This window comes from Bifidobacterium boum (assembly GCF_000741535.1).
GTDB classification, from domain to species: domain Bacteria; phylum Actinomycetota; class Actinomycetes; order Actinomycetales; family Bifidobacteriaceae; genus Bifidobacterium; species Bifidobacterium boum.
Window position 1 is genome coordinate 1 of sequence record NZ_JGYQ01000015.1, and the last position, 115,343, is coordinate 115,343.

Genomic DNA, 115,343 nt, shown 5'->3' on the forward strand with positions numbered 1-115,343 from the left:
GGACGCCAACGCTGGATGTGCCAGGGTTGCAGGACGACGGGCGCGGTACGTGACCTGTCCAGGCGCAGACGCGCCGAGCTGGCGGAGTTCCTCGGCTGGCTGCTCGCGCCATCGCCGCAGCCGTCCGGGTCGCGCGCGTTCCGCAAGAGGACCTCCTGGTGCTGGGGCCTGCGCCCCGTGTTGGAACCCGACGCCGCCGCCAGGCATGTGGTCATGGCGGATGGCATGTACCTGAAAGGCGGCGGATGCCTGCTGATTGTCATAGACGGCCTGTCCGGAGAGGTCATCGCATGGCAGTGGTGCGTGCGGGAGTCGACGGACGAGTACACCGCGCTGTTCTCCCGGATCCCCGCGCCGGACGTGCTGGTATGCGACGGCCTCCGTGGCATCGAGAAAGCCTGTCGGCGGGCATGGCCCGGCACCCGCATACAACGCTGCCTCGTGCATGTGCAACGGGATTCACGCCGCGACCTGACATCAAGGCCGCGCCTGCAGGCGGGACGCGAGCTCAAGCGGCTCGCCGACACGATCACCGGAATACACGACACGGAGCAGGCCGCGGCATGGGCGGTGCAACTGCACGAATGGCACAACCGGTGGCGCGACATGCTCGCGGAACGCACCTATGCCAAGGACGCGCCCGGGGACCCCCCGCGCCACCGGACAGGAATGGTGGTGGACGCACCAGCCCCTGCGACGTTGCTATCACAGGCTGGAATCGCTGCCCGGATCGGGATCCCTGTTCGCATTCCTCGATCCCGCACTCGCATCCGCCGGCCCCGTTCCGTGCACCACCAACCGCCTCGAGGGCGGAATCAACGCGCCGATCAAACGCATGCTCGTCAATCACCGCGGCCTTCCCGGACGACACCGCGTCCTCGCATGCGAATGGGCATGCTACATGAAGAGCGCCAAGCCGGACCCCTACCGCTTCGCCATACCGGATGACACGACACCACCCGCCCACGCCGAAACAGACGAACCCCTCGGCGGAGACGCCCCGGAACCCGGCACCTCAATCGAATGGACAGACCTGCACATGCCCGTCTTCAACACCTGAACGAGAAGTCTAAAGCAATAACTTTGGTTCCTATATGCCGAAATGGAGTGCATGCGACTCCCGCGCAGGCGAAAGCCTTGGCCTAACGGTATATCAGTCAGGCGTATAAGAATTGGGATGATGATAAGCAGTGGAACGCCCTAGTATGGATATGGGAACATGAGTCCGGTTGGAGGCGGGATGCGACCAATCCTTCCAGTGGCGCTTATGGTATCCCCAGGCTTTAGGCCCTGGCCATTCCGGGGCGAAGATGGCTTCCGCCGGTGATGATTGGCATGATAACGCGTTAACCCGGATCAAATGGGATTTGCAGTACATCAAAAGCCGCTACCATGATCCCGTAGGCGCACAGGCATTCTGGCAAACGCACCACTGGTACTAGCCCATCTTTAGGTACAAAGATGAGTTGACAACTTTATCGCTCACCATTATAATAGGTCTTACGCCGTGACTGCGCCACATTGCAGGTTTGAGAGTACACCTCTCGACACGGCGTCTATTTTTATCTGATTCTTATTGCTTTATGGGGTACAGATACGATCCCATATCCGTTTACATCTCCTTCGGGACTCTTTCTAAAGTTATCTTTAATCTTGTTATAGAAACGATCATCATTCTTGGATATCATCCGGTAGACGGCGCCTGCGACTAAATCAGCAAATTGGACTCCAACACTATGATGGGATGCTGCTATGAAAAGACCTTCAACAAGATTATTGTAATTTGAACGATATGCATCATGATTATTCAGTAGCTGATAATGGAACTCATCAAGTTGCTTATTCTGCCATTGATTTCTCTCATCAATCACAATCATGCCATAAATATTGGTCCCCGTTGTTGCCCTACCCATATCTTGTAAGTAATACTGGAACCTCTCACAAATGACCTCGAATGCGTCATGATATAAATCCTCAGCATCATTTGACGGATGCCGCTGGTAGTACGCTTTCGTATCTACAACGGCGGCAAGGAGACGAAAGCTCTTAGTCCGTGCGATGATCTGATACAAATCATCGCGTAGATTATCAAGCTGATTTTGGTCTAGATGCGATGTAGGTGTCGTTCTTTTTGCTAGTGGATGATAAATAAAATATCTCCACTTAATCTCGCCGTCAACGTTATATTCCTTTTTTGTTTGGCGAAGATTCTTTTGAAGCGACTTCCATTGTGCTTCGGGGACGATGATACCACCAAGCACAAAATAGGGGCTTTTGCTCACGTCATTTTTATTCGGAGCTGTTCCGCTCTCGTCAAGAAATAACATCTGCATAAGCTTTATCCTATCTCACAGGGAAGCCATAATACTTATGTCTTTAGAGGATACTGCCATGTATTTGCGTAGATGCAACGCAATCATTCCACAGTAAAACCTTATTCGTTGTAAGGTTCTGCGGTGGTGTCGATGTAGGGTTGGTCCTCGTCCTCCCGGGAGTTCTTGTACATCCAGACGCCTGTTTTGATGATGATCAGGGCGATGGTGATTGCGAAGAGCCGGGGCAGGAACGCCGTGAAGAGCTTCCAGCATATCCAGATGAGGATGACGATGCCTGCGATGGACCCTATGAGTTTTTCCATTGCTTCCATGATGTATGTTCCCTTCACTGTTGATTGTAGTTAGGCTTGGCAATGTTGCCGGTAGATGACCAGCTGGTCTACCGCTTGTTTCAGATCGTCTTGCGTGCTGTAAATGTAGGCTTGCATGGTGGCCAAGCTCTCGTGGCCGAGCATTCCTTGGACTTTGACTGCGTCTCCGGTCGCATGCCAGAGGTCGGTGGCGAAGCGGCGGCGGATGGCGTGCGGGGGTGGCTCCTGTGGCTCGTTTGACGTACCGGTAGATGGTATCAGGGTGGACGTGCCCGTGGAAGCGTCCTGGGAAGAGGTAACCGTCCGGCATGGTGGTGAGGATCTGCTGCAGGCGTTGGGATAGCGGTAGGATCCTGTCCTCATCGCCTTTGCCATGGATGATGATGGTCGTGTATTTGTCTTCCTGGATGAGGTCCTCTTTGCGGATCTGGGCGAGCTCACTTCTGCGGACTCCTAGGTCGGCGAGCATCATGACCATGAGACGGGTGGTGGGGTCCGGGTCGTGCAGGCCCTTCTCGACTTGTTGACGGCTGGCGGGCCTCATTTTGTGTTTGTCTCTTTTGACTTTCGGCAGTGCGGCTAGAGGGTTGTCTTCCCGGAGGCCAGCGGTGATCAGATAGTCGAAGAAGCTGTTGAAAGCGTTCCTGTTGTTTCTGATTCCATTGGCGCTTAATCCCCTGTCCATGTAGTCGATGATGTCCTCGTCACTGATTTGGTAGGCGGGCTTGTTCAGGATGAGAGCGAGACGGCTGACGTTGTACCACCAGTTTTCGATAGTGGCTGGTGTACAGCCACGAATCCTAAGGTATTTGACCCATTGGTCGAGCAGGGGAACCCATTCCTGGGGTGGTTGTCTGTGCGTTGGATGTTCCATAACCGTATTCTTCCTCTCACATGCATAGATTTCCCCTTACAATACCCGCGATACTAGCGTTTCTAGCGGCTAGTTCGTCTGGTTCAGGTAGTAGCGGAATGCTTCGTCAACGAGGTTTTGCAGTTTCATCTCGTGGTCGGCGGCGTATCGTTTCGCTCTTTTCCACGTATCCGGCCGGACTTTCAGCCCGGTGGCTTTCCATTCGTCGCTCGTGGCCTGTGTGGTGGTGTGGGTGAGTTCCTGGATGATGTGGTGTGTGGCTTGTGGGGTGAGGTTCATGTTTTTCATGGTTGTTCTTTCCCTGTGTTTTCGTGTGATTGTGTGATTTTACGCTTGTGTTATTGCTGGTAGTTTCTGATGAGATAGGCGTGTGATTTGCTGACTGTTCTGTGGTCGGTTTCCTGCCATTGCTTGTCTTCATCGCTCAGCTGGTTGAAGATCTCGATGGCTTCCCGACTGCTGTCGGCGCTGATGGTGGCGCTCTGGTATTGGCAGATGGTTCTTTTCTGTTGGACGAGGTAGGTTTTCATGATTGGCCTCCTGTGATGGTTTGTTCGATCTCCTGCCATGCCTGGGCGTATTCCCACAGCTTCAACGGTTTGTGTCCCATGCTTGTTTTGATGTCCTGGCGTTTGCGGATTTGGGCGTCGAAGATGGGGGTGGCCCACTGCTGGAAGGCGTCGGTGACGGCTTTGAGGGCTTTGGTTCCTTGCTCGACGCGCACGAGGAGGATGGCCGCTGGTGTTTTCGCTGCCTCCAGAGTCGCCCAGGCTTGCTGCGCGCCCAGGGGGGCTGTCTGAGCAGGGGATGATGGTGAAGTCGGCGGTTTCCATGGCTACGGCCAGGGCTGTGCCGGTGGGGGCTGCGTCCACGATCTCGATGCGGTCGGTCTTCCTGGGTCTTTTCAGGGTGGCCGGATTGGCGGGCAGAATGTCGAAATCGAGAGACCGGTCTTCCTGGGATGCCATGTCAGCCCATTGGCTGGCTGATCCTTGGGGATCGGCGTCCAGGACGATGACCTGATGGTTTTTCAGGGATGCTGCCTGGGCCAGGTAGATTGCGGAGGTGGTCTTGCCCACTCCCCCTTTCGCGTTGGCGATGGTGATTCTCATGATTGCTGATTCCTTTCCTGTGTTTTCGTGTGATTGTGTTATCTCACACTTGCGTTGACGTGTGATTGTGTGACAGAGTGAAATAGTTATAGTGTGAATGTGTTATGAATTTAGAAAATAAAAAGGCTTAGAAAACGCCTCTAATTATTGACACCACTGTCAAAGGCACACTAAAATGAAAATTCACGAAAGAAAAAGCAGAGCGAAGATAACATCGGATCGTAAAGTCGTGGGTTGTGGGTTCGAGTCCCACGGGGGGCACTTTTCTCAGAGTTCGCATGTGGTGTAGATCCGCCGCGCATACAGCAAATTCCCCCGCAAGGATTGTCCCCAATCTGCCACGTATCAGACTGCTTCCACAACTGCGTTGATACAATAAATGATACAAAACGCGGCAAGGATGGCCGCATATCTGTATCAAGAGTGATGAGAACTCCCCCTTCCCTTCCGCCTGATGGCTGTTGGGCGATTTGTTGCGATTTTGCCGGGTTCCTGACTGATGACAGCGAATCTGCACAACACAAATAAGCATGACAAGAAGCGAGGCGAGTCTTGCGACGCGGACTGCGGGGGACTATCGTGACAACCACGGTATGTTCACAGCGACAATCACCGATGATTATCGCAACAACCGAAGTACTGAGTGGGGGTCGAAGATGGACGACAAGCACAGCAACAACCGCAACAGAGCGATTCGTGCGGCTTTGGCGGCGGTAGTCGTCGCGGCAATGATTATCGCGGCGACGGTCGCATTGACGGGTCTGATCGGCGGGTACGACGAGCGCGGCGGGCAGAGCGCACTTGTCTCGAAAGAGCAGATTTCCTCGGAGGCAAGATCCTCAGCCTCGACAAGCCCATCTGCCTCAGCGAGCGGCGCGCCCGAAGGCGACACCGGCGGCAAACGCACATCAGCTCCGGAGCTTCCGGCATCATATACGCGACAGATCGAGGAGTCTCTCGACGCCGGCAAGCTGAGAATCGAAAACGGTGACGGCGGGTCCGCAGGCGCGGAGCTTGTCACGCAATTCGGCCCATCGCCCAGCTATTCCACCGGAACGTACGGATTGCGGCAACCCAATGTCGCGCACAACGTGGAGAACTTCCAGATTGAGGCGGGAACCTATCAGCTGACGGTGTACTGCATCGGCACGGGAAATCTGACGGTTGATTACGAAATCGGCAGCACCACGAAACGCGGCACCATACGGTGTGACGACAAGCAGGTACAGCGAACCACGTTGAGCATCGGCTCGGACGGCAATGACACCGCCCGCATCGTCACCATCACCCCGTCCTACGGTACCGCTTGCGTGTTCGCCTACCAGATTCTGCGCTTCCCTCGATGACCGGCCGTATGGGTGGTGGCGTGCGGTGAATTTCGGGTAATTCCACGAGAGTTCGGCTTATGCGTGGTGGATTTGTGCCACATGTAACGCTGATAGGACCGCCCGGACCGCCGCCCCGGCGTTTTGGGCGGCGAGGGTCATGTCCGATTGGTGACGGTTGAGGTCTTCGTAAGCCTCGCCGCAGCGGTTGCTCATCGCGCGCACGGCCAGGAAGGGCACGCGGTTCTTGGCACACACGTGGGCGGCCGCCGCGCCTTCCATCTCCTCGCAGTCGCCATGCCAGACGCGGCGGGTGTGCTCGAGTACGTCGGGATCGGTGTTGAACTGGTCACTGGTCGCGATTGTGCCGAGCGTGTACCGGCGGTTGGGATCGTTGTCAGTGGCGGCAACAGCAGCGGCGGTACCGTCCATTTCAGCCAATGACGGCACGCGACGATACCCCTGTTCGTCCAGAACCTGGCAGGCGAGCGCAGAAAGACGGGCATCGGACGCATACGTGTACAAAAAGGGGTCGCATTCGGCGATGATGTCGTTGTTGGTCTCCAGATACACCAGCGAACGGCCGACCACGATATCCCCAATTTCCAGCAGCGGATTGAGACTACCCGCAATACCGCTGAATATCAAGGCATCCGGATGATATTCGCAGATCAGCATTTGGGCGGCGGCACCTGCGGCGACCTTCCCCATACCGCCCACGCACACGACGACAGACACCTCGCCAAGCTGCCCGGTGGCCAAATCAGTGCCGTACCGGCTGCTGCGCTCGATTCCATGCAAGCCCTCGATGATGGGTTCAACTTCCTGCGGCAGCGCACACAGCACCGCAACGCGATGATGAGTCTCCATACTCCGATCGTCGGGCACGGTTGCGACATTCGACGGGCGGCAGACGGACGGGGGGACGGCGACGGGCGGATGGCGTACGATACCCGGCCGTTGTGCGACGCGGCAGTCGCATGCTGGGCAGATAGCCTGATGGCAGAACCGTGACCCGGTGATATCTCTCCGCCTTGCGACCCGTCAGTCGCACAGCGGAGAGATACCCCAACCGCAGAGACAAAATCTGCCGCCATCTGACAGCCGTGCAATCGGGCAGTCACAACAACAGAGCGATATCCCACCGCCGACCCACAACCGGCCTGTTTGGCGCGATACGCCAGTCGTGAAATCAGCACCGCAGCGCGGACGGCCCGAAACCAAACACCTCCCCCACACGTATGATGGCCATTATGAGTAACACACCAACCTGGACCAACCCGCTGCGCGACCCGCGCGACCTGCGTCTTCCGCGCATCGCCGGCCCGTGCAGTCTGGTGATTTTCGGCGTGACCGGTGATTTGGCTCAGAAGAAGCTCCTGCCAGCCGTCTATGATCTGGCGAATCGCGGTCTGCTGCCGCCTAGCTTCGGCCTGACCGGCTTCGCCCGCCGCGACTGGACCAACGAACATTTCATCGAATTCGTCAAGCAGGCAGTCAAGGCCCGTTGCCGCACCCCGTTCAAGGAATCAACGTGGGAGAACCTTGCCAAGGGCATCCGCTTCGTGCAGGGCACCTTCGACGATCCCGCGGCGTTCGAACGGCTGAGCAACACCGTGCAGGAGCTTGACCGAGACCGCGGCACGCAAGGCAATCACGCTTTCTACATGTCAGTCCCACCGCGCGCGTTCCCGCTGGTTTCCAAGCAACTCGCCGCATCCGGCCTGTCACGCTCCACCGAGGGCGCGTGGCGTCGCGTGATCATCGAGAAGCCGTTCGGCCATGACCTGGAAAGCGCCCGCGAGCTTGACCGCGTGGTGTCCGAGGTTTTCGACCCGAGCTCGGTGTTCCGCATCGACCATTATCTCGGCAAGGAAACCGTGCAGAACATTCTCGCACTGCGATTCGCGAACGAGATGTACGAGCCGATCTGGAATTCGAACTACGTGGACCACGTGCAGATCACGATGGCCGAGGATATCGGCATCGGCGGCCGCGCCGGCTACTATGACGGCATCGGCGCCGCACGCGACATCATCCAGAACCATCTGCTGCAGCTCATGGCGCTCACCGCGATGGAGGAGCCGGTCAGCTTCTCCGCGCAGGATCTGACAGCCGAGAAGACCAAGGTGCTGTCCGCCGTCCGCCTGCCGAAGGACTTGCGCGCCCACACCGCCCGCGGCCAGTACGCTCGCGGCTGGCAGGGCTCGCACGAGGTGGTCGGTTATCTGGACGAGAAAGGCATCGACAAGTCAAGCACCACGGAAACGTATGCTGCAATCCGCCTCGATGTGGACACCCGCCGTTGGGCCGGCGTCCCGTTCTACCTGCGCACCGGCAAGCGCCTGGGCAAGCGCGTCACCGAAATCGCCGTCGTATTCAAGCGCGCCCCGCATCTGCCGTTCGAACAGACCGCGGTCCGCGAGCTGGGCAGCAATGCGGTCGTGATCCGCGTGCAGCCGGATGAGGGCGTGACCATGCGATTCGGCGCGAAAGTCCCCGGCGGCTCCGCGATGGAAGTGCGTGACGTATCCATGGACTTCAGCTATGGCCGTTCCTTCACTGAAAGCTCCCCGGAAGCTTATGAACGTCTGATTCTTGACGTGCTGCTCGGCGATCCGCCGCTTTTCCCGACCACTGAGGAAGTGGATTTGAGCTGGAAGATCCTCGACCCGATCGAACAGTTCTGGTCGACGCTCGGCCAGCCGCAACCCTACCGTTCCGGCACGTGGGGCCCGGCGGAAGCCGACGAGATGCTGGCCCGTGACGGCCGCCATTGGAGGATGCCATGATTATCGACCTGCCTAATACACGAACCCGCGAAATCTCCGCGAAAATCGACGAACTGCATGAGGAGCGCGGCGAGTCGGCGACCGGGCGCGTGCTCACGCTGCTGATTCGTACCGACGACGCCGAGCTTGAGAACTCGCTGGAAGTCGCGAATGCGGCGAGCCGTGAGCATCCTTGCCGCGTGATTGCGATTGTGCCTAACACGCACGCCACCATCGCTTCTGGTGCGGTGTCAGCTGAAGGCGAGGATGGCACTGACGGCGAAGGCTCCAGCGCCAAGACTGCCAACGAATCTAATCTCGACGCGCAAGTGCGATTCGGCGCGGACGCAGGCGCCGGCGAAGTGATTGTGCTCCGCCCGCGCAACGGCCTGGTCGACCATCTCGACACGCTGGTCATCCCGCTGCTCGTGCCGGATGCGCCGGTCGTGGCCTGGTGGCCGACGAATCCGCCGTCCAACCCGTCGAAGGACCTGTTGGGCGCCATGGCGTCGAGCCGTATCACCGACGCGATGCGGTCCAGTAACCCGGAAGCCACCATCGAACGGCTCCGCCGCAACTGGTCCGCCCAAGATGTGGACCTGTCGTGGACGCGCCTGACCGTGTGGCGCGCCATGCTCGCCTCGATGGTCGACCAGCCGCCGCACATCCCGATCGTGCACGCCCGCGTCACCGCGCCGAACGACTTCCTGCCCGCGGACCTGCTGCGCGCGTGGTTGCGGCTCAAGCTCAACGTGCCGGTTGATTTCGAGGTTGATGAGAACGCGGCCGCGGTCACCGGCGTGTACCTGACCCGCCAGGACGGCGGCGTGCTGTCGTTGGAACGCCCGCACGAGGACCAGTCGATCATCAGTGTTCCCGGGCAGACCCCGCAGCCGATCAGCGTACCGGTGCGCACGCTCGAAGACTGCCTGACCGAGGAACTGCGCCGCATGGACCCCGATGAGGTCTACGCGGACGTCATCAACAAGGGCTGGGATCTGATTTCGCACTGAGCCAGGCGGATTGGCGGTTTGGGGCCGATGACCGGATACCAACTATTCGGTCATCGGGTTTTTCACGATAACGCGACGCCCGGCTGTGCGGCGCCGATTGGGAATTGCTTCCTGATCGGCGTTATGCAGCCGGGCGTTGTTGGTACTGGTATGTTGGGCCGGTGTTGGGGAACCAGCGTTGGGGTGCTGGGAGAGCGGCGACGCTCATACTGCTGAGACGCAATCGAAACGCCGCGCGGACGATGCCTGGGCACAATCATCATGTCATCGGGACGCTGTCGGGACGCAAGCATCATGCCGTCAGGACGCAATCAGGACATACATCATCATGACGCACCCGCGACGTCATCATCAGGACACACCCGCGACGCACCCACAGTGATTCAGCGGGCGAACGCCTCGCAGATTACAGATTCGGCGGGTTTGTTGTAGAACTCGTAGTAGCGGTCGGAGGCTGCAGCGTCGGCGCTGTACAGGACCGGCGGCCAGCTCCACAGCACGCAGCCGCGGACCCAGTCACGCGAGGCCATCGCGTCGAACAGGCTGCGATACCAGTCTGCCTGCGCTTGCAGATCGACCGGTCCTTCGAGCGTCCAGCTGTTGGGGATGCTGCGATCCGGCGGTCCCACGAAGACAGTCACGCAGACAGTCACCCGCCCGGTTACCGCGCTGCGACTATGCTGGCAAGAAGATCGAAAAACATGCCCGCCGAACGCAACCGTTGGTTTGAGGCACGCGGAATCAGGAGGAATTATGGCTCAACGCACACTCGTGGTATATCCGACCAAAGACGCGGTCGCCCAAGCCGGTGCGCAACGTCTGCTGCTCGCCATCGCCGACCTGCTCGGCGAACGACTCGCCGGCGGCAAGACCCGCACCCGCGTGGATGTAGCGCTCACCGGCGGTTCGGACACCATCAAAGCGTTGGAATACATGGCATCCAACCCGCTGACCGATACCATCGACTGGACGCGCGTGCACCTGTGGTGGGCGGACGAACGATTCGTCGCCGCCGACGACAATGATCGCAACGCGCTGCAGGCACGCCGCATGCTGCTCGACCGGCTTGTCGCCGATGGGCGGCTGCCCGAGTCCAACATCCACGAGATGGCTGCGGATACCCGAAATGCTGCGGATATCACGGCGGCAGATGACACGACGACCGATGCGCTGCTCGACGAAGCGGCACGCGCGTACGAGCGCGAACTGGTCCGCGAACTGGGCGCTGTACCGGTGATGGATATCGCCGTGATGGGCATGGGTCCGGACGGCCATTACGCATCGCTGTTCCCCGGGCATGCCGAGGTGTCCATCGCAGACCGACTGGTCGTCGGCGTGAATCACTCCCCCAAGATGCCGCCGCTGCGTCTGAGCATGACCGCGCCGCTGCTCGCCCAGACGCGCCGCATGTGGTTCCTGACCGCCGGCGCCGGAAAAGCCGACGCGCTGGCCCACGTGTTCGCCACACGCAATGATCCCGCTTGGCCGTCATCCTTCGCGGACGCCACCGACGAACTCGTCTGGTTCACCACGCCCGACACCGCCGCGCAGCTGTGAGGCGCCAGACGCGTGCGCAACGGGCTGACCGCCAGTCTGCTCCTGCGCGCGAACGCAGGCTGTGGAATATCCCGGGTTACGTGCCATGGTTCACGGCGGACAGTGCGACGGCAGTCGGCGTAGCCCTGCGATATCTGGCGGTCTCCCTGATCGGCTACAAGCTCACCGGATCGACCACGGCCGCAGGTTGGTTGGGATCGCTGGCCGCGATCGCACAGCAGGTGACCGCCGTGTTCGGCGGGACATTCGCCGACCGCCACGACCGCAAAACGCTCATTATCGTGAACGCAACTATGGGCGTCATCTGCTGGGGGTCAGTCGCCGTGCTGCTCATGGCCGGCAAGCTGGTCTTCCCCGTGTTGCTCGCTATCGCGGTGTTCGAGTCCGCGGTCAACGGGTTCCTTGGCCCCGCCTCGGATGCGATGCTCAAATCCATCGTCGATATTCGCTCATATCCGAAAGCGCGCAGTCTCAACGAAGGTCGTGACGCGACCATAAATATGGCCGGTAGCCCGGTCGGCGGCCTGCTGTACGGCATCGCCCCGTGGCTGCCGTTCCTGTCGGCTGCGGTCATGTATCTGCTGGCAGACGTGGCTGCGACACGTATCCGGGTTATCGGGAATCCGCGGAATGGTAGCGATAGCGGCAACGGCAATAGCGACGGTGGCGGCAACAGCGAAAATGCAAGCGGCGCGTCATTTATCCGTGATTTCGCCGAAGGGTGGTCATGGTCGCTGCACCGCAGGATGCTGGTGCTGACGATGGTGTCGTCCGCACTGGCGAATTTCGGGGTCAATGGCTTCCAATATGCGATTCAGCTGCATCTGATGCGCACCGGCGTGAACGCGACGCTCATCGGATTCGTGAATACGGGCGTATTCCTCGCGATGTTGGCTGGAGCGTTCATCGCCGGGCGGATCAGCGATACCGCACCGGTCGGGCCGGTGACATGCTGCGGATTCGTGTTCATCTGCATCGCTTCGCTGCCGATGCTGCTGACCGACAACTACCGGGTGTTGCTTATCGCCAACGCCGTGATGTGTCTGCCGTTCCCGATCATCAACGCGCTGCAACTCGGGTTCATCTTCGGCAAGACGCCCGACACAATGCAGGGGCGTATCACCGTGACGCTTACCGTGCCAGCTCAAGCACTGTCCGCGTTCTGCTCGGCGACGGCCGGAAGTCTGCTGCCCGCTTTCGGATTCAGCAAGACGATGCTGGTGTTCTGGGCGGTGATGCTCGTCAGTATGCTGCTAATCGTCAGTTCGCGCAGCCTGCGGACCATCCCGCGCGCCGACCAGTGGGATTGCACACCGCTGGAGTAGCCGCGGACGGCTACCAATCATGGGGACTATGCACCGCCGCGCGCTGCTCTCCGCACACGTCTTCCATTCCGCAAACTGGCTGCACTGACAGGACAATGAGCACTGTCAGTTTGCGGCAGCCACTTTGGGAAAATCTCAACATCTCGATTCAGAAGGCACAAATCACGAGTTTTTTCAGATTTCAGTCTGGAAAACTCGGCGGAAAAGACAGATTCCTGAAGAAATTGAGGAATCGGGATGTCCGCCTGCGCGACCGATTCTATAAAAACCGCGGAATTCCAACGATTTCGGGATATGCGTTTGCGACGGCATGGGCGCGGAATCTGCAATAGTCCGTCGGATGGCGTTCAGACGCGAGATGTTTAGACTTTTCTCTAAACATCTCGCGGCGAGGGGGCGGAATCGAAAGATATTGGGATTATTGAGATTGGCTGCTGGACATCGAGCGCCCTGTACTGGAACGGGATGCGGCTGGACAAATTGCCAAGACCGACGCGGGAGTTCTGTTATGAATCGTCTCGAGGGCAGCAAACTCACGGATGTGCATGGGAGTTTAGCGCGAAAGCATGAATCTGGCGGAGTTCTCCCCAAAACGGCTTTGAGGCCGATTTTTGAGAATCGCGGAATTCCAACGTTCTTGTTGGGAAATCATGCATGAGAATGCCGGATTCTCGTAAACTCCCGCGTCCGGCACGGGAGTTTAGTGAGGAATTACCGAAATCAGCATAAACTCCCGCAGAATCTGGGAGATTAGGGCACGACAAGGTCTATCAGCATAAACTCCCGGGCCAGCCAACGTTCAGCAGGCAAAACGACATCAAGACAACGCAGCCGCCGATATGCACGAGCCCCCAATTACACAAACTGGTTACGCTGAGAGACTCGTCAGCGTAACCAGTTTGGGGCATCTGATTTGCAAGGGCGCGGCCCGGCTGAAATCACGCAGTGATTTCGGGACGGCCGGGCTCGCCTCCGGCCCTGCAATTATTGACCGACCTACGGCCGGGCTCAATATTTACTGCGGCGCGCACTATCGCGCGCCGCAGCCGAACCCTAGGCACGGCCCACCGGGCCGTGCCTACCGTCCTGAAATCACGCAGTGATTTCGGGACGGCCGGGTTCGGCCCACAACGTGTGGAAGGCGCCTGGCTCGTCGATGCGGCCGTAAGTGTGCGCGCCGAAGTAGTCGCGCTGGCCCTGAATCAGGGCGGCAGGCAGACGGTCGGAACGCAGGCCGTCATAGTAAGACAGCGAGCTGGCGAACGCCGGGGTCGGCATGCCGTTCAGTGTAGCCTTGGCAACCACGCGACGCCATGAATCCTGCGCCTTGGCGATCGCATCCTTGAAATACGGAGCGAACAGCAGCGAAATATCAGCCTCGCCGGATTCGAACGCCTCAGCCACACGGTTGAGGAACTGCGCGCGGATGATGCAGCCGCCACGCCAGATACGCGCCACTGCGGCGAGATCAATATTCCAGCCGTACTCCTTGGCACCGGCCTGAATCTCGTCGAAGCCCTGCGCATAAGCGACGATCTTCGAAGCGTACAGCGCGTGGCGAATGTCCTCGATGAACGCGGCACGCTCAGCCGGCGCGACATCAAGCTTCTGCTCAGGACCGGCGAGATGCTGCTTCTGCGCTTCGGCACGCTGCTCGGTCATGCCGGACAGTCCGCGCGCGAATACCGCTTCGGCGATGCCCGTCACCGGAATCGCAAGCGACAGCGCGGTCTGCACAGTCCACGTGCCAGTGCCCTTCATGCCCGCACGGTCAACGATCACGTCCACCAGCGCCTTGCCGGTCTTCGCGTCAACCTGATGCAGCACCTCGGCGGTGATTTCAATCAGATACGAGTTCAGTTCGGTCTTGTTCCACTCCTCGAACACGTCGCCAATCTCAGCGGCGTCCATGCCGAGCCCGCGGTGCATGAGATCGTAGCTTTCCGCAATGAGCTGCATGTCCGCGTATTCGATGCCGTTGTGGACCATCTTGACGAAGTGGCCGGCACCGTTCTCGCCGATATGCGTAACGCACGGTTCACCTTCAGCGACAGCCGCGATGGACTTGAGGATCGGTCCGAGAGTCTTCCAGGATTCCTCAGTGCCGCCGGGCATGAGGGACGGGCCGTTGAGCGCGCCTTCCTCGCCGCCGGACACACCGCAGCCGACGAAGTGAAGACCGCGAGCGCGAATCTCCTTCTCGCGGCGGATGGTGTCCTCGAAGTAGGAGTTGCCGCCGTCGACGATGATGTCGCCCGGCTCCATGGCGTCGGCGAGCTCGTTGATCACCGCGTCGGTCGGGCCGCCCGCTTTGACCATGATGATCGCGGTGCGCGGACGCTTGAGCGAAGCGACGAACTCCTCAATGGTTTTCGCGGGCACGAACTTGCCTTCGTTGCCGTGCTCGTTGATGAGCTTTTCCGTGCGCTCGTAATGCCGGTTGTACACGGCGACGGTGTTCCCGTGATGCGCCAGGTTGCGGGCGAGGTTAGAGCCCATTGCCGCCAGTCCGACGACGCCGATGTTTGCTGTAGCTTCTACGGCCATTACGTTACCTTTCCCAAGTCCAATGACACGTTTGGTAATACAAGCGCGGCGAATCCGCCGCCTACGCTAGCTGCCAGTCTATCGCGAGCCTTGGGCGGAGCGTCGGGACCGTTTCACGAATACGCCCTGAGCGACATCGCGGTCGGTTCCAGTGTGTGCTGTGACCTGTCAAGTCCGGATGGCGTATTTGTCGGATACCTCACATTTCATCCACCGCTCAGATTGGAATCGACAACGTCCTCACGCACCCCGGAACCGTTCTGCCGACTATGTTGAACGACCCCCGCACATCACTAGATGTAGTGGCGACACGCTCAACACGCCACTAATTGTGGTGGTTTTTCGTTTCCGTTTGGTCGTGTAGCGTTACTGTTCCGGACAACGCAACCGCAGCAACAGCAGCAACCACAGCGAGGAGGATCCATGACCGTCACCGTGTTTACCAAACCGCAATGCCAGCAATGCGAGGCGACCAAACGCCGGCTGAACGAGCGCGGCATCACATTCGAAACCGTTGATTTGAGCGAAAACCCGGAAACGCTCGCCCAACTGGTACACGCCGGATACCGACAGGCGCCTGTCGTGATCACGCCGGACGCGTCATGGTCGGGTTACCGGCCGGATCTCATCGATGAGCTCGCTGAGGCGCTCACCCCCTCGCGCACATCACTCGCCGCCGTCGGGAATCAGGCATGACCGACGCATCCATAACACCGGCAGCACCAGCGCAGGCACCGACAACACCGGAGTCGGCCACACAGCCGGCTACACCCGAGGCCGCCACAGCAACCCCAGCCGCCCCAATCCCGGCACGCCTTCCGAATACCCCGGAATCAAGCGCCACCGCCGCCCATATCGGCGCGGTCGCGTACTTCTCCTCCGCGTCGGAAAACACCGCGAGGTTCATCAAGAACTGCCACCTGCCCGAAGCCGGGCTCAACGTCTACCGCATCCCCTTGCGCCCGAAGGACGGCCCGCTCGTCGTCGACGAACCGTTCGTGATCGTCGTGCCGACGTATGGCGGCGGTGACATCTCGAAAGCCCTGCCGCCGCAGGTACGCCGTTTTCTCAATGACCGCGGCAACCGCCGGCTGCTGCGCGGGGTCATCGCGTCAGGCAACACGAATTTCGGCGACGCGTTCTGTGCGGCGGGCGACGTGATCGCCGCGAAATGCCACGTGCCGTTCCTGTATTCCTTCGAGCTGACCGGCACACCCGAAGACATGCGCAAGGTCCGAGAAGGATTACGCGACTTCTTCCTGCGGCTTTCGGATGGCAGAACCGTCTGAGCCCCAATCCCAACACCCGCAACGACATCACGCTGAATCACATCGACCAGAAAGGCCAATCATGACCGCAACCGCCACTTCACCCCAGTTCGCCATCCCGCAGGCGGCCCCCGACTATCACGCGCTCAACGCGATGCTCAACCTCTACGACGACAACGGCCGCATCCGCTTCGACGCCGACCATCAGGCCGTCGACGCGTATATGCGCGACCAGGTGGAGCCGCATACCATGCGATTCACCTCCACCCGCGAGCGCCTCGCGTATCTGCTGGACAACAACTATTACGACCATCGCATCTTTGACCGCTATTCGGATGATTTTCTGGACAGCTTCTACGACCACGTAGAACACCAAGGCTTCACCTTCGAAACCTTCCTTGGGGCGTTCAAATTCTATGCGTCCTACGCGTTGAAGACCTTCGACGGCTCACAGTATCTGGAGGATTTCCCGCAGCGTTGCGCCGCCGTCGCGTTGGAGCTTGCGGACGGTGACGAACAGCGCGCGATCGAATATGCGGACGCCATCATTTCCGGCCGCTACCAGCCAGCCACGCCGACCTTCCTGAATCTTGGCAAGGCCCAGCGCGGCGAGGCGGTGAGCTGCTTCCTGCTGCGCATCGAAGACAATATGGAGTCGATTTCACGAGGCATCAACGCGGCGTTGCAATTGTCGAAGCGTGGCGGCGGTGTGGCACTCCTGCTGACGAACCTGCGCGAGGCGGGCGCCCCGATCAAACGCATCGAACACCAGTCGAGCGGCGTGGTGCCGGTTATGAAACTGCTAGAGGATTCGTTCAGCTACGCGAACCAGCTGGGGGCGCGCCAGGGTGCCGGAGCAGTGTATCTCAACGCGCATCACCCCGATATCATGCGGTTCCTCGACACGAAACGCGAGAACGCGGATGAGAAGATCCGCATCAAATCGCTGGCCCTCGGCGTGGTGATTCCGGATATCACTTTCGAGCTGGCCAAGCGTCGCGAACGCATGGCCCTGTTCAGCCCGTACGATGTGGAGCGTGTCTATGGTGTGCCCTTCGCCGATATTTCGGTCACGGAACACTATGACGAGATGCTGGCGGATGACCGCATCCACAAAACGTATATCGATGCGCGTGAATTCTTCATGACGCTTGCTGAATTGCAGTTCGAATCCGGATACCCGTACATGCTGTTTGAGGACACCGTGAACCGTGCGAACCCGATCAAGGGCCGAGTGACCATGAGCAACCTGTGCTCCGAAATCCTGCAAGTGCAGGAGCCGAGCACCTACCGCGAGGACCTCGGCTACGAACATGTCGGCCGCGATATCTCCTGCAATCTGGGTTCGCTCAATATCGCGAAGGCGATGGACGGCGGGCTTGCCGGCAGTGTCGAAACCGCGGTGCGTGCGCTGACGGCGGTCAGCGACCATACGCGATTGGATTGTGTGCCGTCCGTCCGCCGCGGCAATGAGGAAAGCCACGCCATCGGTCTGGGGCAGATGAACCTGCATGGCTTCCTTGGCCGTGAGGGGCTGAGGTATGGCAGCGATGAGGCACTTGATTTCACGGATATGTATTTCATGATGGTCGCCTATCACGCGTACCGCACATCGCATGCGATCTCCGTTGAACGCGGTGTACGGTTCACCGGGTTCGAGGACAGCGTGTACGCCCGCCCGGCCGGCGAGGGCAACTATTTCGACCGCTACGTGGATGGCACGTATCGCACCGAGCCGCGGACCGATACCGTGCGCAAGTTGTTCGCCCGCTTCGGCGTGGCCATCCCCTCCGCCGACGATTGGCGTGAACTGCAAACCGAAATACTGCGTGACGGCATCTACAACGCCTACTTGCAAGCCGTACCGCCGACCGGGTCGATCTCGTATATCAACCATTCCACGAGTTCGATCCACCCGATCGCCGCACGCATCGAAATCCGCAAGGAAGGCAAGACCGGCCGCGTGTATTATCCGGCACCGTACATGAACAACGAGAATCTCGACATGTTCGAAGACGCGTACACCATCGGCTGGAAGGCGATCATCGACACCTACGCCGAAGCCACGAAGCATGTGGACCAGGGCCTGTCGCTCACGCTGTTCTTCCCCGACACCGCCACGACCCGAGACCTCAACAAGGCGCAGATCTACGCGTGGCGCAAGGGGATCAAGACGCTGTATTACATCCGCATCCGCCAGCAGGCGCTCGAAGGCACCGATGTCGAGGGCTGCGTCAGCTGCATGCTGTGAGACGGCGAATCCAACGTATTCAGCGATACCGGCAATCATCCGGCCCGAACCATCATCCACTCGTCAACCCGTCGAAGGAACATCATGACCGACATCACTTCCATTGCATCCACGACACCCCGCACTGTCCGCATCGCCGATGACGCGATGATGGCCGCCTCCATCTCCCCGGCGCAATACCGCTACCATCACGGTTCGCGCGTGCGCCCTATCAACTGGAACCGCATCGAGGATGACAAAGACCTCGAGGTGTGGAACCGTCTCGTCGCCAATTTCTGGCTGCCGGAGAAAGTGCCGCTGTCAAACGACGTGCCCGACTGGCGTGCGCTCAGCGAGCGCGAGCGCATCACTACTGTGCGCGTGTTCACGGGGCTCACGCTGCTCGACACCACGCAGGCCACCATCGGCGAGATCTGCCAGATCGAGCATGCGCGCACCGAACATGAGCAGGCCGTGTACACGAATATCGCGTTCATGCAGTCCATTCATGCGCGTTCGTATTCGTCGATTTTCTCCACGCTGTGCTCCAGTGAGCAGATCGATGAGGCGTACCGTTGGGCCGTGGGCAACGACATCCTGCAGGAGCGTGTCGACACGGTGCTCGAACAGTATGAGAGCGACGACCCGCTCAAACGCAAGGTCGCCGCTACGCTGCTGTCGTCGTTGCTGTTGTACGCGGGCTTCTATCTGCCGCTGTATTTCGCGGCGCGCGGCACCATGATGAACACCGCTGATATGATTCGTCTCATCCTGCGAGACAAAGCGATCCACGGGTACTATTCGGGCTACAAGTTCCAGCGCGGCCTTGAAACCCGCAGCGCCGAAGACCAGCGGATGCTGCGCGACTTCACGATGGATCTGCTCGAGCGCCTCTACGAGCTGGAGATCGAGTATTCCGAAGACGTGTATGCGGGCTTCGACTTCCTGCCCGACGTGCTTGCCTTCGTGCGATACAACGCGAACAAGGCGCTTATGAACCTCGGCTACCCCACACGGTTCGCCGCAGAGGAGACGCAGGTAAGCCCGGAAATCCTGGCCGCGCTGTCACCCTCGGCGAATGAGAACCACGATTTCTTCTCCGGGTCAGGCTCGTCCTATGTAATGGGCAAGGCCGAGGAAACCGACGACGACGATTGGGATTTCTAGGCCGGAGTACGAAAGTCGGAATCCGTCTCGTCAACCCTCAACCGATGGCGCGTCCGGAGCAATCGTGTCCCCGGATGCGCCATCGGCTGTCTTCGGACATGCTCCAGGCACGCGCGAGAGGCCACTGCGCGACTCGCGGAACCCACAGCCCCCAGATCCGTCGAAGTCAGGCAATACGCCCGGACTTCGACGGATCGATGGTCATCGTCTGGAACCGGTGCTGCATATACGCGTCGTTGAAATGCTCGGCGAAGAACTGCGAGATCGGCGCACTCTGCGGCACGCCGGAAACGCGGCTATACCAACAATCCAACGCCATCAGCGTCATCACAATATCAACCAGCATCAGCGCCGCGCACACCGCAGTCAACGAATACCTGACCTGCCAAGGAATCCGGTTGATCAACCGCAACAAGTACGGCAGCACGAACTTGATCCACGCCAGCCCCAGCAAGCCCCAGAACACCATGTACTTGCCCGATGTGCGACCGCCGATCGACAACCATTGACCGGTGTAATCCCATGCGGTGATACCGAACGCCGCCTCCATGAACCAGCTGACGAAGAATTCGAACGCGCCGCCGATCACCGCGCTCGCCAAGAAAATCACCACCGGATTCTTACGCCACAACCGGTTCAAGCACACCGTCAAAATCACCGCACCGCAACCATAAATCGGAGAGAACGGGCCCCACAGCAGGCCTGCACGATCCTGATATTCGTGGACGAGTACGAAGTGATACACGGTCTCGATAGCCAGCCCCACCACGCAGCCGACGACGAACAGCCAGAAAATATTGAAGAAATCAAGGGAAATATAGCCTTTGCCGCTCTGATCGCGGCCGAGCATATCCGCTTGGACGGCCCTGTTGTACGCGTCATGCTCATCCATACGTTTGAGATGCCATTGCAGTTGACGTTCCTGAAGCAGTGCCGGATCAAGCGTCACCGACAGGGCGACCAGGATGGCCATCTGCACGAACGGCCCGAGCAGATTCTGACCGAACCCTTCCAACGCAAGCGACAGCATGCCATGCGCGAGCGTGAGCGGCATGAGCGCATACGCCCACCGGGCGGCATGCCGGCGATGGCTGCGCAACAGTTGCACACCGAACACCGCCATACAGGCAGCATTGGCGATTAGCACCACCACTTCAACACAGGAAAGGATGAACGGCAGGGCAAGCGCGTCAATCGTGACGTTGCCGTCAAGGACCTGGCGGATTCCGTATGCAAGTTCGTAGATGATCAGCGGGATGGTACATACGCCAAGCAGCATGACTAGGCCGCCGTAGAGGCGGGTGATGAAGGGCAGAACCTGCCGGGTGTTATCGTCTTTGTCAGCCGATTCAGTTTCGGCCAGTTGCTCGACGATCGCTGCACGGGTCGCATCATCCGCGGTCTGTTCGGCGACGATGGGAGCGACGATATCCGCATCGTCCTGCGATTGCGGGATAGGTGTTGTCTGTGCCATATCGGCCTCCGTTGTCCATCGTGCGTGTGCGAGCGACAGCCGGCATCACACGGTCGCCGGACGCAGCCCCACGTCTCCTCCACCGTAGCATCCAGCGGCGCTTTCAGGAATCATTCAAGGATTCAGCAGCATGTTATGCGCGGATTCTTGGCTGCCCGCACGGTATTTCGCAGTGCCCGCGAGGGTTGACGCGGTTATCTTGAACCAACAGCAGCACATCGCACCGCAACCGGTGCGCCGGATTCAACATAGCCGGCACGATGAAGGGAGTCACAGATGAACGCGACCGAGAACCATATCAGCAAGGACAAGACGACTTCAACGGCGAATACACACGCTGAAGGCGCTACTCAAGCAGCAGACAACATCACCAACGGAACCGCCAGCGCTGCGGCCACGCCGGCGGCCCCATCCGCTGCCACAACGCAGCCGCAGGAAATCGACGGGGTCAGCTGGAATTGGGCGGCAACGCATCGCGGGGAGCCGCAGCCGGCGTACCATCACACCCGTCCGGCAGCCGACGCACGCCAAGCGCCGCAAGGGCAACCGCATCAGACGGCGGACGGCGCAACAGGCATGACCGGCGCAGCGGCAGGCGCGGCACGTACTGGAACAACCGGGAACACCACGGGCTCAGGAGTCCCCGCGGATGCCCGAGCCACCGAGCAGCCCAACGGATACACCGCCGGACAGTATCCGCAACCTCCGTACCGCAATCCATACGTGGCCCCCGGAGCGTACCCCGCACCGGCAATGGGACAAAAGCCGCCGAAGAAACCGTCGAAAATCAAAGCATTCTTCGCCAGCCTCAACGCGGGCACCATCGCATGCGCGGCCATCGCGGCCCTGCTGTGCGGCCTGATCGGCGGTCTCGCGGGCGGATACATCGTGCGAGCGACCATGCCCAGCCGTCAACAGCAAACCGTGCAACCCTACGGATACGGGCGCATGATGCCCGGAAGCTCGAACGGGAACAGCCGGTCAGGCAGTTCCAGCGATAACAGCGAGTCGAACTCTTCCGGCAACGGATACGATTTCAGCAGCATCTTCAACGATGCCGACAACATGTGATTGCGAATCATTGGGCCTGGCGGGATTCCGGTTCAGGGATCCCGCCGCTCGTCCGAGAACGGCCGGCGTTCGTCATACCACGATGACGGATGCCGGCCGTTTGCTTGAGTATCCTTTCCACACCGAACAGATGCATGCGCGAAATCACGCGTCTGGAGGCGTCCGGGGGCGCTGGGAATCAAACCATGCTATCTTCCAACACACAAAACCGCAGAAAATCAACGTTCCCGATGACCGCGCACCAACCATTCGCCGTCTTGCATGACCGACTTTCCCGGTATCCTTTCCATACGATGCAGATCACCTCGTGAAATCACGAGTCCGGAAACGATCCTGCGGCATTGCCTTCTTGCACCCGATCGAATTTAGACACTCCAAACCGACATGCGCAGGAACCACAATCTGACAGCGAAGTCATCGGCCCCATCCATTACGCTACATCATTCGTAGCGCTACGTGTCACGTATCGCTTCTACAATGACTGGCGTACCATCAACCGAACAAGGGGCCACACATGAGAAACGCATTGAGAATCCTGCGCCGCGATCTGCTGCGCTGGATCAAAGCCCCCACCGCTTGGGTGATTGCTTTCGGATTGTGCTTCATCCCGCCCATGTACGCGTGGTTCAACGTGCGCGGATTCTGGAACCCGTACGGCAACACCGTCGGCATCAAAGTGGCCGTCGCCAACAACGACAAAGGCACCGACAGCGCCGTCATGGGCAACATGAACGTCGGCAAGCAGGTCATCGACCAGCTGAAAGACAACAAGCAAATCGGCTGGACGTTCATGAGCGAAAGCGAAGCGATGGACAGCGTCGAATCCGGCCGCGCCTACGCCGCGATCATCATCCCCTCGAATTTCAGTGATTCGCTGGCAACACTCGCCACAGGAGGGTCGAGCCGTCCGAAACTCAACTACTACGTCAACGAGAAATCCAACTCCGTAGCCACCAAAGTCACCGACACCGGTGCGACCACGCTCGACCAGCAAATCAACAGCAGTTTCGTATCCACCGCCAGCAAAGTGGTCATCGACATCGTCAATAAAACCGCAGATACCATCGAAACCCAAGCCTCCGACGCGGGCGGGAGCGTCGCCAAAAACCTGGCAACCACGTCGAACAATCTGTCCACCATCAGCACGACCATGCATGATCTGGACACGACACTCAGTCAAATACCGCAGAAAACCGCGGCCGCACGGTCGGCACTCAGCACCGCCACGCAACTGAGCAGTCAGGCGGGAGCAGGCCTGAACACCGCCTCGCAGTTGCTGAACAGCACACAATCCGGCATCACCGCCTTCGCCACGCAATCCTCAACTGCGTTGGACAACGGCTCAAACCTGCTCTCCCAAGCCAGCGCGCAAACCAATCTCACCGTAGCGGCCCTCGGCACAGCGTTGACCGATGCGAACGGCTCCATCAAATCCGCCATCAGCACCGCACAGGATGTCAGCGACACCAATGCCACCATCATCGCCGAACTCACCGAGCTCAACACCGACCTCAACAACGCCGGCATCACCACCGACACCAGCACCGCCGCCCTCAAACGGCTCCAACAACACAATCAGGCACTCCAACAATCAATCGCCGATTTAAGCAAACTCAATCGCGACATCAACACCACCGTCGCTGCAGGCACCAAAGCCTCGGATTCACTGAACACCGCCACACAAACCACACTGCGCAACACCGGCAAGGCACGCGCCGCCATCAACTCGCAAGCCCTGCCCCAGCTGACCGGAGGCCTAAACACCCTGTCCTCGACCAGCGCGTCACTCAGCGCGTTGATCACCGGGCAGGGATCGCTAATCACGCAAGCCAACACCGTGCTCGACCAGCTCGACCAAGCCGCATCCAGCACGCGAACAGCACTGAGCAACGCGAACGGCGGACTGAACCGGCTTCGCAGCAAAATCGACTCCCTGTCCACCGATTTGACCGCGTTAAGCACATCCAACACACTGAGCAACATCCTCGGGGAAAACGGCAAGCTCGACGCCAAGAAAATCTCCGACTTCATGCTGTCCCCAACCGTGCTGTCCACCAAAGTCCTGTACCCGGTGAACTCCTACGGTTCCGCGATGGCGCCGCTGTTCACCGCGCTGTCCCTATGGGTGGGCGCGTTCGCACTCACCGTAATCCTGCGCACCGAAGCCGACGACGACGGCATCGACAACGTGACGGCAGGCCAACGCTATTGGGGCCGCTGGATGCTGCTGGCGATCCTTGCCGCCGGCCAGGGCATCACCACAACCGTCGGCGAAATGCTGCTCGGCGTGCAAACCGTCAACCCGTTCGCCTTCGTGGCCACCGGCATCCTCGTGGCGCTGGTCTACCACAGCATCATCTACTCGCTGGCGACCACGTTCCTGCATATCGGCAAAGGCATCGCCGTCGCTCTGGTCATCGTGCAAATACCGGGCGGCACCGGCCTATACCCGATCGAAATGATGCCGAGCTTCTTCCGCACGGTCTACCGGCTGTTCCCGTTCACCTATGCAATCGGGGCATTACGCGAATGCATCGCTGGATTCTACGACGGCCAGTGGTTCACGAATATGGGCCATCTGATGCTGTTCGCCATCGCGTTCTTCATCCTCGGCTTGTGGCTGCGTCCGAAAGTCGCGAACGTCAACCGGCTGTTCACCCGACAGCTCGAAGAAAGCGACATGGTCATCAGCGAAACCATCGAAATGCCGGGCCGTGCCTACGGACTGTCGCAGGTCATCCGCGTGCTCGCCGGACGTGACGAATACCGTGAGCGCATCGAACGCAGAGCGGCACGATTCACATTGCTGTATCCGAAACTGCTGCGAGCCGCCCTCGTCGCCGGCATCGCCGTTCCTGTCATTCTCGCCGTCCTGCTGTCGGTCCTGACACCGGGCAGCAAGGTCAACGCGATGGTGATATGGCTGGTGTGGATTCTGTTCATCATCGGTTTCCTCATGACCGTCGAACTGCTGAAAGACAACATCGAGCGGCAAACACGCCTCGGCAACCTCGATGAAGCCGCGATCCAACAGATCCTGCTCGACGAGCAGAACAACCGGCAGTCCCGCACAGGAAGGCACTCCGCATGAAAACCGCTTGGAAACTGTTTATCGGGGACATGCGCCGCATGTTCAGCAACGTCGTCACCATCATCATCGTGATCGGACTGGTGGTTATCCCCGGCCTGTTCACATGGTTCAACGTCGCCGCCGCATGGGATCCGTTCGCCAACCTCAACCAGCTGAAAATCGCCGTAGCGAACACCGACAAAGGCTACAAAAGCGACCTGATACCGGTGCGGATCACCGTAGGCGACAATGTCGTCAACGCATTGCGTTCCAACGACCAGCTTGACTGGACCATCACCAGCAAAGATGATGCGATCGACGGGGCGAAATCCGGCAAATACTATGCAGCCGTCATCATTCCATCCAGCTTCAGCAAAGACATGATGACGTTCTTCTCCAAAGACGTTCGGCACGCAAAACTCACGTATTACACAAACGAGAAAATCAACGCGGTCGCACCGAAAATCACCGGGCAAGGCGCCGACCAGGTAGCAGCCCAAGTGAACCGGACCTTCGCGCAAACCATCGCAAGCGTCGCGCTCAGCGTCGCCAGCGACTTGTCCAACGAACTGAACAGCCCGAAGGCAACCAAACTGCTCACCACGTTCAACGCGAATATCGGCGATATGGCCGGACAGCTGAACGACGCCTCCTCCATGCTCACTACATTTGCCGGCTTGACCGGCACCGCACAATCCCTGCTGTCCAGCTCAAACCAGCTGCTTGACAACCTGTCCGTAAGCGCGAAAAACGCCGACGACACCTTAGGCGGCACCAAGCAGGGCGTCAAAGACATCACCGAGGCGATGACCACCTCGTCCAAAGCCCTGACCCGGGCGTTCAACACCAGCAGTTCCAGCTACCAAGCGGTCGCCGACACCATCGGGACCACGCTGGACAACGCGGGCGCCAGCGCTTCCGACACGTCGGCAAGCCTGAGAAGCCAAGCCAACATCATCAACCAGCAGATCACCGACTTCCAGTCGCTCAGAAACAGCATCGCCTCAATCACTCTGCCGGACATGACCGATACGGCCGCGCACGACCGTATCATCGCTGCACGTGACGCGGTGCTCGGCAGACTCGACACCGCCATCGCCACACAGACCAAAGTCCGCGACGCCATCACCGCGGCCGCTGACACCGTTGATTCGGGCAAGGCGAACGCCGAATCGCAACGCGACGACATCACCAAACTCGCCAAACAAGCGCAACAGGCGATCAGCGGCCTGAAAACCAGCTACACGAAAGAACTCAAACCGCAAATCACCTCACTGACCGACTCCATCACCAGCGTGAGCACGACGTTGGACAGTGGATCCGACACACTGGATTCCACGCTGAACGATTTGGACACCACCACCCAGACGGCGGGCGACGCGTTGACCAGCATTCGCAAGGTCCTGACCTCCACGGCCACACTGCTGCGCGACAACGGCACACGGTTGAGCAAACTCAATGACAGTCTCGCGCAAGCGCTCAACAGCGGCGATATGAGCGAAGTACGCAGTATTCTCGGCAACAATCCGGAAACCCTCGCCGCCTCACTCGCCGCACCTGTCAAAGTCAGCAGGAAAGCCCTCTTCCCCATCGGTTCGTTCGGCACCGGACTGACGCCGTTCTACACGTTCCTCCCGTTGTGGGTGGGCGCACTGCTGCTGGCCGTCACCCTGAAAACCCAGGTGTCGTCACGCATCCGCAAAGAACTCGGCGACCCGAAGCCGCACGTGTTGTTCTTCGGCCATTACGGCGTATTCGCAGTGCTCGCACTCCTGCAAAGCACGTTCTCATGCGGCGGCACGCTGCTGTTCCTGCGCGTGCACGCCGTCCACCCGCTGCTGTTCATGCTCACCGGATGGTTGAGTTCACTGGTGTACTCGTTCTTCATGTACGCGATGGTCGTGAGCTTCTACAATGTCGGCAAAGCCATCGGCGTCATCATGCTCGCCATGCAGATTTCCGGGTCTGGCGGCGGCTACCCGTTGCAAATTCTGCCGCATTTCACCACACAAATCAGCCCGTTCCTGCCGGCCACGCATTCCATCACCGCCATGCGCGCCGCCACCGCCGGAATCTACGGCAACGAATACTGGATCGCCATGGGCAAACTGGCGTTGTTCCTCATCCCCGCGCTGCTAGTCGGTCTCGTAATCCGCAAGCCGGTTATGCGATTCAACCGTTGGTATGCGCACACGCTTGAGGAGACAAAAGTCATCCAGTAATCCGGCAATCCACGGCGGAACGCAATCGGCCGGCACGGCCGTCCGCCGGCACCACGAGCAGAGAGAACAGAACACGAGGCAACAACGATGAGCAACATAACGGAAGATTCAAGCCAAACCGGCGGATCCTCCATACTGGAACATGCAACCGCCGTGGCGGTCGATTCGCCGCGGGCACGGACACTCGAACAGCGGAGGGAACGGCGTCGGGAAGAAACCGATAGGAAAATCCTGCAAGCCACGTTGCATATCGTAGCCACGCAAGGCATTGGGGCTGTGACCATTGAAGAAGTCGCCCGACGCAGCGGAGTCGCGAAAACCACTATTTACCGCCGATATCGCAATACCGACGATATGCTGCGCCGGCTGAGCACCATGCAATGGCCCGCAAGCATCATCACTCCCACTAATCTCGAGCCCAGCCGCGGCAACCTGCAGCATATGCTCGAAGCCGCCACAACCCGCTTCGACGAGGAAATCGGGCTCAAAGCCGTCGGCGTGGTACTGTCTGCGAACAACGGGTATTTCGAGCAGATCGTCCAGCAAGTGATTCAGCCGGTCAAACAGCGATTCGCCGAGTTTTTCGCACAAGGACAGCAAGCCGGAGTGTTCCGGGGCGGATTGGATTTGAGTTTCATTTTCGCGACCATTGTCGGATCGATGATGGCGAATCAGGCACTCACCGATGAAACCGGCATGTCGTGGGCGGCGAAGATGACCGATTTGCTGTGGCCGATGATCGCCGCGTGAGCGTCGGTGTGATTGGAAAGTGATGGCTGCCGCGATGTGGTAGTGCCATCGGGAGGATTCCGCTTGCGGTGTGACTGTTTGGTCGCACCGCGGGCCGGTACCGGTGAAGAACCCGGCATCCGCCCCGGCACCCCGGCCGCCATGCAACCAAACAGTCACACCCCAGGCAGATATTCCCTACCGGCATCTACCGTCACTGAGAGGCTTGCTCTCTGGCGGTTTCGAGGGCTTTGTTGAACGCTTCGGTCGTCCAGCTCGCACCGGCAACTGTATCCACGCTCAGCCCTTTGAGTTGTTTGCCGACCACCACGCCGGGAATCGCCTTGGCGAACGCGTCCTGATGCTTCTTGGAAACCGGTGTGAACGGGTGGCCTGTCACCTTGATATCCGTGATGCTCTGATCCTTGATCGTAACCTTCACGTCAATGGAATCCTCGCTCACCGGACCATACGTGCTGGTCACGTCGTACGTGCCGTCACGGTAATCACCGGAATCCTTGCCGTCCGCTGACGCGGACGCCGATGGGGATGACTGCCCGGACAGCGACGACCAGCCGGAGGAGCCGGTGGCACCGGCCGTATTCCCGGAACCTGACGAGGCCGAAGCATCCGGGGAAGCGCTTGATTCGCCCGAGTTGCCCGCATACTCGTCGTTCATCGGAATCGCCTCTGAGCTTCCGCACCCACCAAGCAAGGAGGTTGCGGCAACCAGTCCGACCGCAGCCAACGCCACGCTACGACGACCGCGCCCAGCCATGCCACCAGTCATGCCACCGGCCACGTGCCCGCCATCATGCCGCGTCTTGTCCGGTTCAACAGCCGGCCCATCATTCTGCCGTTTCCACATCACCGTACGTCACCTCCGGTTTTCGCTGTTTTGGTGGGATCGTTGAAATCGACCGGCAGATCACCATGCTGTGCACCCTCCACCTGGGCATCGGTGGATGCGGGACGCCCACCCATCGCTTCGTACTGTGCGCGAGCCTCGTCACTATTCCACTTCTCCCCGACCAGCACTCCGTGGTTGAGCATGATTTCACGCTGTGCACACGAGGCGACGAGCGCATCATGCGTGACCACGATGATTGTGGTGCCCTGCTCGTGCAACGTACGGAACAAGTCGAGCACGATACGCTCGTTCTTCTCATCCAGATTACCGGTCGGTTCATCCGCGAGAATCAGTTTCGGACAGTTGATCAACGCCCGCGCGATGCACACGCGCTGCTGCTCGCCGCCTGACAGCTGGCTGGGCAGATGGTGGGCGCGATCCTTCAACCCGACCTTGTCGAGCGCTTCAAGCGCCTGCCGCTCATCGACCACGGAATGGTAGTATTGCGCGACCATCACGTTCTCCGCCGCCGTCAAATGCGGCACAAGATAGAACTTTTGGAACACCAACCCGATAACATCTTTACGCACGTCGGCAAGCTGCCCCGCGTTCAAATCCTCAAGCCGCCGCCCTTCAAGCCTGACCGTTCCTTCGGTCGGCGTATCCAGGCATCCGATGATGTTCATCAGCGTGGTTTTACCCGAGCCTGACGAGCCGACAATCGCCAGCCATTCGCCCTGCGGCACGGTGAGACTCAAATCGTCGACAGCATGCACATCCCCGTAGATCTTTGAAATATGGTCCAGTTCCAGCAGCATGCCGCCATCGTTGACGTTACCGCGTTCCGATTGTTCCTTGTTCATTGCCACTCCCTGATATGTGCCGTATTGTGTTGATTTTCGATCGGCTGATGCCGTTCATTCCAGCCACGCTTATTCCTCCCGCAGCACGACCGCGGGATCGATTCGTGAGGCACGCCGCACCGGCGATACAGACGCCAGCACCGCCACAATCACGCTGAGCGCCAGCGAGCCGACAGCCAGCGGCCAATCAATGCCAAGAGTCCGCCCGAAAACCGCGGAAGTCAGCAGCCGGGCGAGCAGATGACCGATCGCCGTACCCAACAATCCGCCAATCAAGCCATACAACGCTGATTCCACATAGAATTCAGCACCGATACTGCCCGCGGACGCACCGAGCGCCTTACGCAAGCCAATCTCATTGCGCCGCTGGGCGACGATGGACGAAATGGTTGTAGAAACACCAACCAACGTCAACGCAAGCACCACGAATGACACCATCCAGAACAGGGTGCGCAGCATGGTGATGATACGCGTGTCCGATGAGGTGATTTTGGTGACCTGTTGCGCCCGCACGTGCATCGAGGTCATATCGTTGATGCTGCGCACGACTTGCGAAACGTCCGCCGCACCCGACGAGTATTCGATGACGTCCACGCCTCGCGTGCCGCCGGCCAGATTGTCGACGTCTGAAGCGAGCGCATAGATGATGGCGTCTTCTGAACCGCCCGTGTCGACGATGCCGGAGACGCGAAATTCGGTGCCGCCAGTGCCGAGCATACTTCCCGAATCGTTTGACACTGAGGATGCCATACGGGGTTTTGGCGCACCGGTGTTGTCTGCCGCACGATACCCGATGGTGATGCGCGAGCCGACGGTCAATCCCATTGCGTCGGCGACGTCACGCCCGACCATCACGCTGCCGGCTTCCGGCCACGCCCCGTTCACATTCCAATGGTGGTTCAGGTTGCGTACTTGAGTGGGGTTCACGCCGGCCAGCACATATGACGACGCATTCACGCGAACGTTTTCATACCGGTATGTCGCGTATGCCGCTGTCCCTTTGGCACGCACCATTTCGGTCGTATGTTTGACCATCGCTTGACCGATCCCGGTTTTCCCGTTGCCGTCCTCAATGGGCGTGACGATCAGGTTCGCGCCGTATGAGCGCATTTCCTCACTCATCCGCTGTGGTACAGCGATGCATGTCGCAGCCAGGCAGAACAGTGTCGCCGCCCCGACCGTGGACGCGATAACCGCCATGACTGCTCTGCCGCGGCGGCGGAATATCGCACCCCACAGCATGACGAGGAACATCCGCGTGTTGGTCATCGTCGTCGTGTTGACAGGGTTGTCTTTTTTACCGGCCATGCAGCACCTCCGCGGGGTGAACGCTCAGGATGGAACGAATGGATGACAGTGAGGCGACGCACACCACGACCGCCAACAATACGAACACCAGCAGGTAGACCATCGGCCGCATGGTGATGCTTGAGCCGAAGACCACGTGGCCGATGATTTGCGCCAGCCCTGAGCCGACGGCGCCGCCGACCAGTGCGCCAGCCAGGGACACGGTCGCGGTTTCCGCGAGCATCAGTCGCGATACTTTGCTGTCGGTCGCGCCGAGTGCTTTCAGGAGTGCCAGTTCGCTGGAACGTTCCGTGATCGAAGCGGCCATAAGGTTCGCGACCGCGACCGCCGCGGCGATCAGGGTGAGCGCGGTCATCAGAATCATGACTGCCCGCGTCTTGTTGAGCACGTTACCTTGCAACGCGGCGACTTGCCGCACCTGTTTTGCGACGGCTCCTGGCAGCGCTTCTTCGATCTGATAGGCGATCGAACTGGGGTATGCAGTGCAATACCATGTTTCCCATTCGTCTTGGCTGAGCGCCGCCGGGTTTTTGGCGGCTTTGCGAGCCAAATCGTTGTCCGGTGTGGTGAGTGCTTTCACTTCGATCTTGTTTACGCTGTCAGGCTGTCCGGCGAGCGTCTGGGTTACCGTGGTCGGCGTGTAGATGGCGTTGTCGTCGTTGTCGCCGGACGTGTATTGTCCGACGATGGTGATGGCTTGCGCGCGCCCGTTTTTGCCCAGTGTGATGGTGTCGCCGGTTCGCACGCCGAGTCTGGCGGCGGCTTTGGATCCGATCATGCCTTCCGCCGCACCGTCTTTGGGCCACCTGCCGCTGGTTTTCCACCATGAGCGCATGCCGTCTTGGACGCCGACGACGGTGGTTTCGCCTGAGGCGAGGTGCAGGGTTTTGTTGAACCATGTGCCGACGAGTGGGGTATCCGTACCGTTCACACTGGCGTGGATGGTCAGTTCCGGCGCGAAATTGGTGATGTTGTACGCCCAGAAGATCTTTTTGATGTTGCTGGCGTCGGATTCGTTGAGGAAGGCGGTCGGGTCCTGGCTGGAGGCCGCCCCGTTGTTGCCGTTGTCTGTTCCGCCGCCCCCTGCGCCGTACAGGTCGGTGACGACGGCGTTGGCTTTGGGTTGGACGACGATATTCGAGCCGTACGTGGTCAGTTCGGCGGTGAGTTTGTCGCCGACGTCGAACACGACGCCGAGCATGGCGACGGATACCGCGGCGGATAGGCCCACGGTCAGCGCGATGAGCAGCCGTTTGCGTAGCTGTCGGCTGAAGGAGCGGGCCACCATTCGTGTAAAGAACATGGGGTCTCCTTGTGGTTATTGGAAGTGTGAGCTGAGCGCGTCCAGGTCAGCGGTTTGGATGGTGATCTTTCCGCCGCCTGCCTGGTATGGCAGTGGCACTGGGTTGCATCCGCCTTTGAAGCCGATGGTGGCGAGGTTGATGGCGACATCGCATTTCTTGCAGATGATTTTTCCGTCTTTCTCGTAGTATCCGGCGTCACCGCAGTTTTCGCACGCGTCCAGGCCGACACCGTAAGCGCCGCCATTTTTCTTGATGATGATGAAGCGCATCACCGTACCGTCTTTTGCTTTGTATTGGAAGCGGTGCAGGTGTCCGTCGGCGACTTGCGCGACGGTGATGGTCGCTACGCCGTTTTTCAGCGAGTATTGTTCCGGCGGGGACAATGTGACGGTCTGCCGGGTGGCGGCAACGCCGACCGTCAATGCGAAGCTCACGCCGATCATAGCGATCAGGCTCCATACCGCCGCGGCGATTGCGTGACGACGGAACGCCCGGTGTTTGCGGCTTTGTGCGGCATCCACGCCATGTGAGGGCATGCGCATCCCCGCCACGATGGACGCGATAGCCGGAACAGCGAACACCCATGCTTGGGCTTGGATGAGCCAGGACGCGTGGTTGATGAGCCAAACCAGCATCCGGAATACAGTGCCGTGCAGCATCACCATGCCGCCTTGTGCGATTTGCAGGATGGCGGTCAGATGCTGGATGGCGGTCAACGCCACTACGACCGCTGTCGCGAAGGTGAAGGCGGGCTGGCCGGCTGTGGAGCGCATGGTCCGGCAGATTGCCGCCACGATGATGGATGCGCCGATGCCAAGCAGGAATCCGAGCGCGCGTAACAGCATGTCCGAAGTGAAGGGGGATTCGCCGGGTTCGACGAACGCGGTCAATTGTAGGATCACGTCCGGTAGGGCGTAGAACACGCTGAGCGCGATGCATAGCGCGGCAACGGCATTGGCCGCGTGAAGCAGGCCGGCATGCTGCTGCCAATGTGTGGTGAGGCGACGTGAGTTGATGACGATGGCAACGGTCGCGATATCCATGATTACGGCGGCGAGCAGTACGGGGAAGTTCACTGCCGACCGCTGGTTGATTATCGAGGTCGCACGTGCAGCGGCGAAGATGATGGCTGCGAGCAGACCGATGATCAGCCCCCAACGGCGCCATGCGGCGCTGGCGGGCTTGTCTCGGCCTTCACCGATGTCGAGTGTCACGCCCAGGCTCATCACCAGTAACGCGACGGGCAGGGTGCCTGGCATGGCGCTGACGAATTGGTTGAGCATCTGTTGCCTCTCTTGCTGTGCTTGCGGTATGTGCGATACGTATGCTTGGTGTCGCAGGTTGCATCGGATGTGCCGCGGCGGCGTGCAACGCGAAACCCTTCCTCGCTGTCTTATGCGTCGATCCGCATGGTGAGACGGCGGGAAGGGGTCGCGTCGTGTTCGCAGCCTGCCGTGGCAGGCGGGTCATAGGTTTGACGGTGTTACCATTGCCGCGGCGTGTAATCCCAGTTGTCGAAGGTCACTTCGATCGGTTCGGTCCAGAAATGCCCTTTGACGCCGGTCTCCTTATCCACGTGCAGCATCCAGCCTTTTTTCGCCGGGGATTCGATGGACAGCTTGAGTTTGTAGGATCCTGCTTGGTCAAGCTTGATGTTGGCGCCATAATGCGGGCCGTCGGACGCGTTCATTTGCATGAAGGTGCCGGATTGTACGGACTTGTCGGTCGACTTGTCGACGATGCTGTAATTGACGGTCAGGTCGGGGATGAAATCGCCTTTGCCGTAGCCGAGCGACGTGCCTTTCTCGTTTGCGTGGATATCCGCCTCAAGGTGGAAGCTCGCATCCGCGGCTTTCAGCCCCATGCCGGACGGCTCCATGTCGACCGGCTGGAAGTAGACTGCGCCGACCATCAGCGGGCCGACTTCCTGATCCTGATCCGGCCCGACGGGCACCTCTTCGAAGCCTGCGCTGTTCGAAGAACTGGCGCTGTCATCGGACGAGGATGCCGACTTCGAAGAGCTGGATGATGTTTTCGCGTCGGCTGAGCCTGAACTGGCATTGGACGCGCCGCAGCCGGCAAGCGCGAGGACCCCGGACAGCACCAGCGCTGCGAGCGCGATCGCCTTGTTGTTGTTCTTCATGTGGTTTCTCCTGATTTCTTCTTGTAGTGAATTGGTTGAGGTCAGATAAGTCAGTCTGCATCATTCGCGGCGATGGGTGTCGCTTGAATGTCTGCCGGGTCAGTTTTCGGTTTTTCCTGCCAGCTGCCGGCGGGTACGCGCCTCTTTGATGAGCGCTACCGCCGTCAACGTAATGACCACAATCGCGGCGGCGGCTTGTGTCGCAATGGTTTCGGCATACGGGTACAAGCCGAGCCAGTCGCTGGTCGGCACGCCCCTGAGGTAGGTGCCGTTGACGGCGTCACCTTCGATGAGCGCGTGCACGCCGCCACCCGCAAATATCACCACAAGAACAGCCATGAAGACGCTCGTGACAATGAAGAACGGCCGGATTGGCATGTTCACGGATGTACAGCGAATGAGCAGGAACACGATCACCAGCACCACTGCGGCGCATGCGGCGCCCCACCAGATGCCCGACGTACTGCCGGAGACCATAGAGAAGATCGCCTGATAGAAAATCACCGTTTCGGCGCCTTCACGGAATACCGCGAGGAAGCTCAACATTGCCAGCGACAGAAGGCTGCCTTTGGATACTGCCGCAACGGTTTTGTCTTTGATATACGCGTTCCAGGCGTGTTCGGAGGAGCGTGACAGCATCCAGTTGCTCGTGTACAGCAGCATGAGCATGGCGATCAGTGCGACCACGCCTTCGGTGATTTCCTGTTGGGGGCCGGAGCCGCCGAACAGCGCGTTGAATACGATCGCCAGGATGCCGCTTGCCGCGAGGCCTGCGGCGACACCGAAGTAGATATACCGGGTCATCGACTTGTTGCCGGTTTTGATGAGGTAAGCGATGCTTGCCGCCACCACAAGGATCGCTTCCAATCCTTCGCGCAGCAGGATGATGAACGCTTGGCCGAATGCGCTGGTCACGAATGCGGTGAACGGGTTGACTTTGCCGGCTGCACCGCCGTCAAGCGTGGCCGCGTCTTCGACAAGCATGGCTTTGAGGTCGGTGACGTACTGGCTGGCCTGCTTGATCGGCTCGCCATTGTTCATCGCCTGCCGGCTTTCCTTGAACAGGTATTCGACTTGTGAGACGCGGCCGCCGCTGATGGCGTTCATCACGTTTTTCTCGAAGCCGAGTTTTTCGTAATACTGGTAGTAGGCGTCGTTCACATAGCCGGCGCCTTTGGCTCCGTCACCGTGCTCATAGGCGGCGAGCGCCTTGTCGAGGATGTCGCCCATTTCCTTGGCGACTTCGCTCCAGGTGCGCGCGCCTTTGCCGTTGTTCTTTGTTTTTGCGGCGTCGAGTCTCTTGCGGTCGGCTTTGATTTGGGCGGCGAGTTTCCGGGCGTAGACGTCGGGCTTGTCGAGGCTCGTGTTCGCGTCGAGGGTGGTTGCGGCGGTATGCAAATCGGTGTTGAGGGCGACGACTTGCTGTGCGATTTGCGCGCTGTTGCCGGTGGTGTAAGACAGGCTGGTGATGGTTTGGAATTGCCGCTGATGGTTGGCTTGCCGGTCCGTGCCGAGTGTGTCGTGGACGACGGTGGTGAAGTTCGAGCCGACGTAGATGGTGTTGTAGGCGGCCATGAAGTCCGAGGAGGCGCCCGCCGTATTGCCGTCGGCGTACTTCTGTTCGCCTTGGTTGAGCTGTGCGGCTATTGCGTCGGCTACTTGTCGCCATGTGGTGTAGGTGACTTCCGCGGCGTTGGCGCGCGATGGCATGATTGTCGGGGCGAAGATGGCGAAGACTGTCGCGCATACGGCTGCGATGACGAGCAGCGCACCGGTACCACTACTGGTGGTTCTGCCGCCTGTCGCTGTCGTGTTCATTCGCATGAGTCTGCACCTCGGTTGTTGTCATGCCATGGCGGGGCGCCGTGACCGGCGACCGCTGGAAGATACACGTATCCCCATGTTTTCAAGGATTGTATTGAATGAAGTCCGCAGCTTGTGGCCGTGAACAATCCTGAGTGTAAGAAAAAAATCCTTCAGGCAACAGTCTTGTTTTTTCCAACGATATGAGGTATGAGGTGGGTCACCCATGCACGGTGGGATGCCTGATTATCGGCGTGTCGCCAGGTGTGATGATGTTCGCACGGCGCTGAGGAGTCCAGCATATGGACGCCTGTGTATCGAAACGTCGCGCCGCCGATAGATGGCGTCCGCCTGTCGCCTGATATCCGACTTATCTGTTCGGTGTGTAATCCGATCATCGCACTGCGGCCAGATACCGATACGATTCGTTCCGGACGCTGTGTCTATCCGTGTCTATCCGCCTGACGTGCGATGGTATCGTCACACCGCAGCCCGATAGCCCGCCATCAAGCCCTGCAACTGAAGCTATCTGCCCGCCGTGCAACCGGACGGTCGCAGGGCGGGCAGATTAGCTCCTCACGTTCAGGATTCAAGCACGGACAGCACTTTGCGTTCGTCATAGGACGCGAAGATGATGCCGCCGATCGCGCACAACACGGCCGCGCAGATCGCCGCGACACGATACCCGGTTCCGGCGGCCACGCCGATGGTGCTCACGCCGGTGAACAGCAGCATCGCCACGCTCTGCCCCATTTTCATGGCGAAGGTGCGGGCCGCATAGAACATGCCTTGGCGGTCCTGGCCGGTGGTTTTGGAACTGGCGTCGGCGATATTCGCGACAATCGCTTGCGGCAGGATGCCGAACGCGGCCATCGGCACCGCGCCGACCACTGACAGCAGCACGCCTTGCACCATCGGCGGAATCGCGCTGATCGCACCGGATCCGAGCATTCCCGCAAACGCGAACGCGACCGTGAAAATCACGAACGCGATGAGCAGCAGCCGCTTCTTGCCCACCCGGTTCGCGAGCATGTTCACCGGCATGTAGAACAGCACGGATACCGCGGTCATGAGCACGAAGTACACGGTGGTCACTGATTCAGGCAGTTTCAGCAGACTCGTCACGAAGAACGGCAGTCCGGTCTGGAACGTGGTGATCGCGATCCAGTAGATCACGTCAGAGCCTACAAACCGGCGGAATTGCGCGTCGCTGAACGTCTGTTTCAGCGATTCCAGCGTGGATTCGCTGGTCGGCTGCGAACGCACATAGCGTTTCTCATCGATGACGAGCGGCGGGACAAGCATGCAGATGAACGCGATGATCGCCATCAATGTGAAGGTGAGTCGGATGGCGGGAACGCGACCCATCATCGGCACGAACGCCCCCCAGATGACGGGTGCAACGTAAGCCAACGCGGTTCCGGCGACCCATGTGAACGAGATGGCGGTGGAGATGGCGAGCTGCTGCTTGGAGTTGTGGCCAAGTTCGGCGATTAGCGCGTTGTACGGCGTGCAGTAGAAGGTGAGCGCCACATAGTAGGCGATGACGGTGATGAACAGGAAGACCGCGTTCAGCCAGCTGGTGCCGTTGATCGGACTCCAGAATACGAGTACGGTGATGGCGGTGAGCGGCAACGCAGCCCAACGCAGGAACGGCATACGACGGCCGTGAGGCGAGCGGCAACGGTCGGACAGGCTCGCGACCGCCGGGTCGACGAACGCGTCGAAGAACCGGGCGAACGCGGTGATGGCGCCGACTACAGTCACGATGCCAAGCACGGCAAGGCCTTGCGGCACGAACACGGTTTGCCCTTGGCGGATGGTTTCAGCGTCCGGCTGATAGAAGTACACGAGCCAGTTGGAAATGATGCCGGACAGCAGCGCCCAACCAAACTGGCCGACGGCGAACGCGCGGATTTTGGAGCCGGGCAGGGATTCGGGCGTCTCGGGAACCTCTGGTGTTTGAGACATTTCAGACGTATCAGGCGTATCAGGCCTGTCGCCCGCGGGTGTTGTCGTACGCGCGGCATCATGAGCGGCATCGTTGCCCGCTGCGGTGCCCGGCGAAAGTGTTGTGTCATCCATGAGCACACCTCCGTGGCCAATATTGTCTTCTTGTAGTCTATCGCTGATTCTTGGGTGCCGTCGTTGCGTCAGTCACGGCAATCGTGCCTGTGCAGGCGGGCGGTGCAGGGCAGTGAACCGGAAACGACGGGAGCCATGCTGCCTGGATACGGAGTGGTTCCGCATCCGGGCAGCATGGCTCCCCTGGAGGGGCGCGAACGGCATGCGCTCAACGTGCCGGACGCGTCATCGTAGCGTCGTCACGCGATCAGGCCACGAGTTTGGCAGCCTTGCGCGCACGGGAGGCGAACACGCCGGCCAGCGTAATCACCGCCACACCGATTACGGTGAAGAACGCGATACCGGAAGCATCAAGATACGTTGATTGCGTGGCGTTCGGCTGGACGTTGCTCAGATCGTACTCCGCTACCAGATACTCGGTATATGCGTGGGACGTGTCCGCACTACTTATTGGTATTGAGCAGGCATCCAGTGTGATCGTCGGATTGTCGACGGCATGCGCCACCGGTGCCACGACGGCCAGACCGGTGACGGCGAGAATCGCCGTGAGCATTCTCGCAAGCACTATTGAGACTCTTGTGTTCCCTGTCATGGCTCTCCTCCGCTTCGTCTTTCGTTGTTTCAGCCACGGTGCACGGCATTATGCGGATAACGTGCGAGATAGCACGTCGGACATCCCACGTCGGACATCTTCGGCTTCCCGCAGTCATTCATGTACATCCGGCATATGGTCTGCGGCCATGGCCGTCCGCACAATCTCCCCGCATGTGTGACACCGCCATGGTGCCTCGCGCGCCTCGTTTTCCGTGGTATCACGACCGTCACGCACTGACGTCCGTCTGCCATGTATTATCATCGCCGCAAACGACACGACGTATCGGACGCATGGCATCATCGTCCTTGCGCGTTCAGCAAAGTCGGCTCACGCAACAGCACGCAAACCGTGACCGTCAGCACCCCGTTTGTTACCGCTCATATTTCGCTGATCTCCTTCATGCCGATACAGACACGGCTTCCTATACTTTCGCACGACTTGTACGATGGGCGCCATGAGTGAATTGCAGGAGCGGATGCCGTATGTCGCGGCGTTTCCAGAAGCACTGGGCACCGGCATCATCGTGCGGAGCGCGCAGACAATCAGCCCGGTATTGCAGCGAGACCTGCAATCGCTGATCGACGAATACGATGCCACGCTCTCCCGATTCCGTACGGATTCGTTAGTCGGGCTCATGGCGGCAGCGACATGCGGCGGTTCGTTCGATTTCCCCGACTGGACGCTGCCGCTGTTTGATCTCTATGATGCGTTGGATGCCGCGAGCCGCGGGGCGATCGACCCCTGCGTCGGCGAGGATCTGATCCGACTCGGGTATGGCGCCGACATGACGTTCACCATCGAACCAGACGCGCATGAGCATACCGGCAGCATCCATGGCCGACCCACATGGCGAAGCGACGTGGAACGGCACGGCACGACGCTGGTGACGCGTCGCGCAGTGCATCTCGATTTCGGTGCGTGCGGCAAAGGCTATCTGGTTGATCTGCTTGCGAGACGGCTGCGGCAGAGCGTCGGAAGCGACCTGCTGATCGACGCGGGCGGCGACATGACCGTCAGCGTTGCCGACGCCGCACAGCCGGTGACAATCGGTTTGGAAGACCCGGCGGATGCGTCGAACGCGGTCGGCATCGCGCACATGGCGGACGGGTCGTTGTGTGCGTCGGCGCCAAGCCGGCGGCACTGGGGAGCGGCGCACCGGTTGCATCATCTGCTCAACGCCATCGACGGACTGCCGGCACACCGTGTCGCCGCATCATGGGTGGCCGTGCCGCGTTCTGCCACAACGCTTCCGGACCGGTCGGGCGTCCCGGCTGGCACTGCGACCGGCACTGTGGCGGACGCGACATTCTCAGCGTTTCCGACCGCCATCGCTGACGGACTGGCGACCGCCTTGTTTGTGACCGAGCCGGATCGGCTCGCTGAATATGTTGCGTTCTCCTGCGCACTGTTGACCCCTGACCGTCGCGTGATACTGAGTCGCTGGTTCCCCGGCCGTTTCTTTACAGCGTAGCCGGATTGTGTGGATGGTCTCGTCACGATTACCGTGTTGCGGCAGTCCGCCCATCGGGCGGCACTGGTGCCGGATTCGGCGTTGCACGGTATCAGGCGGACTGCGGAATCGGCGGCCGGCAGCAATGGTCGGTTGCTGCGTTCGAGCTCAGGAAGTGACCGATTGCGCCCCGACCGGTTACTTCTTCATTCGGTATCGGGCAGTGATGTGATGATTCGGTCGCACTGTAGACGGGTACCTTGCCCGTCGAGGCGGTATCGTGACACTACCCGTCCGCCGTGCGACCGAACAGTCACACCGCAGACAGATACCGCGCGCCCCCAACTCAATCATGACACTATCTGTCCGCCGTGTAACTGAGCAATCGCACAGCTGACAGATACCGTGCCCATCAACCACAATCGTGACTCTATCTGCCAGTTATGTGACGGGATAGTCACACGGTGGGCGGAATCAATCAGCCCGCAAACAGGAATACCCAAACCAAGAACCAAAAAGGGGAGAAAACAGGAACCCCGTTCTCTCCCCTTCACATGCGTGGCATCCGCTCACGCGCCGAGATATGCCTTGCGCACCTTCTCGTCATGGAGCAGGTCGCTGGCCTTGCCTTCCATGGTGATGCGCCCGGTTTCCAACACATACGCGCGGTCGGCGATTGACAGAGCCATCTTCGCATTCTGCTCGACCAGCAGCACGGTGATACCTTCCTCGTGCAGCTTTTCGATGATGCGGAAGATCTCCTTGACCAGTTTCGGCGACAAACCCATCGACGGTTCATCCATCAGAATGGTGTTCGGCCGACTCATGATCGCCCTACCCATGGCGACCATCTGCTGTTCGCCTCCGGAAAGCGTACCCGCCAGCTGGCGGCGACGCTCCTTGAGCCTCGGGAAATACGTGTACACCTTGTCCAGATCCTCAGCCACATGCGAGGTGTCCTTGAGGCTGTACGCACCCATTTCAAGGTTCTCTTGCACGCTCATGCGGGTGAACACGTGACGGCCTTCAGGCACATGCGCCATACCGAGGGTCACAATCTTGTTCGCCTTGGTTTTCAGCAGGTCCTGGCCGTTGAACACGATGCTGCCGGACCTCGCCGGAACCAGCCCGGTGATGGTGTGCAAGGTCGTGGTCTTGCCGGCGCCGTTCGCACCGATCAGCGACACAATCTCGCCGTCATCCACATGCAGGCTGATGCCCTTGACCGCGTCGATGGCACCGTAGGATACGCTCAGGTTCTTGATATCAAGCATCGTGCTCCTCCTTGCCATCAGTTGCGGCAGTGGCATCGCCGCCGTCCGCGGTCTCGCCCGCGTCATCTCCATCCTCGTCACTGCCGAGGTAAGCGGAAATCACCTTCGGATTGTGCGCGATTTCCTCAGGCAGGCCGGACGCAATCGTACGCCCATAATCAAGCACCTGGATGCGCTGGCACACGTTCATCACGAGGCTCATATCATGCTCGATCAGCAGGATCGCAATGCCGAACCGGTCGCGGATTGTGTTGATGCATTCCAGCAAGTCCTCAGTCTCGGTCGGGTTCATGCCGGCGGCCGGCTCATCAAGCAGCAGCAGCTTCATACCGGTTGCGAGCGCACGCGCAATTTCGAGCTTGCGTTGGGCGCCGTACGGCAAGTTCGCCGCCTGCGTCTGGGCGAGACCTTCAAGCTTGAAAATCCGCAGCAGGTCGATGGCCTTCCGATGCATCTCCCGCTCTTCACGCCAGAAGCGCGGGGTGCGGAAAATCGCGCCACCCATGTGGTAGCTGAAGGATTCGTTGAACGCGACAAGCACATTCTCTTCGACGGTCATCTGCTTGAACAGACGGATGTTCTGGAAGGTTCGGGCGATGCCGGCGCGAACGACCTGATAGGTTTTCTTGCCGTTCATCTTCTCGCCGTCCAGCCAGAATTCGCCGTCGGTGGGCTTGTACACGCCGGTGAGCAGGTTGAAGACGGTCGTCTTGCCGGCGCCGTTCGGTCCGATCAGGCCGACGAGCTCACCCTTGTTGATGGTCATGTTGAAATCGTCGACAGCGCGCAGACCACCGAAGGTGATGCCGAGATGCTCGGCGCGCAGGATTGGTTGTTCAGCCATCTCACGCCTCCTTTCCAGCGGGTTCGGCGCTCTTGGCGGCTGCGGTGGTTCCAGCGGTTCCAGCGCCTTCTGCCGCGATGGCCGCCTTCGCTGCACCGCCACGACCGTTGCGGTAGACGATGCGGTTGATGAGCTTCGGCAGCGAGAACTCCCACGAGCCGAAAATGCCCTGCGGGCGGAAGATCATGAACACGACCAGCACCACCGAGTAGGCGAGCATACGGTAGTCGGAGAACGCGCGCAACGCTTCCGGCAGGATCGTGAGCACGATGGCCGACAGAATCGAGCCGGTGAGCGAACCCATGCCGCCGAACACGACCATGATCACGTAGTTCGTGGATTGCAGCCAGCCCGCGTACGCCGGGGTGAGCGAACCCATGTACTGTGCGTAGATGCCGCCGGCGAGCCCCGCAAAGAACGCGGAAATCGCGAACACGAGCACCTTAAGGTAGGTGACGTTCAAGCCGGACGCGCTGGCCGCGATCTCATCGTCACGGATCGCTTTGACCGCGCGGCCGTACCGTGAGCGAGCGAACATGAACAGCAGCACGACGGTGACCACGGTGATCCAGAACACCACGTACAGGTTGGCGATACGGTCGATGCCGATCAACGCCTGACCGGCCTGTCCCTTGTCAAGGCCGACACCGCCGGCAGCCGGAATATTCTGGAGCACAACGCGGATGATCTCGCCGAAGCCGAGCGTGATGATCGCCAGGTAGTCGCCGTGCAGACGCAACGCCGGAATGCCGACCAGAATGCCGAAAATGCAGGCGATCACGGCGCCCACGAAAATGGTGAGCAAAAAGCGTGCGGTCGGGTCCATCGCGATACCCTTGGCGACGATCAGCTTGCTGAGCAGGGCGGCGGAATAGGCGCCGATCATTTCGAAACCGCAGCAGCCGAGTGTCAGCTGGCCGAGCACGCCGACCGTCAGGTTCAGCGACGTGGTCATGATGACCGCGATGCAGCAGGTCATCAAAATGCCCTTGATATACGTGTTCGCGGCACCGGATTCGCATATCGCCATGAGCAGGCCGAACAGGACGGCGATACCCACAGCGCACACGATATAGGACTGTTTCATGGAAAGCGCGGATTTCTTCATCGTCACACCTTCTCCGTCTCAGGCTCGCCCATCAGGCCGGACGGGCGTACCAGCAGCACGATGATAAGGATTGCGAACACGATCGCGTCAGAGAACGCGGACGTGATCACGCCGCCGGTAATCGTACCGATATAGGCTTTCGTGAGGCTTTCAATCAGGCCGATCGCCAGGCCGCCGACCATAGCGCCCGGAATCGAGCCGATGCCGCCGAGCACGGCCGCCACGAAGGCTTTCAGGCCGAGCATCATGCCCATCGTTGGGGAGACCTGCGGGTAGGACACGCAGTACATGAGCGCAGCGATAGCCGCAAGCCCCGAGCCGATGGCGAAGGTCAGGGTGATGGTGCCGTTCACGTTGATGCCCATGAGCAGGGACGCTTCCTTGTCTTCGGACACCGCGCGCATGGCTTTGCCTTGCTTCGTACGCTTCACGTACAGCTGCATGGCGACCATCATGACCACGCCGAGCACGATGGACACGATGGTCGCACCGTCGATCTTCAACTGGCCGATGGTCAGGGTCGGGATGGAAACAATGGTGGGCACCGTCTTGTAATCAGCGCCGAAAATCGCCTGCGAACCGTTTTCCAGCAGCAAGCTCATGGCGATGGCGGTGATCAGGGCGGTCATACTGTTGCCCTTCTCACGCACCGGCTTGTATGCCAGTCGTTCGACGAGCACGCCGACCAGCGCGCAGACCAAAGTCGCGGGAATAACAGCCGTCCAGGCGGGCATGCCCATGGCGGCGAGTGCTGGAATGCTGAGCATCAGCGTGTAGGCACCGATCATGATGAAATCGCCGTGCGCGAAGTTCAGCAACCGGATAATGCCGTACACCATCGTGTAGCCGAGCGCCACAAGCGCATACACGCTACCGATTTTCAGGCCGTTGAAAATCTGGCTGATGAACATGACGAAACCGCTCATCATTCCTCCTTTCGTGTGTGTGTCAATAGTTGGGGAATGGGATGGATGAATACAACAATGATGTGTGCCGCACCTCGTGAAAACCGCGAAAGCCGGCAAGTACGCGAATGGAGAGGGCCGGAACGACCCTCTCCTTCAACGCGGATTGTGTGTGTCTCACCGCACCGGCGTATCGGTACGGCAGACGGTCAGCCTCACTTGGTGGACGGCTGGATGGTGGTGCGGTACGTCGGCTTGCCGTCCTTGAGCTCAAGGACGATGACGGACTTGTTCGGCGAGCCCTTCTTGTCGAGGGTGAACTTGCCGGTTACGCCGCTGAAGGACATGCCGGCGATCGCGTTGCGCACCTGCTCGCGGGTCGGGTTCTTGCCGGCCTTATCGTAAGCCTGCTTGAACATGTACACGGAATCGTAGGCGAGCGCGGTGAAGGTGTTCGGCTCCTGGTTGTTGTTGGCCTTCTCATAGGACTTGATGAAGTCCTGCACCTTGGTGTTCGAGGTGTCGTCAGGCGAATAGTGCGTGGTGTACAGCACCTTGTCGTACTGGGACTTGTCGCCGGTGAGCTTCAGGCCGTCGTAGCCGTCGGGGCCCATGACGTAGCCCTTGTAGCCGAGGGCGCGAGCCTGCGGGATGATGTACGGGCCGGCGACCGAATAGTAGTACGGCGCGTACAGGAATTCGGCGCCGGAGGCCTGGATCTTCTGCAGCTGCGAAGAGTACTCGGTGTCATCGGCGCTGGAGGAGTTCTCCTCGTCGACCACGTCGAGGCCGTTCTTCTTGGCCGCGGCGGCGAAGGCCTTGCCCACACCGGAGGAGTACGGATCGCCGGTGCCGTACAGTACGGCGACCTTCTTGACCTTCAGGGTTTCAGCAGCGAACTTGGCTGCGATCTCGCCCTGATAGGAATCCTTGAAGCAGGTGCGGAACAGGTAGCCGCCGGTGGCGATGGAATCAGAGGTCGCCGCCGGTGCGATGGCCGGAAGCTTCGACTGGTCGGCCAGAGGCGCGACCGCCGCCGTGGTGGAGGAGATTGTCGGGCCGAGCACGGCGAGGACATTGCTATCGCCGGCGAGCTTGTTGAAAGCGTTCGACGCTTCAGTGGCGTCGCCCTTGTCATCCATGCTTTCCAGCTTGATCTTCTTGCCGTTCAGGCCGCCCTTGGCGTTGATTTCGCTGATGGCCAGCTTAAAGCCCTTGAGCTCGGCCTCGCCGTATGCAGCGGCGGTGCCGGAGTTCGTGGTGATGCTGCCGAGGGTGATGGTGTTGCCGCTGGCTGCGCCTGCGGAGCTGCCGGAATCGTCCATGCTGCCGCCGGAGCAAGCCGCCATAGACATCATCATGGTCGCGGCCGCCGCGATAGCGGTCGCCTTGCCGAAGAACGTTGCGTTCATCAGGAATCTTCCTCTCTACAAAAGATTCGGGGAATAATCGTGAGAATTCGTCGGGATGCCTTGGACGTGCGGCATGTCATCGGATCAATCCGCCGGTCAACGTCTGGCAAAGGTTCTTCGGGCTTTTGGCCTTACTGGAATCGAACTCTTCTCAATCTATTGCTGAGCTTCTTTTATACGCGAGGATTGCGAGGATGTAAACGGCTTGTCCTTATATTGAACGCTTCGATAGCTTTATATTGAGACAATTTATGTTCACTATATGAACATACCGTTGAGGAATCGGCTTGATGACGCGATTGTGCCTGACGGTGTCAAGGTGGTGTGAAAGTTGCGACTGGTGGATTTCCCAGCTGTCTGTGATGTTGCCGACGTATTGGCGCGGAGTAACGTGACGCCGGCGGACACATGGGCGTGATGTGGGGTGCTGAGTGCGGGCTCCGACCCTCACATGGCATACCGGCCCGCCGTGTGACTATCCGGTCGCACCGCAGCCAGATCCAAGCCCGAGGTATCCGCCCGCCGTGTGACGCACCGATCGCATCACAGCCAGATACTCCAGAGGAAACCGGTCCACGACCAAACTACCCGCCACCGTGTGAGCCAATCCTCACACAACGACCAGCACGATTCGCTCACCTAGCCCGCCTGCGCGAACTCGCCCGCCCAGACCCTACTCCCCGCAACCCGAGCCATCACCCAGACACGCGCTATTGCGCACCTTACTGCCGACGGATCATCTCGGCGTACTCGTCCAGCGCACCCAGGACCCGTCGCTCCTCCCAGACCCGCCCCCGTTTGCCGCCAGACACTTCCACCAGCACCCCAGAACGCTCGAGCTGGCCCACCGCTCGCGCCGCCGAAGCCGACGAAACATCCAAAATCCGCGCGACGTACGGCACATTGACCACCGGCTGCTCCACCACCAGCGGCAACAGCTTCCAGCCGAGCGCGTTGCGTCGCAACGGCAGGCCATGCAGCCGGTCGGCATCATCATCGAGAATGGCGCTCAAGGTGTCGATAAGTTCCGTTCCCGTGTGCGCGGCGTATCGCGCGGCAGACGAGAAGCATTCCAGAATCGGCCGCGCATCGCCCTCCCGATACGCAGTAAGCGCATCGAAATATCGTTCGGTGTCATGCAGGATTCCAGCGGACACCGGCGGTGTCATAGCCGGTGTCAATCCTTTGCCGCGCAGCATGGCGTGAATCAGCGCTCTGCCTACACGCCCGTTGCCATCGATGAACGGATGGATGGTCTCGAATTGCGCGTGCGCGATGGCGCATTGCGCAAGAATGGGCAGATCGTCGCGGCCAATAAAAGCGACCAGATCGGCCATGCAATCAGGCACTTGGCCGGGCTGCGGGGCTACATGCGAGGCGCCACGCGGGCCGGCGGAACTGACACCCACCCATACCAGCTGGTCGCGGTACCGTCCCGCGCGATCTTTCCACTCCTCACAGCCGCCCAACAACGCGGCATGCATCGCAAGAATGTTCGCTTCACTCAGATTCCGGGCGAATTCGAGCGCGGTTTCCATGGCCCGCACATTGCCCACCACCAGCGCGGCGTTGCCTCCTTGGGAGCCGTCAAGCGATTCTCGCGCAAGGCGTCGCGCGCCTACGGTGAGGTTTTCGATACGCGACGATGACGTGGATTCGGTTCGCAGCAGCACTGCCGACAGCGGTCCCAAGGTACGCCCTCCGGCGCTGAACCGTTCAGCGGCGCGACTGTCGAAAGCAACGAGCTGCTGGGTCGCCTCGTCGAGGTCGGCGGCAAGATCGGAGGGAATCGTCAAACTGATGGCCGCGATGCGCGCGGGACGGGTGGAATAGTAGTTCCCCGACGCTTTGCGACGCGCAGTGCGTGAATAGTATCCGTCATCGGACGGTGTCCAGTAGTGCTCTTCGAGCTCTACCGGCGGCACTCGGCACGGTTCCGGAGGGGCGGATTGCGCGGTGTTCGCCGTCAGCATGGGTTGCGCGGGCACCCCGGTACCATCCGTATCACCGAAAGACAAGATGCTTTGAACTCTGGTGTTTTGGACCTTGATGCTCGGCTTTTTCGCGGCGTCTGTCGTCGTGTGGTGCGATTCGTCGCCGATGGGGCGGCTTGCATTGGTACCGGTCATCGCATTCCTCTCGTCTGTTTCACGCCGCCTGAGTGCACGCTATCTGCGCTCACGCTATCGGAAACGCCGTTCCAGCGATATCCGAGCCGCGCTTATTATCACTTAGCCTCTAACTGATAATAACATCGTCTCTTATTATCACTTAACGGCTAAGTGATAATAAGGGACGACGGAAACGCCGCGAAATGCACGGCGCCGGGAGAGCATCGGACGAGACGTCAATCGCGAGACCGAAACGGTCAGCGCGCAACGCCGAGCGAAACGCGAAGCGCCAAACGCGCGGCATCAAACGCAAGGCACCAGGCTCAGCGCCCTACCCAAGCCTCACGCAACAAGCGAGGCGAACTGACTGTTGTACAGATCGGCGTAGAAGCCGCCCTTGGCGAGCAGCTCCTCATGAGTGCCGCGTTCGATGATGTCGCCGTGGTTCATGACCAAGATCATATCCGCATTGCGGATCGTGCTCAGGCGGTGCGCGATCACGAAGCTCGTTCGGCCGACGGCCAGCTGGTCCATGGCCTTCTGGATGAGCTCCTCAGTACGCGTATCCACCGACGATGTCGCCTCATCAAGAATGAGAATCGGCGCGTCCTGCACCATCGCGCGCGCGATGGTGAGCAGCTGCTTCTGCCCCGCGGACAGCGCGGCCTTGTCGTCAAGCACCGTGTCGTAACCCTCAGGCAGCGATTCGATGAACCGGTCAAGCCCCACGGCCTTCGCCGCGGCACGCACCTGCTCGTCGGTCACACCCTGCTTGTCGTACACGATGTTCTCGTGTACAGTGCCTTGGAACACCCAGGTGTCCTGCAGCACCATGGAGAACTGGCGGTGCACTTCGGAGCGCGGGATGGACGCGGTCGGCACGCCATCAATGCGGATTTCGCCGCCATCCAGCTCGTAGAAGCGCATCAACAGGTTCACCATTGTAGTTTTGCCTGCGCCCGTCGGCCCGACGATTGCGACTTTCTGCCCGGCTTTCACGGACGCACTGAAATCGTGGATGACCGGCTTGTCGGGCTTATAGCCGAAACGCACGTGGTCGAAATCCACATCGCCGCGGGCACGGTCACCCAACGCATCGCTCATATGCGCATGGCCTTGTGCCGCCTCGATTTCGGCGCGGTGTTCGGCGAAACTGCCGGTCGCGTCAACGCTCATCTCCGGCTCCTCAAGGAACCCGAACACGCGTTCCGACGCGGCCGCGCACCGCTGCAGGTTCTGCGTCGCCTGAGCGAACTGCGCCAGCGGTTGCGTGAACAGGCGGATATACATCATGAACGCCACGATGACACCGAATTCGATACGCCCGTCCATCGCGAGCGCCGCACCCACCACGCACACGGCCACATAGCCGAGGTTGCCGATGAAAGTCATGAACGGCATCATGAGGCCCGACAGGAACTGCGACTTCCAGCCGGATTCGTACAGGCTGTCATTGTAGCGTTCGAAAGTGCGGATGGAGTCGGCCTCACCGGAATACGCCTTGACAATCAGATGCCCGGCATACATTTCCTCCACATGCCCGTTGGTCTGGCCCAACGCGATCTGCTGCTGCAGGAAGTACTTCTGCGAGAACCGCATAATCAGCGCCATAAGCACGAGACCGATGATGCTTACGCCGATAGCGGTGAGCGTCATTGTCACATTGTTGGCGAACATCATGATGAGCGCACCGAAGAACAACGTGACCGACGTGACGAGCGCGCCCAGGCTCTGGCCGAGCGTCTGGCCGATGGCATCCACATCGTTCGTGATGCGGCTCAACACATCGCCATAGCTCATGTTGTCAAAGTATCGCAGCGGCAGACGGTTGATTTTCTTGGAAATATCGTCACGCAGGCTTTGCGCGGTACGCTGGCTGATCGTCGCCATAATCCAGCTTTGCGCATAACTCAACAGCGCGTAGCCCACGTACAGCGCCACCAGCGTGAACCCGATACGGCTGACGGCCTGCAAATCGATGCTACCGAACACCGGCTTGCCGTGCACGATGGCAGGCGTCACACCTTTGATGATCTCATTGGTGATGTCCTTGAGCTTGTCCGGGCCGACAATCTGGCAGACCGTGCCGGCGGCACCCAGAATCAGCGCGATGATCATCGCAGGCAAGTAACGCTTGCAGTATGCGGCAAGCTTGCCCATAACAGCATTGAAATCCTGCGGTTTTTCAACCACTCCACGAGCTCCCGGCCCATGGCCCATTGGTTTTGGCATATCTTGTCCTTTCACGAAGCAAAAACGCGGGATCCGGCATGCGCCGGGCGCATGTCAGGAGGCGAGTTCCGCCTCGCTCAACTGGCTTTCAGCGATCTGACGGTACACATCACAGGTGCCGAGCAGCTCCTTATGCGTGCCCTGACCCACGACACGACCCTGATCAAGCACGATGATGCGGTCGGCGTCCATAATCGTGCCGATACGCTGGGCGACAATCAGCTTGGTGGCGTCCCCCGCCTCACGGGCGAGCGCCTCACGCACATCGTGATCCGTACGGAAATCAAGCGCGGAGAACGAATCATCGAATACCAGAATCTCCGGATGACGCCACACGGCACGGGCGATGGACAGGCGCTGCTTCTGGCCGCCTGACACGTTCGTGCCACCTTGGGCGATATCGGCCTCATACGTGCCGTCCATCCGCGTCACGAACTCGTCGGCTTTCGCCACGGCGACAGCCTGACGTACATCCGCCATCTGGGCGTCGCTCAACATCTCGCCATTGCCGGACTGCGCCCGCAGCGCTTTCTCACGCTCACGGCCCTGCGGCATGGATGTGTCGGCAAGCTCGATATCAGCCACACTCTGGCCTGCTGGGCGCACACCCGCCTGACTTTTATCACCAAACGCCACATTCGAGGCGACCGTGCCCTTGAACATCACGGACTGCTGCGGCACGTAGCCGATCTTGTCACGCAGTGACTGCACCATGTAATCCTTCACATTCACCCCGTCGACAAGCACCTGGCCGTCGGTGGCATCATAAAAACGCGGCACGAGGTTCACGAGCGTCGTCTTGCCTGAACCGGTGGAACCGATGAACGCGACCGTCTGACCGGGTTCAGCGGTGAAACTCACATGCTCAAGCATCGGCTCGCGCGAATCAGGGTAGGCGAAGCTCACGTCGCGGAACTCCACGCGACCACGAATCGGCGTACCATCAGGGTTGTTCGCGCCTTGCGTGCGCTCGCCGTCGGTGATACGCGGCGTAGTGTCAAGCACTTCGAGAATACGTTTGGCGGACACGTCGGCACGCGGCCACAGCACGAACACCATGCTCATCATCAGGAAGCTCATGATGACCTGGATTGCGTAGCTGGAGAACACGACCATGTTGGAAAACAGGGTGAGCTTGTCCGTCAGGCCGGCCGCGTCGATCAGGTATGCGCCGATCCAGTACACGGCGAGCGTCAAGCCGTTCATGACGGAGTTCATCAGCGGCATCATGATGGACATCATGCGGTTGGTGAACAGCTGGGTGTCGGTCAGATCGGTGTTAGCCTTGTCGAACTTCTTCTGCTGGTAGTCTTCGGCGTTGTAGGCGCGCACTACGCGCAGGCCGGTGAGGTTCTCGCGGGCCACGCGGTTGATGTTGTCGGTGAGGGCCTGCATACTGCGGAATTTCGGCATGACCAGCACCATGATGATGGCGACCGCACCCATGACCAGCGCGAGCGACACGCCGGTCGCGGCCGTCCATTCGACACCCTTGCCGGCGATTTTCGCGATCGCCCACACCGCCATGATCGGCGACTGCACGAGCATGAGCAGACCCATGGTGAGGAACATCTGGATCTGGGTCACGTCATTGGTGGAGCGGGTGATCAGGCTCGCTGTGGAGAAGCGGTTCAGCTCTTCGGGGCCGAAGGATTCCACGCGGCGGAACTGCAGCGAGCGCAGACGCTGAGTGAATGAGGCGGACACACGTGCGGTGATGAACCCCACGGCGACAGTGGTGAGCATCGCGCCAAGCGCCACGGCGAGCATTTTGCCGCCGGCGATCCACACGTCATGCATCTCGCTTCCGGGGGTTTCCACAAGTTTGGTGATGTCGGCCATATAGTCGGGCAGCTTGAGCTGGAGCGCCACACCGCCCACGATGAACAGCAGGCCGATGAACAGTTGGAACCATTCGGCCTTGGATAAGTATTTGCAGATTCGTACCACAATATGTCCTTTCGGATACGAGGATCGACGGTGATTGTTGAACGGGTTATCCGCGTTGGGGTGCGGCAGGCGGAGCGGCGGCGCGTGCAGCGGCGTCTGTATCGGCGAACGGGCATTCTTCCGGCCGGGCTGCCGTCAGTGTGATGTTCTCGCGGTCTTGAGCCGGCCGGTATTGCAGGCCGTTGTCTTCGAAAGCCTTGGCGATTGTCGACTCATCAGGGGTTTGGGCGCCTGGGCCGCACAGACTGGTATAGACCATGAACTGTGCGAGCAAATCCAGGAATTCCGCGGTGCGACGCTCCCCCATCTGCCCGAAGATCCAGCGCAGGCGTTCCTCTCTCATCTGCCGGTGGAGCGCGACCAAGTTGCGGCCTTCCGGGGTGATGCGCACGATAACCCGCCGACGGTTTTCCGGGTCCACCGTGCGGGTCGCCCAGCCTTTTTTCTCCAGCGCCGCGAGAATCGCTGAAATACGGCCCGGGCTGTTTCCAGTCGTCTCGGCAAGGTGGCCTGGCGTGCATGCACCTTGGGCGGCCAACTCGCGCATCACCGCCGGTTCGCCGCGATGGACGCGATTCATGTGCTCCATCATGGCCGAATGGCTTCCGGACATGATGGTGTGCATGCGTTCGAGCGCGTCATCTTCAAATGCCACAGCAAGCTCCTTTCTGGTATCGGGGATTGCGGCTATCAGTCCTGATTGTTTATACTCTTCATATTTCATAGTGTCAAATATTTATAGTGCCAAATGTGCCGGCAGGAAAAGCCTGGAAATCAGACGGACGGCGCCGAGCGCCGAGGCCAAGTGCCACCGTGCGAGGATTGGCTCACACACCGGGGCACAAGACGCCCAAAACCCATGAACCCAGCCGCTCCACACCCGACTTTGTGAGGAACCACTCGCACAACGCGCGCCTGACGCCGCCGCGTGGTGATACGGGGGTGTTCATCTGTTGGCGTATGAGTGGTATATTCTTGCTTATCATATGTTATCATTGTTGGCATGCAGGTTCGTGAATGGGCGGAACGGGAACACCTCAACCCGTACACCGTGTGGAAATGGTGCCGGGAAGGCAAAATGCCCGTCCCCACGGAACACACGCCCACCGGCATGTGGCTCATCCACGACCCCAAATACGAAACCGCCCCCAAACCCGCGACAACCGGGCGCACCGTATGCTATGCGCGCGTCTCATCAAGCGATCAGAAGGACGACCTGCAACGGCAGGCGGACCGGCTCAAGGCGTTCGCCGTGAACCTCGGCATTATGGACGCGGAAGTGGTCACCGAAATCGGTTCCGGCATGAACGACAGGCGACGCAAGCTCAACCGCCTGCTCAAAGACCCGACCGTCGCCACGCTCATCGTCGAACACAGGGACAGGCTCGCCCGCATGGACGCGGGTCTCGTCGAAAGCGCGTTGGAGGCGTCCGGGCGCAGGCTCGTCATCGTGGACGACACCGAACTCGACGATGATCTGGTCCGTGACATGACCGAGGTGCTGATCTCGTTCTGCGCCCGCCTGTACGGGCGTCGTTCCGCCCGGCATCGCGCGGAACAGGCGTTGGAGGCGATACGCGATGACCGCGTATGAGGCCGTGAGAATCAGGCTCGACCCCACACCGCGACAGGAACGGATGCTCATGTCGCATGCCGGCGCGGCCCGATTCGCCTACAACCTCATGCTCTCCCACGTCACACGGCAGCTGTCACTCGGGGAACGGCCGGACTGGACGATGTACGCGATGCGCCGCTGGTGGAACGAATGGAAGCAGGAAATCGCCCCATGGTGGCGTCAGAACAGCAAGGAAGCATACAACAGCGCGTTCGAATGGCTCTCCCTTGCGTTGAAGAACTGGTCGGACAGCCGCAAAGGACGCCGCAAAGGACGCAAGACCGGCTGGCCGCGATACAAGTCGAAACGGACAAGCGTCCCGCGATTCGCGTACACGACCGGCAGGTTCGGGCTCATCGACGGCGACCCGAAAGCCCTGCGACTGCCGCGCATCGGGCGGGTCCACTGCATGGAGAACGCCGCAAGGCTCGTACGCGGCAGGCGCATCGTGCGCATGACCGTCAGCCGCCGGGCCGGCGCATGGTACGCGGCGCTCACCGTCGAACAACAGCCCGGCACCCATCCCACGGCGAAAACACGCCGCCGCGACTATCCGGTGGGCGTGGATCTGGGCGTCAAAACCCTCGCCACCCTGTCGGACGGCACCGTGTTCCCCAATCCACACGCCTACGCGCGCAGCCAACGCAAGCTCCGCCGCGCGCAACAGACGCTGTCCCGTCGTGAACGCGGGTCGAACCGGTGGGGCAGGAGCCTCGACCGGTTGCGTCGCGTCCACATGCGCGTCACGGCGCAACGCGCCGACCATGTCGGCAAGCTCACCGCATGGCTCGCGGCCACCTACCCGTCCATCAGCATCGAAGACCTCAACGTGCAAGGCATGACCCATAATCACAGGCTCGCCAAGCACGTGCTCGACGCGGATTTCGCCGAGTTCCGCCGCCAACTCGAATACAAGACCGCACGCACCGGCGCGAGACTGCATGTCATCGACCGGTGGTACCCAAGCAGCAAGACATGCCACCGCTGCGGGACAGTGAAAACCAAACTGCCCCTGGGCGAACGCGTCTACCATTGCGACAAGTGCGGCCTGACCGTGGACCGCGACCTGAACGCGGCCATCAATATCATGGTCGCCGGGAGTGCCCCGGAGACCCTAAACGCGCGCGGAGGGGACGTAAGACGACCCGGCTCGCCCGAGGCTACGCAGACCCCCGTGAAACGTGAACCAAGCAGGCGTGCGAACGCCGTGAGACTTGGAGCTGCCCCGGGCAACCGGGGCATGTAAGCACGGGTTAAATAACCAACATGCTTACAACGGGCCGACGATTACACCCGCCCGGCGGAGACGTGGCCGAACGCCAAAGAAAGATCTATGCCGCTTGGCCTTCCGGCGATACCGATTGCGCGTTGACGATCTCGTCGAGTGCGAGATAGAGGCTATCGAACAAGTCGAGACTCTGCTTGGCGATTTGGTGCCCGGGCTCAGTCAGCGCGTACGTGCCGGCGGCGTCATCTTTGACGACCAGACGGTCTTCGACCAGTGCGGCGAGCGTCGCGGACAGCATGCGGTCACTGATGCCATCGACCCGCTCGCGGATCTGCCCAAAGCGCAACGACCCGTCCAACAGCGCGGCGAGCACGAGGATGCTCCAGCGTCGCGTCACGTCATTCAACAGTTTGCGCGACGGGCATGCCGCGGCGAAAACGTTGAAATGATGCGGATTCTTTGGGTTTTCCGATGATGTCATGCCCTCCATTCTACCGACGACACGCCGGAAGTGCTAACAAAAAGTAAGTGGTAGCATCGTCTTAGCGCTAACAATTTGTTAGTAGGCACGGCTCCGCACACACGGACACGGCGAACCACAACGCAAGCGGCACACACCCGCACGAAAGGAACCATCATGGCAACCATCACAATCTTCGGTACCGGCAACATGGGCACCGCCATCAAGAGCGTCTTCGAGGACGCGGGCGCGACCGTTCAGTCCCTCGACTCCCACTCCGAAAACCCGACCATCGAAGGCGACATCGTCGTACTCGCCGTCCCGTATCCGGCCCTCGCCTCCATCGCCGAACAGTACGGCGACCAGCTGGAAGGCAAGACCGTCGTCGACATCACCAACCCGCTGGACTTCTCCACCTTCGATTCGCTCGTCGTGCCGGCAGACAGCTCCGCCGCCGCCGAGCTGCAAGCCAAGCTCCCCAAGTCGCACGTGCTCAAAGCGTTCAACACCGTCTTCGCCGCGAACATCGCATCCAAGAAGACCGGCAACGCCCAGTCCACCGTGCTGGTCGCCGGCGATGACGACGCCGCCAAGGCCGCGTTCATCGACCTGGTGAAGGCCGGCGGTCTTGACGCCATCGACGCAGGCGCCCTGAAGCGTGCGCGCGAGCTCGAAGCCTTCGGATTCCTGCAGCTGGCCCTCGCCGTGCAGAAGAAGATCGGCTTCAACGCCGGCTTCGCCGTGTACCGCTGACCACGATAGCGGGTCGCGGGCAGTAACGAGCGACCCGCAGCAGAACCATCGGCAGATTCCTCAGGTCCCGGTATCCATGGAACTTGCGGATCTGTCGATTCGTCGTTTCCGAACGGGAACGCGGGACGTCGCAACCCGCAGTTCCACATCACGCGAATCAAGCCCCGATTCCCATCGTATGGAAAAGATACCGGAGGATTCGGGCAGATCACCGGCGTCCACGGCACTGCAGCACAGCAGGGATCGTTGGAATCATGCGGTTCCCGCTTTCGGACACGGACCAGCAGATCGCCGAGTGCCGACCCGCGCCTCCAGACCTGTAACATCGCCCATCAATCTTCATCGTGTGGAACGAATACCGACGAGCCATGCGACCGCGATTGGTGCAGTCGCGCATCGTCCGCCTCACCGTATATCAGGCGATTCGACTTCCGCCAAATCCCGGACCATCGCCCGCAGCCCGCATCGCACCGGCATAATCGAGTGATGCCGCCCGGCAGCGCAAGCCACTGGACGGCATCATCAACCGGCCGGAAACACCTGACCGACTCGCCCACTCGGGCACAATCAACCTGGATCAGGCATCGGCATGCGCATTATCCGCAGGTTTGCGGTCGCGCATCACCAGCAGAATCGCCACCAGGGCGACCGTGTACAGCACGGCCAGCATCGGCATCAACGCGGCATACCGGTGCGACTGGTCAGCGGCATGCGTCACCACGAAGGATGCCAGCTGGTTGCCGGACAGTCCGGCGAAAGCCCACGCGCTCAACGCCAGCCCATGCACCGTCGAGACGGAGGACATACCGAAATGCTGTTCCAACAGTACCGGCAGGGTGGAGAAACCGCCGCCATACCCCGCGTTGACCAGGAACAGCATCATAAGAATCATCCACAATGTGCCGTTGTCAATCGAATGGAACACGACCTGCAACAGGCAGACGACAATGGACATCACGAAAATCACCACGTAGCTGGTTTCGCGGCGGCGGCAGTGGTCGGACAGCGTGGAAAAGCCCAGTCGGCCTACCGCGTTGAACACCGCGTCAACCGCCAGCACCGTACTGATGACGCCGGCGGTCGCGGCGGCGAAGGCAGCAGTATCAAGCCCTGCGAAGCGCGGCATCACCGCGAGCGCATCATGCAGAATGTCCTTTTCCTGCGAAATCAGCGCAAGACCGCACGTGATATTGAGGTAGAAGGCGAGCCAGATCGCCCAGAACACCGGGCGACGCATCACCGTGCGACGCCTGACACGCGCGGCAGCGGAGTACACGTAGCCTGCGGGGCGGCGGATCAGCAGAAAGCCGGCGAACATCATGACCGCGTACACCACGGCCAGCACGTAGAACATGTTCACGAGGCCGACGGAGGCGATCAGCCAGGTCATCACCGGGCTGGCGATCGCTTTGGCGAGGCCGAATCCCGCGACCGCGATACCCGTGGCGAGGCCTTTGTTATCGGCAAACCACAGCATGAGGTTCTTGACCGGCGTGAGGTATCCGACGCCCAGGCCGACGCCCATGATTGCGCCATAGCAGATGAACACGCCGGGCAGCCAGCCGGCGGCGATGCTCGCACCCGTGCCGGCGAATCCGGCGACGAAGCAGACCAGGCTGATCAATGCGGAACGGCGGATGTCCTTCTCCACGACCGGGCCCAAGAATGCGGCGGACATGCCGAGAAAGAAGATCGCGAGCGAGAAGCCCCATTCGATGGTGCTCGGGGCGACGTGCATCTGATCGGCTATGAGCTGTTTGAATACGCTCCAGCAGTAGACGGTGCCGATGGAAATATGGATGAGCAGCGCGGGGACGACCGCGCGCATCCAACGGTTGTCGAGACGGCTCGGCGTATGGGCCGCAGGGCTCGGCGCGACGATGCTGGCATCTGCCGGGCGGGTGGATGACGGTGAAATCGGCTGGGTGGTGGTTGCCATAACTTCCTCTCCGCAGCGATGGCGGAGATGTTCGGTTAACACCTTCGCATCTCTGCCCGACTGACTGTATCAGGCTTTTTCTGAGGATGCTGGAATGTGAGTGGCGTCACATGCGAACAATCGAAATGTTCGTTTCCGTGATGATTTTCGGGTTGATTGTGCGGTGCTGCGCGGTTCGCGCAAGCGATGATGTTCGGTTGCGATTGAGGGTTGCGTTACGGCGCGAACCGTGCAGCGTACGACAGCTTGGCACAAAACAGCTCGAGGAGAATACAAACTAGCTACACCAAGAAACCCACCAGCGTAAACAGTTCGAGAAACCACACAAACCAGCCACACCAACAAACCCACCAACGTAAACAGTTTGAGAGGGGCTCTAATGCATAGCTCCGGCGCGGCAGCCAAACAAACCCCATTCCATCCCCGACTTTTCACAGGTAGATCGACACTACAAGACTGATTTATACGGGCTTATACACCGCGATACTTTTCTATACTCGTGGCAAATATGACAGAAACATACCCATCAGTAAAGTCGCAGCATTTCCTCAGATTACGTACGACCGTGACCAGCAAACCAGCATCACATTCCAGCGGCCATTGTCTGCCGGCGGGCGGCGACGACGGCGTTAAGACGGACGAGGTCATCCGGGGCGAGATCAAGTCGCGCTGCCGCGAAGGAATCGTGGATTTCCTGCGGATTACGGGCGCTGGGAATGGTGAACAGGCGCGGGTATTGCGCCAATTCCCAAGCGAGCGTCACCCGCTGGTGGGATACGCCGAGCTTCGCCGCGACCTCGCGGAACGGGTCATACGCATGTCGGTCGACCGGGTCAAGGAACCCGCCGAGCGGACTCCAACATACGAACGCCAAACCCAGTTGCCGGCAGTATTCCAGCGTATGTTCCGGATCGGGGTGCGATGGCGAGAACTGGTTTTGTACGGCGACCAGCCTGTCGCCAAGAATCCCCCTCGCGATATCGATCTGTTCGCGGTTCACGCGCGAAATGCCGGCATACCTGATGACGCCGGCATCCAGCAGATCACGCAGGGCGCCGATCTGATCGGCATATGGCACTGCAGGATCAGGGCCGTGCGAGTACAACAGGTTAAGCGCGTCCACACCGAGGTGCCGCGCTGATTCCTTCGCGTCGCGGATCATAGTTTCCGGCCGCGAATCCGCCATCCAGCCGTATCGGCTTCCTGCCGCTTGAAGGTGCTGGCGTTCCGGCACGCCACCCGCCGAGGGTGTTTCACGTGGAACATCGCCCGTTTCACGTGAAACACTGGAGCAATCGGCATTCACACTGCCGCTGTCCCCTGTTTCACGTGAAACATCCACACAGCCAGCATCGCCAGCGCCTGCTGTGACGGCTTCACAAGTCCGCCGATATCCGGTTTTGGTGGCAACCAACACGTCTTCACGCGGCCCATTCCATGATGCCAGCGCATCACGGACCAAGAGCTCGCCATACCCGAGGTCCCCCGGCTCCCCCATCCCCGGACGGCTGGGCAGATAGTACGACCACGCCGTATCCAAATACCGGACACCTTCATCGAGTGCGGCATGGATTGTCCGTATCGCTGTCTCACGGTCCGGACGCCCCTCGATGGCGAGCGCCATCGTGCCCATGCCGATGCGCGGGATATCAAAGCCCGCGAGTCGTCCGTCGTATGAGTCACCCTTGCCATGCCTCGTTCGCATGTCGGCATTTTCACCCATATCGGTCATTCGCCCATCACCTCGTTATTCCTCGTTGCAGCCCTGCACCGCGGGCCTGCTGCTTTTCCGCTCCACCCCACTCAGGCGCTCGGGAAATCCCCCAGTTCGATGGTTGGGGTTGGCATGCCCAGCGCACGCATCTCGACTATCGGGTTCGTGAATTCGCGCTCGCGGTAGATCAGGCCGTCCCGCATTTCGAACGAATAGATGAAATGATTGCGATAGAACACCGGGTCATGGCCGGGAAGGTTGATATTGCCTTCGCCGTCGCACTCCGCCCACACACGATCCGGATCGTCCGTTGTCCAAATCGTGATATTGCTCCATGCCCAATCAGGGAAATGCTCGGACGACCATACGTCATATTTTGCAATATTCTCGCGTCCTTGGGCGAAAACCGGCTCGCCGGAATCCGATGTCCACAATCCGGAAATCCCGTCTTCGCAGAACAGTTCATGCCGGTGCAGCAGCGCATCGCCGTGTCCGGAATGCAGGTATTTGTCCACCATCGCACGATTGTGTTCGCGGCGTTCTTGTCCATCATCGAAACTCATACCCACCACTGTCACCACGACGTCGGACAATCCGTCAACCTCCAAGCGTACGGCCACGCCGCCCATGAAGCGTTTTGTCAAGTGCTTTTTCGTATTTATTGACATTTTTATAATATTGGAGTATGATTTGTATAACAAATCATACTTTGGAGGTGAATGAAATGAGTGCACAGAAAGGTCAATATGCTTGGATGGCTACAGTTGGTGAAAAGGGACAGATTGTAATACCCAAGCAGGCACGCGAGATATTTGGAATAAAGCCCGGCGACACCTTATTTCTTTTCGGGGACGAGAAAAGAGGAATTGTAATTCCTCCGAAAGAGGAGTTTTCGGAGCTGTTTGGCAAGGTGTTTCTTGAAAAGGACGGCGATAACAAATGAAAAAGATAGCATTCTTTTGTATTCCCGCTCACGGTCATACCAATCCTATGCTTCCCGTTGCGTCTGAATTAGTCAAACGCGGCAATACTGTCAGGTTTTATTCGTTCGATGAGTTTGAGAACAAAATAAAGGCGACAGGCGCGGACTTCGTTTCGTGCAACGCATTCCTCGGCGAATTAACGGAAACGGAAGAAGCAGGACTTAAAAATGTTTCCACTACGGAAATGACGATTCAGGATATCCGTATTACTCTTAGTATGGACGCTTTTCTTGATGAAGAATTCAAAACCTTTCAGCCCGATGTCGTGTATGCCGATTCCGTCTGTTTCTGGGGCAAGCTGAACGCATGGAAACACAATGTTCCGTTGGTCGTTTCGACAAGCACATTTGCATTCAATCAGATGGCTTCGCAATATATGAAAAACTCCCCCAAGGAACTTGCGGATATGGTTTTCGGGCTGCCGAAAATATCAAAGGAACTGAAAATGCTTAAACCTTACGGGTACAAGGTAAAGAACGCATTGTCTCTTGTTCAGAGTGATAACAAAACCGACTCGGTTGTTTATACATCAGAAAGATTTCAACCGTATTCCGAAAGCTTTTCTGACCACTATGTCTTTGTAGGTCCATCTGTGTTTTCAAAGATTGAGCCGGACAAAGAAAAGGAAAGGCCGCTCGTATATATTTCAATGGGAACGGTTATAAACGACAGACCTGATTTTTATGCCAAATGCATTGATGCTCTCAAAGACGAAAAGGTTGATGTCATAATCTCCTGCGGAAATGCACTTGATATTTCCGTTCTCGGTGAACTGCCCGAAAATATTAAAGTATATCCTTATGTTGATCAGCTTGATGTTTTGTCAAGAGTGGACGCATTTATCACACACTGCGGCATGAACAGCGTTTCTGAAAGTCTGTATATGGCGACACCGATGATTCTGTATCCGCAGACAAGCGAACAGCAGGCGGTTGCAAGACGTGCAAAAGAAATCGGGGCGGGAGTTATGCTTACAAACGATTCGGTTCATGGAATCCGTTCTGCGGTTCTTGAAATACTTAACAATAATACTTACGCCGCAGGAGCTAAGGAATGCAGCGAAGATTTTCGCTCGTGTTCGGGAACTGTCGGAGCGGCAGCTTTTATTGAAAATGCTCCGCACGAATCCGAGGGTGTTGATATTTTAGAAGAACTAAATAAATCGAACGGCAAAATTCAGATTTTGTATTGGCTGGCTGCTACCGCACTGGTTGTTCTTTTCGGACTGCTGACAAGCTGGAAATACGTCTGGATTATAGGAATTGCTGCGGGAGTACTATCAACGCCGATAATCAAGGCGATACAGAAGAAAAAATATAATTCCTTTGTTGAAAAATATGGAAAGAAAAGAAAAAATGATTAGGCTATTAATTTAGGTTTGCTAAATATTTTGCACACCCGCGTTAATGTATGATACCGCAGGAATTGACATTGACACCCCGACATTTATAGATGATTTCGAATACGCTTTCTGGCAATAAAATCTGCCTTATCGAAAAGATTATAAACTAATACCATGTAACGGCGGGATAGTGCTATTATCCCGCCGTTGTTCTTTTTTACCGTTCATGCTCATGCTTCCGTGTCGGCTGTTCTCTGCCGTTTTCTTCTTTCAGAATACTGTAAACATTCCTGCGGATTTGCTCCACTTCCTTGACCTCATCTTTGAGCGTGTAATACTGTTGGGTCAGTAGTTTCTTCTCGCCGCTTAGCTTGTCGCGTTCCGCTTTCCACACCTTGGAATACCTGTCTTGCCGTTCATCACGGCGTTCAGATAGCGTTCTGCGGCTTCGTAGTGGGTCAGTTCCATGCGGTGGCTTTCGTAAAACGCTTCCTGCTTTTTCGGCTTCTGCTGTTTGTATTTTCTGTAAATATCGCGGTACTGAAAATACTTCTCGGCATTTGAAATATGCTCGTCAAGGGTTTTCAATCGCCTGTCTATGGGTTTCAGTTTTTCCGCAATGCTGCGCTGCTTGCCGTACATATCCTCAACCTTTTCTTCCAGTCCCGCCATATCCTTAATGTCGTTTGTCTGCAAAAACATCAGCATATTCGCAGCCGCTTTCAGATTGTGGATAGTGGTGTATCGGCTCTGTTTTCCGCTTTGTTCACGCTTTGACAAGATACCCTGTATCACGTCGGCAAGGGTGGGCGGTTCGGTGTTGGCAGCTTCTTCTTTCAGCCAGTTTTGCAGCTTGGATATACGCGCTTTAAGCTGCCGCAAACGCTGATTTGTGACTTCGATTTCTCGGTTGAGGTTGCCGCGCTCGGTGCGTATTCCTCGCTTCTCCATCTGAAAAGCCGCCACGCCTAAATGAACGGTGGGGATTTGGTCTATCCCTTGCCGCGCATAGCTGCGGTGATCTATACGCTCGGCGTGTCCGTTCTGTTCCAATGCCCGATTGCAGATTTCAGCCCATGCCGACCGCCATTCCTCCGCTTTTGTCTGCTCGTTCCAATCGGTGGCGGGAATGGATTTGCATTTGTAGGAACGCTTTTTCGGGTCATAGATTTTGTTTCCGTCCCTGTCAAGAATATACTCTTTTTTCTGTTTTACTCCCCATGTGCCGTCCTGCTCAATGGGGCGTATCGTCAGCATAATATGGGCGTGAGGGTTGCCGTCCTCTTTGTCGTGTATGGCTATGTCAGCGCACATTCCCACATTTACAAACTGCTCCTTTACATACTCCCTCACAAGAGAAATGCCCTGCTCCCTTGTCAATTCTTTCGGCAGGGCTATTTCAATCTCCCTTGCAAGCTGTGCGTTTTTCGCTTTCTCGATTTTCTCAACTGCGTTCCACAAAACAGCGCGGTCTGCATACTCTGTGGGGGCGTGGTCGGGCAGCAAAATCTCGGTATGAACGACGCCGCCTTTGCGGGTGTAGTCGTGAGTGATTCCGTCATATTCGTTGGTGAGATTTTCACCGCTGCGATAAGCGGCGGCAGCAACGGCAGACTTGCCCTTGCCGCGTGAGATGATTTTAATACTGCAATGGTAAATCGCCATGCGCTGCGCTCCTTTCTGCGGGCATTGCCCGCTGTTTTCTTTTGTGCCGACAGGCACAAAACGCCGTCTGCAAGACCGCACATACCACATTCATGTGGTATATAAGTGCGCCCTTGCTAAAAGCAAGGGTATGGGATTAGTCCCTTACCCTTGCGTCGCTGCCGTCGTCCTCGTCTGCGTCCTCGTCGTCCTGCGTTTCCGTATAGGCTGCATTTCTCGCTGTTTGCTGTGTGCCCCGCTGTGCTGTCAATCCGTCCAGTATGCGGCGGCTGTGTTCGGCGGCTATGGTTTTTTCAAGGAAGATTTGGAACTGCTCGTCTGTCAGCGATATGCTTTCGGGCAGCATACTTTCAAATAGCCCCATGCGCTTGCAAAGGCGTTTCGTTCTGTCCTTTCGCTCCTGCTGCTTCTGTTCTTGGATCAGCTTCTTTCTTTGGTTTTCAAGCTGCGTCATCTGTAATTCGATGGCTGCGATTTTCTCTGCTTTGGTTTTTGCCATGTGATTTTCTCCTTTCGATTTTTGGATGGGATAGGATAGGAAGGGAATGGAAAAGACGGCTTGTTTTACTCTGTTTTCTCGGAACGGATTGCCTTTAGCAGCTTATCTTGAAACGTGTCCTTGCTACCGTGGTTGAAAAATATCTCGGCAATGAAAGTCTTTGCGCCAAACTTTCTTGTGAGCACGCCGTCCGGCTTTCGGGCTGCGGTCTGTTCCTCGGTCTGAATTTCTTCGGCCTGTGCTTCGGTTTTTTCTGTCATTAAAGTCCTCCTTCACTTAACGCAAAAAGAGATTTCCCGTTGATAGGAAACCTCTTTTCGTGGTGTTGGTTATTCGGTTTTAGGTTGCGGCTTGTAGCTTTTTCTTTGCTCTATATTCCCTCGCTTTCATTCGCTCATATTCGCGGCACCTTTCAAGGTTTTTCTTACGGTATTCCTTGTAATAGGCTCGATGGTAGGCGCGGGATTTCTCTCTTTTGGCTTCTTCGATTTCAGCCCTCATGCGTTCACATTCCTGCTCCGTTGGCTCTAACTGTGCTGTCAGTTCATTCTCAAATCTGCCGATATGATTGAAATACACCTCAATGCGGTGAACGGCGTATTTTGACCTTTTTACATCGCGTTCATGGACAAGGATTTTGCTGATAAACTCGTTTAGGATAGCGGGGGTAAGCTCGGTAAAGGCGGCATAGCGTTCTGTCAGCTTCATAAACCTTTGCGCTCGTCCGTCTGCGTTCTCAAACTCGGAAAGCTGCTCCTTGATTTCTGCAAGCTCCGTTTTCAGTGTGTAGTATTCTTCGGAGTATTTCTGCGACATCTGCTCATAGCGGTCTTGCTCAATCCTGCCGAGGGCAATATCCTCATAGAGCTTGTTCAAAACCGTGTCGATCTGTTCAAGCCTTGCCGTGATTTGCGGTATGCGCTTTTGCTGCTTCTTCACCTTGTCCGTCTGCTGTATGGCAAGGCTCTTTTTGACTAAGGCTTCAAAGTCTGCTCTGTTGCTGATAGAGTAGTCCGCGATTTTGCGCAGCACGTCCGCGACGGTCTGCAAGAGTAAATCCGCGTCAATATTGTGCGGGGAATGGCATTTAGGATTTTTGCTTTTGCCCTTGCGGTATTCGCTGCAAAAAGCAACGTGCCGCTTGCCGCTATACCTGTAATCTATGCGTATGTGCATTTTTGCCCCGCAATCTTTACAGAAAAGCAAGCCTGACAAGGGGTGTATTTCTCCGTCCCCATTTGGACGTCTGACAGGCGCGTTTTCCAATATGCGCTGCACGTTTTCAAAGGTGTTGCGGTCGATGATCGGCTCATGCACGTTTTCAAATATCTGCCACTCGTTTTTATCCACATAGTGGTTGCGCTTATCCCTGTAATGCTTCGCCGTCTTGAAGTTCACCACGTCACCGCAATACTCTTGTCTTGTGAGAATGCGGGTCAAGGTCGCCTTGTTCCAGTTGTAGCGGTTTTCCTCGTTCAGATTTCGGCTTTTTGATGTTCCTCTGTCATGATATTTGAGATAAAAGGTTGGGGTCAGAACTTCCTCATTTTCCAGATAAACGGCAATCTGATTTCTGTTTTTGCCCTCAAGAAACAGGCTGAAAATAAGACGGACAACGGCGGCGGCTTCCTCGTCAATAATCCAGTAATCCTTGTTGTCGGGGTCTTTCATATAGCCATAGGGGGCTTCGGTGGCGATTGGCTTTCCGCTCATGCCTTTGGTCTTGATGCCTGTTTTTACTTTCTTGCTGATGTCCTTTGCATACCACTCCGACATGATATTGATAAACGGCGCAAACTCCAATGTGTCGGGCTTCTCGCTGTCTATGCCGTTGTTGACGGCGATAAAGCGCACCCTGTTCCTGCGGAAAATCTCCATAGCGTTTCCCACTTGGAGATAATCGCGTCCCCAGCGGGTCATGTCTTTCATAACGACAATGCCGATTTTCCCGCTTTCCACATCGTCCATCATTCGCACATAGGCGGAGCGGTCAAAGAATCTGCCGCTTTCGTCGTCGTCGATATAATGGCGGATGTTCGTCAGCTTTTCCTGCCTTGCGTACCTCTCTAAAAAAGCCTTTTGATTCACAATGCTGTTGCTCTCGCCGCCGTCCCTGTCCTCGTCACCAACTGAAAGGCGGGAGTATAGCGCGGTGATCTTGTTGTATTGTGTCATGGCGTTATCCTCCTTTGCGTCCATGTATGCGTCCTTACAGTTGATAGTTTGCACCCCACCGGGCCGCGCTTGTCCGGGGGCGTTGCCTAGGATGGCCTCACAACCGAACGGGAGCCCGCAAGGGCTGAGAGGAAGCCACGACTTCGACCGTCAACTTGATGCGGGTAATGCCGCCGTAAGTATGCGATTGTTCAATTCGTGATTCCTTGCACCGTTCGCAACACACCACAACAGAATAAGCATGACCGGGTCATGAAGGAGCGCACCGCCCAATAGGTACGATTTCTTCACTGACCCGTTTTTGTTTGTCCGGCCACGCTCGACCGGCAGCAGGTGACACATGGTCGCCGCCTCACCGGCAACCAGCATGGGCGGACAGCACGACGGGAGGATTATCATGATCGTCAACGGACAGCGCGAGACGCTGGAGGCGCCAATCAGTGTCACAGAGCTCATCGAAGAACGCGGGCTTCGCCCCGAACGCGTGGCCGTCGAGCTCAACGGCGACATCGTGCCACGCAACAAACGCAGCGAAGTCATGCTGCACGACGGCGACACCGTCGAAATCGTCACTTTCGTGCAGGGCGGCTGAGCCCAGCCTGCGGCGGCAGGCCCGCCACACAGCAGCCTTGGCATATTCACCGAAGAATCAATACACTTCACCAATCACTATTACATCCATTTCAACCACCAGAGCACACTATGACATTCGCACCCTCAGCAACCCCCGAACAGACCGCCGCACGACAGCAAGCCTTCGACAGCCTGCCCGACCCGACCACACTCGTCAGCCGCGAAGAAATCCGCGCAGCACTGCTCGACCGCCATACCGCCGCCACACAAGACAAGCTTGACGCCGCGCGCGTGGCAATCTGTGGGCTCGGCGGACTCGGATCGACCATCGCTGTCGCACTGACGCGCATCGGCGTCGGGCATCTGCACCTGATCGACTTCGACCGCGTGGACATGACCAACCTCAACCGCCAGCAGTACTTCCTCAAGGATCTCGGCCAGTACAAAACCGAGGCACTGCGAGCGAACCTCAAACAAATCAACCCGTTCACCGACATCACCATCGACACCGTGAAAGTCACCGATGAGAACGTGCCGACCCTGTTCGAGCATGAGGACATCATCTGCGAGGCGTTCGACGTGCCGGAAAACAAAACCATGCTCGTCAACGCGGTGCTCGAAAGCCTGCCGGACAAGAAACTCGTGTCCGCCAGCGGTATGGCGGGCTACCGCAGCTCGAACCTCGTACACACCAAGCGGGTGTCCAGGAACTTCTACTTCTGCGGCGACGGGGAGACCGCACCCAAGCCGGGAGCCGGGCTGATGGCGCCGCGCGTCGGCGTGGTCGCCTGCCACGAAGCCAACATGATCACCCGGCTGATCCTCGGCGAAGAAGACGCCTGATACGCAAGCCGGGTGTGCGCCAGCCGGTTCGCCGCCGACAACACACACCCGACACCACACCAATACCACATCACACACAGGAGCACACTCATGAGCACTACTGACACCGGTGCAACAGCACAAGACAACGCCGAACCCAGCCTCGACGAACTGGTCGGTACCGCAACCAACACCGCGATCCTGCCCGAACCGGACGCACACGCCTACGACACGATCGCCACCGGCGAATCCGACCCGCTGATCCTCGGCGGGCACAAGTTCACCAGCCGGTTCATCTTGGGATCAGGACGGTACGACCTGAACCTCATCAAAGCGACCATCGAGAACGCGGGCACGCAAATCGTCACCATGGCGTTGCGCCGCTGCCGCACCACCGACAACAATCTGCTCGACTACATTCCCAAAGGCATCACCATGCTGCCGAACACGTCCGGCGCGCGCAACGCGAAAGACGCGGTCCGCATCGCACGGCTCGCCCGCGAAGTATGCCAGACGGATTTCGTGAAAATCGAAATCGAACACGAGACCAAATACCTGCTGCCTGACAATCGCGAAACCATCAAAGCCACGGAAATCCTGGCGAACGAAGGCTTCGTCGTCATGCCGTACATGTTCCCCGATCCGATTGCCGCACGGCAGCTCGAAGAGGCGGGCGCCGCGTGCGTCATGCCGCTCGGCTCGCTGATCGGCTCGAATAAGGGCCTGCGGATGCGTGATTTCATCGAGGTGATCATCGCCAATGCCCATGTGCCGGTGATTATCGACGCCGGCATCGGACGGCCAAGCCAAGCGGCGGAAGCCATGGAAATGGGTGCCGACGCCGTGATGGCGTACACGGCGATTGCAAGTGCCGGCAATATTCCGTTGATGGCACGGGCGTTCAAGCATGCGATCGAGGCGGGGCGCGAAGCGTATCTGTCCGGGCTGGGCACCGTGACCGAGGGGCATGCCGTGCCGTCGAGCCCGACGAATGCGGCGGATTACCTGCACTGAGACGCGCCGGCGAGTCCGGGCGCTAAGAGCTTCCATACCTGTGATTTCAGCGTCGATGTCACAGGTATGGAGGGTTTCCCAAGGCATTCCCCGATGATGTGCACCCCCCATGGGCTGCGGAGGGTGGCGAATTCCAAGGGTCTTGGCCTCACTACCCTCCGCAGTCGCCAGCGAACCGCGTCACACCGTGGATTCCGACAGCAGATTCACACAGTATGGAAAAGCAACCAACCCGCCTGCAGTCACCGTCCGGCAGGCAGCCAGACCAAAACCGCGGGATTCCAACGATTCACGCCACCACACAACCTCCGAACCAAGCGAATCCCCCGGTATCCTTTCCGCACCATGGATTTCACGCACTGATTTGCATCCCACGGAAGCTGATGATGGCGGCGACCCGACGGCCACGTCAAAACCAGAGTCACCGGATTCCAGCACCATCACCCAGCGTTATGCAAATCGCAGGTTAGGATTTATGCAAATCATGGGTTAGCGTTTATGTAAATCATGGGTTAGGATGGGAACGACATCAGCAAACAGCAGTAATACCAAGGCAGGAGGGCTGTCATGATCAATAGGATGCTCGAAGCAAAACTCCTCTCATTGGCCGCCCAATTCCCGGTCGTCACCGTCACCGGGCCAAGGCAAAGCGGGAAATCAACGCTTGTGCAACACGCGTTCCCCGGCTACCGTTACGTCTCGCTCGAAGACGAGGACATGCGGGGCATCGCCCACGACGACCCAAGGATGTTCCTCGAACGGTTCGACAACCATGTCATCTTCGATGAAGTCCAGCGGGTCCCCGAACTCTTCTCATATATGCAGGGCGTCATCGACCGTATGGATGCGCCCGGGCAGTATATTCTCTCCGGCTCACAGAATTTCCTGCTGTTGAAAAGCATCTCGCAATCATTGGCAGGCAGGGTCGCCATACTGCACCTTCTACCCCTCTCCTACAGCGAGCTGGAAGAAACCGAGCACCGCCCTGCGAGCATCAATGAATTCCTGTTCAACGGCGGCTATCCGAGGCTGCATGTCAGGCACATCGCACCGAGTGATTTCTTCCCCAATTACATCAGCACGTATATCGACCGTGACGTGCGCCTCGAACTCGGTGTGCGGAAAATCGCAGAATTCAACACATTCGTGTCACTCTGCGCGACTCGCATAGGGGAAGTCCTGAACCTCGAAAGCCTTGCCAACGATTGCGACATCAGTGTTGACACCGCGCGCAGCTGGCTCTCCGTGCTCGAATCCAGTTTCATCGCGTTCCGTTTGCATCCTTATCACAAGAATTACGGCAAGCGCCTGATCAAGGCCCCAAAGCTGTATTTCTATGACACCGGTCTCGCGGCGAATCTCCTCGGCATCGAATCTGTCGATCAGCTCATCGAGAGCCAATACCGCGGCAGTCTTTTCGAAAACGCGGCCGTCCTGGAAATCATCAAAAACGCGCAGGCGCTCGGACAAGAACCAAGGCTGTTCTTCTGGCGCGACAGCAATCAAAAAGAGGTTGATTTCATCACCGAGCGCGGCGGACGCCCACAATACGCGATCGAGGTGAAATCCTCATCGACATACCGTCCGCGGGCATTCAAGAATCTCGAAGACATCGCCCCGCTTATGGGAGTCGACGAACAGCACCGGTTCCTAGTGTATGCCGGCGAAGAATCATTTCCCACGAAACATGGGAAAGTATTGTCCTTCAGCGATTTGGGCACGCTTGCGCAATAAAGGAATCGCGGGGAACAGTATCGACACGACAATTCGGGCGGTGGGGCGTCCCAGACAATTCGGACGCCCCACCATCCCGCGGTTTACCGGTGCACCCGCAGGCCGCGCCGCGACGGCCTACTGCAGCGCCTGCTCAAGGTCGCGGTTCTGGTAGCGTTCGTGCAGCAGACAGTACCCGCCAAACACCAGCAGCCACACCAATCCGGCAACCGCCGGGCCACGCGTATCGGCAGCCAGGAACAACGTCACATACACGAACACAAAGAATACAATCGCAAGCGCATCAGTGAACCGGTAGGCGGGCATGAGGAAGCCATCCGCAATGAAGTCGGGTGAGCGGCGATAACGTTCATGCGCAATCATCGTCAAAATGTAGATGAAAATGATCACCGCGCTGGAGGCACTGGCAAACAGCACGAACGCACTGGACATCTTCGGGAACGCGTTGATGATCGGCGACAAGAGAATCAGCGCCGCCGAAACGAGAATCGCACGGGCGGGCACACGACGGCTTGACACGACGCCGAGCTTGTTGAGCTGCGGGGACGGCGAATCCACGGCGAGCTGATACAAGTGGCGTCCCGCCGAGTAGAGCAGCGAGTTGAGCGCGCTGGACGCGGCGGTGATGACGACGAAGAACACCAGTGCGGCAGCCCAGTCGAGGCCCGCGTAGCGGAACACCATGATGAACGGCGAGGCGAAGGAGCCGTCGGCGTTGGGTTTGAAGCTGCGCCACGGCACAATGACCATAATCGCCACCAAGGCGCCCACATAGAAGATGAGCACGCGCACGATAATCTCGTTGATCGCCTTCGGCAGGACTTTGCGCGGGTTCTGGGTTTCCGAGACGGTGACACCGACGAATTCAATCATTTCGTATGCGAAGAACACCATCTGGAAGCTCATGAGGAAAGCCATCCAGCCGTTGGGGGCGAAGGAGAAGCCGTTCCACAGGTTGTCGAAGCCGGCGTGACCTGCGGGGCTGACGCCATCAGATCCGGCAATATGGACGGCAGGGTAATGGTAGCCGACAACCATCATGACGATGGCTGTGACAATCATCGCGACGATCAACGTGATCTTGATCATCGAGAACCAGAATTCCGCCTCGCCGAACGCTTTGACGGCAATCAAGTTGATGGTGGTAAGCGCGGCGAGGAAGCACAGCTCGATCAGCCATTTCCACGCACCCAGCTCGATACCGAAAGTGCGGAAGAACGTGACGAAATACGTGCTGACCGCGGTGATTTCGGTCATGCCGATGAGCACAAGGACGATCCAATACGACCAGCCAGCGAATTTGCCCCAGCCACGACCGAGATAGCGGTCGATGAAGTTGATGAAGGTATGCTGACTGGGATCGCGATACATCATTTCGCCGATCGCGCGCATCAGCAGGAACATAATCGCGCCGACCGCGATATACACGAGGATGATGCTCGGGCCGGTAAGCGCAATGGACTTGCCGGAACCGAGGAACAGGCCGGTGCCGATCGTGCCACCGATGGCGATGAATTGCACGTGGCGGTTGGTCAGGCCGCGTTCCATCTGATTGTTTTTATCGAGACTTTCGACGGATGCGGCGGTTGCGCGCCCTGGCGCGGCCCCCGGACGCCTTGGTGCGGCGGATGTGCCGGATGTCTTGGACGAGACGGATGAAACGGAAGCAACGGATGCGAAACGGGAGGCGTCACGGGATTCGGCGGCAGGCGTGATGTCCGGCGTTGTGCTCGGCGTGACGCCGGACGTGGCACCGGGCGTCTGACCGCCCGTGATATCGGAATGTTCAGAAAAAGTCATAATGTTCCCTACCCTACTCCTGTCCAACGGCAACCATACGCGCAACGATGCGCAACGGCGAATAATCGCATATACAACGGCAAGCGCGCCATCGTGCATCATTACGCAAGACCTATCCCCCAATCCGGCTGCAACGATAGCCACAACCGTACGTGTACGCGAATAGTTGTGAAGCGGACCCCATATTCCGTACACATGGCCCGGTTTCCCGGGAAAACCGGAATCGGTACCAGCCACAGGAAGGAGCCCTCCCATGAAAAACGGGACGTTCACACCCGAGGAACGCGAACGACTCTCCCGCCTCGGCGCGGTCCTCGAAGTAAGGGCCAGGCAGATTGTCTACTCGCCCGAATTCAAAAAGGAATGCATGAGACGCTACCGTGCCGGGGAACGCCCCGGCGTCATCTTCGCGTCCGCGGGCATCCCACGCCGAGGACCACGGCGCCATACGGTACAGCAGACGATCGGTCAAGCCCCATCCTCGGCCAGTTCCATCAGCGATATCGGTAGTTTTCGTAGAACGCCAGCGTCTCTCTGGCTTCTTCTATGAACGCGTCAACACTTTCCTTGTTGTACGTCTCTCTGAAGCGCGCGACCGGCAGCTGGGAGGGAACGAGCGCATCGGAGGTCACCGTCACATCCTCGGGGTGGTGCGCCTCCCATGCAGCAAGCGACTCGGCGATCTTGTCAAGCAGGGAATCGACGTCATCGATCCTGTATCCCTCCTTGAAGAAGGTGAGTTTGAAAACCTGATTGTGGACTTTCTCGGCTGTGAGCGTGTCCATGATCGCCTTTCTCCTGGTTCCGCGGGCAATTATCCACCATGATACCCATTACAGGTAGCGGCAAGGCAGCGGCGATAGTCAAAACTATATGTGTAGGCGAATAGTTTTGACTATCGCTCCGCCCAATCCAGAAATCTTGTGGCCCGAATATCATATATTCTTCCGGAATCGGTATGATTATGTATATACTATGGTTGTGAAGCAGGTACAAACGGACGGGACATTCGTCACCGTAGCCCAAGCGGCCTCACGCCTTGGCATCAGCCCCAGGCGCGTCCGTGCGCTGGCAGAACAGGGCACACTCAGCGTCGCCGACATCGCGCAACGCAGCCTGCTTATCAGCAATGAATCAGTGCTTGCATACAGGGCACGCCCCAGGTCGGCAGGCCGCCCACTGTCCTCACGCATGGCTTTTGCCGCGTTGTACCTCATCGTGGGACTTCCCGCAACGTGGATCACCCCGCAAGAACGGTATCGGATTCGCACCATGCTGAAGTTAACGGATGCGCGCCGCTTGTCTGAAGCCGTGCGAAAGCGCGCAACCCGGACCTGTTTCTGGGCACACCATTCAGATATCCAAGCAATCCGACGGTACATCACTCCATCGGGATGCACCGACCAGACCGCCCCAAGATTCCAGCTGGAACCCCCATCCATCCTGGAAGGCTACGTTTCGACAGAAACCAGTGCATTCCTGATGAAACGCACGTTCATTCGCGAAAACACCTCCCCTACTACATTGATCATGCACACCGCCAATTTCCTTCCCCCTCATGGCCAAGAAATGCCTCTGAGCGTCTGCGCCGCAGACCTGGCGCAATCCCCCGACCCGAGGGAAAGCAACGCCGGCCTCGACATGCTTGACTCACTGTTGCACGATTTCAACAGAAAGGACAACCATGCCGTTGCCGTCAGTTGACATACCACATTCCACGCCGTGGAAAACCGTATTCGGCCTTGCACAGCTCACCGATGACCCGCATACATGGATGCTGACAGGCGGTCTGATACGGCCTGTCGTGATTGCCGACATGTATCACCGGCGATTGTTCATCTTCATGCAACCCATGTACACCTGCGCGATGCGACCAAGCAATCACACCACAACCAGATACCGCCCGGGTTCCACAGCCAATTGCGGCAGAAGCTCTGACAATACGGCGGCAGGAGAGCAACGGCGGCTGCCGGCCGGAGGGATGCCCCTACATGGACATCGCACCGGCCAGCAATGAAAGCGCTGTCAGTCCTCCCGCAGACGCAGCCACGCCGTGGTATCCTGCGGCAACCGACCGTCGGCGCACAGCTCGCCGGAAGTGAGCAGCACCTCCCCCGCCGGCAATGCGACCGGTTCCGCGCCGAAATTGGTGACGCTCGCCCAGCCGTTGGACCGGCGGTAGGCGATTACGCCGCCATGCTGGCCGTCAGCGCCATCCGGCAGGCTGGACGGACGATCTTCGTCCAGCCAAGTAAGCGACGTATCGGCCGGCATCAGCTCATGACGCAACGCCAACGCCCTGCGATACAGGGTGAGCATCGAATCGGGCTGTGCGCTCTCACGGTCGGCAGCGAAATCAGCGAACCATGCGGGCTGCGGCAAATGCGCGGGCTCCGACGGCTGCCCCGCTTGATCGGCGGGCACGCCGGCGCCTTCGACTTTCACGCGGGGCGAGAAGCCGAACGACCCCTCGACCCCATCGGCGGCGACCCACGGCAGAGGAACGCGGCACCCATCGCGGCCCTTGTCCTTGGCTGCACGTTCACTGTTGCGCGCGGTCGGATCCTCAAGCTTGTCCCACGGGATGTCCGCAACCTCGAACAGGCCGAGCTCCTCACCCTGATACAGGTATGCCGAACCGGGCAACGCGAGTTCCATCAGAATCGCAGCCCGCGCGCGACGCGTGCCGACTTCACGATTCTCGTGATAACTGGTGCCGTCGCGCAACAGCCAGTCATGCGCAAGCTGATGGTGCCTCAGGCTCGGCACCTGCGGCAAGGCGTAACGACTGGCGTGACGCGGCACATCATGATTGCTCATCACCCACGTGGCCGTCGATCCGGAGCGACGCGCCGCTTCCAAGCCCTCCTCAATCGCCTGGTGCATATCGTCGCGCACCCAGTTCTTCTTCGCGAACTCGAAGTTGAACACCTGGCCGAGCTCATCATCAGACGCGTACAGATACTGCCTCGCCGGATTGACCCACGCCTCTGCCACGGCGAATGCCGGCGGATCATACTCGTTGAAAACCTTGCGCCACTGCCGGTAGATCTGGTGCACATCATCGCGATCGTACAGCGGATTGCTGCCATCAGCCGGCAAACTCGGCGGAGTGACGCTCCAATCATTGAGATCCGGACGGTCGAGATCCTTGCACAAACCGTGAGCGACGTCGACACGGAAGCCATCAGCGCCGTGGTCAAGCCAAAAACGCAGGGTCTTGATGAAGTCAGCCTGCACATCCGGGTTCTTCCAGTTCCAGTCGGGCTGTTCCACGGTAAACAGGTGCAGATACCACTGGCCGTCAGGCACGCGCGTCCACGCGGGACCGCCGAAATGGGACACCCAGTCGGTGGGCGGCAGTTCACCGTGTTCGCCGCGACCGTCACGGAAAATGTACCGATCCCGCTCGGGCGATCCAGGGCCGGCAGCAAGAGCGGCTTTGAACCACGGATGCAAGTTGGAGGAATGATTGGGAACGATGTCAACGACGATTTTGATACCCGCCGCGTGCGCGGTTTGAGCGAGTTTGTCGAAATCGTCCATCGTGCCGAGTTTCGGGTCGACATTGCGGTAATCGTCCACGTCATATCCGCCGTCGGCGAGCTGACTCGGGTAGAAGGGACTGAGCCAAATCGCGTCAACACCCAGTTGCTTCAGGTAGTCGACGCGACTGGTGACGCCTGCGATATCGCCGAGACCGGAACCGGTGGTGTCTTTGAACGAGCGCGGATACACCTGATAGACCACCGCCTGATGCCACCATGCCGCCGCGGCACGATCCGAGGCCGCGGATTCCTGGGCGCTCTGTGGGGACTTGTGCTCTGCCATGCGCGTTCCTTTCCTGTGTTTCCTATGGTTGTTGCGACGCCTGTGCGTCTCGCCCCGCTTGCGTCATTGCCGCGATTACGGTTGGGAATCGTGACGATGACAGCGGTTACACCAGCCGGACGCTATGTCTAGCGCGCCGGCCCTGACGCCGATGCTTCGTTGTCATCCTTGATGTACCATTCTGTTGTATCGTCGATGATAGCGCTTTCATGAAGAACCTACAAGCATCGAAAATCAATCAGCGTGTTGCCGCATGTTCCAACGGTTTCGATACTATGGAAGCGGTCAACAAACAAGGAGTACCATGGCAAGGGCGACAATCAGCGACGTTGCAGCAGCGGCAGGCGTATCACAAGCCACCGTATCCCGCGCGCTCAGGGGCAGCACAAACGTGAGCCCGGCAACCCGGGCGAAAGTCGAGCAAGCGGCAGAATCACTGAACTTCACCCTGTCGAAAAGCGCATCAACCTTGGCATCCGGCCGAACCATGCGCGTGCTGCTGCTCGTCTCCGGCCCGCTGAACACATGGTTCAACGCATCCGTCCTACAAGGCGTATACAACGTGCTCGCGCCAGAAGGCTACGACGTCATCCCGTCCTTCGTCCTCAACCGCAGCCAACTCGACCGCTTCTTCCGCAACCTGCCACGCGACCGCAACGCCGACGCCATCATCATCACCTCCTTCAAATTCGACACGACACTGCACGACCAGCTCTCGGCGCTCGGCATGCCCGTGGTCGGGCTGAACTCGCCATCCACCGCAGGATTCGACGCATCCATCGGCATCGATAACGCCTCAGCCATCGCCTCAGGCGTGCACCTGCTGCGATCGCTGGGGCATCAGCGCATCGCCTTCGTACACAATTACATTCCCCACGACATGGTCTATGGCACGTCGACGCGCGCCGCCGCATTCCGCGCAGCGGCTGCAGACGCCGGGTACGCCGAACACGATGCCATCATGATCGAAGCCGACCAGCGTGATGCGGCGACGGCGACACCGGGCACCACTGAAGCGAGCGCCACAACCGCCGCGCATATTGTGGCGCGACTGCTCTCCTGTAATCGACACCCGACCGGCATCATGGGAGAGACCGACGAGTTTACGATTCCGGTATACAAGGAGCTGCTGCGGCAGCATATCGCGGCGCCGCGCGATTTCTCCATCATGGGGTTCGATGACGCCCCGATTTCCCGCGCGCTCGATTTGACGACCCTGCACCAAGATCCCGCGGCGTTGGGCAGCGCCGCAGCACGTAAAGTATTGGCGTTGTTGCGCGGCGAGACCATCAGGCATGTGCACGCACTCGTACCGGCGACGCTGGTGCTGCGCGACACCACTGGCCGCGCGCCGGCAGGGCGGTAGCGCGGAGGCGCAGACGGTGCGGACGACGGCGGACGGTAATAGTCGCGAGCGCAGCCGTCAGACTGAGTCGTGCGAGCCGCGTTGTGCGGGGATTCACTCACACACACCTACGGCATATAAACAGTCCCTACGAGCGACGGGAAAAGCACCCGAGCCCATACGCCCGTCAGTTCGCGGCATCCCCCAATTTGCTGGACGCACTGCCGGTCGCACCACCGGACTCACCGCCAGCCGCAGCATAACCAGCCTCACCATTACCCGCCGCACCAGCATCCGCGCACGCAGCACCATCCCCGGCAGCCCGCTTCCGCGCCTGACGCCAACGCTTCACCGTATCCTCCCGATACTCCTGCGCAGTCGCCGGATCAATGCCCAGCTCGCGCAAGCACCGGTCACGTTCTCGCTCGGCGCGCTGCACCAGTTCCGCACGCAATTTCGCATCCGCGGCACTCGCAGCCGGCGGCAGCGTGTCCATGCGCGCAACGAACACATCCATCCGCTCCGCATGGCGCAGCAGATGCGCCATCTCAAGATGCTCATGCAGAATCTGCCGGTATTCATGCGGGTCATGCGCAATCTCACCGATTGCGGTCACCGGGTGCACATCCGCCACACGATAGGTCAGCCCTGCAAGCAGCGGCATCAGGAACACCGTCACCGCACCGGCGGCAACCAGCGTGGAGGCGGTCATCTGCTGCATCGTACCCGCCTTGACGGCAACGGTGGTCACCGCCACAATCAACGGCAGCGCGGTCGCGCAGTACACGGCGACAGTCACACGATGATGCGACGACATCGGGTTCGCCTTACGGTCCAGCGACATGGCGATGTACACAGGCACCGCGCGAATCAGCATCAGCATGACGATGAACACAATCAGCAATCCAGGATTGCCGCCGACAGCGCGCAGGTCAATCGCCGCCCCTGATACGACAAAGAAAATCGGGATGAAGAAGCCGTATGAAATGCCGTCAAGCCGCGTCTCCAAGGTTTGCGACCCTTCCGGAATCACATACCGCAGGATGAATCCCGCGGCGAAGGCGCCCAATACCACATCAAGATCGAAAATCGCGGACACCGTCACCAGCGTGATGAGCAGCAGCACCGTCACCCGCATGAGCACCTGCTCGGAAATGTTCGAATGCTTGGTCACAAGCCGGTAGAACCGGTTACCCGCCTTGCGCGCTTTCGCCGGCACGAGCGCCGCGACCACGCAAATCGCGGCGAACACGGCGAGTGTGAGGAAAGTCTGCCATTGCGAGCGCGTAGACAGCAGCACCGCCATCATCAGCACCGGGCACAGTTCACCCCACGTGCCGTAGGCGACCACCGCATTGCCGACCGGAGTGCCCTCAAGGTCGCGCTCTTTGAGGATCGGCATCAGCGTGCCGAGCGCAGTCGTGGTGAGCGTGATCACTGCCGCCATGCCGGTCATATCATGCTGCTTGAAGTACGGTACGCCCATAATCACTGCAAACGCGAGCACAAAGGTCGCCGCCCACGTGGCGAGCCCCACGCGCCCCTGATGCCCGCTCAATTGCTTGGGATCGATCTCGTAGCCGGCAAGCAGGAACAGGAACGCGAGCCCCAGCTCGCTGAGCAGTTCCACCGAGTCGCTCACCTGGATGATACCGAACATATGCGGCCCCAACAGCGCTCCGGCAAGCAGCAACAGCACGGTCTGCGGCACAGGTTTGCCGGGGATGATCTGCACGATGACTGGGCACAGCACCGCCACAAGCATGATGATGGTGAGCGAAACAAGATCGACGGTCATACCGCCATTATCGTCGCTTCGGCGGAAAACCGGCGATTTGCGCCAGTAGACAACGATGGTGCGGCGTCGCGACAGCGTGATAGTCGAGCATCGGCACGCCACCGGAGCCTTGGACGAATCCCCGCCAACCCTGTACGGCAGCGCTACAATGTCACTGTTCGTCACGTGCACCAACGTCGACAGGCGTGCGTTCAGAGAGGACAGCAGAGAACAGTATGAGCAATCAGAATACTGAGACACCACAAGCCAAGCCGGACGGGGACAACCAACCGCCGAGCCTGCATAAATCATTGAAAAACCGGCATATCCAGCTTATTGCGTTGGGTGGAGCCATCGGCACGGGTCTGTTTTACGGGTCGAGTGAATCCATCAGCCTTGCGGGACCGAGCATTCTGCTCGCATATGTTATCGGCGGTCTCGCGATTTTCCTGATTGTGCGCGCGATGTCTGAAATGAGCGTCGAGGAGCCGAAAGCCGGGGCGTTCAGCTATTACGCGACCCGCTACTGGTCGAAGCGTGCGGGCTTCGTATCTGGTTGGAATTACTGGTTCAATTACATTCTTGTGTCGATGGTCGAGCTTGCGGTGGTCGGCTCGTTCGTGAACTACTGGTTCCCCGGCATTCCGCAATGGGCGTCGGCAGCGTTCTTCCTGGTGCTGATCACCGCGATGAACCTAATGGGCGTCGCGAAGTTCGGCGAGTTTGAATTCTGGTTCGCCATCATCAAAATCACCGCCGTATTGGCGATGATTGTGGGCGGACTCGCGGTAATCATCATGGGGATTCCCGGAGTGTCCGGCGTGCGCGCGTCCTTCGCGAACTGGTTCACCATCGGCGGCGGATTTATGCCGCACGGTCTGCTGTCCCGCGGCCATGACGGCCAGTGGACCGGTCTGCTGATGGCCTTGTGCGTGGTGATGTTCAGCTTCGGCGGCACTGAGCTGATCGGCGTGACCGCAGGCGAGGCGGAGGATCCGCGCACCACCATCCCGAAGGCGACGAATGGCGTGATCTGGCGCATTCTGGTCTTTTATGTCGCCGCGCTCGGCGTGATCATGGCGGTGGTGCCGTGGAACACGATTGACGGCAAATCCAGCCCGTTCGTGCAGATTTTCGATTCCGTGGGCGTGCACGCGGCCGCCGGCATCCTCAACTTCGTGTGCCTGACCGCGGTGATGAGCGTGTACAATTCCGGTCTCTACTCGAATTCACGCATGCTGTATTCGCTGGCGAAGCAGGGCAACGCGCCCGCGTATCTCGGCCGGCTGAACAAGCGTGGCGTGCCGGCAGCGGCGGTGCTGACCTCGGCTGCGATCACGGTGATCGCCGTGGTCGTGGTGTTCCTGTGGCCGCAGTTCGCGTTCAACTATCTGATGAGTATCGCCACGATTGCCGCGGTCATCAACTGGTCGATGATCATGCTCACCGAAATGCATTTCCGCAAAGCCGTCGCCGCCGGGGACGGGCCGAACGAGCTCGCCGGGCGCAGCGGGCATGAGGCGCTGGATGCGATTCATTTCAAGCTGCCGCTCGCCAAAGTCACGCCGTGGCTGGTGCTCGCGTTCATGGCGCTCGTCGTCGTGCTCATGTGCTTCTCCCCCAGCTACCGTGTGGCCGTCATCATCGGCCCTATCTGGCTGGCCATACTGCTGGTCGCCTACCAGCTGACCGCTTCCCGCAAGAACGCAGGCGCCGCCGCGAGCGCGACGCAAGCCTGAGCCTGAGCGGTCTGGCTCCCCCAGACCGCCGTCTGCTGCTTCTGCCGACGCTTACGACCTCGTCAGCGTCGGCAGAAGGCGAGAGATACGTACCGGTGCGACACCCCGACCGATACCACAAACTGGCTACGCTGGCGATGCTCCCGGCGTAACCAGTTTTGTATATGGGAAGGCGGCAACAGGCCGGCTGCGGCTTACTGCAGCGACGCGAAATCGCGCAGTGTCGCGAGCACTTTCAGCTGCCGCTCGTCCAACACAATACCGCCGAGCCACGTGCCCAGCGCCAGCACGCCGACACCATTGAGCAACGCCGTCACCGCGATAGCCCATAGCAGCTGCAAATCATTGACTCCGGCCGAACCCAATGCCGCCATCACCACAGCCGTGGGCAGCATCAGCAGCACGGATCCTATCATCTGCACCAACGGGAACAGCATCTGCGTGGCGGCGCGACCTTGGGGCGTGGAGAACGGGCGGTCAGGCGGGGCGATCGGGTACATGAGTACCGGGGAGATGACTTCCGCAACCCCGAGGGCGTTGAACCCTAAGCCCAGGCCGATTCCCCAGAACGCCAATGATTCCGACCATCCATTAAGGCTTTCCCACGAGCCGGAAATCAGCGCGCATGCCACGGAGAGAACGGTCAGATACGCGGTGACGATCAGGACATGCACACCTACGCGCCCCTTACGATCTTCGATGCCATGCACGCCGCTGATCACTTCAAGCGTGAATCCGAGCCCGTCGTAGGCGACTCCATCGCCTTCCAGCGCGACCAGCATCAGCCCGCCGATCGCGACGGACACCCACACCATGTCACGGGAACCGTCAGGCTCAAGCAGCATCACCAGCATGATGAGCACTGGTGCGGCGTACATGACCAGTTGCCGCGGATCCTTACGCAGGTAGGTGGCGAGACGAGCCGCAATCGCACCGGATTTCGTATCGGGCACGGACTCGAAGATACCGATGCCTTGACGCACGTGTACCTGTTCCCCGGCACCCCCGCGGACACGCTGCCGGTTCAGGCACCACAGGGATACGCGATAGCACAAGGCTACGGTTATCGCGGCGATGATGAGACGTGCTACAAGCAATCCCCACGCCCCGTCTGCCGCGTCAAACGGCAGGGCGAATATCGTGCCGAACGGCGTCCACCCGACAATCGTGGCGTATTTCGCGTATGCCACTTCACTTGTTCCCGAACCGACCAGCAGGCTGGGCAGCTGGCAGGCAAGGATGAATACCGGCATGCTGATGATGTAGATTCGGCCGCGTGCCCGGCGCGAATCGGCCAGCGCGGAAAACAGTGCGATCATCGCTTTCGATAACGCCAGCATCACTACGATGGCGATGGGTGCAGCGAGCAGCGCCACGACAACCACCACACCCCCTGCCCGCCGGTATGCCGAAGCGAAGGCGAGCAGCGCCAATGTCCCCGATATCGCGGGGATACCGCACAGGCCGGCGGCGAACAGGCCGCGGGTCAGTTTCCGGTCCGGGATGCCGAACAGTTCGAATTTACGCGGGTCCATGGCGCTGGCCTGTCCGACGTACATCAGCTGAATCAGCAGCACGGCGAGGATGGCACCGGCACCGCCCAGCACAACACCGGTATGGAGCGTGTTCCAGGCTGACGCTCCGACGGTCATATCCGGCCTGGCACCGAGGGCTATACCCCCGCTTATGGCCGCGGCGATGAGGCCCAGCGCGCCGATTACGGCGATGATCATTGCGACTATGCGCTGTGGTGAGTGGCGTAGCGCGGCGATGGTCAGGGTCCAGCGCAAGCGGATGAGCAGCAAGGCGACACTAGTTGTTGTGCGGTTCCCGTTCGTGCGGTTCGTGCGGTCACCTGCGGCAGGCGCGATGCTTGCGGACACGGATGCGGGCGTTGCAGGCGTCGTGTCGCTGTCAGGAGCGGTTCCGGTCATCGGGCGCCTCCGTTCAGCCAGCCGATGTGCGCCGCATCGTGCCGTCCGCCAACCAGTTCGAGGAACCGGTCTTCGAGGTCTTCACCGGCTGCAACTTGTTCGACGGTTCCTGCCGCGCATACGACGCCACGGTTGATGATGGCGACGTGCGTGCACATTTTTTCGACGAGCGCCATCACATGGGAGGAAATGATGACTGTTCCGCCGGTGGCGACGTATTCGATGAGGATGTCTTTGAGGTTGGCGCTAGACACCGGATCGACCGATTCGAAGGGCTCGTCGAGTACCAGGATGCGCGGGCTGTGGATCATCGCGCAGGCGAGGCAGATTTTCTTGGTCATGCCGGCGGAATAGTCGGCGACCATAATGTTTTCAGCGGCGGTGAGGTCGAAGGCCCGCAGGAGGTCGCCCGCCCGTTGCATCGCCTGGGTGCGTGGCATGCCACGCAACATGCCGCAGTAGATCAGCAGTTGCAGGCCTGTAAGCCTGTCGAAGATCTGTTCGGGCTGGGGCATGACGCCGATGACACGTTTTGCGGCGTTGACGTCAGTCCACACGTCGTTGCCGAGGATCACGGCCATGCCGCCGTCCGGTTTGAGCAGGCCGGTCACCATGTTGAGAGTGGTGGTTTTTCCGGCGCCGTTCGGACCGACCAGACCGTAGAAGGATCCGACGGGGATATCGAGTGAAAGCCCGTTGACGGCGATGTTGTCTCCGAAGCGTTTCATCAGACCGCGGATGGATACGGCGGCGGTGAGATCAGGCGGAACCGGCATCATGGGTGACGGCGGCATCGGCTGTGTTTGCGGCATCACTGGCATCGGTTGCACCGGCGGCATCGGCTGCATTGATGGCTGCTGGTTGGCGGTTTGTGGCATCGTTACCATCGGCGTCCCGGACTGGCGGGAACCCGCCGATGAAAAATGGGCAGGATTTCCCGCTGTGTCTAGACTCATGCGTTCAGGCTATCACGCCATCGCCATGAACGGCACACCTTAATCGGTTAAGACAATGCGGGCGATTCGGCGTATACCGACCCATGCACAGCAATGGGGCATCGACATGCAGCCGACACCACGCCATGCCGCTCCTTCAGCCCCGACTCCCCCTCTGCTTCTGCCGACGCTAACAACCATCTCGGCGTCGGCAGAAGCAGATGCCGGTTTAGGTTCGGGCTCGGGGCTGGGTCAGGCCTCGATGTGCAGGGCTGCGGTCGACCCGCGGGTAACCACGTGGTAGTTCGGCTCGAGTTGGTTGTCCACGTGCTTGCCATCGATCATCGCGTACAGCATCGGGACGATTTTTTCGCCGAGCTTCGGTATGTCACGGGCCAGCGCGGTCAGCGACGGCGTGGTCGCTGTGCACATGTAGGAATCATCCCAAGACATGAGCGACAAATCATCCGGCACGCGCAATCCTTTGGAAAGCGCCACATGCAACCCCTCGACCGTCATCACGTCGTTATCGTAGACAATCGCGGTGGGCGTGTTCGGCAGCGAGAGCAGACGTTCCGTGCATTCGCGGCCTTCTTCGGGCAGATAATCGGAATGCAGGCAATCGTATGCCATCGCATAGTTCGAGGTTTCCTCGTTGAATACACGGTCGCGGATGTACGTGTGCCCGAACCGTTCAGGGCCGGCGACACGCGCGATATGCCGGTGCCCCAAATCATGCAGATATCGTACGATTTGACGGGCGCCGTCGGCATCATTACTGCTGACGGTGGTCAACGTGCCGGAAACCGAGGGGTCGGAGAAGACGAGTGCGGGAACCTCGGGATGCTGCTGGTACAGTTCGACGCGGGCATCGCCGATTTCCACGTTGAAGATGAGCACCGCATCGACGCTTCCTGCGGCAATCCAATTACGATGGACCCGAAGCGCTTCAGTCTCATCACGGGCGAAGCGCAGCAGCAACGAATAGTCTTCTTTTTCGAGTTCGACGCCGATGCCAGCGAGCAATTCCATGAAGTAGGGCTCGGCGCCAAGTAATTTGCTGCTGGCGGTCATGACCACGCCGATGCTGTGCGTTCTTGCCGCGGACAGCGCCTTGGCCGCGCTGTTCGGCTTCCATCCCATGGAGTCGGCGACTTCCAGCACCCTTTTGCGGGTTTTCTCGGAGACGCCGGGTTTACCGTTTAATGCGTACGAAACCGCACTGTTCGATACACCTGCGGCCTTCGCGACATCAGTGATGGTGACTTTGGACTTCGCGCTTGCCATGTCCCGCGGTCTCCGTTTCTCTTTGGTCTTTGCACAGGAATCAGCACTGAAATTTCAGTGTATCTTGATGTCGCGTCAACACACCGACGCATCAATCTGCGAACCGTTTCAGGTCACAATCGCGCGATGCGGAATCGCATCACACATGACAAGACGGATCGAGATCAGGCGGAATGGCGGAATACCGCGATTCCCGATTCCCAAGATTCCCCTCCACCGCATCCGGACTCCTCCACAACTGCGAAATCAGACGCTGAAATGAATCGTATGGAAAAGATACCAAGGAACCCGGCAGGCGCGCGGCGTCCGTAGAGATGAACAATCGTTGGGATTCCGCCGTTCTCCTCTCAAGACGAATCCACAGCCGCCCACGGAAACCACCCCACCCCCTCCACACCCGGCGAATCAGGTGTGAATCACGGCGCGGGCCGCCGGCGCGGAAGAGACGCATCACAATCAGCCAGCGGCCTGCCTGCGCCGGGAAGCCCCTCAGCGCAGGCAGACACAGGGCAACCGGCTGCGCCCCGTCATGCTTATTCCTCCGGCAGTTCTCGGCTGGCAATCACCTTGCGATACCAGGCGAAACTGTCCTTGGGCACGCGACGGCAATCCGCGTCATAGTCGACGCGCACGATGCCGAAACGTTTCGTGTATCCGTGAGCCCACTCGAAGTTGTCCATCAGCGACCACAGGAAGTAGCCTTCGACCGGCACGCCCGCACGGATCGCCTTGCCGACTGCCCCCAGATGATGCTTGAGATAGTCGATGCGGTCAAGATCATGCACGGCGAACGTGCCGTCGGCGTTCTGGGCTTCGGCATCATCCCACGCTACGATTCTGAACCGATTAAGTTCAATGATATACCAATTCGGACACGACACACGACAGCGGTTCCGTCAACGTCGAAGCCGACGGGGCCGTCCGAAAAGAGACAATCGGCATATCTCGTATCATCCCGCACGATTCCCCGTTCCCCCGCGTGCGTTGACCCTGCCGTATCATGACGCCGAAGCGCCTGCGCCAGTGCACACGGGGGCTTCTGGGCTTTCGTGAACGTAGCAATCATCGTGTATGACTACTGATATGGGTTGTACAATCATCACCTATCCGGCTGAATTGCACCATGGAACAGACGATCAGCCGGGCAATGCCGCGTCCTACGATTTCAACGCGATCAAGCCGATTCCGGAGACACTTTGGCAAGGCAAGACGTTGGGAATCCTCGGGTCGTCAGTGGTCTACGGTGCGTGCTCGCTGGCGGACGGACCGGGCGAGTATATCGCGCGGCGGCTTGACATGCGTCTGGTCAAGGAAGCGGTCAGCGGCACCACACTTGCCGATATCGACGACGGCTCCTACGTACACCGGCTGGAAACGCAGCTTCCCGCGAGTTTGCCGATTGATTTGTTCATCTGTCAGCTGTCCACGAATGATGCGTCGCGTGGCGTGCCGCTAGGTGAGGCCGGTAATGGTGACACCCGGACGGTGGCCGGAGCGTTGGAGCATATTATTGCCGTCGTGCGCGAACGTTGGGACTGCCCGCTCGTGTTCTTCACCGGCGCGCACTTCAACAGTCCACGATATCAGGCGATGGTGGATCTGCTGGTTGCGCTGCAACGACGGTGTGGCTTCGGGATCATCGACTTGTGGCATGATGCCGGATGGAACGCGATCCCCGATGATCGCCGGGCATTGTATATGCACGATCCGGTGCACCCGACCCGTGCCGGATACCGCGATTGGTGGGGCCCCGAAATGGTCCGCCAGCTGCTTGAGATCACGCGCTGACCGCCTGCAATGTCCTACCCTCCGAATCCGCCAAACCGACGAGTGATTCCCATGGTGCGGAAAGGATACCAAAGGCAGTGAGGCCAGGGTCGGATACCCCGGTAACCGAAGAACGGCGGAATCAAGCCATTCTGATTCATCAGGCACACCTCCACAACCATGCCGGGTGCCCGCAATCCTCCACACCAGCGGAATCGCGCATCGAAGCACATCGTGTGGAAAAGATACCGAGGGGAATACGGCCGAGTCGAAACGCCCGGAGGAACGCAACACGCACTGCTCCTCTTTTCTGCTTCTGCCGACGCTGAGCCCCTTCTCAACGTCGGCAGAAGCAGAAAAGAGGGCGTCCAGAACCATGCGGATGCTCCATACCCCAGCCACCGTAATACGATGAGGCCGCCGCCCGGACGAACCGGACGACGGCCTCATCGATGATACAAACGCTATGCGGAACCTCGACTAGCCGATGAAGCTACCGAAGCGCCGCTCGCAATCACTGCACCTGGGTACGAGCGATCTTGCCGTTGAAGGACTCAGTCATATCAGCGTCAGCATCCTTCTGGTTGTTCCAGGAGAACATAGCGCGCAGCTTCGGGCCAACGGTCTCGAGGTGCGGGTGAGAGTACTCTTCCTGCAGCTTCTTGAACTTCGGGGCGCCAGCAGCCTGATCGTCCATGAACTCCTTGGCGAAGGAGCCGTCCTGAATGCGCTTGAGCTGATACTCCATGCGCTTCTTGGTCTCCTCGTTGATCACGGTGGAGGTGTAATCGCCATACTGAGCAGTGTCGGAGCAGGACCAGCGAGCCTTGTTCAGGCCGCCCTCGTTAGCCAAGTCGACGAGCATCTTCAGCTCGTGGAACACCTCGAAGTACGCGATCTCCGGCTGGTAGCCAGCCTCGGTCAGCACGTCGAAGCCCATGTCGCACAGGTGGTTGATGCCGCCCATGAGGACATCCTGCTCGCCGAAGAGATCGGTCTCGGTCTCTTCCTTGAAGGTGGTCTTGATGGCGCCAGCGCGCAGAGCGCCGAGAGCCTTCGCGTAAGCCAGGGTGATGTCCCAGCCGTCGCCGCGAGGATCCTGCTCGACAGCCACAACCACCGGGACGCCACGGCCGTTGGCGTACTCACGACGCACAATGTGGCCCGGGCCCTTCGGGGCGACCATGAACACCGGGTGATCCTCGGTCGGCTTGATGTAGCCGTAGTGGATGTTGAAGCCATGAGCGAAGGCCAGTGCAGCGCCCGGCTTCAGGTTCGGCTCAACCTGCTCCTTGTAAACCTTGGCCTGGTACTGATCAGGCAGCAGGATCATGACGATGTCAGCCTCGGCGACCGCGTCCGGCACGGACTTGACTTCGAGGCCCTGCTCCTTGGCATAGTCCACGGACTTGGAGGTCGGACGCAGGCCGACGACGACGTCAACGCCGGAATCGCGCAGGTTCAGCGCGTGAGCGTGGCCCTGGGAGCCGTAACCGAGAATGGCGACCTTCTTGCCATTGAGCACGGAGAGATCCGCATCCTTCTCATACCAGATAGTTGCTGCCATATGTAGCACTCCTTGTTTTGGGAAAATCCCTTGCCGGCTTGCCGCCGGCCCTTTGCTTGTAACTTCTGCAAAAAGGATTTTGTCCTTGATTGATGCCCATCATACTAGAATCGCTCCCCCGATTCGGGCGCGTTCCATTAGTTGAACATCTCTCGGAAACTTTTTCGCCAGCCACAAGCGGATTGATGGTTGAACCCCGGACCGTGGCCCGGAACCGTGGCGCGACGGGCAAAACCGGCCGTCACACCGCGGAACCGCACCGCAATCCGGAACGGAATCGATATTCAGTTATGCATCTTCAGTTATATGAGTGATATGAAACGCATCCAATGGGATCGCAATCACAGCGTCCATTGAACGCCAGCACGTCACTTCGTGAAGTCGGCATCCTTCGTCTCACGGCAGCTGAGCACCGCGACCAGGCAGCACACAGCCATCACGCCGAGATACAGGCCGACCGAACGCACGCCCCAATGATGGGACAGCCAGGTTGCGATCGTCGGAACGAACGCGGCGCCCACGATCGCGGCGAGATTGTAGCCGATGCCAGAACCCGAGTACCGCACATTCGCATCGAACAGTTCCGGCAGGAACGCGCCGATCGGGCCGAACGCGATACCCATCAGAGCGAAGCCAACGCACAGGAACAGCTCCACCTGGAAGAAGTTGCGATGACCCATAAGCAGATACGGGAACACCAGTGCGAACACCACCAACGCGACCGACGAAAACATGAGCACGCGACGACGACCGATCCGGTCCGCATACACGCAGGACAGCACGATGAACAGCGCGAACACGCAGATGGCGATCATCAACATGAGCAGATACTCACGGTTCGTGAAGCCGAGGCCGCCACCACCCTGGGCTACAGTCTTCGTGCCCCAAGCGAGCGACCAAGTGGCGAGCGTGTAGAACAGCGTGTAAGTCACAGCGACGATGAAGGTCGCCTGGATCACCTGGCGCCAGCTCTTACGGAACACCTCAGTCAGCGGGGACTTGACCACCTTGTGCTGCTGCTGGGCGAGACGGAAGACCGGAGTCTCCTCCATCTGAACGCGCACGACAAGACCGACGATCACCAGCACGCTCGACAGTAGGAACGGCACGCGCCAGCCCCAAGAGACCATCGCGGCGTTATCGTTGAAGCTTTCGAGCAGGAAGTACGTGCCGTTCGACAGGAAGAAGCCGATCGGGGCGCCCAGCTCCGGGAAGGAACCGTACAGGGCACGCTTATCGGCGGGCGCGTTTTCGGTCGCCACCAGCGCGGCGCCGGACCATTCGCCGCCCAGTCCGATGCCCTGGACGAAGCGGCACAGGCACAGCAACGCGACCGCGGCGATGCCCCACATGTCATAGGTCGGCAGGCAGCCGATCAGGAAGGTGGCGATACCCATCGTCAACAGGGACACAACCAGCGTGGTCTTGCGCCCCATGCGATCGCCGAAATGGCCGAAAATCAGGGAGCCGACCGGACGAGCGATGAAGGCGATGGAGAAGGTGAGCAGCGACATCAGCAGCGCGACCGTCGGGTTGGTCGTGTCGCTGAAGAACACCTTCGGGAAATAGTTCGCAGCGGCGGTGCCGTATGCGTAGAAGTCATAGAACTCGATGGCTGTGCCGACCATGGAAGCGGCAATGACGGTGCGAACCGAATCGCGCGTCATCTGTTCCACTTTGCCGGCGGCCTGTTGTAGGCCAGTCGTCTGTTCGACTGCTGTCATGATTGCTCCTGGATTGCTCCTGGATGTGCCGACGTTATTCGCGTGCGACACGATTCCATCTGTTATGTTCTGAGCTGGATGCTGGTTGCGAATCTGTGTTTGTCCTTGTGGGATGTGCAGCGCAACAAAAAAGCCCCGCGATGCATGCAGGGCGAATGATTTTATCCGGCCCCGCATTCGTCAGCGGGGCTCAGCATGTACCGAATCAGTCCGCCAACGAAGACGGGCTAATAATTCGTGCGGAAACTCGCAGTGTACCGTTCATCGTGGCGTCCTCCTTTCGGTTCTCCTTGGGATGTGTTCCCAACTGGGTTGTAACCATAGGAGGGTTCGCCCGCCACAAGGAGGCGATGTCCACTATGTGGACATATCGGGAAGTCTGTAATTTCAACGGGTCAAGCGTTTGACTTCGATAGGTGTCAGGGTGTTGGTGGGGTGAGTGGGGTTGGATGGGGGGGAGGTCGGATACAGTCGGCTGCGGATGTGGATGCGGCCGAAGGTAGTAGAAACGGTCGGGCACGGGAGATTGCGACGAATTGATCGGCATAGGCATAATCTCCCGGGAGAACAGTGAAATTGAGGCAAGCCCCGCAAGAACTCCCAACGAAATCGTTGGAATCATGCGGTTCACAAAATCAGGCCGCCGGGAGTTTAGCGTCAAATCGACGTAAACGCGATAATCTTCCACAACCGATTCCGTCGGTATGCGGGCGACCGCGGATTTCCAACGCTCTCAATCAGAGGCCAATCCGCAGCAATGAACGATTGACACGCGCCCGGGGAGTTCTTCCACGCGATGAAGGAATCCGTGCAAACTCCCGCAGCAGCCAAATCATCAACATGCTCAGACCTGATTTCGCCACGAATCGTCATAGATCGCGCCCGCCTTACAAACCGGTTACGCGGAGCCGGCCGTCAGCGTAACCGGTTTGTGTGAGGATGAACGAGACTGCCACAATTGCACGCACCACGATACGGGCCCGCATCAGCGACGGGTGGCGCCGCAATTGCACGCCACCACGATTGGCCGTCACACACCTGCACGACCGGCATGAGACAGGGGCAGATGCACCTGTGAATCGATTCTGCCGGCCTTCAGCTCTCAATGCGCAATCTCAATATCTCAGCGAAACGTCGAAATCAGCAAGATTTTCAGAAAAAACTCTGAAAAACTCCGACGGGAACGCAAATCCGAGATTTATTGAGATTCTATGGGCCAGCCCGCACGAATGAGGCGCCATCACATCGTTGATATTCCGCGGTTCTCAAGAATCCGCCATCGCTGTGAGGACTCGCCAGAATCTGAAAATCTCGCGAGAACATGTCCAGACGCGAGATATTCGGAAAAATCTCTCAATATCTCGCGACAGAAGGGCGAATCCGAGAGTTTTTCAGAATCCAATCTGAATATCTCGCCAAATCGGAGGGGGCGCTGCGGTCGCAGGCGTGCCGGGATGCCTTCACCTGCACAGCCAGTGCGAAAACGCAAGCGGCCGGGCACCTGTTTCGCCCCGCAATGAGGGGAACAGGCACCCGGCCGGCACATCGCATCCATCGCGCGCATCACACACGCTCAGGCGTTGCGAGGCTTTGCGAGACGGCGCAGCCACACGCACTAGCACAAAGCGCGCTGCCCGCAACCGAACGTTCAAAATCCGCCACCGTCGTCGAGCCACACGCACTTGCGCAGGGCAAACCGCCCGCGGCGTCACTTCACTTTCTTGATACGCATGATCAGGTAGGCGGCAATCAGCACAATCGCGATCGCCACGATGAACACCACGCGATAGGCGGACGGTGGGGTAGCCGTTACATGATGCATGCTCTTGGACACGCTGATAATCGACGAGGTGAACACCGAGCCGATCACCGTGGACAGCGTATTCGCGAGGTTCAGGATACCCAGATCCTTACCCGCTTCCTCCGGATTCGGCAGCACGGACACGTTCAGCGCCTGGTCGATCGCGTTGTACACGCCGTAGCCGAGACCTGCGACCGCAGCGAACAGCAGCATACCGGTGCGGGTCGGAATCAGCAGCGGCATGAGAATGCCGACGGCGAACAGGCAGCTAGCGAGCGCGACCGGCAGCTTGCGGCGGCCGATCCTGTCGGTGATCGGACCGGCGGTCAGTGCGGCGATCAGCGACACGACCAGCGTGATCACGCCCATCACGGCGATCAGGGCGTTCGCGGAATCCTTCGCACGCGGCTGGCCCGCGTAGATGTAATCCTGCGAAATGTAGAACAGGTAGCTGTTGATCATCCAGTAGCCGCCCATCATCAGGGTGCGGCCCACGAGCGCGAAGTAGAAGTCAGGCGCGTGGCGCGGCGGGCGGAAGTTCATAAGCACGGACTTCGCGGTGATTTCCTCGCGCTTCTCGTTCTTGTTGGATTCCTCACGCGGCCAGATGATAACCGTGATGATGCCGATCAGCGCGAACACCGCCGCACCGATCAGCCAGCCGAGGGTCACACCGGAAGCACCGTGATCATTCAGACGGGCGCCGACCACATTGCCGAGCGTCTGTCCGGCGGCGATACCGGCGCCGTAGAAGCCGGAAATCGTACCGCGGACCTTGTCAGGCACGCGGTCGGACATGGTCGCCACGAACGGGGCGAGCATGATGTTGTAACCCAACTGGGCGCAGCACCACAGTACGAGGATCGCGGGGAAGCTGTGCTGTGCGATGGCAATCAGGCCAACGGACAGGCCAGCGACCAAACCGCCGATAACGATCCACGGGGTACGTTTGCCGAAGCGGCTGCGCGTCATATCGGACAGCGTGCCGAAAATCACGTTCGCCAGCAGCGCGACGATGGAGCCGACCGCGTTGATGGTGCCGAGCATGGATTCCTTGGTCGCCGGGTTGATGTTCTGCAACACCTGCGGCAGGATGATTGCACTCAACGCGACCCACGGGATGGCGCAGGCGACGGCGCTGAGCGTGAAACCGACGCCGAGACGCACGATTTCGGTCTTTGACGGACGGTGGCCGTCGGCGCTGACCATCGGGTCACGCATATCGTTGAACGCCGAGTTCGGGTCGAGCACGGCCGCGTCCACGGAACTGGCCATCGCAGTGACAGGAGTACCGCTTTCCGCGAGCATGCGCGTCTCCTGCACGCCTACGGATGCCGCGGAATCCTCGCCCTGCGGCTTTTCTGGGAGCGGGACGGCGAGACGCTCCACAGCGCTTTTCTGTTCTGGTGTCAACGCCTTGTCCAAATCGGGACGGTCATCGATGCCGGGGCGGATGTACCCGTTGCCGGGCTTCTGACCGGCAGCGCCGCCGGTCTCATTGTTGTTGCTCATGGCAACCCCCTTTGGTTATGCGATGCTTGCCGTCGGGCCAGAGCTGGTGTTCCGGCCCGACGGCAAGCATCTTCTCTTAGTCGACCGTCGGCGGGTCTGCCAGCAGGTCGTCGGTTTCGTGGTCGCCGGTCGGATCGGTCCAGCGCAGCGTGCACACGGAAGCCTGATTATCCATGCCCAAGCCGCGCTTCGGCTCGAACGTGAGGCTTGCCGCCGTGGTCTCGCCCTTCCAGCTGAAGGTCAGCGTGTCACCCTCATTGCCGAAGGTGAACTCGCCGTCGAACGCGTCAAGCTGATTGCGCAACCGGCACAGGGCGTTCAGCGCCTTGACGACCGGACGTTTGAGATTGCGGTCAATCTCCTCCACGGAATAGTAGTGACGGTTGATGTCACGCCCGACATTCGTGCGATGCAGCAGCTCCATGTCATTCGCCCCTGCGAGCGCGCCGACATAGTACACTTGCGGAACGCCGGGCAGGAAGAACTGTACGGCTCGTGCGGCGAGGTAATGCTGGTCGTTGCAGCCGAGCGCCGAATAGTACGTGGAGTTGACCTGGTAGAGGTCGAGGTTGCTGGCGGCGGCACCGGTCGCGGCAAGGGATTCGCCGTGGGTGTTCTTGTGGATGGTTTCGACGAGCTGGTCGACTTCCTCGTCGGGCACGAGGCCTTTAAGGCTGCGGTCGAGCTGGTCGGAGCCGATGTCGATGACGCCGATGCCGTCATGCGTGTCGAGTACGGTGACCGCGTTGTTCGGGCGCACCTCGACCCAGTGGGCGATCGGTTCGGTTTTGCCGGTGGTCAGGGCGTGCAGCAGCAGGCCGGGGATCGCGAAATCGTAGACGCGGTCGACCTTGTTGGCGATGGCGACCTGCTTCTTGTAGTAGGAGTGCACTTCGATGAGGGTTTCCAGCCCGCGGGATTCGGCTTCCGCTTTGATCCGGCCGATGAGATCGAAGGTCTTGGGGGTCATGAAGCAGCTGGTCTTGGCTTGCTTGGCGCCGTAGCCGACCGCATCGAGGCGGATGTAGCTGACATGGCTGCGGGACAGCTGGTCGAGAATGGACAGCAGGTAATCCCAGCCTTCCTTGGAATCGGTGTCGATATCGACCTGTTGCGGGGTGAAGGTGGTCCACACGAGGCGGGTCTTGCCGCCCCACGTGTAGTGGGTGAACGGCAGGCCCGGGCGCGGACGATAAATGCCGGCCAGATCCTCTTCGGTCGCGCCGTCGGGGAAGACGCTCGACATGGTGAGGAACATCCCATAGTAGGGGCTGTTTTCGCCACGCTTCATGACGTCTTGGAATTGCTTGGATTCCCAGGACATGTGGTTGACGATGGTGTCGACCATGATGTCGTGCGTTTTGGACAGCTCGGCGATGTCATCCCATGTGCCCAGGCGCGGGTCGACTTTGGTGTGGTCCACCGGGTCGAAGCCGGCATCGGCGCCGTCATAGGGGGTGAAGAATGGCAGGATGTGCACGCCTTCGTACACGCCGTTGAAGCGGGTGCGCAGGATGTCGGTCATGGATGCGATGGTGCCGTCCCCCAGCCGGTCGGCATACGTGATGAGTTGGACTTTGTTCTTCATTGGTCCTCCTTTGGTGCCAAACGCAGAACACTTTCAGTGTAGCGGGTTCCTGGTGGTTTTTCTTGGATTTGGCGATTCGAATCGCCGTCCGCGGATCACTTTCGAACGCGTATCGAACCGGTTCGATATTGTACACGACGGAATCATGCCGACACCACGCGACACGCGGTCTGTGGCAAGAATTCAGCGATGATTCGCACTGGGGACATCCTCAAGTTCGAATCGGTAGCGCTGTCGGACATCGGGATACTTCGCACGATCGACCTCGCCGGCGAACATTTCGAGCGGGCGCACCCACAGCGAGCCGTCATCATATAGTTTGCGATAGATGACCACCGGCAGGCCGGATTCAGAATCCGTGGCGAAATCCTCCACAAGGTACCGGTCGCCCTTGAAATGGCGGTAGATGCGGCCGCGGAGGATGCGGCGCGATTGCGCGGGTTCAGTTCGGGGACGGGTGTGTTGGCTGTTGGTATTGCTGTCCATGAACCGCATCGTACACGGGCGGACGGCAATCCGACGACAATGATCATGGCATGAAATCAAAGCCGCAGAATATCAACGATTCATTGCGCGGCGCATGGTTGCTGTTCCAATACCGTGCATCTCAACATTCGATTCCACAGATGCGGACGCATGCGTCCAGCGGCAATTGGGGACTTTACGCCGAGACAGACTGCAAATGCGTAAAGTCCCGGCTTTTCGCGGGAGATTAGCGCGATTCGACCGATTCGCGGGAGAACTCCCAACAGCCCGATTTTGCGAGCCGCATGATTTCAACGATCTCCTTGGGAGTTCTTGCGAAACGGGGTCGAACTCGACAATTCTCCCGGGAGATTATCATCGTACCGACGGATTCGGCACAATCTCCCGCTTCCGACAGGAAGTCAAGGGGAATCAGCAAATCAACAACCGTGAGTCCCGGTTCAATCCGTCATCATCGCACTCAACCTTCTACCGACACTGCCAGCAGTCTCAGCGTCGGCAGAAACAGTGAAGGCGAGACAGCCGTCAGCGGCGAGTACGGGCAGCAATACCGGCCAGCGGGTGCCACACGTCGAGGCGCGACATGAGTACTTGGCACACCAGCGCACTCACCGCGACCGCACAGCCCGCAGGAACGAACAGATTCACCGGCGCGGCGGCAAGCTCCATCACCAGACACGTCGCCATCAGCGGCGCCTGTTGGGACGCAGACAACAGCGCGCACGCGCCGATCAGCGCATACACGGCGAGCGTATTCGTGTGGAAGCAGGTCATCCACAGTACGCCGAGTATCGCCCCCATCGATGCACCAAGCGAAATACCCGGTTGCAGTACACCACCCGAAGCACCCGAGCGGATGGTCAGCAGGGTCAGCACGGCTTTCGCCGCGAACGAGAGCAGCAGCCCCGGAATCACTGACAGTTCCACCGCGCTCGAGAATCCCAGCTGCCCCAAGGCACGCCCGTTGCCCATGAGCTGGGGCAGCCAGATGGCGGCGACACCGGTGAGTGCTCCGGCAAGCGGCATGGTCCACAGCAACGTGACACCAGTGGATTTATACGATTCCGCCCATACGGAGCCGCGACGGAACAAGGCGCCGCACACTCCGCACACCGCGCCGGCGATCAGTGCGAATCCGATGAGATCCGGCGTGAACAGCGCACTGACACGCCCCAAATCATAGAAAGTATGCGTGCCTTTGACCAGTGACGCCGTCCACGCGGCCAAAGCAGAGCCGCCGAATGACAACGCCACCGTTTCCAAGCTGATGTCACGCAGCAGGATTTCCGCGGCGAAGAACGTTCCCGCAAGCGGCGCGTTATAGACACCGGCAAGACCAGCCGCAGCCGCAATAGCGACCAGCGTGCGCGTATCCCGCTTACCGAGACGAATCAAACCAGCGAACCGCTGGCCGAGCAACGCGCCCAACTCGCGCGGGGCGACTTCACGGCCGATCGAGGCGCCCGAACCCACGATGAAAATCTGTAGCATCACATGCACCACGGTCTGCCATGTAGGCATGCGCGAGCCGCCCACCGCCTGTTTGACCGACGGCACTTTTGTCGTACGCGTGCGCAGCAGCCACCAGATCACCGCGGCCACAGACAACCCAACGAACACGGACACCGCACGCCGCCACGCGGGCACCGCAAACGGGCCGGGAGCGGAAACACCCTCCACATAGCCGAGGAACACGTGTTCCACGCCGTACAGCATCAGCGTAAGCAGCCCCGCTGCGACACCGGCGAGCGCAGATGCGACCGCTGTCGCCAGGGCGAGGCGTGTCAGGCGCTGTCGCCCGGCATCATCGGCTTTCGCTGACGCTTCGGCGGGAAGTGCGGTTGGCACATTGTTGCCTGTTGGTGTCATGTCGTCTCTTTCGTCTGGCTGAATCGAATCCGACTGGACCGGGTCCGGCGATTCCGTATTCATCATCGGCGTATGCGACGACGGGCGGACGCGGCACGAATGCGCGGCATGAGCGACGGGAGGACCGCCCCAGCAGGCTGCTAGGCGGCAGACCGGGTGGTGTCGCCGATACGTAGGGATACCGGCACGATATCGATGTCCGCGGGTTTGGCTGTGTTGCCGTCGCCACCATCACTGCCGTCGCCCCTGTCACCGGCAAGATTGATGGCATCGACGATATGTCCGGCAAGCTGTTCGGCGAGCGTGTCGAAATCCTGCTTGACGACGGTCAGTTGCCGCCCCGCGCAATCCGCGAGATATGTGCCGTCATAGGCGATGATTTGCAGGTCTTGCGGCACGCGTATCCCACGCGACAACGCTTCCCGCACCGCGCAGGCGGCGACGACATCCGAGCCGACAATCGCGTCAACGGACGGCATGGTGCTGCCGCCGCTACGGGCGTCCGACTCGATGCGGTCGAACAGTGCGTGCACAACCCGTGTGCAGCCCGCGACGTCCGAAACCGCGCCGGATTCCACGTATTCGTGCCGGATGCCGGCGGCATCGCACTGCTGTTCCAATGTTTTGAAATACCGGATTGTGGGGAACGTGGTCGCGCCGTCGCCACGGTCGTCGAACTGTTTGCACGGGCCGCCGACCAGCACCGCGTGCCGCGATCCGGTGTCGAGAAGCTGCCGGGCGATCAGCTGTCCACCTTGCTCATGGTCGGATCGCACGGCCGCGATCGTATCGCCCAGCACACGGTCGAAAGCGACGATCGGGCGGCGGATTGAATCCCAATACTCTGCGGGATGCTCAGTATGCGCGGCCATGATGATGCCATCCATCATGTGGCGGCGTAGGCGGGCCACATACTCCGCTTCACCGGTGTCCGCATCGTCTGTGGCGCATAGCAGCGTCTGGAGGTTGCGCTGCGATAATCGGCCTTGCAGAGCGGAGACCAGCGTCGCGAAGAACGGGTGTCGCAAGGTCGGCACGATGACGCCGACCATGCCGGTACGGCCGCGGTACAGGTTGCGCGCCAACTCGTTGGGAATATAGTCGAGTTCGCGCATCGCCTGTTCGACCCGTTCGCGCATCTCATCCGAAACGTAGCCGGTAGCGTTCACGACGAGTGACACCGTGCTCACTGACACTCCGGCTCGTTTGGCCACGTCACGCATAGCAACCATGTCCTGCTCCTCACGGTTTCCTGTCTGCGCTGTCTCCCATCGTCGGGGAATCCATGCGCAAACGCGGCTTGTTTCAGCGTCCCGCTATGGGCGCTGTATGGCATTGTACTATCGAAACGGTTCGACTTCGAATTCGAGCTTACGAGACCGCACGCACTATCCGGTGACCACTATGGCGACCACTATCTGGTGACGGCGACAAGCCCCCATCCGGCCGCCGCACACACCAACGGCACCACCATGCTCATCAGCGCGTACGAGAACGCCAGCCACCAGCGACGATTCCGCGCCAGCGACACCATTTCGCTGACCGCAGCCGAAAACGTTGACATACCGCCCAAGAAACCGGCGACGAACATCAAGCTCGTCGCCTGATCCACCGTATGATACACGTACCCGGCCGCCGCCATACCCGCGCAGAACGAGGCGATCACATTGACCAGCAGCGTCGCCAGCGGGAACGCATGATGCCACCAGCGGCGGATCGACACGTCGAAAATATAGCGGACCATCGTCCCCAGTCCGCCGAACACGCAAACCAGCAGCATCAGTGCACCTCCCCGGTCACGGGATCAGGAACCATCGGGATTTCCGCGGTGATCGGCGTCGGCTCGAACGACACCGGCATGCCATCACCGGCACCGGAGCCCGCGTCCGCGGAACCGCTGTGATTGGCCGTCACAGGAGGATTATCGGACGATGATGAGCCGTTCTGCCAACCGCTTTTATGAGCCGGTCCGACCCCAGGGGACATCCGCCGCATCGACTGCGCCGCACGGGACGCCGTGAACACGTGGGCAAGACACACGCCCGCAATACAGCACAACACGCCACCCACCATGCTGGCAAACATGTACGAAACCGCCATCCACGGATCGTGGGCGAGAATATCATGCAAGCCTTCCAACATCACCGTCGACATCGTCGACAATCCGCCGCACAAGCCCAATCCAAGCCCGCGACTCGTCAACTGCCGTACACGCCGGCGAAGCCACGACGCGGACGCCATCGTTTCCGTCAACAAGGAAAACAACAGGCAGGCGACCATATTCGCGACAAACGTCGCCACAGGGAAGCCTGTACCGTGAGCCGGCCACAACGCCGACAGCCCGTATCGTGCGGCAGTACCGACGAAACCGCCGACGAACACCACCAGATACACCAGACCGTCAGCCAACGGGTTGAACTGGGCGCGCAGCTTCTTGATCGGGGCCAGCGAAATCTGCGGAGGGTTCGGCGAGGCGGCCGCCCCGACAGGACCAGCCTCCGGCTCGATTCGTTGAATCGCCAACGTCTCAGGTTTTGGCTCACGCGCAGGCGTCGAACCGATACCACCGGGGGCGTCCACCGCCGCGGCGGCACCGTCCCCATCCGGGGTGACACCGTCTGCGTCCGGGACACCTACGTCCCGTCCCTCATGTTTTGTCATCTGTCACTCCCAAACAATCCACTGCAGGCATCGCCCGCCGTTCTTACTCGCACTGCCGCACCATACGGCAATCCCCCATGGTACCGCAACCATCGGTCGCGCGGCGGCACAGCCCACCCACCACACACGCCTTCCCGGATAACACACTGCACCGCGAGCGTGACAAACACCGCAAACACGACAAACCGGTGTCGCAAACGATTGCACGCTTGCGACACCGGTCATCGATGCTCCGTCACATCAGACGGAACGGGGCGTCCCCCATCGGTCACGACACTTTGCCTGACTGGGCGTGGTCGAACACCGGCTTGTTGTCCTCACCGAACTTGTACACGCCGATATTCGCGGAGCTCGGATCATGGTTCTTGTTGAACGGTCCGATACCGGTCTGGCCGACATATTCGATATCTTTGCCATCCTTCAGCAGTGCCACGCACTCCTTGTAGGACTTGCACTTCGTGCCGCCGTTTGCGCCGGAGACCGCCAGGAGGTTCTTCTGGATGGTCTCACCATCGGTCTTGCCGCCCTTCTGAGCAGCGAGCGCGAACAAGATCACGCCATCATACGTTTCGGCCGCATACGTGTAATCCTTGACGCTGCTTTCCATGGACTTGACCTTCTTCTGGAAGTCCGCGCTCGCATGAGCACCCGGAATCGTGCCGGTCACGCCTCTGAGCGTGCCCTTGTCGAACGTGCCGGAGTAATCGGACGTATTGCCGTCAACCAGATACAGTTTCGTGGTATCGACGCCTTGGGCAATCATCTCCTTGATCAGCGGCTTGGTTTGGTCGAAGGCGATGATGGCGATGGCGTCAGGGTTGGACGCTTTGATGGTCGACACAAGCGAAGAGAAGTTCGTCTCAGTCGGGTCGAAGGCCTGATCCTTGCCGTAGACGACATCCACACCGGCAGCCTCAGCGGTTTTGGCGATGGTGTCGCGCAAGCCGGTGCCGTAATCATCGTTGAACGAGGCGATGGCGAGCTTCTGCACGCCATCCTGCGCGATGACGCTGCCCAGCACCGCGCCCTGTACGCTATCGGGGGCGACTGTGCGGAAGAAGTACGGGTCGACGCCGGACAGGCTTGCGGATGTCGCGCCCATGGAAATCAGCGGAACTTTGGCTGCGGAAATCTCCTTGTACACGTTCTTGACCACGGAGCTGGACGCCGGGCCGATAATCGCAGACGGCTTCTTGGACAAGACCGACTGGGTGCCGGACGTATTCTGATCGGCATGGTCAGCGTCAGACGTGTCGGCGCTCACCGACGTGGCTTTCTTGCCGAGTACGCCGCCGGCATCGTTGATATCCTTGAGCGCGAGCTTGACCGCGCCCTCCTCCTGCGGGGACATGTAGGCCAGCGAGCCGGTCTGCGGGAACAGCGCGCCGAGTACGAATCCGCCGTTCGAACTGCTGGACGCCGAACCGCTTGATGACGAGGAGCCGCAACCGGACAGCGTCATGGTCAGCGCGGCGACAGCGGCGGTCGCACACATCAGTGTGCGTTTCATTGATTTGTGTGGTGATGTTGCGTGTCGCATGATCAGTTTCCTCTCTCCCATGCTGATTCATTGCTACGAAGCGGGCGATTGGACATTACGGTGATGCAACCAATCGGGGCTGATTGCTTCGTTTACCCGAGAATCTAAGCGGGATTTGCAACACGAGCGTGTGCCGGATGTTTCCTCGCGGTGACATGCGAAAACAACAGGAAATGTTGCGCAATCAGGCATGCGGGAACGCGGGAGATCCGGGCGAAATCACGAGAAGGCGGATAATCTCCCGGGAGTTTATCCATCAAAACGGGGTCCGGCGATAATGTGACAAGAGAAACGCTGAAATACCAAGGCACCCAATATCGGACCGATGGGAGTTTACGCGCCGAACCGCGAATCGCGCGAAAAATCCCACGATGATGGGCCGCACCCCGGAACGCCAGGGCATGGCGGAGTCAGGCGGGGCGCTGTTCCCGTATCCGATTACGGCCAACGCCGCACCCCGCTAAAGTCGCCCCTCCACAGCAGCGAAATCCAGGATGGCAACCCGCGGCGTGGAACAGTGACCGCGGGGTGCAGCGCCGGATACGCAAGAATGTTGGAATCATGCGGCGATTCGCTAGACGCACCACGCGCCGCGTCTATTACCGGCCTTCCTCTTCGACTTTCTCCTCGAGGTTGCCCAGGTACAGGGAGATGACTTTCGGGTCGTTGAGCAGGTCGCGGCCGCGCCCGGAGTAGGCGTTGCGGCCTTGATCGAGCACGTAGCCGCGGTCGCAGATCTGCAGGCATCTGCGGGCGTTCTGTTCGACGATCACCACGGAAACCCCGGCCTTGTTGACTTCCTTCACGCGGATGAAGGTCTCGTCTTGCAGCATCGGAGACAGGCCGGCGGACGGCTCGTCAAGCAGCAGCACGGACGGTTTCATCATCAACGCGCGGCCCATCGCGACCATCTGCCGTTCGCCGCCGGACAGCGAACCGGCCAGCTGGTCCTTGCGCGAGGCGAGTTTCGGGAAGATCGAGCTGACGTATTCGAACCGTTCCTTGAACAGTTTCGGCGCCTGGAACGCCCCCATCCGCAGGTTTTCCTCGATGGTCAGCGACGGGAACACGTTCTCCGTCTGCGGTACGAAGCCCACGCCGCGCGAGACGAGCTTGTCGGCGCGCATATTCGTGATGTCCTCGCCGCGCAGCAGCAGTTTGCCGGACCGGATATGCACCAGACCGAACAGGGATTTGAGCAGGGTTGATTTGCCGGCACCGTTCGGGCCGATAATGCCGACGATTTCGCCATCATGCAAGGTCAGTGACGCCCCGTTGAGGATGTTCACGCCCGGCAGGTAGCCGGCGATCAGATCCTGCGCATCCATCAGCGGGTCACCTTCCGGTTCACCGACATGCACTTGCGAGCGCGGCAGCGTGCCTTCCGCGGGCGTATCCGTGCCGGCAGCGGCGGTGGGGTTTTCGCGTTCGCTTACTGTTACGTCACTCATGCTGTTCCTCCTCAAGCTTCTCAAGCGCCGCGTCATCGCCCAAATCGATGTTCGCTCGGGCGCCCAGGTACGCGTCGATGACCGCCTGGTCGGACATCACGTTCTTCGGCACGCCTTCGGCCACGATCTTGCCTTCCGCCATGACCGTCACCCAATCGGCGATATGCCGGACCATGTTCATGTCGTGTTCGACGAACAGCACAGTCGTGCCGGTTTCGCGCAGTGCCATGATGCAGTCGAGCAGCGATTGTTTGAGCGCGGGGTTCACGCCGGCCATCGGCTCGTCGAGCATGACCAGCTGCGGGTCGCTCATGAGCGCTCGCGCCATTTCGAGCAGTTTGCGCTGTCCACCGGAAAGCGACCCGGCGAAATCATCCTTCTTTTTCCACAACAGGAAGCGTTTGAGCAGGCGTTCGGCCTTTTCGCGGTTTTTCTCCTCCTGCTTGCGCCAACGCGCGGGGAATAACGCCGTGAGCATGCCTTCGCCCGGTTGAACGGGGGCGCCCAGCAGCATGTTGTCCATGACGGTCAGGCGGCTCATGACTTTGGTCAGCTGGAAGGTGCGGACCATGCCCATGCGCGCCACCTGCTCCGGAGATTCAGATTTCAGCGGTTTGCCGTCGAATTCCCAGGTGCCGGTGTTCGGGGTGTCGAAACCGGTCATGAGGTTGAAGAAGGTGGTTTTGCCGGCGCCGTTCGGGCCGATCAGCGCGGTGATGCCGTGCCGTTCGATCTCGAAATGTTGCACGTCGACGGCGGTGACGCCGCCGAATTTGCGGGTGATGTTGTCCGCCACGAGGATCGGGTCGGGCTTGGGTACGCCTGGCGCGCCCTTGACGAAGGACAAATCGTGTTGCACGCGGTCCGCGTATTGTGTGGATTCGAGTTTCTCACCTTCGGGCGCACGGGTCGCCCAGCGGGGCAGATCCGCCTCGGGAGTGAGGGAGCCGGAGGCAGGGGCGCCCGGAGCGTCGGCTTCGGAAACGTATGTCTGCTGCTCGAACGGCTTGCCGCCGAAATCGTCGGCTGCGTGCTTGTCGGCCTGCTGTGATGTCGAAGGCTGTGATGTTGACTTACGCATTGAACGCCAGCTCCTTTCGGTCGCCGAGAATGCCTTGCGGCCTGAATATCACGATGCACATGAGCGCGATGCCCATGATCACCCAGCCGAGCGCTTCCACCTGATCGGAGGAGATCACGGTCGTCGGGATTGTGCCACGCATGAACTCCTTGATCAGGGTGAGCGCCACCCACAGCACACATGAGCCAATCAGCGGGCCGAACACGGTCGCTGCACCGCCCATCAGCAGGATCGTCCACGTGTAGAAGGTGACCTGGCGACCGAGCGAATCAGGCTGGACGGAACGCGGCAGCACGAAGATGATGCCGGCGAGCGCACCGAACGCACCGCCCAGGAACAGTGACTGGATCTTGAAGCGGGTCACTGACTTGCCGAGCGAGCGCACCGCGTTCTCATCCTCGCGGATGCCTTTGAGCACGCGGCCCCACGGGGAGTTGAACCAGCGCCAGGTGAGGAACAGCGCGATGCCGACCAGTACCCAGGCGACGATGCGGATCCACCAAGAGTTCGCCGTATTGTTCGAGTAGGTCCACAGCAGGAAGGTCGATTGCCCGTCGGGCAACGGGGAGAGTGCTTCGAACTTCTCCGTGAAATCCTGTGGGGAGATGCCGCCGGAACCGCCGGTGAGTTTCGTCATCGCGGTGGAGCGGCCGATTATGCGAACGATTTCAGCGGCTGCGAGCGTGACCATCGACAGGTAGTCGGGCCCGAGCTTAAGCGTCGGGATACCGAGCAGCAGCGCGAACAGGAACGACAGGAACAGCGCCATGCACAGGGAGCCGAGAATGCTCCAGCCCATGGATTGGGTGATGGCGAACCCGTAGGCGCCCAGCAGCATGAATCCCGCCTGGCCCATGTTGAACAGGCCGGTCATGCCGAAGTGAATGTTCAAGCCGATCGCCGCAAGCGCGTAGGCGGCGGTTGTGGGCGCAATCAGTTCGCCCAGCGAATTGGTGATAATCGTGAGGAAATCCATGGTTCAGCCCACCCTCTGTGCTTTGCCGAAGATGCCCTGCGGACGGAACAGCAGGACGATGATGAGGATTGCGAGCGCCGAAGCGTACCGCATGTCGTTGGGAATGATAAGCGAGCTCATATCCGCGACGACGCCGATGATGAGCGCACCGACCAGGGCGCCGGGAGCGGTGCCGAGACCGCCGAGCGTGACGGCGGAGAACATGAGCAGCAGGAGGACCGCGCCCGTGTTCCATGCGATGCCTTTGAGGTAGATGCCCATAAGCACGCCGGAGAGTGCGGCGAGCGCGCAGGATAGGATCCATACGATCCGAACGACGTGTTCCACGTTGATGCCGGATGCCGCGGCGAGCGCCGCATTGTCGGAGACGGCTCGCGTGGCGCGGCCGAATCGCGTGTGGTACAGGAAGTAGGTAACGGTCACGATGACAACGATTGCGATGGCCGCGGAGATCAGGGTCGCGCGGTCTGTGGTGATCGGGCCGATCTGGAAGCCGCGTTCCACAGAGGTGACGATGCCTTTAGTGCTGCCGCCGAAGAAGAACTGGAACAGGTATTGCAACACCATGGACAGGCCGATGGTGACGATCATCTGTTGCAGCGGGCCGACATGCTTGCGGCGCAACGGCGCCCAGATGACTTCGTTCTGGATGAGACCGGTCAGTGCGCCAATCGCGATGGCGAAGATACCGGAAACGATGAGCGGCCAGTGCAGCATCTGCGTGCCGACGTACGTCATGAGGCCACCGAGTGTGACCTGCTCGCCGTGGGAGAAGGAGCTCAGGCCGGTGGTGCCGTACACGAGGTTCATGCCGACGCTCATCAGCGCGAGCATGAGGCCGAAAATCAAGCCGGAATAGAGCTGCTGCCAGAAACGTTGGCCGAAATTGCTGGAACTGCCGGATGCGCTTGACGCCGACGAGCTGTTGGCGGTGGAACTTGAGTTGCCCGACTTGGCGTTGCTTGATGATGCCGAGCCGGACGCCTTACTGGAAGCGGCGGGCGAGGCGTTCGTCTTGTCGAATCGGACGACGGCGCGTTGTTTGGAAAAATCGCTTTTATCAATGCTCACGGTCTCTGTGTTGCCGGGCAGGCCGTGGCTGGAGGCGACCGACTTGTCGATGGTGACGGTGTAGGAGCCGTCCGCGGTTACGGAGAACGCCCATTTGCCGGAGGCGTCGGTGGTGGTGGTCGCGGATTCCTTGCCGGACAGGGTGACGGTCACGCCGGCGATCGGTTGTTTGCCGGAATCCTGCAGAATACCGTTTACGCAGCCGTTGGTGGCTGTCGGGTTGCAGGTCGGTGTCGCTTGGGCGGCGCGGGCGGTTGACGGGAATGCGAGGAACGCCACCGGTACCAGTATGGCGAGCATACAGGCCAGGATCAGGAGCCGATGGCGTCGCGCAGTCGATAGTGCGTCTGTCATGTGTAGTCCTCTCTCGAATACCCCTCACGATAGGTGTTCGAGATTCGACTACCGGTTGCAATAACGTTTCGCTACGGTAACTTAGTGCTCTTTCGTGTTAACGGGCGGCGTGGCCGAGGCCGCTGATTCGGCGTCGCACAGCCGTTGCAGCGCCGATCGGACGGTTTGTTCCTCCTGTCCGCTGAACAATACAATCAGATAGTCGCCGCCCCGCAGCATGGTGTCGCCGCGTGGAACGATTTCATGTTCACCCCGTCGAAGCCCGATAATCAGGCAGCCGGACGGCCAGGCGACGTCGCGCACACGATGCCCGTCGGCGGGCGCACCCATTTCCAGCGGAAAATCCATGATGCCGGCGCCGAGTCTGCTGGGCAGTTTCGCCATTTGCCCTTGCCCACGCATATAACGTTCGAGCAGCACACCGTAAATCGGTTTCGTACGCAGCAGGTCGGAGACCAGCAGGGCGATGAACGCGGCTGCGGCGACCGGCAGCATGTGCGTCAGGGTCCCGGACATTTCCACGGTCAGCAGGATTGAGGTAATCGGGGTTTTCACGGACGCTGCGAGTGTGCCGGTCATCACGCAGACCGCGAACACGGGGATGGACTGGGCGGGAAGCCCCCACAAGTCATGCCCGAGCGTGCCGCACACGCCGCCAGCCAAGGCGCCGGTTGCGAGAATCGGCATGAAGATGCCGCCTGGTACGCCGGAGCCGAAACTCGTGCTGGTGAACAGGATTTTTGCGACCAGCAGGATGCACAGCATCAACAGCCCCGGATGCCCTCGTTCGGCGGTTTGCACGAGGTTCGCTCCCCCACCGAGCACGTCGGGCAGCCACAAGCCGACCGGTAGGGCGATGGCGATGGCGATCATGGGGCGCAGCCAGTCGGGAAGCTTGCCGTACAGGGTTTGGAAGCCGAGTAGGGAACGGTTCATCAGCGAACCGACCAATCCGGCGATGATGCCGAGCACAATCAGCCACAAATATTCGTTGAGCGGCAGCTGCTGGATGTCACCGAAATCAAGGACCGGCGTCAATCCGAAACAGTATTTGGACACGAAATCCGCGGTCAAGGAGGCGGCGGTCGCGCCCATGAGGATGGCCGGGGAGAAGCTGCGGTGGATGCCTTCCAACGCGAACATCATGCCGGACAGCGGGGCGCTGAACGCTGCGGACAGGCCGGCGGCCGCACCCGCGGTCACCAGATAGTGCTCTTGCACGTCTTCACGCCGTTCGCCGCGCATGCGGTGCGACAGGAATTGTGCGCCCGATGCGCCGATCTGGATGGAGGGGCCTTCACGCCCCAAGGACAGGCCGAACAGGGCGGCAAGCAGGCCGCCGAGGAAGCGTACCGGCAGAATCGTCTGCCATTTCATCTTCAGACCGCTCAGCACCACGCCATCGGTTTGCGGAATGCCACTGCCGGAGGCCATCGGCTCCTTGCGGACCATCCACGCGATAAGCAGGCTGACGAGTATCGCCGCCAACGCCCAGGGAGCGATCAACCATGGGGTGAGGCGGATTTGCGCGTACATCCAGCGGGCGAAGCGGAGACTCAGCTCGATGCCTTGACGGTAGATGACCACAAGCACGCCGGACAGCAGGCCGATAAGCACGCCGGCACCCGCCATACGCCATTTGAGGCGGGCGAATGAGGTGAGCAGACGGTCTGCGGTGGCGTGCACATCGTTCACAGTGCTGCCGCCAGCCACCAGCCGAGCGCCACGCATAGCAGCGGAACGACGTATTCGAGGACGATGTTGGCTGCCGCGACGGCGCGTTTGCCGTTGCGTAGCAGGGTGACGCTTTCGTTGATGGCGGTCGAGAACGTGGAGAACCCGCCGAGGAAGCCGGTGGCGAGCACCAGACGCCACGGGCTGGCCGGGTCGCCGTGGTAGACGAAGGCGGCTGCGACAATACCGGCGAGCAGTGAGGCCACGATATTCACGACGAGCGTGGACAGCGGGAACGCGTGGATGGCCGTGGTGCGTTCATCCGCGTTGTCGGGAATGCGGGACCACGGCTGTTTGACCGCGGTATCAAGCACGAACCGGGTGACGGCGCCCAGGCCGCCCATGAGGCACAGGAGTGCGCCAATCAGGAATGATGTCATTGCCGGGCCTCCTGTTCTGCGGAGCTGACGGGATTGCTGGAATCACTGCCGGAGTCGCCGGACAGGGCGGTTTGACCGGCCGCCGCGGTACGTTCCGCGCGATGCCCGGCTGCAAGCCGATCAGCGCACCAGACACCCGCAAACGCAACCAGCAGACCAAGCACCACGCTGACCAGCAGGTACAGCAGCGCCTGCCCTGCCTGCCCGCCGAGTATGCCGGTGAAGCCTTCCAACGCGAGCGTGGACATGGTTGACAATCCGCCGCACACGCCCATGCCGGCGCCACGGTTGACCAGTTCGCGTTTGCGCGGGCGAATCCAATCAGCCTGCGCCAGATACGCGCTTAATCCCGCGTATACGAAGCATGCCAGCAGGTTCGCGGCGAGCGTGCCGAAGTGGAATCCTCCGGCTGTCGCCGGTATCGCGAGACCCAGCAGGTACCGCACGCACGTGCCGATCGCGCCGCCGATAAACACCACCACATACAGTTGCGGGTCGGAGAGCGGGGAACGTTTCGTCATATGCTCCTTCTCTTCCCTGTTCTTGTTACTCTCTATGGCCTCCGGGATGTCCTCCGGCACGGCCTGTCACGCCCTCTTATGCGGGACCGGAGCCGTGACGCTCCTGCGCCTCGGCTCCGGTCCGGTCGAGTTTGCCCTGTAACGCCTTGCAGACTTGCGGACTAGTCGATCAGCGAGTGGACGGAGATGATATGGTCACGCTGAGGGCCGGTACCGATCGCGGAGATCCGGCATCCGGACAGGTCTTCGAGACGCTTGACGTAATCCTGGCAGGTCTTGGGCAGGTCCGCGAAATCATGCACCTGCGAAATATCCTCGTCCCAGCCGGGCATGGTCTCGTAAATCGGCTTCGCCGCGGTGAAGGCCGCCTGATCGACAGGCATGTCGTCGTAGCGGGTGTGCGTGCCGTCCGGGTTTTCCACATCGTAGGCGACGCAGATCGGAATGTCCTTGAGGCCGGTGAGCACGTCAAGCTTGGTGAGCACGATATCGGTCAGACCGTTGACACGCACCGCGTACCGGTTGACGACAGCATCGAACCAGCCGCAACGGCGGGGGCGACCGGTGGTGACGCCATACTCGTGACCCTGCTCGCGCAGCCAATCGCCCTGCTCGTCGAACAGTTCCGTCGGGAACGGGCCTTCGCCCACGCGCGTGATATACGCTTTGGACACGCCGATGACGCGGGTGATCTTGGTGGGGCCGACACCCGTGCCGGTGCAAGCGCCGCCGGCGGTCGGGTTCGAGGAGGTGACGAACGGGTAGGTGCCGTGGTCCACGTCAAGCATGGTGGCCTGGCCGCCTTCGAACAAGACGGTCTTGCCCGCGTCGAGCGCATTGTTGAGAATCAGAGACGTGTTCGCCACGTACGGCTTAAGCCGTTCACCAAGCTTGAGCAGCTCGTCGGTGGTGCGGTCCACGTCAATCGGACGGCGGTTGTACAGCTTGACCAGCATCTGGTTCTTCTGGTGCAGGCTCGCCTCGACCTTGTCGCGCAGATGCTTCTCGTTGAACAGGTCGTGCACGCGGATGCCCACGCGGTTGATCTTGTCGGCGTACGCCGGGCCGATGCCGCGACCGGTGGTGCCGATCTTATGCTTGCCCAGGAAGCGTTCGGTCACCTTGTCGATAGTGCGATGGTAGGGGGCGATTACGTGCGCGGACTCGCTGACCAGCAGGCGCGAGCAGTCCACACCGCGGGCTTCGAGGCCGTCGATCTCTTGGAACAGGACTTCAGGATCGACAACCACGCCGTTGCCGATGACAGGCGTCACGTTCGGGCTGATAATGCCGCTGGGCAGCAGGTGCAGCGCGTAGGATTCGTCGCCGACGACCACGGTATGGCCCGCGTTGTTGCCGCCGTTGAAGCGGGCGACATAGTCGACATGCGAGCCGATGAGATCGGTCGCCTTGCCTTTGCCTTCATCGCCCCACTGAGCGCCGATAAGAATGATTCCGGGCATGATGCACCTCCGCAAAACGCATGATTCCGCCGCCCACAGGTTACCGTACCCCCTCTACCGGGTGGTGCGGTGAACGGGGTGGAGATGCGGACCGGGTGCAGGCGGATGTCAGCCGGCACGCCTCCCCCACCTTCTACCGATGCTCACGGGACTCTCAGCGTCGGCAAACGCAGAAACCCAACCTTCCACCGACACTCACACGACCGCCAGCGTCGGCAGAAGCAACACCATAACCCACTGCCGACACTTGCATAATCCCCAGCGTCGGCAGAAGCAGAAACCCAACCCTCTGCCGACGCTCACAGCACCGTCAGCGTCGGTAGAAGCAGATGACGCAACCTACTTCTTCGCGTCACCGCTCTTATCAGTCAGCGGGGCGGCACTGATGCCGGCAAGCTTCAACAACCCGCTGATGGTCACGAACTCGTAGCCTTGCGCCTTGAGATCGTCAATAATGCCGGGCAGAGCCTCGATATCCTGATCACGGTTGCCGCCGCCGTCGTGCATGAGCACCACAGCGCCGTTGTACGCGTGGTTGAGCACCGCGTCATGGATCGCCTGCGCGCCGGGGCGACGCCAATCCTCCGTGTCGATACTCCACAGCACGTTGTAGTCGACCAGATCGTATACGTCCTTCCACTGATCCACCGTGAACGAGCCGTACGGCGAGCGCATCATGCGCGTGCCCACGCCGGACGCCTTCTTCATGTTGGCGAACCCGGCGTTGATTTCCGCACGCAACGCGTCACGCTTCATTTTCGGCATAAACGGGTGCGTGTTGCTGTGGCTCGCGACTTCATGGCCTTCCGCCACCATGCGCTTCTCCAACGCCGGGTACCGCACCGAATACTGGCCGACGTCGAAGAACGTCGCTTTGACGCCCTTTTGCTTGAGAATGTCGAGAATCGGGGCGGTGTACTGGTCGCTCGGGCCGTCATCAAAGGTCAACGCAATGACCTTATGACCTTCGGGGCGCGGCGATACGCCGACAATCTGTGTATCCACCATCTGTTTGGCCATTCGTTTGGCGATGCGCTTCTTGGACACGTCGCCCACCCAGATTTCACGCTTGCCGTCCTGGCCGCGGGTTTTGACCATTTGGATGACACCGCCGGCGATATTGACCGTAATACCATGCGGAACCGTCTCATAGTCGGTCGTATGGCCTTCGGTCACGTCACCGCCGGACGTGACGCTGATCTGCGTGTTCCCGGAAAACCGCGTATTACCCCAATCCGACGGGTCAACCTGCTGATTGTCAACCGTCAGCGACACCGGGTGCCCTCCCGTCGTTTTCAACACACTGCCGTCCACTGCGAGCAGTTTGCCCGGATGCGCGCCGAAATCATCATGGGCGCTGAGCAGCTGTTTCGCCGTTGTACCAGCAGAAATCTCCATCTGCTGACCGTTGACGAACACGATAATATGACGCAACCGCGCCTCCCACGCCCACGCGCTCCCGCACACGACCAGAAGCACAATCACCACCAGTGCCGCAATAAGCCGCCCCAACCAAGGCTGACGCTTACGCTCGCTCGCACCGGTAGCGCTATCACCGAACGAAAGCTCTTCTACTTCCTTCATTGACCTTCCATCCTTACAATCCTGTTACGGTATTGTCACACACGACGGGGGTTTTGTATATCGCCTCTCGCAAAAACAACACACCGTGTTCGAACCATGCTGATGCCATCGTATGCGGGATAATGGAATCATGACTATCGCAACCTCTGAACGGTATGCCGAGATGCTCGATGCGGCGCGTCGCGGCGGCTATGCTTACCCTGCTATCAACGTGACCAGCACGCAGACCTTGAACGCCGCATTGCAAGGCCTCGCCGATGCTGAATCCGACGGTATCATCCAAGTGTCCGTAGGCGGGTCCGCCTACTTCTCCGGGCAGCGGGTCAACAACCGGGTCACCGGGTCGCTCGCGTTCGCCGCGTTCGCGCATGAAGTCGCCGCAGCATACCCGAATACGGTTGCCTTGCACACCGATCACTGCGCCAAACAGTATCTGGATGAATGGGTGCGGCCGCTGCTCGCCATTGAAGCGGACCAGGTGGCGCACGGACAGGAGCCGTCATTCCAATCGCACATGTGGGACGGTTCGACCGTCCCGCTCGCCGAAAACCTTGATATCGCCGAAGAACTGCTCGCCAAATCGGTGGCCGCGCACACGGTGCTGGAAATCGAAATCGGCGCGGTCGGCGGCGAGGAAGACGGGCAGCGCGCTGAAATCAACGAAAAACTCTATTCGACGCCCGCGGACGGCGTAACCGTCGCGCAACGGCTCGGATTGGGCGAAAACGGGCGCTACATGGCCGCGTTCACCTTCGGTAACGTGCATGGTGCGTACAAGCCGGGCGTGGTCAAGCTGCGGCCGGAACTGTTGGGCGATATCCAGAACGAGGTCGCCGCCGCCGTGGCGGACGGGCGAATCACCGGACATGCCGCAGGACGCGGGTTTGCGGGGGACGTACCTGAAAACAAGCCGTTCCCGCTGGTGTTCCACGGTGGATCCGGGTCCAGCGCCGAGGAAATCGCCGAAGCGGTGCGCCACGGTGTTGTCAAAATGAATATTGACACTGACACCCAGTACGCGTTCACGCGAGCGATTGCCGGGCACATGTTCGCGCACTACGACGGCGTGCTCAAGATCGACGGCGAAGTAGGCGATAAGAAGTTCTATGACCCGCGCTCGTGGGGGCGTGAAGCCGAGGACTCGATGGCGCGGCGCGTGGTCGAAGCGTGCGAGCGACTCGGGTCGGCAGGGCGGCGACTCAAGTAGCCTGTCTGGTTTTGGGCGGGCGATGCCGGCAGTCCAGTTTGCATACCGCTCCAGCCCCGTCACCCCGCCCTCTGCCGACGCTCACCACACCATCAGCGTCGGCAGAAACAGAACACCAACCCTCCACCGACACTGAGACACCCACAAGCGTCGGCAGAAGCAGGAGAAGGAGTTGCCGTGAAAGCAATCGTTACCGGAGCGTCCAGCGGATTGGGACGCGATATGGCGCTGTACCTCGCCGAACTCGGATACAATCTCGCGCTCGCGGCACGCAATCAGGCGCGTCTGGACAATGTAGCGCAAGAAGCGCAGCGGATCGCAAGCGCGCACGGCAAAACCATCACGGTCGAAACCGTCGCGCTCGATTTGGCGCAGCGCAGCGCGTGCGAGCAACTGTTCGCGCGCTACCGTGACGAACGTATCGACCTGCTCGTCAATAACGCCGGATTCGGCCTGTTCGGCGACTTCACCGACACCCCGCTGGACCGCGAGCTCGAGATGATCAACCTCAACGTGGTTTCCTACCACGTGCTCACCAAACTGTTCGTCCGCAAGTTCAGGCGTGACGGGCGTTGCCGGCTGCTCAACGTGTGCAGCGCTGCCGGATTCCTGGTCGGACCGCGTCTCGCCACCTACTACGCGACCAAGAATTACACGCTCAAACTCACGCTGGCCGTAGCGCAGGAGCTGCGGCGCGAACGCGTTCCCGTCACCGTGAGCGCGCTGTGCCCTGGACCGGTTGACACGCATTTCAACGCGACCGCAGGCGGGGAATTCCTCACGCCGGGCGCATCCAGCCGCGCGGTTGCAAGGTATGCGATCGACAAGACGCTGGCCGGCAAGCTTATCATCGTGCCGACCTGGCAGGTGAAAGCCGGACTGTTCGCCGCGCGATTCCTGCCGTGGAGCGCACAACTGCGGCTCATGGACCGGTACGATTGCGGGAGGCAGAGCGCCCGAGTCAGCGAATCAGGCCACCCAAAGCGTGTCTTTGTGAGGATTCGCTCACACAATGGCACCCCAAAGACCCAGATCAGCCTGTTTCCCACTCGCCACGGGCCGTTGTGTGAGGATTGGCTCACAAAATGGACGGCACGGCACCTGAAATCAACAAGCCTGACGATCCCAGGTGCCTCCGTGTGAGGATTCGCTCACACAACCGTAACGCGCAACGGACGCCGGTAATGTGAGATGAGCGCGCTT

Annotated in this window: 93 protein-coding genes and 2 pseudogenes; 32 read left to right on the forward strand and 63 right to left on the reverse strand. The window is 59.7% G+C overall.

Features of this window, described 5'->3' with window-relative positions; genetic code table 11:
* A partial coding sequence (locus tag BBOU_RS09100; protein ID WP_162177000.1) for a transposase occupies positions 1-948 on the forward strand: 948 nt, incomplete at its 5' end.
* Between the two features lie 362 nt (positions 949-1,310).
* Positions 1,311-1,442, forward strand: coding sequence for an aggregation-promoting factor C-terminal-like domain-containing protein (locus BBOU_RS09690; RefSeq protein ID WP_478209778.1), 132 nt, complete (start codon positions 1,311-1,313; stop codon positions 1,440-1,442).
* Between the two features lie 120 nt (positions 1,443-1,562).
* On the opposite strand, the gene BBOU_RS04835 is transcribed toward BBOU_RS09690, so the two are convergent.
* From BBOU_RS04835 to BBOU_RS04860, 5 genes and pseudogenes are all read right to left on the reverse strand, one after another.
* A complete protein-coding gene (locus tag BBOU_RS04835) occupies positions 1,563-2,333 on the reverse strand; it encodes a DUF3800 domain-containing protein (RefSeq protein ID WP_026503541.1) in 771 nt (256 codons plus the stop codon).
* A 101-nt stretch (positions 2,334-2,434) separates the two neighbouring features.
* Complete coding sequence (locus BBOU_RS04840; protein WP_033490248.1) at positions 2,435-2,647, reverse strand: hypothetical protein; 213 nt, start codon at positions 2,645-2,647, stop codon at positions 2,435-2,437.
* Between the two features lie 30 nt (positions 2,648-2,677).
* Positions 2,678-3,521 (reverse strand): annotated as a pseudogene (locus tag BBOU_RS09110) (tyrosine-type recombinase/integrase).
* A 69-nt stretch (positions 3,522-3,590) separates the two neighbouring features.
* The gene (locus tag BBOU_RS04850) at positions 3,591-3,809 is read right to left on the reverse strand and encodes a hypothetical protein (RefSeq protein WP_026503538.1); all 219 of its coding nucleotides are present in this window, start codon (positions 3,807-3,809) and stop codon (positions 3,591-3,593) included.
* A 50-nt stretch (positions 3,810-3,859) separates the two neighbouring features.
* Complete coding sequence (locus tag BBOU_RS04860; RefSeq protein ID WP_238552058.1) at positions 3,860-4,633, reverse strand: nucleotide-binding protein; 774 nt, start codon at positions 4,631-4,633, stop codon at positions 3,860-3,862.
* A 593-nt stretch (positions 4,634-5,226) separates the two neighbouring features.
* Here BBOU_RS04860 and BBOU_RS04865 point away from each other — a divergent pair.
* Positions 5,227-5,979, forward strand: coding sequence for a DUF6023 family protein (locus BBOU_RS04865; RefSeq protein WP_026503534.1), 753 nt, complete (start codon positions 5,227-5,229; stop codon positions 5,977-5,979).
* A gap of 57 nt (positions 5,980-6,036) precedes the next feature.
* Here BBOU_RS04865 and mtnN read toward each other — a convergent pair whose 3' ends face one another.
* Positions 6,037-6,828 (reverse strand): 5'-methylthioadenosine/S-adenosylhomocysteine nucleosidase, encoded by a 792-nt coding sequence (mtnN, locus tag BBOU_RS04870; RefSeq protein ID WP_051616916.1) that lies wholly within the window; start codon positions 6,826-6,828, stop codon positions 6,037-6,039.
* A gap of 383 nt (positions 6,829-7,211) precedes the next feature.
* Here mtnN and zwf point away from each other — a divergent pair, with 383 nt between their 5' ends.
* Both zwf and BBOU_RS04880 read left to right on the forward strand, forming a co-directional pair.
* The gene (zwf, locus tag BBOU_RS04875) at positions 7,212-8,750 is read left to right on the forward strand and encodes a glucose-6-phosphate dehydrogenase (protein ID WP_026503532.1); all 1,539 of its coding nucleotides are present in this window, start codon (positions 7,212-7,214) and stop codon (positions 8,748-8,750) included.
* On the forward strand, positions 8,747-9,742 hold the full coding sequence (locus BBOU_RS04880) for a glucose-6-phosphate dehydrogenase assembly protein OpcA (RefSeq protein WP_026503531.1): 996 nt from the start codon (positions 8,747-8,749) through the stop codon (positions 9,740-9,742). The genes zwf and BBOU_RS04880 overlap by 4 nt, the downstream gene beginning before the upstream one ends.
* 383 nt (positions 9,743-10,125) lie before the next feature.
* Here the strand turns inward: BBOU_RS04880 and BBOU_RS04885 are convergent, their stop codons facing one another.
* Positions 10,126-10,383 carry a glycoside hydrolase family 113 gene (locus tag BBOU_RS04885; RefSeq protein WP_152595612.1) on the reverse strand — a complete coding sequence of 86 codons (258 nt, stop codon included), beginning with the start codon at positions 10,381-10,383 and terminating at the stop codon, positions 10,126-10,128.
* A 112-nt stretch (positions 10,384-10,495) separates the two neighbouring features.
* Here BBOU_RS04885 and pgl point away from each other — a divergent pair, with 112 nt between their 5' ends.
* Positions 10,496-11,299, forward strand: coding sequence for a 6-phosphogluconolactonase (pgl, locus tag BBOU_RS04890; RefSeq protein ID WP_026503529.1), 804 nt, complete (start codon positions 10,496-10,498; stop codon positions 11,297-11,299).
* Between the two features lie 80 nt (positions 11,300-11,379).
* A pseudogene (locus tag BBOU_RS09675) lies at positions 11,380-12,108 on the forward strand (MFS transporter); the annotation flags it as partial.
* A gap of 1,608 nt (positions 12,109-13,716) precedes the next feature.
* On the opposite strand, the gene gnd reads toward BBOU_RS09675, so the two are convergent.
* Positions 13,717-15,171, reverse strand: a complete 1,455-nt coding sequence (gene gnd / locus BBOU_RS04900; protein ID WP_033490244.1) for an NADP-dependent phosphogluconate dehydrogenase — start codon at positions 15,169-15,171, stop codon at positions 13,717-13,719.
* A gap of 423 nt (positions 15,172-15,594) precedes the next feature.
* Between gnd and nrdH the strand changes: the two genes are divergently transcribed.
* The 4 genes from nrdH to nrdF all read left to right on the forward strand — a co-directional run bounded on the left by nrdH (position 15,595) and on the right by nrdF (position 19,836).
* Positions 15,595-15,867 carry a glutaredoxin-like protein NrdH gene (gene nrdH, locus BBOU_RS04905; protein ID WP_026503143.1) on the forward strand — a complete coding sequence of 91 codons (273 nt, stop codon included), beginning with the start codon at positions 15,595-15,597 and terminating at the stop codon, positions 15,865-15,867.
* Complete coding sequence (gene nrdI, locus BBOU_RS04910) at positions 15,864-16,460, forward strand: class Ib ribonucleoside-diphosphate reductase assembly flavoprotein NrdI (RefSeq protein WP_051616818.1); 597 nt, start codon at positions 15,864-15,866, stop codon at positions 16,458-16,460. The genes nrdH and nrdI overlap by 4 nt, the downstream gene beginning before the upstream one ends.
* 61 nt (positions 16,461-16,521) lie before the next feature.
* On the forward strand, positions 16,522-18,690 hold the full coding sequence (gene nrdE, locus BBOU_RS04915) for a class 1b ribonucleoside-diphosphate reductase subunit alpha (RefSeq protein WP_026503141.1): 2,169 nt from the start codon (positions 16,522-16,524) through the stop codon (positions 18,688-18,690).
* 150 nt (positions 18,691-18,840) lie between these two features.
* Complete coding sequence (nrdF, locus tag BBOU_RS04920; RefSeq protein ID WP_051616825.1) at positions 18,841-19,836, forward strand: class 1b ribonucleoside-diphosphate reductase subunit beta; 996 nt, start codon at positions 18,841-18,843, stop codon at positions 19,834-19,836.
* A 166-nt stretch (positions 19,837-20,002) separates the two neighbouring features.
* Here the strand turns inward: nrdF and BBOU_RS04925 are convergent, their stop codons facing one another.
* Positions 20,003-21,310, reverse strand: coding sequence for a putative ABC transporter permease (locus BBOU_RS04925; protein ID WP_026503139.1), 1,308 nt, complete (start codon positions 21,308-21,310; stop codon positions 20,003-20,005).
* A gap of 276 nt (positions 21,311-21,586) precedes the next feature.
* Between BBOU_RS04925 and BBOU_RS04930 the strand changes: the two genes are divergently transcribed.
* The 4 genes from BBOU_RS04930 (at position 21,587) to BBOU_RS04945 (ending at position 28,423) form a co-directional block, all read left to right on the forward strand.
* A complete protein-coding gene (locus BBOU_RS04930; RefSeq protein WP_026503138.1) occupies positions 21,587-22,381 on the forward strand; it encodes a hypothetical protein in 795 nt (264 codons plus the stop codon).
* A gap of 514 nt (positions 22,382-22,895) precedes the next feature.
* Complete coding sequence (locus tag BBOU_RS04935) at positions 22,896-25,472, forward strand: YhgE/Pip domain-containing protein (protein ID WP_026503137.1); 2,577 nt, start codon at positions 22,896-22,898, stop codon at positions 25,470-25,472.
* Entirely contained in the window at positions 25,469-27,673 is a 2,205-nt protein-coding gene (locus tag BBOU_RS04940; RefSeq protein ID WP_026503136.1) for a YhgE/Pip domain-containing protein, read from the forward strand. Before BBOU_RS04935 ends, BBOU_RS04940 begins: the two co-directional genes overlap by 4 nt.
* Positions 27,674-27,760: 87 nt before the next feature.
* Positions 27,761-28,423, forward strand: a complete 663-nt coding sequence (locus BBOU_RS04945; RefSeq protein WP_026503135.1) for a TetR/AcrR family transcriptional regulator — start codon at positions 27,761-27,763, stop codon at positions 28,421-28,423.
* Between the two features lie 193 nt (positions 28,424-28,616).
* Here BBOU_RS04945 and BBOU_RS04950 read toward each other — a convergent pair whose 3' ends face one another.
* The 9 genes from BBOU_RS04950 to BBOU_RS04990 all read right to left on the reverse strand — a co-directional run bounded on the left by BBOU_RS04950 (position 28,617) and on the right by BBOU_RS04990 (position 39,350).
* Positions 28,617-29,180, reverse strand: a complete 564-nt coding sequence (locus tag BBOU_RS04950) for an FMN-binding protein (RefSeq protein WP_026503134.1) — start codon at positions 29,178-29,180, stop codon at positions 28,617-28,619.
* 89 nt (positions 29,181-29,269) lie between these two features.
* Positions 29,270-30,070, reverse strand: a complete 801-nt coding sequence (locus BBOU_RS04955) for an ABC transporter ATP-binding protein (RefSeq protein ID WP_026503133.1) — start codon at positions 30,068-30,070, stop codon at positions 29,270-29,272.
* 114 nt (positions 30,071-30,184) lie between these two features.
* Entirely contained in the window at positions 30,185-31,384 is a 1,200-nt protein-coding gene (locus tag BBOU_RS04960) for an ABC transporter permease (RefSeq protein ID WP_026503132.1), read from the reverse strand.
* A gap of 28 nt (positions 31,385-31,412) precedes the next feature.
* Positions 31,413-32,726 (reverse strand): ABC transporter permease, encoded by a 1,314-nt coding sequence (locus BBOU_RS04965; RefSeq protein WP_026503131.1) that lies wholly within the window; start codon positions 32,724-32,726, stop codon positions 31,413-31,415.
* A gap of 15 nt (positions 32,727-32,741) precedes the next feature.
* A complete protein-coding gene (locus BBOU_RS04970; protein WP_026503130.1) occupies positions 32,742-34,010 on the reverse strand; it encodes a DUF2318 domain-containing protein in 1,269 nt (422 codons plus the stop codon).
* Between the two features lie 200 nt (positions 34,011-34,210).
* The gene (locus BBOU_RS04975) at positions 34,211-34,870 is read right to left on the reverse strand and encodes an iron transporter (protein ID WP_026503129.1); all 660 of its coding nucleotides are present in this window, start codon (positions 34,868-34,870) and stop codon (positions 34,211-34,213) included.
* A gap of 99 nt (positions 34,871-34,969) precedes the next feature.
* A complete protein-coding gene (locus BBOU_RS04980; RefSeq protein WP_051616817.1) occupies positions 34,970-36,688 on the reverse strand; it encodes an FTR1 family protein in 1,719 nt (572 codons plus the stop codon).
* 567 nt (positions 36,689-37,255) lie between these two features.
* The gene (locus tag BBOU_RS04985) at positions 37,256-38,644 is read right to left on the reverse strand and encodes an MFS transporter (RefSeq protein WP_033490303.1); all 1,389 of its coding nucleotides are present in this window, start codon (positions 38,642-38,644) and stop codon (positions 37,256-37,258) included.
* A gap of 361 nt (positions 38,645-39,005) precedes the next feature.
* Positions 39,006-39,350, reverse strand: coding sequence for a hypothetical protein (locus tag BBOU_RS04990; RefSeq protein WP_152595611.1), 345 nt, complete (start codon positions 39,348-39,350; stop codon positions 39,006-39,008).
* 457 nt (positions 39,351-39,807) lie between these two features.
* Here BBOU_RS04990 and BBOU_RS04995 point away from each other — a divergent pair, with 457 nt between their 5' ends.
* Entirely contained in the window at positions 39,808-40,824 is a 1,017-nt protein-coding gene (locus BBOU_RS04995) for an FAD:protein FMN transferase (protein WP_026503125.1), read from the forward strand.
* Positions 40,825-41,372: 548 nt separating this feature from the next.
* Here the strand turns inward: BBOU_RS04995 and BBOU_RS05000 are convergent.
* The 9 genes from BBOU_RS05000 to BBOU_RS05040 form a co-directional block, all read right to left on the reverse strand.
* Positions 41,373-42,077, reverse strand: a complete 705-nt coding sequence (locus BBOU_RS05000) for an ABC transporter ATP-binding protein (protein WP_026503124.1) — start codon at positions 42,075-42,077, stop codon at positions 41,373-41,375.
* The gene (locus BBOU_RS05005; protein WP_026503123.1) at positions 42,070-42,921 is read right to left on the reverse strand and encodes an ABC transporter ATP-binding protein; all 852 of its coding nucleotides are present in this window, start codon (positions 42,919-42,921) and stop codon (positions 42,070-42,072) included. The genes BBOU_RS05000 and BBOU_RS05005 overlap by 8 nt, the downstream gene beginning before the upstream one ends.
* 1 nt (position 42,922) lies before the next feature.
* Positions 42,923-44,029 carry a branched-chain amino acid ABC transporter permease gene (locus tag BBOU_RS05010; protein WP_033490241.1) on the reverse strand — a complete coding sequence of 369 codons (1,107 nt, stop codon included), beginning with the start codon at positions 44,027-44,029 and terminating at the stop codon, positions 42,923-42,925.
* Between the two features lie 2 nt (positions 44,030-44,031).
* On the reverse strand, positions 44,032-44,955 hold the full coding sequence (locus BBOU_RS05015) for a branched-chain amino acid ABC transporter permease (RefSeq protein WP_152595610.1): 924 nt from the start codon (positions 44,953-44,955) through the stop codon (positions 44,032-44,034).
* 194 nt (positions 44,956-45,149) lie between these two features.
* Entirely contained in the window at positions 45,150-46,346 is a 1,197-nt protein-coding gene (locus BBOU_RS05020; protein ID WP_026503120.1) for an ABC transporter substrate-binding protein, read from the reverse strand.
* Positions 46,347-47,068: 722 nt separating this feature from the next.
* Positions 47,069-48,475 (reverse strand): Fic family protein, encoded by a 1,407-nt coding sequence (locus BBOU_RS05025; protein WP_081815539.1) that lies wholly within the window; start codon positions 48,473-48,475, stop codon positions 47,069-47,071.
* Between the two features lie 324 nt (positions 48,476-48,799).
* Positions 48,800-50,677 carry an ABC transporter ATP-binding protein gene (locus BBOU_RS05030; RefSeq protein WP_026503118.1) on the reverse strand — a complete coding sequence of 626 codons (1,878 nt, stop codon included), beginning with the start codon at positions 50,675-50,677 and terminating at the stop codon, positions 48,800-48,802.
* A gap of 66 nt (positions 50,678-50,743) precedes the next feature.
* The gene (locus BBOU_RS05035; RefSeq protein WP_026503117.1) at positions 50,744-52,639 is read right to left on the reverse strand and encodes an ABC transporter ATP-binding protein; all 1,896 of its coding nucleotides are present in this window, start codon (positions 52,637-52,639) and stop codon (positions 50,744-50,746) included.
* 46 nt (positions 52,640-52,685) lie between these two features.
* Entirely contained in the window at positions 52,686-53,294 is a 609-nt protein-coding gene (locus tag BBOU_RS05040) for a MarR family winged helix-turn-helix transcriptional regulator (RefSeq protein ID WP_051616816.1), read from the reverse strand.
* Positions 53,295-53,642: 348 nt separating this feature from the next.
* On the opposite strand from BBOU_RS05040, the gene BBOU_RS05045 reads away from it, so the two are divergent.
* Positions 53,643-54,233 carry an IS607 family transposase gene (locus tag BBOU_RS05045; RefSeq protein WP_026503116.1) on the forward strand — a complete coding sequence of 197 codons (591 nt, stop codon included), beginning with the start codon at positions 53,643-53,645 and terminating at the stop codon, positions 54,231-54,233.
* Positions 54,220-55,500 (forward strand): IS607 family element RNA-guided endonuclease TnpB, encoded by a 1,281-nt coding sequence (tnpB, locus tag BBOU_RS05050; RefSeq protein WP_026503115.1) that lies wholly within the window; start codon positions 54,220-54,222, stop codon positions 55,498-55,500. Before BBOU_RS05045 ends, tnpB begins: the two co-directional genes overlap by 14 nt.
* An 85-nt stretch (positions 55,501-55,585) precedes the next feature.
* On the opposite strand, the gene BBOU_RS05055 is transcribed toward tnpB, so the two are convergent.
* Positions 55,586-55,963 (reverse strand): winged helix-turn-helix transcriptional regulator, encoded by a 378-nt coding sequence (locus BBOU_RS05055; protein ID WP_033490239.1) that lies wholly within the window; start codon positions 55,961-55,963, stop codon positions 55,586-55,588.
* Between the two features lie 156 nt (positions 55,964-56,119).
* Between BBOU_RS05055 and BBOU_RS05060 the strand changes: the two genes are divergently transcribed.
* Positions 56,120-56,695 carry an NADPH-dependent F420 reductase gene (locus BBOU_RS05060; protein WP_026503114.1) on the forward strand — a complete coding sequence of 192 codons (576 nt, stop codon included), beginning with the start codon at positions 56,120-56,122 and terminating at the stop codon, positions 56,693-56,695.
* A 577-nt stretch (positions 56,696-57,272) separates the two neighbouring features.
* On the opposite strand, the gene BBOU_RS05065 is transcribed toward BBOU_RS05060, so the two are convergent.
* The 3 genes from BBOU_RS05065 to BBOU_RS05075 form a co-directional block, all read right to left on the reverse strand.
* Positions 57,273-58,523: an OFA family MFS transporter gene (locus BBOU_RS05065; protein WP_026503113.1), complete on the reverse strand. Its 1,251-nt coding sequence runs from the start codon at positions 58,521-58,523 to the stop codon at positions 57,273-57,275.
* Between the two features lie 694 nt (positions 58,524-59,217).
* Positions 59,218-60,339, reverse strand: a complete 1,122-nt coding sequence (locus tag BBOU_RS05070; protein WP_026503112.1) for an aldo/keto reductase — start codon at positions 60,337-60,339, stop codon at positions 59,218-59,220.
* A gap of 98 nt (positions 60,340-60,437) precedes the next feature.
* Positions 60,438-60,992 carry a PhzA/PhzB family protein gene (locus BBOU_RS05075; RefSeq protein ID WP_238552059.1) on the reverse strand — a complete coding sequence of 185 codons (555 nt, stop codon included), beginning with the start codon at positions 60,990-60,992 and terminating at the stop codon, positions 60,438-60,440.
* Between the two features lie 80 nt (positions 60,993-61,072).
* Between BBOU_RS05075 and BBOU_RS05080 the strand changes: the two genes are divergently transcribed.
* Positions 61,073-61,291, forward strand: a complete 219-nt coding sequence (locus BBOU_RS05080; RefSeq protein ID WP_026503110.1) for an AbrB/MazE/SpoVT family DNA-binding domain-containing protein — start codon at positions 61,073-61,075, stop codon at positions 61,289-61,291.
* Positions 61,288-62,694, forward strand: a complete 1,407-nt coding sequence (locus tag BBOU_RS05085; protein WP_026503109.1) for a macrolide family glycosyltransferase — start codon at positions 61,288-61,290, stop codon at positions 62,692-62,694. Before BBOU_RS05080 ends, BBOU_RS05085 begins: the two co-directional genes overlap by 4 nt.
* Positions 62,695-62,890: 196 nt before the next feature.
* Here the strand turns inward: BBOU_RS05085 and BBOU_RS09365 are convergent, their stop codons facing one another.
* The 5 genes from BBOU_RS09365 to BBOU_RS05105 all read right to left on the reverse strand — a co-directional run bounded on the left by BBOU_RS09365 (position 62,891) and on the right by BBOU_RS05105 (position 67,036).
* On the reverse strand, positions 62,891-63,067 hold the full coding sequence (locus BBOU_RS09365) for a hypothetical protein (RefSeq protein ID WP_202961013.1): 177 nt from the start codon (positions 63,065-63,067) through the stop codon (positions 62,891-62,893).
* Positions 63,040-64,338: a MobQ family relaxase gene (gene mobQ, locus BBOU_RS05090; RefSeq protein ID WP_202961014.1), complete on the reverse strand. Its 1,299-nt coding sequence runs from the start codon at positions 64,336-64,338 to the stop codon at positions 63,040-63,042. Before mobQ ends, BBOU_RS09365 begins: the two co-directional genes overlap by 28 nt.
* Before the next feature lie 136 nt (positions 64,339-64,474).
* Positions 64,475-64,837, reverse strand: a complete 363-nt coding sequence (locus tag BBOU_RS05095; protein WP_081815537.1) for a DUF3847 domain-containing protein — start codon at positions 64,835-64,837, stop codon at positions 64,475-64,477.
* Positions 64,838-64,902: 65 nt separating this feature from the next.
* Entirely contained in the window at positions 64,903-65,097 is a 195-nt protein-coding gene (locus BBOU_RS05100) for a TnpW family protein (RefSeq protein ID WP_026503108.1), read from the reverse strand.
* A 79-nt stretch (positions 65,098-65,176) separates the two neighbouring features.
* Positions 65,177-67,036: a recombinase family protein gene (locus BBOU_RS05105; RefSeq protein ID WP_026503107.1), complete on the reverse strand. Its 1,860-nt coding sequence runs from the start codon at positions 67,034-67,036 to the stop codon at positions 65,177-65,179.
* Between the two features lie 316 nt (positions 67,037-67,352).
* Between BBOU_RS05105 and thiS the strand changes: the two genes are divergently transcribed.
* From thiS to BBOU_RS05125, 4 genes are all read left to right on the forward strand, one after another.
* The gene (gene thiS / locus BBOU_RS05110) at positions 67,353-67,604 is read left to right on the forward strand and encodes a sulfur carrier protein ThiS (RefSeq protein WP_238552062.1); all 252 of its coding nucleotides are present in this window, start codon (positions 67,353-67,355) and stop codon (positions 67,602-67,604) included.
* Between the two features lie 110 nt (positions 67,605-67,714).
* On the forward strand, positions 67,715-68,428 hold the full coding sequence (thiF, locus tag BBOU_RS05115; protein ID WP_033490234.1) for a sulfur carrier protein ThiS adenylyltransferase ThiF: 714 nt from the start codon (positions 67,715-67,717) through the stop codon (positions 68,426-68,428).
* Positions 68,429-68,518: 90 nt separating this feature from the next.
* Positions 68,519-69,421 (forward strand): thiazole synthase, encoded by a 903-nt coding sequence (locus BBOU_RS05120; protein ID WP_081815536.1) that lies wholly within the window; start codon positions 68,519-68,521, stop codon positions 69,419-69,421.
* Positions 69,422-69,988: 567 nt separating this feature from the next.
* Complete coding sequence (locus tag BBOU_RS05125; protein ID WP_026503103.1) at positions 69,989-71,155, forward strand: ATP-binding protein; 1,167 nt, start codon at positions 69,989-69,991, stop codon at positions 71,153-71,155.
* A gap of 117 nt (positions 71,156-71,272) precedes the next feature.
* On the opposite strand, the gene BBOU_RS05130 is transcribed toward BBOU_RS05125, so the two are convergent.
* Both BBOU_RS05130 and BBOU_RS05135 read right to left on the reverse strand, forming a co-directional pair.
* The gene (locus BBOU_RS05130; RefSeq protein WP_238552063.1) at positions 71,273-72,955 is read right to left on the reverse strand and encodes an amino acid permease; all 1,683 of its coding nucleotides are present in this window, start codon (positions 72,953-72,955) and stop codon (positions 71,273-71,275) included.
* 494 nt (positions 72,956-73,449) lie between these two features.
* A complete protein-coding gene (locus tag BBOU_RS05135) occupies positions 73,450-73,740 on the reverse strand; it encodes a DivIVA domain-containing protein (protein ID WP_026503102.1) in 291 nt (96 codons plus the stop codon).
* A gap of 196 nt (positions 73,741-73,936) precedes the next feature.
* Here BBOU_RS05135 and BBOU_RS05140 point away from each other — a divergent pair, with 196 nt between their 5' ends.
* The gene (locus tag BBOU_RS05140; RefSeq protein ID WP_152595608.1) at positions 73,937-74,659 is read left to right on the forward strand and encodes a helix-turn-helix domain-containing protein; all 723 of its coding nucleotides are present in this window, start codon (positions 73,937-73,939) and stop codon (positions 74,657-74,659) included.
* Between the two features lie 321 nt (positions 74,660-74,980).
* Here BBOU_RS05140 and BBOU_RS05150 read toward each other — a convergent pair whose 3' ends face one another.
* On the reverse strand, positions 74,981-76,786 hold the full coding sequence (locus tag BBOU_RS05150) for a glycoside hydrolase family 13 protein (RefSeq protein ID WP_026503099.1): 1,806 nt from the start codon (positions 76,784-76,786) through the stop codon (positions 74,981-74,983).
* Between the two features lie 304 nt (positions 76,787-77,090).
* Between BBOU_RS05150 and BBOU_RS05155 the strand changes: the two genes are divergently transcribed.
* Complete coding sequence (locus tag BBOU_RS05155; protein ID WP_026503098.1) at positions 77,091-78,152, forward strand: LacI family DNA-binding transcriptional regulator; 1,062 nt, start codon at positions 77,091-77,093, stop codon at positions 78,150-78,152.
* Between the two features lie 166 nt (positions 78,153-78,318).
* On the opposite strand, the gene BBOU_RS05160 is transcribed toward BBOU_RS05155, so the two are convergent.
* On the reverse strand, positions 78,319-80,094 hold the full coding sequence (locus BBOU_RS05160) for a cation:proton antiporter (RefSeq protein WP_238552065.1): 1,776 nt from the start codon (positions 80,092-80,094) through the stop codon (positions 78,319-78,321).
* 50 nt (positions 80,095-80,144) lie between these two features.
* Between BBOU_RS05160 and BBOU_RS05165 the strand changes: the two genes are divergently transcribed.
* Positions 80,145-81,647 carry an amino acid permease gene (locus BBOU_RS05165; RefSeq protein ID WP_051616815.1) on the forward strand — a complete coding sequence of 501 codons (1,503 nt, stop codon included), beginning with the start codon at positions 80,145-80,147 and terminating at the stop codon, positions 81,645-81,647.
* 194 nt (positions 81,648-81,841) lie between these two features.
* Here the strand turns inward: BBOU_RS05165 and BBOU_RS05170 are convergent, their stop codons facing one another.
* Both BBOU_RS05170 and BBOU_RS05175 read right to left on the reverse strand, forming a co-directional pair.
* On the reverse strand, positions 81,842-83,581 hold the full coding sequence (locus tag BBOU_RS05170; protein WP_051616814.1) for a hypothetical protein: 1,740 nt from the start codon (positions 83,579-83,581) through the stop codon (positions 81,842-81,844).
* Positions 83,578-84,402 (reverse strand): ABC transporter ATP-binding protein, encoded by an 825-nt coding sequence (locus BBOU_RS05175; RefSeq protein WP_420885354.1) that lies wholly within the window; start codon positions 84,400-84,402, stop codon positions 83,578-83,580. Before BBOU_RS05175 ends, BBOU_RS05170 begins: the two co-directional genes overlap by 4 nt.
* Between BBOU_RS05175 and BBOU_RS09290 the strand changes: the two genes are divergently transcribed.
* Positions 84,359-84,580 carry a hypothetical protein gene (locus tag BBOU_RS09290; protein WP_162176999.1) on the forward strand — a complete coding sequence of 74 codons (222 nt, stop codon included), beginning with the start codon at positions 84,359-84,361 and terminating at the stop codon, positions 84,578-84,580. The two genes, BBOU_RS05175 and BBOU_RS09290, sit on opposite strands and share 44 nt — an antisense overlap.
* Positions 84,581-84,768: 188 nt before the next feature.
* Here the strand turns inward: BBOU_RS09290 and BBOU_RS05180 are convergent, their stop codons facing one another.
* Entirely contained in the window at positions 84,769-85,803 is a 1,035-nt protein-coding gene (locus BBOU_RS05180) for a LacI family DNA-binding transcriptional regulator (RefSeq protein ID WP_026503095.1), read from the reverse strand.
* Positions 85,804-86,336: 533 nt separating this feature from the next.
* Complete coding sequence (locus BBOU_RS05185) at positions 86,337-86,684, reverse strand: family 1 glycosylhydrolase (protein ID WP_026503094.1); 348 nt, start codon at positions 86,682-86,684, stop codon at positions 86,337-86,339.
* Between the two features lie 190 nt (positions 86,685-86,874).
* On the opposite strand from BBOU_RS05185, the gene BBOU_RS05190 reads away from it, so the two are divergent.
* Positions 86,875-87,591 (forward strand): SGNH/GDSL hydrolase family protein, encoded by a 717-nt coding sequence (locus BBOU_RS05190; protein ID WP_202961015.1) that lies wholly within the window; start codon positions 86,875-86,877, stop codon positions 87,589-87,591.
* Between the two features lie 493 nt (positions 87,592-88,084).
* On the opposite strand, the gene ilvC is transcribed toward BBOU_RS05190, so the two are convergent.
* From ilvC to BBOU_RS05290, 19 genes are all read right to left on the reverse strand, one after another.
* Positions 88,085-89,137, reverse strand: coding sequence for a ketol-acid reductoisomerase (gene ilvC / locus BBOU_RS05195; protein WP_026503093.1), 1,053 nt, complete (start codon positions 89,135-89,137; stop codon positions 88,085-88,087).
* Positions 89,138-89,505: 368 nt separating this feature from the next.
* Positions 89,506-90,861, reverse strand: coding sequence for an MFS transporter (locus BBOU_RS05200; RefSeq protein ID WP_026503092.1), 1,356 nt, complete (start codon positions 90,859-90,861; stop codon positions 89,506-89,508).
* A 1,708-nt stretch (positions 90,862-92,569) separates the two neighbouring features.
* A complete protein-coding gene (locus BBOU_RS05205; protein ID WP_026503091.1) occupies positions 92,570-94,174 on the reverse strand; it encodes an MFS transporter in 1,605 nt (534 codons plus the stop codon).
* Between the two features lie 76 nt (positions 94,175-94,250).
* Positions 94,251-95,762 (reverse strand): sucrose phosphorylase, encoded by a 1,512-nt coding sequence (gtfA, locus tag BBOU_RS05210; RefSeq protein WP_026503090.1) that lies wholly within the window; start codon positions 95,760-95,762, stop codon positions 94,251-94,253.
* A gap of 183 nt (positions 95,763-95,945) precedes the next feature.
* The gene (locus BBOU_RS05215) at positions 95,946-96,248 is read right to left on the reverse strand and encodes a DUF1653 domain-containing protein (RefSeq protein WP_051616811.1); all 303 of its coding nucleotides are present in this window, start codon (positions 96,246-96,248) and stop codon (positions 95,946-95,948) included.
* Between the two features lie 525 nt (positions 96,249-96,773).
* Positions 96,774-98,117, reverse strand: a complete 1,344-nt coding sequence (locus tag BBOU_RS05225; RefSeq protein WP_026503087.1) for a chloride channel protein — start codon at positions 98,115-98,117, stop codon at positions 96,774-96,776.
* Positions 98,118-98,257: 140 nt separating this feature from the next.
* The gene (locus BBOU_RS05230; RefSeq protein ID WP_026503086.1) at positions 98,258-99,349 is read right to left on the reverse strand and encodes a LacI family DNA-binding transcriptional regulator; all 1,092 of its coding nucleotides are present in this window, start codon (positions 99,347-99,349) and stop codon (positions 98,258-98,260) included.
* Between the two features lie 182 nt (positions 99,350-99,531).
* Entirely contained in the window at positions 99,532-99,897 is a 366-nt protein-coding gene (locus BBOU_RS05235; RefSeq protein WP_081815535.1) for a fluoride efflux transporter FluC, read from the reverse strand.
* Positions 99,897-100,778, reverse strand: a complete 882-nt coding sequence (locus tag BBOU_RS05240) for a fluoride efflux transporter FluC (RefSeq protein ID WP_051616809.1) — start codon at positions 100,776-100,778, stop codon at positions 99,897-99,899. The genes BBOU_RS05235 and BBOU_RS05240 overlap by 1 nt, the downstream gene beginning before the upstream one ends.
* 268 nt (positions 100,779-101,046) lie before the next feature.
* Positions 101,047-102,288, reverse strand: a complete 1,242-nt coding sequence (locus tag BBOU_RS05245; protein WP_026503084.1) for an ABC transporter substrate-binding protein — start codon at positions 102,286-102,288, stop codon at positions 101,047-101,049.
* A 629-nt stretch (positions 102,289-102,917) separates the two neighbouring features.
* Positions 102,918-103,769, reverse strand: coding sequence for an ABC transporter ATP-binding protein (locus BBOU_RS05250; RefSeq protein ID WP_026503083.1), 852 nt, complete (start codon positions 103,767-103,769; stop codon positions 102,918-102,920).
* On the reverse strand, positions 103,762-104,850 hold the full coding sequence (locus tag BBOU_RS05255) for an ABC transporter ATP-binding protein (RefSeq protein WP_026503082.1): 1,089 nt from the start codon (positions 104,848-104,850) through the stop codon (positions 103,762-103,764). The genes BBOU_RS05250 and BBOU_RS05255 overlap by 8 nt, the downstream gene beginning before the upstream one ends.
* The gene (locus BBOU_RS05260) at positions 104,843-105,826 is read right to left on the reverse strand and encodes a branched-chain amino acid ABC transporter permease (protein ID WP_026503081.1); all 984 of its coding nucleotides are present in this window, start codon (positions 105,824-105,826) and stop codon (positions 104,843-104,845) included. The genes BBOU_RS05255 and BBOU_RS05260 overlap by 8 nt, the downstream gene beginning before the upstream one ends.
* A gap of 3 nt (positions 105,827-105,829) precedes the next feature.
* Entirely contained in the window at positions 105,830-107,251 is a 1,422-nt protein-coding gene (locus BBOU_RS05265; RefSeq protein ID WP_026503080.1) for an ABC transporter permease subunit, read from the reverse strand.
* A gap of 81 nt (positions 107,252-107,332) precedes the next feature.
* On the reverse strand, positions 107,333-108,883 hold the full coding sequence (locus BBOU_RS05270) for a ClC family H(+)/Cl(-) exchange transporter (RefSeq protein WP_238552089.1): 1,551 nt from the start codon (positions 108,881-108,883) through the stop codon (positions 107,333-107,335).
* A 59-nt stretch (positions 108,884-108,942) separates the two neighbouring features.
* Positions 108,943-109,365 carry a fluoride efflux transporter FluC gene (locus BBOU_RS05275; RefSeq protein WP_026503079.1) on the reverse strand — a complete coding sequence of 141 codons (423 nt, stop codon included), beginning with the start codon at positions 109,363-109,365 and terminating at the stop codon, positions 108,943-108,945.
* Entirely contained in the window at positions 109,362-109,886 is a 525-nt protein-coding gene (locus BBOU_RS05280; RefSeq protein WP_081815533.1) for a FluC/FEX family fluoride channel, read from the reverse strand. The genes BBOU_RS05275 and BBOU_RS05280 overlap by 4 nt, the downstream gene beginning before the upstream one ends.
* Positions 109,887-110,047: 161 nt before the next feature.
* Positions 110,048-111,349 carry an adenylosuccinate synthase gene (locus tag BBOU_RS05285; RefSeq protein ID WP_026503078.1) on the reverse strand — a complete coding sequence of 434 codons (1,302 nt, stop codon included), beginning with the start codon at positions 111,347-111,349 and terminating at the stop codon, positions 110,048-110,050.
* Positions 111,350-111,688: 339 nt separating this feature from the next.
* Entirely contained in the window at positions 111,689-112,933 is a 1,245-nt protein-coding gene (locus BBOU_RS05290; RefSeq protein WP_033490231.1) for a polysaccharide deacetylase family protein, read from the reverse strand.
* A 130-nt stretch (positions 112,934-113,063) separates the two neighbouring features.
* Between BBOU_RS05290 and fbaA the strand changes: the two genes are divergently transcribed.
* Together fbaA and BBOU_RS05300 are read left to right on the forward strand one after the other, a co-directional pair.
* Positions 113,064-114,140: a class II fructose-bisphosphate aldolase gene (gene fbaA / locus BBOU_RS05295; protein WP_026503077.1), complete on the forward strand. Its 1,077-nt coding sequence runs from the start codon at positions 113,064-113,066 to the stop codon at positions 114,138-114,140.
* Positions 114,141-114,317: 177 nt separating this feature from the next.
* Positions 114,318-115,283, forward strand: a complete 966-nt coding sequence (locus BBOU_RS05300; protein WP_238552069.1) for an SDR family NAD(P)-dependent oxidoreductase — start codon at positions 114,318-114,320, stop codon at positions 115,281-115,283.
* Positions 115,284-115,343: the final 60 nt, after the last annotated feature.

Excerpts from the sequence above, each read along its gene's own strand:
- BBOU_RS09690 (WP_478209778.1), top strand. The coding sequence starts at position 1,311 with ATGGCTTCCGCCGGTGATGATTGGCATGATAACGCGTTAACCCGGATC.
- BBOU_RS04835 (WP_026503541.1), bottom strand. The coding sequence starts at position 2,333 with ATGCAGATGTTATTTCTTGACGAGAGCGGAACAGCTCCGAATAAAAAT.
- BBOU_RS04840 (WP_033490248.1), bottom strand. The coding sequence starts at position 2,647 with ATGGAAGCAATGGAAAAACTCATAGGGTCCATCGCAGGCATCGTCATC.
- BBOU_RS04850 (WP_026503538.1), bottom strand. The coding sequence starts at position 3,809 with ATGAAAAACATGAACCTCACCCCACAAGCCACACACCACATCATCCAG.
- BBOU_RS04860 (WP_238552058.1), bottom strand. The coding sequence starts at position 4,633 with ATGAGAATCACCATCGCCAACGCGAAAGGGGGAGTGGGCAAGACCACC.
- BBOU_RS04865 (WP_026503534.1), top strand. The coding sequence starts at position 5,227 with ATGTTCACAGCGACAATCACCGATGATTATCGCAACAACCGAAGTACT.
- mtnN (WP_051616916.1), bottom strand. The coding sequence starts at position 6,828 with ATGGAGACTCATCATCGCGTTGCGGTGCTGTGTGCGCTGCCGCAGGAA.
- zwf (WP_026503532.1), top strand. The coding sequence starts at position 7,212 with ATGAGTAACACACCAACCTGGACCAACCCGCTGCGCGACCCGCGCGAC.
- BBOU_RS04880 (WP_026503531.1), top strand. The coding sequence starts at position 8,747 with ATGATTATCGACCTGCCTAATACACGAACCCGCGAAATCTCCGCGAAA.
- pgl (WP_026503529.1), top strand. The coding sequence starts at position 10,496 with ATGGCTCAACGCACACTCGTGGTATATCCGACCAAAGACGCGGTCGCC.
- gnd (WP_033490244.1), bottom strand. The coding sequence starts at position 15,171 with ATGGCCGTAGAAGCTACAGCAAACATCGGCGTCGTCGGACTGGCGGCA.
- nrdH (WP_026503143.1), top strand. The coding sequence starts at position 15,595 with ATGACCGTCACCGTGTTTACCAAACCGCAATGCCAGCAATGCGAGGCG.
- nrdI (WP_051616818.1), top strand. The coding sequence starts at position 15,864 with ATGACCGACGCATCCATAACACCGGCAGCACCAGCGCAGGCACCGACA.
- nrdE (WP_026503141.1), top strand. The coding sequence starts at position 16,522 with ATGACCGCAACCGCCACTTCACCCCAGTTCGCCATCCCGCAGGCGGCC.
- nrdF (WP_051616825.1), top strand. The coding sequence starts at position 18,841 with ATGGCCGCCTCCATCTCCCCGGCGCAATACCGCTACCATCACGGTTCG.
- BBOU_RS04925 (WP_026503139.1), bottom strand. The coding sequence starts at position 21,310 with ATGGCACAGACAACACCTATCCCGCAATCGCAGGACGATGCGGATATC.
- BBOU_RS04930 (WP_026503138.1), top strand. The coding sequence starts at position 21,587 with ATGAACGCGACCGAGAACCATATCAGCAAGGACAAGACGACTTCAACG.
- BBOU_RS04935 (WP_026503137.1), top strand. The coding sequence starts at position 22,896 with ATGAGAAACGCATTGAGAATCCTGCGCCGCGATCTGCTGCGCTGGATC.
- BBOU_RS04940 (WP_026503136.1), top strand. The coding sequence starts at position 25,469 with ATGAAAACCGCTTGGAAACTGTTTATCGGGGACATGCGCCGCATGTTC.
- BBOU_RS04945 (WP_026503135.1), top strand. The coding sequence starts at position 27,761 with ATGAGCAACATAACGGAAGATTCAAGCCAAACCGGCGGATCCTCCATA.
- BBOU_RS04950 (WP_026503134.1), bottom strand. The coding sequence starts at position 29,180 with ATGGCTGGGCGCGGTCGTCGTAGCGTGGCGTTGGCTGCGGTCGGACTG.
- BBOU_RS04955 (WP_026503133.1), bottom strand. The coding sequence starts at position 30,070 with ATGCTGCTGGAACTGGACCATATTTCAAAGATCTACGGGGATGTGCAT.
- BBOU_RS04960 (WP_026503132.1), bottom strand. The coding sequence starts at position 31,384 with ATGACCAACACGCGGATGTTCCTCGTCATGCTGTGGGGTGCGATATTC.
- BBOU_RS04965 (WP_026503131.1), bottom strand. The coding sequence starts at position 32,726 with ATGTTCTTTACACGAATGGTGGCCCGCTCCTTCAGCCGACAGCTACGC.
- BBOU_RS04970 (WP_026503130.1), bottom strand. The coding sequence starts at position 34,010 with ATGCTCAACCAATTCGTCAGCGCCATGCCAGGCACCCTGCCCGTCGCG.
- BBOU_RS04975 (WP_026503129.1), bottom strand. The coding sequence starts at position 34,870 with ATGAAGAACAACAACAAGGCGATCGCGCTCGCAGCGCTGGTGCTGTCC.
- BBOU_RS04980 (WP_051616817.1), bottom strand. The coding sequence starts at position 36,688 with ATGAACACGACAGCGACAGGCGGCAGAACCACCAGTAGTGGTACCGGT.
- BBOU_RS04985 (WP_033490303.1), bottom strand. The coding sequence starts at position 38,644 with ATGTCTCAAACACCAGAGGTTCCCGAGACGCCCGAATCCCTGCCCGGC.
- BBOU_RS04990 (WP_152595611.1), bottom strand. The coding sequence starts at position 39,350 with ATGACAGGGAACACAAGAGTCTCAATAGTGCTTGCGAGAATGCTCACG.
- BBOU_RS04995 (WP_026503125.1), top strand. The coding sequence starts at position 39,808 with ATGAGTGAATTGCAGGAGCGGATGCCGTATGTCGCGGCGTTTCCAGAA.
- BBOU_RS05000 (WP_026503124.1), bottom strand. The coding sequence starts at position 42,077 with ATGCTTGATATCAAGAACCTGAGCGTATCCTACGGTGCCATCGACGCG.
- BBOU_RS05005 (WP_026503123.1), bottom strand. The coding sequence starts at position 42,921 with ATGGCTGAACAACCAATCCTGCGCGCCGAGCATCTCGGCATCACCTTC.
- BBOU_RS05010 (WP_033490241.1), bottom strand. The coding sequence starts at position 44,029 with ATGAAGAAATCCGCGCTTTCCATGAAACAGTCCTATATCGTGTGCGCT.
- BBOU_RS05015 (WP_152595610.1), bottom strand. The coding sequence starts at position 44,955 with ATGAGCGGTTTCGTCATGTTCATCAGCCAGATTTTCAACGGCCTGAAA.
- BBOU_RS05020 (WP_026503120.1), bottom strand. The coding sequence starts at position 46,346 with ATGAACGCAACGTTCTTCGGCAAGGCGACCGCTATCGCGGCGGCCGCG.
- BBOU_RS05025 (WP_081815539.1), bottom strand. The coding sequence starts at position 48,475 with ATGACCGGTACCAATGCAAGCCGCCCCATCGGCGACGAATCGCACCAC.
- BBOU_RS05030 (WP_026503118.1), bottom strand. The coding sequence starts at position 50,677 with ATGGGCCATGGGCCGGGAGCTCGTGGAGTGGTTGAAAAACCGCAGGAT.
- BBOU_RS05045 (WP_026503116.1), top strand. The coding sequence starts at position 53,643 with ATGCAGGTTCGTGAATGGGCGGAACGGGAACACCTCAACCCGTACACC.
- tnpB (WP_026503115.1), top strand. The coding sequence starts at position 54,220 with ATGACCGCGTATGAGGCCGTGAGAATCAGGCTCGACCCCACACCGCGA.
- BBOU_RS05055 (WP_033490239.1), bottom strand. The coding sequence starts at position 55,963 with ATGACATCATCGGAAAACCCAAAGAATCCGCATCATTTCAACGTTTTC.
- BBOU_RS05060 (WP_026503114.1), top strand. The coding sequence starts at position 56,120 with ATGGCAACCATCACAATCTTCGGTACCGGCAACATGGGCACCGCCATC.
- BBOU_RS05065 (WP_026503113.1), bottom strand. The coding sequence starts at position 58,523 with ATGCGCGCGGTCGTCCCCGCGCTGCTCATCCATATTTCCATCGGCACC.
- BBOU_RS05070 (WP_026503112.1), bottom strand. The coding sequence starts at position 60,339 with ATGCGAACGAGGCATGGCAAGGGTGACTCATACGACGGACGACTCGCG.
- BBOU_RS05080 (WP_026503110.1), top strand. The coding sequence starts at position 61,073 with ATGAGTGCACAGAAAGGTCAATATGCTTGGATGGCTACAGTTGGTGAA.
- BBOU_RS05085 (WP_026503109.1), top strand. The coding sequence starts at position 61,288 with ATGAAAAAGATAGCATTCTTTTGTATTCCCGCTCACGGTCATACCAAT.
- mobQ (WP_202961014.1), bottom strand. The coding sequence starts at position 64,338 with ATGGCGATTTACCATTGCAGTATTAAAATCATCTCACGCGGCAAGGGC.
- BBOU_RS05095 (WP_081815537.1), bottom strand. The coding sequence starts at position 64,837 with ATGGCAAAAACCAAAGCAGAGAAAATCGCAGCCATCGAATTACAGATG.
- BBOU_RS05100 (WP_026503108.1), bottom strand. The coding sequence starts at position 65,097 with ATGACAGAAAAAACCGAAGCACAGGCCGAAGAAATTCAGACCGAGGAA.
- BBOU_RS05105 (WP_026503107.1), bottom strand. The coding sequence starts at position 67,036 with ATGGACGCAAAGGAGGATAACGCCATGACACAATACAACAAGATCACC.
- thiS (WP_238552062.1), top strand. The coding sequence starts at position 67,353 with ATGGTCGCCGCCTCACCGGCAACCAGCATGGGCGGACAGCACGACGGG.
- thiF (WP_033490234.1), top strand. The coding sequence starts at position 67,715 with ATGACATTCGCACCCTCAGCAACCCCCGAACAGACCGCCGCACGACAG.
- BBOU_RS05120 (WP_081815536.1), top strand. The coding sequence starts at position 68,519 with ATGAGCACTACTGACACCGGTGCAACAGCACAAGACAACGCCGAACCC.
- BBOU_RS05125 (WP_026503103.1), top strand. The coding sequence starts at position 69,989 with ATGATCAATAGGATGCTCGAAGCAAAACTCCTCTCATTGGCCGCCCAA.
- BBOU_RS05130 (WP_238552063.1), bottom strand. The coding sequence starts at position 72,955 with ATGACTTTTTCTGAACATTCCGATATCACGGGCGGTCAGACGCCCGGT.
- BBOU_RS05135 (WP_026503102.1), bottom strand. The coding sequence starts at position 73,740 with ATGGACACGCTCACAGCCGAGAAAGTCCACAATCAGGTTTTCAAACTC.
- BBOU_RS05150 (WP_026503099.1), bottom strand. The coding sequence starts at position 76,786 with ATGGCAGAGCACAAGTCCCCACAGAGCGCCCAGGAATCCGCGGCCTCG.
- BBOU_RS05155 (WP_026503098.1), top strand. The coding sequence starts at position 77,091 with ATGGCAAGGGCGACAATCAGCGACGTTGCAGCAGCGGCAGGCGTATCA.
- BBOU_RS05165 (WP_051616815.1), top strand. The coding sequence starts at position 80,145 with ATGAGCAATCAGAATACTGAGACACCACAAGCCAAGCCGGACGGGGAC.
- BBOU_RS05170 (WP_051616814.1), bottom strand. The coding sequence starts at position 83,581 with ATGACCGGAACCGCTCCTGACAGCGACACGACGCCTGCAACGCCCGCA.
- BBOU_RS09290 (WP_162176999.1), top strand. The coding sequence starts at position 84,359 with ATGGGTGACGGCGGCATCGGCTGTGTTTGCGGCATCACTGGCATCGGT.
- BBOU_RS05175 (WP_420885354.1), bottom strand. The coding sequence starts at position 84,402 with ATGCCAGTGATGCCGCAAACACAGCCGATGCCGCCGTCACCCATGATG.
- BBOU_RS05180 (WP_026503095.1), bottom strand. The coding sequence starts at position 85,803 with ATGGCAAGCGCGAAGTCCAAAGTCACCATCACTGATGTCGCGAAGGCC.
- BBOU_RS05190 (WP_202961015.1), top strand. The coding sequence starts at position 86,875 with ATGACTACTGATATGGGTTGTACAATCATCACCTATCCGGCTGAATTG.
- ilvC (WP_026503093.1), bottom strand. The coding sequence starts at position 89,137 with ATGGCAGCAACTATCTGGTATGAGAAGGATGCGGATCTCTCCGTGCTC.
- BBOU_RS05200 (WP_026503092.1), bottom strand. The coding sequence starts at position 90,861 with ATGACAGCAGTCGAACAGACGACTGGCCTACAACAGGCCGCCGGCAAA.
- BBOU_RS05205 (WP_026503091.1), bottom strand. The coding sequence starts at position 94,174 with ATGAGCAACAACAATGAGACCGGCGGCGCTGCCGGTCAGAAGCCCGGC.
- gtfA (WP_026503090.1), bottom strand. The coding sequence starts at position 95,762 with ATGAAGAACAAAGTCCAACTCATCACGTATGCCGACCGGCTGGGGGAC.
- BBOU_RS05215 (WP_051616811.1), bottom strand. The coding sequence starts at position 96,248 with ATGGACAGCAATACCAACAGCCAACACACCCGTCCCCGAACTGAACCC.
- BBOU_RS05225 (WP_026503087.1), bottom strand. The coding sequence starts at position 98,117 with ATGACACCAACAGGCAACAATGTGCCAACCGCACTTCCCGCCGAAGCG.
- BBOU_RS05230 (WP_026503086.1), bottom strand. The coding sequence starts at position 99,349 with ATGGTTGCTATGCGTGACGTGGCCAAACGAGCCGGAGTGTCAGTGAGC.
- BBOU_RS05235 (WP_081815535.1), bottom strand. The coding sequence starts at position 99,897 with ATGCTGCTGGTTTGCGTGTTCGGCGGACTGGGGACGATGGTCCGCTAT.
- BBOU_RS05240 (WP_051616809.1), bottom strand. The coding sequence starts at position 100,778 with ATGACAAAACATGAGGGACGGGACGTAGGTGTCCCGGACGCAGACGGT.
- BBOU_RS05245 (WP_026503084.1), bottom strand. The coding sequence starts at position 102,288 with ATGAAACGCACACTGATGTGTGCGACCGCCGCTGTCGCCGCGCTGACC.
- BBOU_RS05250 (WP_026503083.1), bottom strand. The coding sequence starts at position 103,769 with ATGAGTGACGTAACAGTAAGCGAACGCGAAAACCCCACCGCCGCTGCC.
- BBOU_RS05255 (WP_026503082.1), bottom strand. The coding sequence starts at position 104,850 with ATGCGTAAGTCAACATCACAGCCTTCGACATCACAGCAGGCCGACAAG.
- BBOU_RS05260 (WP_026503081.1), bottom strand. The coding sequence starts at position 105,826 with ATGGATTTCCTCACGATTATCACCAATTCGCTGGGCGAACTGATTGCG.
- BBOU_RS05265 (WP_026503080.1), bottom strand. The coding sequence starts at position 107,251 with ATGACAGACGCACTATCGACTGCGCGACGCCATCGGCTCCTGATCCTG.
- BBOU_RS05270 (WP_238552089.1), bottom strand. The coding sequence starts at position 108,883 with ATGGCGGGTGCCGGCGTGCTTATCGGCCTGCTGTCCGGCGTGCTTGTG.
- BBOU_RS05275 (WP_026503079.1), bottom strand. The coding sequence starts at position 109,365 with ATGACATCATTCCTGATTGGCGCACTCCTGTGCCTCATGGGCGGCCTG.
- BBOU_RS05280 (WP_081815533.1), bottom strand. The coding sequence starts at position 109,886 with ATGACGAAACGTTCCCCGCTCTCCGACCCGCAACTGTATGTGGTGGTG.
- BBOU_RS05285 (WP_026503078.1), bottom strand. The coding sequence starts at position 111,349 with ATGCCCGGAATCATTCTTATCGGCGCTCAGTGGGGCGATGAAGGCAAA.
- BBOU_RS05290 (WP_033490231.1), bottom strand. The coding sequence starts at position 112,933 with ATGAAGGAAGTAGAAGAGCTTTCGTTCGGTGATAGCGCTACCGGTGCG.
- fbaA (WP_026503077.1), top strand. The coding sequence starts at position 113,064 with ATGACTATCGCAACCTCTGAACGGTATGCCGAGATGCTCGATGCGGCG.